The organism is Spongiibacter sp. (assembly GCF_984394615.1).
In genome coordinates, this window is sequence record NZ_CFHTQA010000011.1 from 1 (window position 1) to 81,481 (window position 81,481).

At 57.4% G+C, this 81,481-nt stretch carries 76 protein-coding genes; 15 read left to right on the top strand and 61 right to left on the bottom strand.

The annotated features are described in order from the left end of the window. Nucleotides 1–272: HAD family hydrolase (locus tag AC5DB9_RS06180; RefSeq protein ID WP_491732032.1), on the bottom strand; the 272-nt coding region annotated here is incomplete at its 3' end. A 93-nt stretch (nucleotides 273–365) separates the two neighbouring features. Between AC5DB9_RS06180 and rimO the strand changes: the two genes are divergently transcribed. Together rimO and AC5DB9_RS06190 are read left to right on the top strand one after the other, a co-directional pair. Then, nucleotides 366–1,721: a 30S ribosomal protein S12 methylthiotransferase RimO gene (gene rimO / locus AC5DB9_RS06185; RefSeq protein ID WP_272990567.1), complete on the top strand. Its 1,356-nt coding sequence runs from the start codon at nucleotides 366–368 to the stop codon at nucleotides 1,719–1,721. Between the two features lie 9 nt (nucleotides 1,722–1,730). After that, nucleotides 1,731–2,441, top strand: coding sequence for a 16S rRNA (uracil(1498)-N(3))-methyltransferase (locus AC5DB9_RS06190; protein ID WP_272990564.1), 711 nt, complete (start codon nucleotides 1,731–1,733; stop codon nucleotides 2,439–2,441). Between the two features lie 11 nt (nucleotides 2,442–2,452). Here the strand turns inward: AC5DB9_RS06190 and AC5DB9_RS06195 are convergent, their stop codons facing one another. The 4 genes from AC5DB9_RS06195 to AC5DB9_RS06210 all read right to left on the bottom strand — a co-directional run bounded on the left by AC5DB9_RS06195 (nucleotide 2,453) and on the right by AC5DB9_RS06210 (nucleotide 8,180). Beyond that, complete coding sequence (locus tag AC5DB9_RS06195; protein ID WP_272990562.1) at nucleotides 2,453–3,277, bottom strand: SDR family NAD(P)-dependent oxidoreductase; 825 nt, start codon at nucleotides 3,275–3,277, stop codon at nucleotides 2,453–2,455. Between the two features lie 195 nt (nucleotides 3,278–3,472). Further along, complete coding sequence (locus tag AC5DB9_RS06200; protein ID WP_272990559.1) at nucleotides 3,473–4,084, bottom strand: LysE family translocator; 612 nt, start codon at nucleotides 4,082–4,084, stop codon at nucleotides 3,473–3,475. A gap of 107 nt (nucleotides 4,085–4,191) precedes the next feature. After that, nucleotides 4,192–6,645, bottom strand: a complete 2,454-nt coding sequence (locus AC5DB9_RS06205) for a TonB-dependent receptor (protein ID WP_272990557.1) — start codon at nucleotides 6,643–6,645, stop codon at nucleotides 4,192–4,194. Nucleotides 6,646–7,271: 626 nt separating this feature from the next. Beyond that, entirely contained in the window at nucleotides 7,272–8,180 is a 909-nt protein-coding gene (locus AC5DB9_RS06210) for a sterol desaturase family protein (protein ID WP_272990551.1), read from the bottom strand. 125 nt (nucleotides 8,181–8,305) lie between these two features. Between AC5DB9_RS06210 and AC5DB9_RS06215 the strand changes: the two genes are divergently transcribed. Further along, entirely contained in the window at nucleotides 8,306–9,322 is a 1,017-nt protein-coding gene (locus AC5DB9_RS06215) for an AraC family transcriptional regulator (RefSeq protein WP_022957589.1), read from the top strand. Here AC5DB9_RS06215 and AC5DB9_RS06220 read toward each other — a convergent pair. Beyond that, nucleotides 9,317–9,943 carry a trimeric intracellular cation channel family protein gene (locus tag AC5DB9_RS06220; RefSeq protein WP_272990547.1) on the bottom strand — a complete coding sequence of 209 codons (627 nt, stop codon included), beginning with the start codon at nucleotides 9,941–9,943 and terminating at the stop codon, nucleotides 9,317–9,319. The genes AC5DB9_RS06215 and AC5DB9_RS06220 overlap by 6 nt on opposite strands. A gap of 191 nt (nucleotides 9,944–10,134) precedes the next feature. Here AC5DB9_RS06220 and acnA point away from each other — a divergent pair, with 191 nt between their 5' ends. The 4 genes from acnA (at nucleotide 10,135) to AC5DB9_RS06240 (ending at nucleotide 15,046) form a co-directional block, all read left to right on the top strand. Next, nucleotides 10,135–12,783, top strand: a complete 2,649-nt coding sequence (acnA, locus tag AC5DB9_RS06225) for an aconitate hydratase AcnA (protein WP_272990544.1) — start codon at nucleotides 10,135–10,137, stop codon at nucleotides 12,781–12,783. 94 nt (nucleotides 12,784–12,877) lie between these two features. Next, the gene (locus AC5DB9_RS06230; protein WP_272990539.1) at nucleotides 12,878–13,219 is read left to right on the top strand and encodes a hypothetical protein; all 342 of its coding nucleotides are present in this window, start codon (nucleotides 12,878–12,880) and stop codon (nucleotides 13,217–13,219) included. Between the two features lie 36 nt (nucleotides 13,220–13,255). Continuing rightward, nucleotides 13,256–14,845, top strand: a complete 1,590-nt coding sequence (locus tag AC5DB9_RS06235; RefSeq protein WP_272990537.1) for a carbon-nitrogen hydrolase family protein — start codon at nucleotides 13,256–13,258, stop codon at nucleotides 14,843–14,845. A 21-nt stretch (nucleotides 14,846–14,866) separates the two neighbouring features. Further along, on the top strand, nucleotides 14,867–15,046 hold the full coding sequence (locus AC5DB9_RS06240) for a hypothetical protein (protein WP_022957594.1): 180 nt from the start codon (nucleotides 14,867–14,869) through the stop codon (nucleotides 15,044–15,046). On the opposite strand, the gene AC5DB9_RS06245 is transcribed toward AC5DB9_RS06240, so the two are convergent. Further along, a complete protein-coding gene (locus tag AC5DB9_RS06245; RefSeq protein ID WP_028968073.1) occupies nucleotides 15,027–15,254 on the bottom strand; it encodes a DUF2061 domain-containing protein in 228 nt (75 codons plus the stop codon). The two genes, AC5DB9_RS06240 and AC5DB9_RS06245, sit on opposite strands and share 20 nt — an antisense overlap. A gap of 198 nt (nucleotides 15,255–15,452) precedes the next feature. On the opposite strand from AC5DB9_RS06245, the gene AC5DB9_RS06250 reads away from it, so the two are divergent. Both AC5DB9_RS06250 and AC5DB9_RS06255 read left to right on the top strand, forming a co-directional pair. After that, nucleotides 15,453–16,763: an ammonium transporter gene (locus AC5DB9_RS06250; RefSeq protein WP_272990531.1), complete on the top strand. Its 1,311-nt coding sequence runs from the start codon at nucleotides 15,453–15,455 to the stop codon at nucleotides 16,761–16,763. Then, the gene (locus AC5DB9_RS06255; protein WP_272990528.1) at nucleotides 16,760–17,380 is read left to right on the top strand and encodes a hypothetical protein; all 621 of its coding nucleotides are present in this window, start codon (nucleotides 16,760–16,762) and stop codon (nucleotides 17,378–17,380) included. The genes AC5DB9_RS06250 and AC5DB9_RS06255 overlap by 4 nt, the downstream gene beginning before the upstream one ends. A gap of 3 nt (nucleotides 17,381–17,383) precedes the next feature. On the opposite strand, the gene AC5DB9_RS06260 is transcribed toward AC5DB9_RS06255, so the two are convergent. After that, nucleotides 17,384–18,568 (bottom strand): enoyl-CoA hydratase/isomerase family protein, encoded by a 1,185-nt coding sequence (locus AC5DB9_RS06260; protein WP_272990525.1) that lies wholly within the window; start codon nucleotides 18,566–18,568, stop codon nucleotides 17,384–17,386. 187 nt (nucleotides 18,569–18,755) lie between these two features. On the opposite strand from AC5DB9_RS06260, the gene AC5DB9_RS06265 reads away from it, so the two are divergent. After that, nucleotides 18,756–20,561, top strand: coding sequence for an acyl-CoA dehydrogenase C-terminal domain-containing protein (locus tag AC5DB9_RS06265; protein WP_272990522.1), 1,806 nt, complete (start codon nucleotides 18,756–18,758; stop codon nucleotides 20,559–20,561). A 76-nt stretch (nucleotides 20,562–20,637) separates the two neighbouring features. Here the strand turns inward: AC5DB9_RS06265 and AC5DB9_RS06270 are convergent, their stop codons facing one another. The 5 genes from AC5DB9_RS06270 to AC5DB9_RS06290 form a co-directional block, all read right to left on the bottom strand. After that, complete coding sequence (locus tag AC5DB9_RS06270; protein WP_272990520.1) at nucleotides 20,638–20,931, bottom strand: hypothetical protein; 294 nt, start codon at nucleotides 20,929–20,931, stop codon at nucleotides 20,638–20,640. Between the two features lie 283 nt (nucleotides 20,932–21,214). Beyond that, the gene (locus AC5DB9_RS06275) at nucleotides 21,215–23,341 is read right to left on the bottom strand and encodes an acetyl-CoA hydrolase/transferase C-terminal domain-containing protein (RefSeq protein WP_272990517.1); all 2,127 of its coding nucleotides are present in this window, start codon (nucleotides 23,339–23,341) and stop codon (nucleotides 21,215–21,217) included. A 117-nt stretch (nucleotides 23,342–23,458) separates the two neighbouring features. After that, complete coding sequence (locus tag AC5DB9_RS06280) at nucleotides 23,459–24,739, bottom strand: NAD(P)/FAD-dependent oxidoreductase (protein ID WP_022957602.1); 1,281 nt, start codon at nucleotides 24,737–24,739, stop codon at nucleotides 23,459–23,461. 145 nt (nucleotides 24,740–24,884) lie between these two features. Further along, nucleotides 24,885–25,322, bottom strand: a complete 438-nt coding sequence (locus AC5DB9_RS06285; protein ID WP_272990514.1) for a DUF2721 domain-containing protein — start codon at nucleotides 25,320–25,322, stop codon at nucleotides 24,885–24,887. A 150-nt stretch (nucleotides 25,323–25,472) separates the two neighbouring features. Next, on the bottom strand, nucleotides 25,473–25,937 hold the full coding sequence (locus tag AC5DB9_RS06290) for an Lrp/AsnC family transcriptional regulator (protein WP_022957604.1): 465 nt from the start codon (nucleotides 25,935–25,937) through the stop codon (nucleotides 25,473–25,475). 311 nt (nucleotides 25,938–26,248) lie between these two features. On the opposite strand from AC5DB9_RS06290, the gene leuA reads away from it, so the two are divergent. After that, complete coding sequence (gene leuA, locus AC5DB9_RS06295) at nucleotides 26,249–27,925, top strand: 2-isopropylmalate synthase (RefSeq protein ID WP_022957605.1); 1,677 nt, start codon at nucleotides 26,249–26,251, stop codon at nucleotides 27,923–27,925. Between the two features lie 69 nt (nucleotides 27,926–27,994). On the opposite strand, the gene AC5DB9_RS06300 is transcribed toward leuA, so the two are convergent. From AC5DB9_RS06300 to AC5DB9_RS06310, 3 genes are all read right to left on the bottom strand, one after another. Then, the gene (locus AC5DB9_RS06300; RefSeq protein ID WP_272990511.1) at nucleotides 27,995–29,086 is read right to left on the bottom strand and encodes an ATP-binding protein; all 1,092 of its coding nucleotides are present in this window, start codon (nucleotides 29,084–29,086) and stop codon (nucleotides 27,995–27,997) included. 17 nt (nucleotides 29,087–29,103) lie between these two features. Then, nucleotides 29,104–31,362: an ATPase, T2SS/T4P/T4SS family gene (locus AC5DB9_RS06305; protein ID WP_272990508.1), complete on the bottom strand. Its 2,259-nt coding sequence runs from the start codon at nucleotides 31,360–31,362 to the stop codon at nucleotides 29,104–29,106. Nucleotides 31,363–31,446: 84 nt separating this feature from the next. Next, the gene (locus AC5DB9_RS06310; RefSeq protein ID WP_272990504.1) at nucleotides 31,447–32,064 is read right to left on the bottom strand and encodes a TetR family transcriptional regulator; all 618 of its coding nucleotides are present in this window, start codon (nucleotides 32,062–32,064) and stop codon (nucleotides 31,447–31,449) included. Between the two features lie 110 nt (nucleotides 32,065–32,174). Between AC5DB9_RS06310 and AC5DB9_RS06315 the strand changes: the two genes are divergently transcribed. Continuing rightward, on the top strand, nucleotides 32,175–33,695 hold the full coding sequence (locus tag AC5DB9_RS06315; RefSeq protein WP_272990502.1) for an FAD-dependent oxidoreductase: 1,521 nt from the start codon (nucleotides 32,175–32,177) through the stop codon (nucleotides 33,693–33,695). Here AC5DB9_RS06315 and AC5DB9_RS06320 read toward each other — a convergent pair. Beyond that, nucleotides 33,678–34,316, bottom strand: coding sequence for a TetR family transcriptional regulator (locus tag AC5DB9_RS06320; protein ID WP_272990499.1), 639 nt, complete (start codon nucleotides 34,314–34,316; stop codon nucleotides 33,678–33,680). The genes AC5DB9_RS06315 and AC5DB9_RS06320 overlap by 18 nt on opposite strands. Before the next feature lie 119 nt (nucleotides 34,317–34,435). Continuing rightward, nucleotides 34,436–35,806 (bottom strand): cytochrome P450, encoded by a 1,371-nt coding sequence (locus AC5DB9_RS06325; protein ID WP_272990497.1) that lies wholly within the window; start codon nucleotides 35,804–35,806, stop codon nucleotides 34,436–34,438. Between the two features lie 120 nt (nucleotides 35,807–35,926). Here AC5DB9_RS06325 and AC5DB9_RS06330 point away from each other — a divergent pair, with 120 nt between their 5' ends. Further along, the gene (locus AC5DB9_RS06330) at nucleotides 35,927–36,292 is read left to right on the top strand and encodes a nuclear transport factor 2 family protein (RefSeq protein ID WP_272990495.1); all 366 of its coding nucleotides are present in this window, start codon (nucleotides 35,927–35,929) and stop codon (nucleotides 36,290–36,292) included. Between the two features lie 20 nt (nucleotides 36,293–36,312). On the opposite strand, the gene AC5DB9_RS06335 is transcribed toward AC5DB9_RS06330, so the two are convergent. The 9 genes from AC5DB9_RS06335 to AC5DB9_RS06375 all read right to left on the bottom strand — a co-directional run bounded on the left by AC5DB9_RS06335 (nucleotide 36,313) and on the right by AC5DB9_RS06375 (nucleotide 46,019). After that, entirely contained in the window at nucleotides 36,313–37,173 is an 861-nt protein-coding gene (locus tag AC5DB9_RS06335) for an LLM class F420-dependent oxidoreductase (RefSeq protein WP_272990493.1), read from the bottom strand. A 95-nt stretch (nucleotides 37,174–37,268) separates the two neighbouring features. Then, the gene (locus tag AC5DB9_RS06340; RefSeq protein ID WP_022957614.1) at nucleotides 37,269–38,036 is read right to left on the bottom strand and encodes an enoyl-CoA hydratase-related protein; all 768 of its coding nucleotides are present in this window, start codon (nucleotides 38,034–38,036) and stop codon (nucleotides 37,269–37,271) included. A gap of 39 nt (nucleotides 38,037–38,075) precedes the next feature. Then, nucleotides 38,076–38,744 (bottom strand): nitroreductase, encoded by a 669-nt coding sequence (locus AC5DB9_RS06345; RefSeq protein WP_272990491.1) that lies wholly within the window; start codon nucleotides 38,742–38,744, stop codon nucleotides 38,076–38,078. Nucleotides 38,745–38,760: 16 nt separating this feature from the next. Beyond that, a complete protein-coding gene (locus AC5DB9_RS06350) occupies nucleotides 38,761–39,909 on the bottom strand; it encodes a CaiB/BaiF CoA transferase family protein (RefSeq protein ID WP_272990489.1) in 1,149 nt (382 codons plus the stop codon). A 75-nt stretch (nucleotides 39,910–39,984) separates the two neighbouring features. Next, entirely contained in the window at nucleotides 39,985–40,806 is an 822-nt protein-coding gene (locus tag AC5DB9_RS06355) for a crotonase/enoyl-CoA hydratase family protein (RefSeq protein ID WP_022957617.1), read from the bottom strand. A gap of 174 nt (nucleotides 40,807–40,980) precedes the next feature. Further along, a complete protein-coding gene (locus AC5DB9_RS06360; RefSeq protein WP_272990488.1) occupies nucleotides 40,981–42,612 on the bottom strand; it encodes an acyl-CoA synthetase in 1,632 nt (543 codons plus the stop codon). A gap of 206 nt (nucleotides 42,613–42,818) precedes the next feature. Further along, nucleotides 42,819–43,982, bottom strand: coding sequence for a thiolase family protein (locus AC5DB9_RS06365; protein ID WP_272990486.1), 1,164 nt, complete (start codon nucleotides 43,980–43,982; stop codon nucleotides 42,819–42,821). Continuing rightward, on the bottom strand, nucleotides 43,982–45,040 hold the full coding sequence (locus tag AC5DB9_RS06370) for a thiolase family protein (protein ID WP_273009978.1): 1,059 nt from the start codon (nucleotides 45,038–45,040) through the stop codon (nucleotides 43,982–43,984). Before AC5DB9_RS06370 ends, AC5DB9_RS06365 begins: the two co-directional genes overlap by 1 nt. Before the next feature lies 1 nt (nucleotide 45,041). Beyond that, nucleotides 45,042–46,019: a Zn-ribbon domain-containing OB-fold protein gene (locus AC5DB9_RS06375; protein ID WP_022957621.1), complete on the bottom strand. Its 978-nt coding sequence runs from the start codon at nucleotides 46,017–46,019 to the stop codon at nucleotides 45,042–45,044. A 199-nt stretch (nucleotides 46,020–46,218) separates the two neighbouring features. On the opposite strand from AC5DB9_RS06375, the gene AC5DB9_RS06380 reads away from it, so the two are divergent. Together AC5DB9_RS06380 and AC5DB9_RS06385 are read left to right on the top strand one after the other, a co-directional pair. Next, nucleotides 46,219–46,650, top strand: coding sequence for a YbaN family protein (locus tag AC5DB9_RS06380; RefSeq protein ID WP_022957622.1), 432 nt, complete (start codon nucleotides 46,219–46,221; stop codon nucleotides 46,648–46,650). Between the two features lie 12 nt (nucleotides 46,651–46,662). Beyond that, a complete protein-coding gene (locus AC5DB9_RS06385; protein ID WP_022957623.1) occupies nucleotides 46,663–47,379 on the top strand; it encodes a ZIP family metal transporter in 717 nt (238 codons plus the stop codon). 66 nt (nucleotides 47,380–47,445) lie between these two features. Here AC5DB9_RS06385 and AC5DB9_RS06390 read toward each other — a convergent pair whose 3' ends face one another. The 34 genes from AC5DB9_RS06390 to frr all read right to left on the bottom strand — a co-directional run bounded on the left by AC5DB9_RS06390 (nucleotide 47,446) and on the right by frr (nucleotide 81,432). After that, on the bottom strand, nucleotides 47,446–47,832 hold the full coding sequence (locus AC5DB9_RS06390) for a group III truncated hemoglobin (protein ID WP_272990481.1): 387 nt from the start codon (nucleotides 47,830–47,832) through the stop codon (nucleotides 47,446–47,448). Between the two features lie 26 nt (nucleotides 47,833–47,858). After that, complete coding sequence (gene der / locus AC5DB9_RS06395; RefSeq protein ID WP_272990479.1) at nucleotides 47,859–49,274, bottom strand: ribosome biogenesis GTPase Der; 1,416 nt, start codon at nucleotides 49,272–49,274, stop codon at nucleotides 47,859–47,861. Between the two features lie 37 nt (nucleotides 49,275–49,311). Continuing rightward, nucleotides 49,312–50,463, bottom strand: coding sequence for an outer membrane protein assembly factor BamB (gene bamB, locus AC5DB9_RS06400; protein WP_028968080.1), 1,152 nt, complete (start codon nucleotides 50,461–50,463; stop codon nucleotides 49,312–49,314). 9 nt (nucleotides 50,464–50,472) lie between these two features. Then, a complete protein-coding gene (locus AC5DB9_RS06405) occupies nucleotides 50,473–51,144 on the bottom strand; it encodes a YfgM family protein (protein WP_022957627.1) in 672 nt (223 codons plus the stop codon). Nucleotides 51,145–51,171: 27 nt separating this feature from the next. After that, nucleotides 51,172–52,446: a histidine--tRNA ligase gene (hisS, locus tag AC5DB9_RS06410; RefSeq protein WP_272990477.1), complete on the bottom strand. Its 1,275-nt coding sequence runs from the start codon at nucleotides 52,444–52,446 to the stop codon at nucleotides 51,172–51,174. A gap of 26 nt (nucleotides 52,447–52,472) precedes the next feature. Next, complete coding sequence (gene ispG, locus AC5DB9_RS06415; protein ID WP_272990476.1) at nucleotides 52,473–53,585, bottom strand: flavodoxin-dependent (E)-4-hydroxy-3-methylbut-2-enyl-diphosphate synthase; 1,113 nt, start codon at nucleotides 53,583–53,585, stop codon at nucleotides 52,473–52,475. Further along, nucleotides 53,582–54,361: a helix-turn-helix domain-containing protein gene (locus tag AC5DB9_RS06420; RefSeq protein WP_272990475.1), complete on the bottom strand. Its 780-nt coding sequence runs from the start codon at nucleotides 54,359–54,361 to the stop codon at nucleotides 53,582–53,584. The genes ispG and AC5DB9_RS06420 overlap by 4 nt, the downstream gene beginning before the upstream one ends. A gap of 2 nt (nucleotides 54,362–54,363) precedes the next feature. Continuing rightward, the gene (pilW, locus tag AC5DB9_RS06425; protein WP_272990474.1) at nucleotides 54,364–55,164 is read right to left on the bottom strand and encodes a type IV pilus biogenesis/stability protein PilW; all 801 of its coding nucleotides are present in this window, start codon (nucleotides 55,162–55,164) and stop codon (nucleotides 54,364–54,366) included. 16 nt (nucleotides 55,165–55,180) lie between these two features. Continuing rightward, on the bottom strand, nucleotides 55,181–56,329 hold the full coding sequence (gene rlmN / locus AC5DB9_RS06430) for a dual-specificity RNA methyltransferase RlmN (RefSeq protein ID WP_272990473.1): 1,149 nt from the start codon (nucleotides 56,327–56,329) through the stop codon (nucleotides 55,181–55,183). Between the two features lie 13 nt (nucleotides 56,330–56,342). Beyond that, nucleotides 56,343–56,771 (bottom strand): nucleoside-diphosphate kinase, encoded by a 429-nt coding sequence (gene ndk / locus AC5DB9_RS06435; protein ID WP_272990472.1) that lies wholly within the window; start codon nucleotides 56,769–56,771, stop codon nucleotides 56,343–56,345. Between the two features lie 109 nt (nucleotides 56,772–56,880). Beyond that, a complete protein-coding gene (gene iscX, locus AC5DB9_RS06440; RefSeq protein ID WP_022957634.1) occupies nucleotides 56,881–57,081 on the bottom strand; it encodes a Fe-S cluster assembly protein IscX in 201 nt (66 codons plus the stop codon). A 24-nt stretch (nucleotides 57,082–57,105) separates the two neighbouring features. After that, nucleotides 57,106–57,444: an ISC system 2Fe-2S type ferredoxin gene (fdx, locus tag AC5DB9_RS06445; protein ID WP_022957635.1), complete on the bottom strand. Its 339-nt coding sequence runs from the start codon at nucleotides 57,442–57,444 to the stop codon at nucleotides 57,106–57,108. 10 nt (nucleotides 57,445–57,454) lie between these two features. After that, nucleotides 57,455–59,308, bottom strand: a complete 1,854-nt coding sequence (hscA, locus tag AC5DB9_RS06450; RefSeq protein ID WP_272990471.1) for a Fe-S protein assembly chaperone HscA — start codon at nucleotides 59,306–59,308, stop codon at nucleotides 57,455–57,457. Between the two features lie 34 nt (nucleotides 59,309–59,342). Next, complete coding sequence (gene hscB, locus AC5DB9_RS06455; RefSeq protein ID WP_272990470.1) at nucleotides 59,343–59,873, bottom strand: Fe-S protein assembly co-chaperone HscB; 531 nt, start codon at nucleotides 59,871–59,873, stop codon at nucleotides 59,343–59,345. A gap of 118 nt (nucleotides 59,874–59,991) precedes the next feature. Continuing rightward, a complete protein-coding gene (gene iscA, locus AC5DB9_RS06460; RefSeq protein WP_022957638.1) occupies nucleotides 59,992–60,330 on the bottom strand; it encodes an iron-sulfur cluster assembly protein IscA in 339 nt (112 codons plus the stop codon). A 5-nt stretch (nucleotides 60,331–60,335) separates the two neighbouring features. Continuing rightward, nucleotides 60,336–60,716, bottom strand: coding sequence for a Fe-S cluster assembly scaffold IscU (iscU, locus tag AC5DB9_RS06465; protein ID WP_022957639.1), 381 nt, complete (start codon nucleotides 60,714–60,716; stop codon nucleotides 60,336–60,338). A 25-nt stretch (nucleotides 60,717–60,741) separates the two neighbouring features. Next, on the bottom strand, nucleotides 60,742–61,956 hold the full coding sequence (locus AC5DB9_RS06470) for an IscS subfamily cysteine desulfurase (protein WP_022957640.1): 1,215 nt from the start codon (nucleotides 61,954–61,956) through the stop codon (nucleotides 60,742–60,744). A gap of 79 nt (nucleotides 61,957–62,035) precedes the next feature. Further along, nucleotides 62,036–62,509, bottom strand: coding sequence for a Fe-S cluster assembly transcriptional regulator IscR (gene iscR, locus AC5DB9_RS06475; protein WP_022957641.1), 474 nt, complete (start codon nucleotides 62,507–62,509; stop codon nucleotides 62,036–62,038). A gap of 111 nt (nucleotides 62,510–62,620) precedes the next feature. After that, a complete protein-coding gene (gene trmJ, locus AC5DB9_RS06480; RefSeq protein ID WP_022957642.1) occupies nucleotides 62,621–63,424 on the bottom strand; it encodes a tRNA (cytosine(32)/uridine(32)-2'-O)-methyltransferase TrmJ in 804 nt (267 codons plus the stop codon). A gap of 52 nt (nucleotides 63,425–63,476) precedes the next feature. Next, entirely contained in the window at nucleotides 63,477–64,805 is a 1,329-nt protein-coding gene (gene tilS, locus AC5DB9_RS06485; RefSeq protein WP_272990466.1) for a tRNA lysidine(34) synthetase TilS, read from the bottom strand. Between the two features lie 18 nt (nucleotides 64,806–64,823). Further along, nucleotides 64,824–65,774, bottom strand: coding sequence for an acetyl-CoA carboxylase carboxyltransferase subunit alpha (locus AC5DB9_RS06490; RefSeq protein ID WP_022957644.1), 951 nt, complete (start codon nucleotides 65,772–65,774; stop codon nucleotides 64,824–64,826). Nucleotides 65,775–65,856: 82 nt separating this feature from the next. Then, a complete protein-coding gene (dnaE, locus tag AC5DB9_RS06495) occupies nucleotides 65,857–69,339 on the bottom strand; it encodes a DNA polymerase III subunit alpha (RefSeq protein ID WP_272990464.1) in 3,483 nt (1,160 codons plus the stop codon). Between the two features lie 45 nt (nucleotides 69,340–69,384). Next, nucleotides 69,385–70,014 carry a ribonuclease HII gene (rnhB, locus tag AC5DB9_RS06500; RefSeq protein ID WP_272990461.1) on the bottom strand — a complete coding sequence of 210 codons (630 nt, stop codon included), beginning with the start codon at nucleotides 70,012–70,014 and terminating at the stop codon, nucleotides 69,385–69,387. Further along, nucleotides 70,014–71,180 carry a lipid-A-disaccharide synthase gene (lpxB, locus tag AC5DB9_RS06505; RefSeq protein WP_022957647.1) on the bottom strand — a complete coding sequence of 389 codons (1,167 nt, stop codon included), beginning with the start codon at nucleotides 71,178–71,180 and terminating at the stop codon, nucleotides 70,014–70,016. Before lpxB ends, rnhB begins: the two co-directional genes overlap by 1 nt. Before the next feature lie 39 nt (nucleotides 71,181–71,219). Beyond that, nucleotides 71,220–72,017 (bottom strand): acyl-ACP--UDP-N-acetylglucosamine O-acyltransferase, encoded by a 798-nt coding sequence (lpxA, locus tag AC5DB9_RS06510; protein ID WP_022957648.1) that lies wholly within the window; start codon nucleotides 72,015–72,017, stop codon nucleotides 71,220–71,222. Then, on the bottom strand, nucleotides 72,017–72,457 hold the full coding sequence (gene fabZ / locus AC5DB9_RS06515) for a 3-hydroxyacyl-ACP dehydratase FabZ (protein ID WP_022957649.1): 441 nt from the start codon (nucleotides 72,455–72,457) through the stop codon (nucleotides 72,017–72,019). The genes lpxA and fabZ overlap by 1 nt, the downstream gene beginning before the upstream one ends. A gap of 3 nt (nucleotides 72,458–72,460) precedes the next feature. After that, nucleotides 72,461–73,522, bottom strand: a complete 1,062-nt coding sequence (gene lpxD, locus AC5DB9_RS06520; protein ID WP_022957650.1) for a UDP-3-O-(3-hydroxymyristoyl)glucosamine N-acyltransferase — start codon at nucleotides 73,520–73,522, stop codon at nucleotides 72,461–72,463. A 3-nt stretch (nucleotides 73,523–73,525) separates the two neighbouring features. After that, nucleotides 73,526–74,035: an OmpH/Skp family outer membrane protein gene (locus AC5DB9_RS06525; RefSeq protein WP_022957651.1), complete on the bottom strand. Its 510-nt coding sequence runs from the start codon at nucleotides 74,033–74,035 to the stop codon at nucleotides 73,526–73,528. A 30-nt stretch (nucleotides 74,036–74,065) separates the two neighbouring features. Continuing rightward, nucleotides 74,066–76,645, bottom strand: a complete 2,580-nt coding sequence (bamA, locus tag AC5DB9_RS06530) for an outer membrane protein assembly factor BamA (RefSeq protein WP_272990453.1) — start codon at nucleotides 76,643–76,645, stop codon at nucleotides 74,066–74,068. A gap of 83 nt (nucleotides 76,646–76,728) precedes the next feature. Next, nucleotides 76,729–78,087, bottom strand: coding sequence for a sigma E protease regulator RseP (rseP, locus tag AC5DB9_RS06535; RefSeq protein ID WP_272990452.1), 1,359 nt, complete (start codon nucleotides 78,085–78,087; stop codon nucleotides 76,729–76,731). Between the two features lie 11 nt (nucleotides 78,088–78,098). After that, nucleotides 78,099–79,277: a 1-deoxy-D-xylulose-5-phosphate reductoisomerase gene (gene ispC / locus AC5DB9_RS06540; RefSeq protein WP_272990449.1), complete on the bottom strand. Its 1,179-nt coding sequence runs from the start codon at nucleotides 79,275–79,277 to the stop codon at nucleotides 78,099–78,101. Further along, the gene (locus AC5DB9_RS06545) at nucleotides 79,277–80,113 is read right to left on the bottom strand and encodes a phosphatidate cytidylyltransferase (RefSeq protein ID WP_272990446.1); all 837 of its coding nucleotides are present in this window, start codon (nucleotides 80,111–80,113) and stop codon (nucleotides 79,277–79,279) included. The genes ispC and AC5DB9_RS06545 overlap by 1 nt, the downstream gene beginning before the upstream one ends. Before the next feature lie 15 nt (nucleotides 80,114–80,128). Further along, complete coding sequence (gene uppS / locus AC5DB9_RS06550) at nucleotides 80,129–80,887, bottom strand: polyprenyl diphosphate synthase (protein WP_022957656.1); 759 nt, start codon at nucleotides 80,885–80,887, stop codon at nucleotides 80,129–80,131. Nucleotides 80,888–80,910: 23 nt separating this feature from the next. Further along, nucleotides 80,911–81,432 carry a ribosome recycling factor gene (frr, locus tag AC5DB9_RS06555; RefSeq protein ID WP_374962710.1) on the bottom strand — a complete coding sequence of 174 codons (522 nt, stop codon included), beginning with the start codon at nucleotides 81,430–81,432 and terminating at the stop codon, nucleotides 80,911–80,913. Nucleotides 81,433–81,481 lie beyond the last annotated feature (49 nt).

Below are 81,481 nucleotides of genomic sequence, written 5' to 3' on the forward strand. Positions count from 1 at the left end.
CGCTCATAGGCGGTCATCAGCAGTTTTCGCCGCCCCGCCGTAAGCGCCTGCCCCATGCTTTCACAGCAGTAATCCAGTGCCTGCTCAGTGCAGCGGCTGAAATCCACGTAGTTCTGCATCAGCCCCCGACGAAAGCTGTACTCCAACTGTTTTTCCCGCCAGCGCGCCGCAAACAGCGGCGCCAAGTCGCCCATCAGCTCATACAGAGGCTGCGCAATCGCTCCGGTATCGATCAGCGTGCCGTAAACATCAAAGCCCAAGACCTTGTTCATCTGCCGCCTCCTGTGCCGCCACCTGTGCCGCCACCTAGCGAAGTCTGGCAGCAATTCGGGTAAAATGCGCGCCGTTAACGCATCGAGGTAATCATGACCACGTCAGACAAGGCCCCGCAAGCCCCTTCGCCCAAAGTTGGATTTGTCAGCCTGGGCTGCCCCAAAGCCCTGGTGGACTCCGAGCGCATCCTCACGCAACTGCGTATGGAGGGCTACGAGGTGGTGCCCAGCTACGACGACGCCGATGTGGTGGTGGTCAACACCTGCGGCTTTATCGACAGCGCCAAGCAGGAATCGCTGGACGCCATCGGCGAGGCGATCAGCGAAAACGGCAAGGTCATCGTGACCGGCTGCATGGGCAAGGGCAACGATGCCGAGGTGATCAGATCGGCTTTCCCCGAGGTATTGGGCGTCAGCGGACCAGCGGCCTATGACGAGGTAGTCAGCTCGGTCCACGAGTGGGCACCCCCGGTAGGCAAGCACGATCCCTTTGTAGACCTGGTGCCGCCGCAGGGCATCAAACTCACCCCGCGCCACTACGGTTACCTGAAAATTTCTGAAGGCTGCAACCACCGCTGCAGTTTCTGCATCATTCCCGCCATGCGTGGCGATCTGGTCAGCCGCCCGATCAGCGATGTGGTGGACGAAGCCAAGCGCATGGTGGCGGCCAGTACCCGCGAGCTGCTGATTATCTCGCAAGACACCAGCGCCTACGGGGTCGACACCAAATACAAGCTGGACTTTGTTGACGGTCGCGCACTGGAAACCCGCATGCAGGATCTGGCGGTCGCACTGGGCGAACTCGGCGTTTGGGTGCGCCTGCACTACGTGTATCCCTATCCCCATGTCGACAAGGTCATTCCGCTGATGGCCGAGGGCAAAATTCTGCCCTACCTCGACATTCCGTTTCAGCACGCCAGCCCGCGTATCCTCAAATTGATGAAGCGCCCCGGCAATCAGGAAAAAACCCTGGAGCGAATCAAGGCCTGGCGGGAAATCTGTCCCGATCTGGTTATTCGCTCCACCTTTATCGTCGGCTTCCCCGGTGAAACCGAGGAAGACTTTCAAATGCTGCTGGACTGGCTGGAAGAAGCCCAGCTCGACCGCGTCGGCTGCTTCCAGTATTCGCCGGTGGAAGGCGCTACCGCCAATGAGCTGCCCGATCCCGTGCCCGAGGACATCAAGCAGCAGCGCTGGGAACGCTTTATGGAAGTGCAGCAGCGCATCTCGGCGGAAAAACTCCAGCAACGCATTGGTCAGCAACTGGAAGTGTTGATCGACAGCGTCGACGAAGAAGGCGCCATTGGCCGTTGCTACGCCGACGCGCCGGAAATCGACGGCAAGGTGTATCTGGACGGCATTACCGACCTGCAACCCGGCGATGCGCTGGTTGCCACCATTGTTGATGCCGACGACTACGACCTCTGGGCCGTGCCCGTCGAGGAATAGACGCGCGCTGTGAATCTGATTCTGCTCCGCCCCGACGACTATCTCGACCCGCAGCGGGTACGCCTGAGCGATGCCCGCGCCGAGCAGATTCGTCAGGTGCATCGTGCCCAAGCCGGCGATTCGGTGCGCGTCGGCGACCTCGGCGGCCTGATGGGCAGCGCAATCATCGAACAGCTCGACGAGCATGCCGTTACCCTGCGTGTAGCGCTCGACCACCAGCCACCGGCCAAATTGCCCGTCACGCTGGTGCTCGCCCTGCCCCGCCCCAAAATGGCCCGGCGCATTTGCCGTACGATTGCCGAACTCGGCGTACGCGAACTGATTCTGATCAACAGCTACCGGGTGGAAAAAAGCTACTGGTCCAGCCCGTTGCTGAGCGAGGACCGCATTCAGGACTATTTCATCGAAGGCTTGCAGCAATCGATGGATACCGCATTGCCGACGTTGCGCATTGAAAAATACTTCAAACCCTTTGTGGAAGACCGCCTGCCGGCACTGGCCAGCAACAAGCGCGCACTGGTCGCCCACCCGCGCAGCGACGTGCCCTGCCCTCGCGATATCCGCGACGACAGCCTGCTCGCCATCGGTCCCGAAGGCGGCTTCATTCCCTACGAACTGGAAAAACTCGAAAAAGCTGGCTTACAAGCCGTCACCCTCGGCGAGCGGATTCTGAAAGTGGAAACCGCCGTGCCGGTGTTGTTGAGCCGATTGTTTTCCTGAGCCAAGCAGACTTAGTCCAATGCCTGCGGTGGGACACTGCCTTCCATAAAGTTATCGATCGCATGTTGTGCGATGGCAGCAACGGCGTGCTCTCTCGGCAATGCCTTCAACAACTCCTGGTTCTCACGATTGTGACTGCCAGTGCTGTAACTAGGCACTTTGCCCAGCATTTCCATCGCCTCAGCGACAACTTCATCTGGTGTCTGATAGACCGCATGCTGGCCCTCACCACGTTCCACAGCACCTGCCACTCCTGGGGACAGTGTCATCCCGGCAACACAGGTCAGCACATCAACATTGTAGGGCTTAAATTCCCACCACAGAGATTCACCCAGCACAATGTTGTAGGCCTTAGTTGCTGCATAGTGCGAATAATAGGGAGAGCCCTGTAGACCCGAGCCGGAGGACATCAGCACAATACCGCCATGTCCGCGTTGTAACATCGGTTTGGCGAAGTGGTAAAGCAGAGCCAATGGGGAGACGATGTTTACACGTATTTTGCCCAGTTCGTAATCCAGCCCCAGATCCACCTTGTAAAAAGGACCGACATCTGCCAGCGCGGCGTTGTACACCAGTATGCCGACTTCCCGCTGAGCCACGGCAGCAATCACCTCATCTAGCAACGAGTCAGATGCTAGGTCCGCCACAATAGGCAGGCACTCCACACCGTACTGCTCACTCAAGCGTTGGCAACAATCATTTAGCATTCTGGCATCGCGATCAATAATCATCAGCTTCACACCCTGACTCGCAATAAATTCCGCGTAGGCGGCACCGATGCCTACGGCACCTCCAGCAAGCAGAGCGTAGGGACCGTATTTTTCTTTGAATGTCATAAGCATCCCTCAGTCATTGTTATGCTTGTCTTCCCGAGATATGAGTGTTTCCGGGCAAGCGGTGTTAAAACAGCCATGATAGCCAGCAGGAAATGCAGATAGCCATGCCCCAAGCTCATCCAAACGCCTTAACTATGCGGCGGTATGGCATTCCATCCCAGTAGAAGAAAATCCCCCGCATCAACGCAGCCTGTTTCAGGTTTTCACCAGCAAGCCGCCGCCTGCCACCATCAGTCCCACCCCGACAACAGCTCGCCCAGTTGATGACAATGAAGGCGACAATCGCGAGTGCAAGCGTGGCGCCAGCGCCGCATAGGCCAGTTTGACGACGCCAACACTCAATACGGTAATCGACAGAACCAGCCCTATATCGGTAGCAACCAGCGTCTGCATGTCCATAAACAACGGCAGCAGGCTGGCGTAAAATACGATGGCCTTGATATCTGCCAGGGTTAACAGTAATCCTGCGAGGACACTGCCCGGCAGTGATGCCGAGCGGCCAACACGGCTGTTAATGGGACGATGGCGACCGCGCCAGAGCTGCCAACCCAAAAAAATCAGATACAGGGCTGCCGCCACTTTGATGACCGCAAAAACCGCCCCCAGCTGCTGAGCAAGGGCGGCCATGCCCAGCACCGCCATCAGCACAAACAGGCAGTCGGCCAGCACAATCCCTAACGCGGCTGCGGCACCCTGCCGAAAGCCGCCGCGCAAGCTGCACACCGTCACCAGCAGCACACTGCTGCTGGGCAGCGCCGCCAGCGCCAGCATGGCGAGGCTCAACGCCACAATACTGGCCAGACTCATGGCTAAACTCCTGTTAGCGCGAGGTGAATATCGGCAAGCTTACCTCAGATATTCACCTAATCCCCAGCACAGGGGAATAGCAACGCGATCCCACGGCCACGCCTTGATCAGGAATCCCAGCGATAAATCAGATCCGCACCGTAGCTGCGCGGCTCTCCAAACATGACTGAGCGCCCGGCCTGCGGCAGGTTGTGTACATTGCTGATGCTGTACTCCTCGTCCAGCAGGTTCTTACTCCATAACGCCAGATCAAGCACCCCGCCCATCAGGGGAATGTCGTACCAACCCAGTCGCGCATTCAACACTGCAAAGTCATCCATGCGGTCGGCGTCAAAGGTCGCAAATTCCCGCACACCGCCGCCATTGCGCTCGTCAGTGAAGGCGTAAGTGGCATTCGCGACCACCTCTCCCCATTGCAGACTACGCCACAGCGTCCACTCGGCCGCAGCGGTATAGGCGTGACGCGGTGCAGAATCAAACACAAAGCCGTCATCAAGCTCCCCCGACAAGGGGTTGCGGCTGGGCTCAATGCTGGCTGACAGGTAGGCGTAATTCAGGATCAGCAACAGTTGCTCAGACGCCAACCAGGTGGCATCCATCTCGAAGCCTTTCAGGGTCGATTCCCCGGCATTGGCCACAGTGGTGTCACTGGTGGTATTGGGCACGCTGAAGTTGAGTTGCTGGTCGACAAAGTCCTGCTGGAAGACGTCGGCATTGATTTGCAGGCGGTTGTCGAAGAAGCGCGACTTGATACCCAGCTCGTAGGCCGTCACTTTCTCTTCGTCAAAGCCATTGGCAAAGCGCTGCGCGCCCTCGGCAGTTACCTGTTCGCGGGTATTAAAGCCGCCGCTTTTGTACGCCTCACTGACCTTGAAATACAGATTAATGTCATCGGCGGCCCCGTACTCAGCGATAAAGCTGAAGGAGTCGTCCTTAAAGTCTTTGTCGCCGGAGACATCGTAGAAGTCATCGGACAGCTGTGTGCCAATATCGCCATCGTCGCGATCGGTATTATCCAGGTCGCCCGGCACAACAAGGAAGGTAATCTGCCTGCGCAGCGCATCAGCCTTGCGGTTGTCCTCCGAGTGTCGCGCCCCCAGAGTCAGGCTCAGCCGCTCGTCCAGAATCGGTGGGCGCCAGGTCAACTGTGCAAACACTGCCGCCGCCGTATTTTCAATATCGAAACGAGCCTGTGTCAGCACTTCGATGCGATTGCCGGTGGAGTTCTGCTCGGCCATGCTGCCCAGCGGTGCGGATAACAAATGGCCGATCTGACCGCGCCCCTGCTGCGCCCGCTCTTCAAAGTAGTACAGACCGGTAATGTAGCTCAGCTGGCCGCCAAACAGGTCGCCCGACAATTGCAGCTCATGGGAGAACTGCTCCTGATCCACCACCGGATGAACTTCACCGTATTGCACACTACGACCGATACAGGGACTGCAGACAGCCGAATCACCGGCGACTGCCGCCACAGGAAAACTGAATACTGGACTATTATCCAGCCGATAACCGTCAGTGCTTGCGCCGGTGGCAAGAATCGTCGGGGTTTTATCGTATAGCTCGCGCTCGGCATAGAGATATTTCAGGGTTGTCGTGTCATCAAGCTGCCAGGACAGGCTCAACTGGTGACCGGAGATACGGTTCTTCGCCTCTTCAAAGGGGGTCGCCGAAAAAATACGGTCGGGACGGTTGCCCGAGGTATTGAAATCGAAGAACTGCCTCGCCCCGGCATTGATAAGGTTGGTAAAGAGAATTCCCTGATCCAGCCCCGGATTCGGGATCGGATCCGACGGACGGGCGTGTGAATACACCAGATTCGTATTCGTCACCTCGGCCCGGTCATAGGCGTAGTCCAGGCGGACCGTATCCGAAATATCCCAACCGATATCCAGTCGATACCCTTCGGTATCGGTGTCGCCAAAATCACCACCCTGCCCGGTATTCTCGATATACCCATCGACGCGCTTATTGAGATACGCCAGCTTGGCAGCCAAGCCCTCGACCACGGGGACATTGATCATTGTCTTACTACTGAACAGATCGCGATCACCGACCGTAAAGGCCTGCTTCAACTGCACCCTATCAACATCCGGCTGCCGCGTAATGAGATTGACCGCCCCCGCCGTCGAGTTGCGTCCGTACAGGGTGCCCTGTGGCCCCCGCAAAACTTCAATACGCGTTAAATCCGCCAGCTCTGTCGTCAGCGCAGCAGAGCGCGCGATATAGGCGCCGTCGACATACACCCCCACCGGAGGGTCCTGCGTAATCTGCGCGTCAATCAGGCCAATGCCGCGAATATAAATACGCAGCGTCGTGGTATTAATGGGGAACGGCTGAATGGTCATCGCCGGCACATTGTTGGCGAGATCGCCCACGTTGCCGATGCCCTCGCGCTCCAATGCCTGTTCACCGAACGCATCCAGGGCGATCGGCGTATCCTGAAGGCTCTCCGTTTTCTTCTGCGCCGTTACCAGAACCTCCTCCAGTTGGCGAGGCTCCGCATGTGCAGCGTAGTTTGTGCCGGCGGCGCCCAGCCACAGCCCGATCAGTAGTCGTTTCATAATCTCCGTCCGCAGTTTTATTGTTATTCATGAACGCCGATTAAGGCACTCGTCTTAACGATAGACTAAAACTCGAAGCCGAAACACATCATTTCAGACCAGGCTAATAAACAAAATCGGCCACAAGTGAATTAACGGTGGGCACGTTAATATTGTGACGCCCCACTCAAAGGGCCAGCGCAGGTACCGGGCGACACCGAGTATTGCGCGGACCGAATTGCATGCCGCCCCCGTTCCTCACGCGGTTAACGCTTTGAGACCGGGGGAGCCATCGCCATGGACAAGCCGCTGAGATGATGCCTTTGCATATCGACAACAAAGCACAAAGTCACTTTTCGCGGCATTTTTGGGATACGGTTGATGGTGAAAAAAATGAATTCCGCGCTCTGTTAACCCGCCGCTTTCTCTATTTAGAGAAGCACCTTGAACAGCCCTATCCAATATCGCTGATGCGCGGTTTTTAAGCCTAAATAGCCAAGAAAACCGCGCTTCACGCTATTCGGCATACGCGGTATGAGGTTTTTTTCCTACGAAGAATAACGCGGAAGTTCGGCTTTAGATCTAGATAAATTAGGTGTGGATCTGAGGGTTATCAGACACCCCAGAAATCCACCAAATAGCGCCGCTCACTCCCCCCGCTGTTGCTCCCACTTAGGCGGTAACAACAACACTTTCAGCCCTTCCCAAGGATTTTTGGCCGCAAAGGCATCTCGCCACATGGCCAGAAACTCGTGAAAGTTCAAGGTAATGATATTGCGGGAGTGGATTTGATCGACAATGCCGTAATCCACCGGGTTGTCGTCCTGTTCTTCGGTGTAGGTGCCGAACAGGCGGTCGAAAATGATCAGCACGCCGCCGTAGTTGCGGTCGATGTATTCGGGGTTGCGACCGTGATGCACGCGGTGCGCACTGGGGGTGTTAAACCAGAATTCCACCCAGGGGTGCAGCTTGCCCACGGCTTCGGTGTGCACAAAATACTGGTAGCAGAGATTAAAGGCATAAAGACTGAACACTACCGCCGGGTGCACGCCCAGTAATACCATCGGCATAAAGAACAGCCACCAGCCGGTAAGCGAATACAGCAAGCTCTGCCGCATGGCGGTGGTCATATTCATGGTTTCGCTGGAGTGATGCACCACATGAGCACTCCAGAACCAGCGCATACGGTGGCTGGCGTGATGAAACCAGTAGTAACAGAACTCCATGGCGATGAATAAGGGCACGATCGTCCAGCCGTTGACCGGAATATCGAAGAAGCGGAACTGGTAAATCGCGGTAATGAGTGCGCCGGTCACCAGCAGGTGGATCAGGGTTTCCAGTATCTGGTAGCTGCCGCCCAAGCCGAGGTTGACCAGAATCTCCGGCCACTCAAACTGCTTCCACATACGGTGCGACGGTCCACGGCGCTTGCGCAGCCAAAGCTCGGCGGCGAAGGCCAGCAGAAACATTGGCGTGGCGGCAAACAGAATGACCTGCTTCCAGTCGATGTGCGGGCCGAGTATGCCCTGCAAGGTGTTGTTCAATTCACTGATCACGTTCACTCTCCCGCCGTCATCGTTATTGTTTTGCGCACCGCGTTCGACGCGACGCGGCTTTAAACAGCCAGGCAATTATGCTGTAGTAAGCGCCAACGCGATTTGACATTTTCGGACATCACGCCATGCCCTCCCCCCTGCGCGACGCCGTCGTTCCCAATACCTACGTGCACCTGCTCTACGAGCACTTGCAGGCGCAGGGGCGCGATGCTGAAGCCTTGCTGGGCGAGGCCCCGCCACCGTCGCAGGGCCGTTTCCCGGTATTGCGATGGCGGCAGCAGTTGCGCCGGGCGGCCAGCGCGTTGAATGATCCCCTCCTGGGCTTACACCTCGGTCAACGCATTACGCCAAGGCATTTTGGTGTATTGGGTCACGTGCTGCTGAGTTGCGGGAATCTGGCAGGCGCACTGGCGCGGTTAGAGCGCTACCAGCGCCTGATTTACGATGTGAATCCGATGCGGGTCGAGCTGCGCGACGCAAAAGTGATATTGAGCTGGGGCGCCGAGCGCGGTCGCCCCGGCTCGTTGGTTGATGAAACCGCCATCGCGGCGCTGATGCAGTTTTGCCGGGACATTACCGGCTTGCCCGACGCCTGCGCTGACAGCATTGCCTTTATCAATCCCGCGCCCGCCGCACTTGGGCCCTATGAGCAGTGGTTCGGCTGCCCGGTGCAGTTCCGGTGTGATCGCACTGAGGTCATTTTTCATCAGCAACTTTTGGAGGCGCCGCTTCGACAAGCTGACGCCGCGCTGTCCGCCGATCTCGACAAACAGGCAGCCTCTCTGCTCGGTCAATTGGAGCGGGGGGAAGAAGCACCGCTGTCCGCACATATTCGCCAGATGATTGCCGCCCGGCTGCGCTATCAAACCGCCTCTGCCGAACATTGCGCCACCGCACTGCATACCTCGCCGCGACATTTACACCGGCGACTGGCCATTGAGGGCAGTCGCTTTCGCGAGTTGTTGGCGCAGACCCGTCAGCAGTTGGCCGAACATTATCTGCACGACCCCCGCCTGCAACTGGAAGAAATTGCCGCCCTGCTAGGTTACGCCGAGCACAGCGCGTTCAGCCGGGCGTTCAAACACTGGACGGGAGAGTCTCCCCGCCAGTTCCGCGAACGTCTGGAGAACGCGCCGTCATGACTTCATCGGTCGGCCCAGCAGCCAACGGGGCAATGCCAGACCGAAGAAGATGCCCAACAGGCGCAGGCCGATAATGACCGCCATCCCGGCCAGCATGGATAGGGTTTCCGGCTGCCCCAAATGAAGCAGCAGTGTGAACAGCAGTCCCCCGCTGATCGCGGCGGTGGCGTAGATTTCCCGGTGGAATATCAGCGGAATATCGTTGCACAGCACATCGCGCATAATGCCGCCCGCGACGCCGGTCATCAGTCCCATCAACACCGCAATCTCCGGGTCCATCCCCAGCCCCAGTGCTTTCTGTACCCCTGCCAGTGTGAAGAATGCCAGCCCAATGCCATCGAACACATCGAGCAGCTTCAACGGCAGTCGCACAAAACGCTGAACGATAAACGTGCTTATCGCCGCCATCATCCCCAGCCACAGGTAGCGACTATCGGCAATCCAGATGGGATCGACACCCAGAATGACATCCCTCAGCGTACCGCCGCCCAGACAGGTGATCAGTGCAATCACCAGCACCCCGAAGATATCCAGTCGCTTCTGGCAGGCCGTCAGCGTGCCCGAGGCAGCAAAGACCGCTATACCGAAGAAGTCGAGAAAGGCCGACAGGGATGCAATCATGGCACCGCCTCCATCACGCGAAATGAGGGCCATCACGGCCCGGCTGTTGTAGGGCCGCTAGTGTACTGCGGCAGACGAAAGATAGCAGCGGCGCCGTTGCGTCCCGGCTTTTTTTAACGGCTTGCCCTGCCAATAAAACCCTGCTGTGCTAGGGTAATTCTATTGCTACGCAATATCGCTGAGGAGTCGTTATGAAGTCTACAGAATCGCTATTGTCTGAACTGCAGTGCGAAGGCAAACACTATCGCTATTACGACCTCACCAAGCTCAATGATCCGCGCGTGGATCAGCTGCCCAAGTCACTGAAGATTCTGCTTGAGAACCAGCTCCGCCACTTTGACGGCGAGAACGTGGGACAGGAAATTATCGATGCCCTGCTCAACTGGGTTGATACGGGCACAGGCGGTGACGACATCAATTTCTCCCCCGCGCGGGTGTTAATGCAGGACTTTACCGGCGTACCCGCCATTGTCGATCTGGCCGCCATGCGCGATGCCGTCGCCAAGCGCGGCGGTGATGTCTCGGTGATCAATCCGCAGATTCCCGTCGACCTGGTCATCGACCACTCGGTGACCGTTGACCAGTTCGGCTCTCCTCAGGCTTTTCAGGAAAACGTCGCCAAGGAAATGGAGCGCAATGTCGAGCGCTACCGCTTTCTCAAGTGGGGACAATCGGCCTTCGACAACTTCAATGTGGTGCCGCCGGGCACCGGCATCTGCCATCAGGTCAATCTGGAGTACCTGGCGCAGGTGGTCTTTCAAGGTGAAGACGCGCAAGGGCCGCTGGCCTACCCCGACACGGTACTGGGCACCGACAGCCATACGCCGATGGTGAATGGCCTCGGCGTGCTGGGCTGGGGCGTGGGCGGTATTGAGGCGGAGGCCGCACTGCTGGGCCAACCCTATTCCATGATGCTGCCCGACGTCGTCGGTTTTGAAATGCAGGGCGCCCTCAACGAGGGTGTGACCGCAACCGACTTGGTACTGACTGTGGTGGAAATCCTGCGACGCGAGGGAGTGGTCGGCAAGTTCGTCGAATTCTTCGGCGATGGCCTCGCCGAGCTGAGCGTGGCCGACCGCGCCACCATTGCCAATATGGCGCCGGAATACGGCGCCACCTGCGGTTATTTCCCCGTGGATGAAGCCACGCTTGCCTACCTGAAACTCAGTGGTCGCAGCACCGATACCGTGGCGCTCACCGAAGCCTACTGCAAGGCGCAGGGCCTGTGGCGGCATCCCGGCGACGCGCCGCGTTTCTCTCAGACCATTCAGCTCGACCTCGGCAGCGTGGAACCCAGCCTTGCCGGGCCCAGCCGCCCGCAGGACCGGGTAGTACTGGGCCAGCTCGGCAAAACGATGGCCGACTACCTTGCCGAGAAAGGCAAAGACCGCGAAGAATTTTCTGCCATTCCCGATATGGGGGAAAAGCTGCACCACGGCGACGTAGTGATCGCGGCAATTACCAGTTGTACCAACACCTCCAACCCCGACGTAATGATCGCCGCCGGGCTGGTGGCCCGCCGCGCCCGCGAACGTGGCCTGCGGGTCAAGCCCTGGGTGAAGACCTCGCTGGCACCAGGCTCAAAGGTCGTCAGCCAGTATCTGGCGGACAGCGGTCTGCAGGAGGACCTGGATTCGCTGGGCTTTGATATTGTCGGCTACGGCTGTACCACCTGCATCGGCAACTCCGGGCCGCTGCCGGAGCCCATTTCCAAGGCCATTGACGACAAGGACATGCTGGTATCAGCGCTGCTGTCGGGCAACCGCAACTTTGACGGCCGCATCCACCCCCAAGTCAAGGCCAGTTGGCTGGCATCTCCCCCGCTGGTCGTGGCCTTTGCATTGGCGGGCACGACGCTGATTGACCTGCAGAATGACCCTATCGGCAAAGACAAGCAGGGCAACAAGGTGTATCTGAAAGACCTGTGGCCCAGCAGCGACGACATTCAGGAAATTCGCAAAATCGTCAGTGGCAGCATGTACCGCGAGGCCTACAGCGATGTCTTCACCGGCACCGAGGAATGGCGTGAACTCGAAGTGGAGAAAAGCGACACCTACCAATGGCAGGACGACTCCACCTATATTCGCCTGCCGACCTTCTTTGAGAACCTAAAGGCGCCGGAAGACACGCTGAACAGCGTGCACAATGCCCGCGTGATCGGCCTGTTCGGTGACAGCATTACCACCGACCATATTTCTCCGGCGGGTAAAATTGCCGACGACAGTCCTGCCAGCCATTACCTGCAGAGTCTTGGTGTGGCGCCGACCGACTTCAATTCCTACGGTTCCCGTCGTGGTAACCATGAAGTGATGCTGCGTGGCACCTTCGCCAATGTGCGACTGAATAACCGCATGGTAGGAAAGGAAGGGGGCTACACCCTCGGCCCCAATGGCACCGATATTCTCAGCATTTACGACGCCGCGATGAAATACCAGCAGCAGAACACGCCACTGGTAGTACTTGCCGGCAAACAGTACGGCACCGGCTCCAGCCGTGACTGGGCAGCCAAGGGCACGCTATTACTCGGTATTCGCGCGGTAATCGCCGAAAGCTTTGAGCGCATTCACCGCTCTAACCTGATCGGCATGGGTGTGTTGCCCATCGAGTTGGACCCCGAAGTCCGTATGACAATGCTGGAGCTGGACGGCAGCGAGGAAGTCGATATTGTTCCCTGCGATGACATACTGACGCCGAAACAGACCTTGCGCATTATCTTGTCCCGCCACGATGGCAGCCGCCACGAGGTACTGGGACGAAGCCGTATCGATACCCGACAGGAAGCCGAGTACTACCGTCACGGAGGCATCCTGCAATATGTACTGGCTCAGCTGCAGAAATAGCCCGATTATAAAATAGCCCTAAAGCGCAGTCGGCGGATTGACCGCTGCGCCGCCGCTGGCATACTCAGGGGAACAGGAGAGGGAGCACCCCACGATGAAAGTCCATTTAGAACTGGAAATCGAACCGGAAGAACTGCGCCGTCTGGTTGGCTTACCCGACATGCAGCCGATCTGGGATTCGGTACAGAAACGCGTTGCCGAAGGCGACAGCGAGATGATTCAGCAGGTGGCCAAAACCGCGTTTACGGAGGGTATGAAAACCCTCGACATGACCACCCGCTTGCTGAAAACCCTCAGTGGTCTGGCGAGCCGCCGCGACAGCGAGGCCAAAACCAAGGCCAGCACAACAAGCGCGGCCAAAAGCAGTACGCGCAAAACAGCAACGAGTAAAAGCCGCGCCCGCAGCAGCAGTAACCGCAGCAAAAGCAGTGAGTAAGCGCCGGGCCAGAACGCAATCAGCGAGACCATTATTATGAGCAACAAAACGCAACGGGGCGGCGCCAAGCTGACCGCCTCGGGCAAGCGGCTGCGCGTGCGCACCGCGGAACGCAGCGATATTCCCGGTATTGTCGCGCTGTCAAAGCGTGTGTACCAGGGCACCGGCATCGATCCCTACTCCACGGCAGAACTGCGCGGTCAACTCAACCACTTTCCCGAAGGTAAATTTGTTGTCACGCTCGACGAAGACATCGTCGGCTACTGCGCCACCTTTCGGGTGAGCGGCGCCGTTTGCCTCAAGCCCCACACCTGGGAGTCGATCACCGCCAACGGCTATGGCACTCGCCACGACCCCAATGGCGACTGGCTCTATGGAATGGAAGTCTGCGTCGATAAAAGTGTTCGCGGCTACCGTATCGGTCAGCGCCTGTATAACGCACGTAAAAAGCTCTGCGAGTCTCTGCACCTGAAAGGCATTGTGTTCGTCGGTCGCATGCCCGGCCTCAGCAAGCGCCTGCGCCGTTTTGGCACAGCCGAACATTACCTCGAGGCGGTACTCAACAAGCAAGTGCGCGATCCGGTACTGTCCTTCCAGATTGGCAACGGCTTTGAGGCCATCGGGGTGGTTGAGCACTACCTCGATACCGACCGGGACTCACTGGGCTACGGTGCCCATATGGTGTGGCACAACCCCAAGATCGATCGCGATGCCAAACCCGGCCACGACAAGCACTATGGCGGTCGCCAGCCCGACACTATTCGCGTGGGCACGGTGCAATATATGCAGCGTCGCGTGCAGTCCTTCTCCGAATTCATGTCGCTGGTGGAATACTTTGTCGATGTGGTTGCCGACTACAAGGGCGACTTTGTGGTGTTTCCAGAGCTGATTACCCTGCAGCTGCTGTCGATTGAAGATCAGGAGCTGAACCCGCAGGAATCCATTGAAGCACTGACCAAGTACACACCCCGCTACCGCGAGGCCATGCAGGATCTGGCGGTGCGCTACAACATCAATATCATCGGCGGCTCGCACCCTACGCGGGTTGCCAATGGCCGGGTGGAAAACATCTCCTACGTGTTTCATCGCGATGGCCGTATTGATGAGCAGCCCAAAATTCACCCGACGCCCAACGAGGTGTACTGGTGGAATATTGAAGGCGGCAGCAGCCTGAATGCCATCGACACCGACTGCGGGCCGATTGGCGTGCTGGTTTGCTACGACGCCGAATTCCCGGAGCTGTCGCGGCATCTGGTGAATCAGGGCGCACAGATTCTGTTCGTACCGTTCTGTACCGACGAGCGTCAGGGCTATATGCGCGTGCGCTATTGCTGTCAGGCAAGAGCCGTAGAGAACCAGATCTACGTGGTCATGTCAGGCAACGTCGGCAACCTGCCCAATGTCGCCAACATGGACATTCAATATGCCCAAAGCTGTATTCTGACGCCCTGCGATTTCTCCTTTGCCCGTGACGGCATTGCAGCCGATACCACGCCCAATGTCGAAACGGTCGCGATTGCCGACCTGCGGCCGGAGAGCCTGCACATCGCCCGCAACAGCGGCACGGTACAAAACCTGCGGGACCGTCGCCACGACTTGTATCAAATGAAATGGCGGGGCCAATAGGCCCCGCGGGAAGAAGGTTTTATGTCTACGCTACTCAGCATTCTGGCGCTGCTGTTCCTGGCACTGTTTGTACTCATCCCGCTGATTGAGCGATTTGCGCCCCGTGCCAGCCCGGAACAGCAGCAGCGTATCAGTCGCTGGATTCTGCCGCTGGTCGCGATCGGACTGGTCGCCGCACTGATTAAGCACCTAATGTCGTGAAACGCATCTCGGCCGCATTATCCTGGACCTGAGCCTGTTTGGCCCGCGCACGCTCCCAGAAACGCTCGTGGAAGTAGAAGGCCACCGTGTTGACAGCAGGCTCCACCAGCGCCATCAAGCCGCCAATGACAAAACTGCCCGTCAACAGGTACGCCACCGTGAACGCAACGGAAAAGTGCATAATGGCAAAGCTGATGGTCTTCTTCATGGCCGGGGCCCTCAATCAATAATGATTCTCACTTGCAATCTATCTTAACAGCTCCCCCTCTCCCCGCAATAAGATTGTTTGTATGCTTTTAATTGGTTTCAGCGATCAATCAGGCCCTGTCTCGCTATTTTTTAGTGGCACAACAGTTGCTTCGCCCCAGACAGATACCGGACGCCCTCTGCGAATAAGGACTCTGTCATGCGTTTTCCTCTCCTCCCCCTGCTCGCCTTGCTGAGCCTGATAAGCCCCGCCGCCCTGGCCGATGACGCTCTGCCGCAGGACGCGGGCAATATGGTCTGGCTGGTGTGTGCCAGCGCGCTGGTGTTCTTGATGCAGGCGGGGTTTGCGCTGCTTGAATCGGGCATGTCTCGCAGCAAAAATGCCCTAAATGTGGTCATGAAAAACTACATGGATGTCTGTTTTGGTACGGTCGTGTTCTGGCTCATCGGCTACGGCCTGATGTTTGGCAGCAATCCCACCGGATGGCTGGGCACCGACCTGTTTGCCCCCTCGGAAATGGACCCCATGGGTTACGGGGTGCTGCTGTTCCAAACAATGTTTGCCGCCACCGCCGTCACGATCGCCAGCGGCGCCATGGCAGAGCGTACCTGCTTCGATGGCTATCTGCTGGGCGCGCTGGTGGTCACGGCATTGATCTACCCGATCTTTGGCAGTTGGGTCTGGAACAGCGGTGGCTGGCTGGCGGAACGCGGGTTTATCGATTTTGCGGGTTCAACAGTGGTGCACTCCGTCGGCGCCTGGGTGGCGTTGGCAGGGATCATCGTGATTGGCCCCCGGCTGGGCCGCTTCGGCCGCGATGGCCGCCCCCGCGAAATTCGCGGACACAACCTCACCCTGGTCGCACTGGGCGGCTTTATTCTCTGGTTCGGCTGGTTTGGCTTCAATGGTGGCTCAACACTGGAAGCCTCAACCGATATCGGCCTGATCAACCTGAATACCCAGCTGGCTGCAGCGGCTGGTGCCACGGGCAGTATGTTGCTGGCGAGTCTGCTGCGCCGCCCCATTCTGCTAACCGAGACCGTCAACGGCAGCCTTGCCGGGTTGGTCGCCATCACGGCGGGTTGCGCGTCGATGACACCCACATTTGCCCTGCTAACCGGCTTGATTGGCGGCATTATCTGCACACTGGGCGGCCAGCTGCTGCTGCGACTGCAGTTGGATGACGTTGTCGGCGCGGTCAGCGTTCACGGCTTTGCCGGTGCCTGGGGCACCCTCGCGGCAGGTCTGTTCCTGAAAGACAATATGTTCGACGGCCAACAGGTGATGACGCAACTTGTCGGCATTGGCGCCTGTTTTATCTGGAGCTTCGGCACGGCGCTGATGATGTATTTCGCCATCGACAAATTGCTGGGATTACGCGCTAACTCGCAGCATGAGCAACGCGGCCTGGATTTAAGCGAGCACGCAGAAATTGGCTACCCCGAATTCCCTTCGGGTCAACATGCCTACACCGCTGATCGCGCCGCTGACCTGGAGTGGAAACCATGAGTCAGGCGGCCATTCCCCTGCACCGACAGGCGATCGAAGACGGCCTGCGCGAGTTTCTCGACGACGCCTCGCTGCAGCAGGCCATGGACCACTGGCAACGTCAGTATGCAGACCAGCCGAGTACGGCTCTGCAGCGTTTCGTCAGCGACATTTACAGTGCATACGACATTTCCGCCAGCCGCGCGACGGTGCTGAGAAGCCTGCTGAAAGCCATCAATCTGAATGGAGATGCACTGCCCGGTGCCCCCAAATCGCGACGAACCGGCGCGCCCCTCAATCAGCGCTCAGAAGCGTTTTCACTGCTTATTGACGCGATCATGGTGCAACTGGAGGCCGAGGAACAGCGACGTCTGTTGCTGGAGTATTTCGCGGCACTGCGCAAAAAACACCTGCCGCCGGGCCTGCTGATTACGCTGCAAAGCTGGCTGGCCAAGCGCGATGCCAGCGCGGCACCCAATGCCGACAATGCGCAGCTGCGCTTTTTGCTGAATCAGTTATACATACTGCTCTGTGATCACCTGGGCCCGGTCAAAGCCGACCGATGTCTGGCTCGAGCCGTTAACAATGTGAATCAGCAGTATCCGTCGATGGAGGAGTTGGTCAGTCAGTTTCTATAGCGTTCAGCGGCCGAGGTCCGCCAATGGGTGGCGGTCCCAGGGCGGAACAAACAGCGCATTGGTCTCCTCGTCCGGCACCTCGTCGACACAGCGGTAGCACCAATTGGGGCATTCATCGCGGTCCTTGAAGCGCGCCCGCACGCCTTCAGCAAATTCCGGGTCGCGAAGACGATTTGCCGCCAGTACCATTTCCAAGCGGAAAACATCGGCGAGTCCAAGGCCACGACTGTCGGCAAACTGCCTGACAATCAACTTCAAGGCGCTGGCCGCGCCGCGATTAGCGCCATCCAACGCCAATGCCAGCCAGTCATTGCGACGGGCATCGCGTTCAAGCGCCGCCTGTAAGGCCCTCACACAACGACGCTCGCAGTGCTTATCTATCCATGGTCGATGCGCCTTCAACGGCGCGTCTTGCAAGCTGACCCCCTGCTCCACTTCCCAGTCAGTGAGGCAATCGGTGAGCAGTTCGCTGTTTGCTTCCGGATCCTCTTCCCAGGACAGCTCAAGCAGGCTGTTGAGCAAGCTCTCCTTGCTCTGGGAATCCCAGCAGTAATCCGCCAAGCCGGAATACAAGGCATCAGCCGGACCCAGTTCAACGCCTGTCAGAGCGGCAAACAGGCCGGTGTGCCCCGGCATCTGCCCGAGATACCAACTGGCGCCCGCGGTAGGGATGAGTCCAATACTGGCTTCGGAGACCGACAACTGACTGCGTTCAGTGACAATGCGGTGACTGGCACCGGCCATCAGCCCCAATCCGGCGCCGCGCACCCGACCGTCGGCCCAGCAGATCACCGGCTTGGGAAAGGTGTGGATGAGATAGGCTGCCATGTACTCGCAACGCAGCAGAGCCTCAGCCTCAATGGCCGCACCGCCGGGATTTGCCAGAGCCGATTCCAGCATCCGCAATACATCGGCGCCGCCGCAAAACCCGCGGTCACCGGCGCCGTCGATAAACACCGCCACCGCCTCAGCATCGTCGCGCAACACTATCAGTGTGTGCAGCAGACGCTCAGCCATTTCCGGGCCAATGGCATTCAGTTTCGCCGGGGCGTTGAGGGTCAGCCTGGCAAGATACCCGCCAGCAGGTAGCGCAAGGCGCTGCAAACAAAGGGAGTAATCAACCTGCATACGCTGGTCCACCACTGAAAACGATGCTGCCAGTATCGCCACTGCGACGGCCAGACTCAAGCAGTCACAGTCCGATCCCCGCTCACCGCGCCAATCGGCAGCTGCGGCAACTGCCGGCCCAGATTGACCCAACTGTCATTTTTTATTTCGTCGCACGGCCAATTTGTCACCGCAGTGCATTCGTTATGCTCCGCTTCCAATGTGGATATCCGCATCCCACTACTGACTTTCACTGCACGAGGCCGCCATGACGACTTACAAAGCCCCGGTACGCGATATCAATTTCGTTATCAATGAACTGCTGGACTACCAGAAGCACTACACTCAGGTTCCCGGCGGCGAAGAAGCCACACCGGATATGGTTGACGCCATCATCGGCGAAGCGGCCAAGTTTGCCGAGGAAGTCTTAGCCCCGCTGAACCAGCCCGGAGATGAGCATGGCTGCAAATGGGAAGACGGCAACGTCACCACCCCGCCCGGCTTTAAAGAAGCTTACGATTTGTGGGTTGAAGGCGGATGGCAGGGCCTGTCTCACCCTGCCGAGTACGGCGGCCAGGGTCTGCCAATGTCTATGGGCCTGATTAAATCGGAGCTGGTGGGCACGGCAAACTGGAGCTGGGGCATGTACCCCGGTCTCAGCCTCGGTGCGATGAACACACTGCTGGTACACGGTGATGAGCAGCAGAAAAATCTGTATCTGAGCAAACTCTGCGAGGCCACCTGGACCGGCACCATGTGTTTGACCGAGCCCCACTGCGGCTCTGACCTCGGGCAGATGAAATCGCGCGCCGAACCCCAGCAAGATGGCAGCTACAAACTGAACGGCACGAAAATTTTCATCTCTGCCGGCGAACACGATATGGCCGAAAACATCGTGCATATCGTCTTGGCTCGCACACCCGGCGCCCCCGAAGGCACCAAAGGTATTTCGCTGTTTATCGTGCCCAAGTTCCTCTCCGATAACGAGGGCAACGTGACTGAGCGCAACGGCGTCAACTGCGGCAACATCGAGAAAAAGATGGGCATTCACGGCAATGCCACCTGTGTGATCAACTTCGATGACGCCACCGGTTACATGCTCGGCAAGGAAAACGAAGGCCTGGCCGCCATGTTCACGTTTATGAATACCGCACGCATCGGTACGGCCATTCAGGGGCTGGCGGCGTCCGAGCTGGCTTACCAGAACGCCTGGCCCTACGCCATGGAGCGCTACTCCATGCGCGCGCTGTCTGGCTCGAAAAACCCCGACAAAGCCGGTGACGCGATCATTCACCACGGCGATGTTCGCCGTATGCTGCTGACCGCAAGGGCTTTCGCCGAAGGCGGCCGCGCAATGATTTACGATGCCGCGAAATATGCGGACCTGATGGTCAGCGCCCCAACCGAAGAAGAGCGCGATGCCTATGAGAACGAACTCGGCTTCCTCACGCCCATTCTGAAAGCCTTCCTGACAGAAACCGGCCTTGAATCAGCCAGCAACGCCATGCAGGTCTTCGGCGGCCACGGCTTCATCAAAGAGCACGGCATGGAGCAGATTTACCGCGACGCCAGGATTGCGACGATGTATGAAGGCACCACCGGCATCCAGGCCATGGACCTGATCGGTCGCAAGGTCGTGCTGGACGGTTTCAAACTCTATGCCGGCTTCAGTAAGAAACTCTACAAGTTTGGTTTCAGCTCACTGCTCAAAGGCAAGCGTCGCCGCTACAGCGCCAAGCTGATCGGCTATACGCTGAACCTGAACTGGAAGACCGTTAAGATGCTCGCCCGCGCCTCGCGCAATCGCGACGCGGTATCAGCGGCTTCTTACGACTTCCTGATGTACAGCGGCTACCTGTCGATGGCGTATTACTGGGCAATGATGGCCGAAGTCGCAGCAGAAAAGCTGGACAGCGCCGACAGTGGTGACCGTGAGTTCTACCAGGCCAAGCTGGAAACAGCGGAGTTTTACTTCAGCCGCCTGTTGCCTCGCGCCAAAGCTCACGCCGCTGCGATGGACAGCAGCACTGAAAGCGTAATGGGCATGGCACCGGAGCGCTTTACCCTGCGTTGATCTCTGACAGCCAGGCACAAAAAAAGGCGTCTGGAGTTTCTCCACGACGCCTTTTTTATTGCTCCGGCTGAGTGTCTTAATAACTCAGCTGCGACACTTCAACCTTCCACTTCCCTTCCTTGTCACAGGGGTTTGCCACTTCTTCGGTCTGCCCTGGCTCCACATCAAAGGCCTGCACGCTCAGCGGCCGTATCGCATCTTCCCGGGTATAACTGAAAACACCGCTGACCCTGGCTGCGCAGTGGTTGACCACCAGAAAGCGGGTCGAGACCTTATCGCGCATGTAGTAAGCACAGCTCGAACGATTGGATGCGGAATCCAGTGTTTCAACCTTCCAGTCCAGACAGTCTTCCGGCTGCGCTGCAAACACCGCAGTGCTCCCAAGCACGCCGAAAACAAGACCTGCAGCAATCACCATGGCCTTCATATATCACCCGTTCAGTGCGTCAACACTCATGCTATTTGCGAGTTTGCAATGCGGCTCTCAAACCCAACATACCGTGTTTGCACCTTAGCGGAAGCGATATCACCCGACAGCAGGTATTTTCCCCCATGCGTACTGCCTAAGGCCCGTACATGCTCAAAAAAATACAATTAAAACAGCTTGTTAGCGACGCGGGCAGTTAGGCAGTTTTGTGACGAAGTCATCAGACTCAAGACGGCAGGCCGCAAATCAGTCGACGCAGTATCTTCTCGTGCAGATTTTCAGGCGAGTCCAGCGCCAAGCGCTGCAGTATCTCCTGCTGCTGCCCCGACGCAGATGAACCACGCCACAGCAGCTGCACTTTTTCACGCCACGTCATGCGGGACAGCCTTATCAGCAACGCTCCCGCCTCCAACTCGAGATCGCTAAAGTCGCAACCTAATGGGAAACGGGGGCACAGTCCGGAGCGCTCCCCTTCAGCAATGCGATGCTGAATTCTTTCAGGGGTATTCTGTCGCCGGGCTTCGGGCAGACTGAAATCCGCAGGCAGCTTACCCCGCTGCTGGGCTTCCCGGATTAGCGCTGGCTGAAAGCGGCTGTCGGCGATGCCGATCAATGCCGCCGCCACCTCGGCATCGCGCTTTGAGCGCAAATCAGCGATGCCGTATTCCGTAATCACCATGTCCCGCAAATGCCGGGGAACCGTGCAACTGCCATACTGACTGAGAATATTGGAAACGGCTTCACCGCTCTGCTGCCGACTGGCGCGGATCATCAACATCGAGCGCCCGGTTTGCAACTGATGCGCCATCGCCACAAAGTTATATTGCCCACCCACACCTGAAATGACCTGCCCGCTTTCCAGCGTATCGGAGGCCACCGCGCCATTCAGGCTGACATTCAGGCCGGTATTGATGAAGCGGGCATCTCGGCGTTGCAGTCGATAGAGCCTGGGATTCAGGTCAAGTTGATTAATCTTGTTCACGCCGCACATGGCCAATTGCCGACGGCGCTCTTCCGGCATTTCCCGTAGACGCTGGTAGAAGTCATCGGAGCCGAGGAAGAAACCGCCGTGCAGCACTTTGCCGTGACGCAGAGCCTCACCCAGACAATGCGCCGCGAGAAACGCCTGACTATCCGGGTTAGCCAAGTTGGCGGGACAGCACTCGCCGCTCGCCGCCTGAATCTGTCCCTCGTGATAGTGACAGTCGTCCCGGAACAGGCCGTGGTATTGCAAGACAGCGAAGTCTTTGCCCCGCAGCTCGCGTACACCTTCATCAGCCAGCGCGGCAAACAGCCCGGCATCCAACTTGTCGGGATCGCAACGACCACTGTTTACCAACGCTTGCAGCGCCCAGAAATCGTATACACGACGGCGCAAAATACCCGCTTCGTAGAGGTGCAGAAAGCCTTCCACGAACATTTCAGTGGCACCATACAAGCCTTGCTCAAAGGGACTCAGGCCGCCGATCGACGCGGCCTCGGCTATGTCCAGCGGCCAGTTTGCGAGCATCTGGCGGTATTCACTGTTTCGCTGATCCCGCATCAGCAGCGACTGCACAATCGCGTCGCCCATGCTGCCAATGCCCAACTGCAGGGTGCCACCATCCTTCACCAGACTGCTGGCCAGCAGGCCAATGCTGTAATCGGCAGCCGGTATCGGCTGCAATCGCGGCATGGCAAACAGGCCGTGCTGGCGAGAGTCGGTGTCGAGCAGGTAATCCAGCTCGCCAATATCCAGCTCGGCATCATCAAACATGAAAGGAAGATCCGGGTGCACCACCCCGATCGTGATGAAGTCGCGCCCCTCATCGCGCAACCTTGCCAGCAGTTCGGCAGACATATCCGGGTTACAGCTTGCACTCAGGCGACCATCCGGGTGCCGAGCCAGTAACTGCATCACCACATTTGCGCCACGCGCCGCCACATCCCTTGCGGCGTGGGTGTAGTTGCTGCTGATGTAATCCTGCTGTGCTGCGGCATTGCCCGTGCGCGACCCCGCTTTGAAATAAAACTCGCTGACCGACACATTGTTCGGCAAGCGCTGCTGCCTGACTGCCGAGGCGTAAAGCGGCTCGCTGTAATGCGCAAATACACGGTCGAAAACCGGGCTCAGCAGACGCCCGCGAACCGGGTCAGATTCAACGGGCCGCTCAAGTGTCAGGGCGGTTAGTATCTGCAGTGTCAGCGTCGGATCATCGCAGGCCTCCCGGTAGAAGGCGTCAACGAGACCTACCGGCTTACCCAGCCCCAGTGGCAGCGCCAGGCGCAGATCATCGCCCAAGCGTTGACGCACCCGCGTCACACATTCTGCTTCGCTATCCAAGTGCTCGGCCACTTTCGCATTATTCCGCACAGCCAACTCCTGCAGGCAAAAGAAAGGGTAAGGAACGGTGACACCGACAGCGGTCCTGAGCAAGCCTGCCAGACCGCCCCCGCATCACAACAAATGGGCCGGTGATCCGGTCACCGCTCAGTGCAGCTTCAGGCGCGGCCGCCACAGACGATTAAAACGCCCGGCAAGCAACAACATGCCGGTACGCAGCCAGCCATACAGCGCGACCTGATGCATACGGTACAAACTGATATACATCATGCGTGCCAGCCAGCCCTCGACAAATACCGAGCCGCTGCGCAGATTCCCCATCAGACTCCCCACCGCCGTGTAGTTGGAAAGCGAAACCAGGGAGCCGTGATCGCGGTAACGGAAATCCAGCAAGGGCTTGCCATCGATCAGGCGGCACAGATTCTTGGCCGTATGCTTGGCCATCTGCTGCGCCGACTGCGCTCGCGGAGGAATAAATTTATTCTCGCCCATTTCGCAGGCGCAGCAGTCACCGATCACAAAGACCGAAGGGTCGTCACTGAGCAAGGTGGGCGCCACGTTAATCTGGTTGATGCGATTGTGACTGAGACCAAGGTCAGCCAGCATTTCCGGCGCTTTAATGCCGGCCGCCCATACCAGAATATCGGCGTCGATACGCTGTTCATCAGCGGTGACAAAGCCCTTGTCATCGGCACTTTTCACCCGGGTGTCCAGGTGCACCGTCACGCCCATTTTTTCCAGCTCTTTCTTCACCGTGGCGGCCAGCTCCGGTTTCAGGGCTGGCAGCAGGCTGGGGCCCGCCTCAATCACGTCGACTTTCAGCCGACTTCTGTCGAGCTGTTCGTGACCGTAGAGTTTCAACAGGGCAACGGCGTGGTGAATTTCCGCCGCCAACTCCACCCCCGTCGCACCGCCGCCGACGATGGCAATCGACATCTGCTCAGCCAGATGATTGGCCCGAAGGCACAGGGCAAGAAAACGCTCATGAAAGCGGTCAGCCTGCTGGCGGCTATCCAGGAACATACAGTGATCACGAACACCGGGAGTGTTGAAATCATTGCCGCGACTGCCGATGGCAATAACCACATAGTCATAGTCGAGCCGCCGCTCAGGCAGAACTTCCTCACCGTCGGCGTCTACGTGGGGAGCCAGAATGACCTGCTGCTTCTCGCGATCCAGGCCCTGCATTCGGCCCAGCTCAAAATGGTAGTGATTACGGCGCGCGTGGGCGCGGTAATCCACTGCGTCAAGATCAGCGTCGATGGCACCCGTTGCGACCTCGTGAAACCGCGGCTTCCAGATGTGGCTGGCACAGCTGTCCACCAGGGTAATTTCGGCCTTTTTGCGGCGACCCAGTCGCTTGCCCAGCGCACTGGCCAGTGGCAAACCACCGGCGCCCCCACCAACAATCACGATTCGTTGAGTCATGGTTTCGCTCCTATTTTTGAAAAAATTCGCGGACACCACACACTCGGAAGCGAGGAGAAAGAGACAAGTGGCGGTGGCTCCCCACACCTGAAGGGGAGCGATCTGGAACTATGATAGCAGGCGCCTGTGCCCCACTGGCGGCCCGTCAGGGGCCGTTGAGGATGACGCGGGTTCCCAGCTGAATCTCCCTCAGGAAACTACACAGGGAAATGATCAGGCAGAGCATCGCCATGATGAACAGACCAGCGACCAGATAAGCCCCTTTCCACTCTGCCAGTGCACTCATAAACAGCGTGGCAATCACGGTGCAGACCAACAGTGCGCTGATGGTGCTGAAACCGATCGCCCGGTTAACGATACGGGCGCGCTGGGAAAGCACGCCCAGCTCATCGTGTACTGTTGCAGAACGCTCTTCACCGAGCATCTCTAAACGCGCATGAAGATTGCGCGATCGATCAATGATCCGTGCAAGTCGATTGGTCAGTACGTTGAGCAAGGCACCAATGCCTGCAAGTAAAAATACCGGCGCAACGGCCTGTTGAATAGCGTGAGTAATGGTGACTACCGCGATGTCGGCTGCCATAGTTTCCGAATGCCCTTATTGTATCACTAACATGGTAAAGCAGCCGCTTTATTGCGCGACCTTTTATTGGCAGCACTGCGCAAGCACAGTGCTCAATGCCTTCCGCTGAAGCACGGCAAAATCCATCTGCGAAGCCCGATTCCAAAGTACCTATGCCAACGGGAGCGCTGTTTTGCGCACCGGCGACTTCATCACAAAACTGGAGTGCACGCCACTAACACCTTCGATGCGCGTAATCCTCTCCAGCAGCAAGGCCTGAAAACCATCCATATCTTCCACAATCACCTTCAGCAGGTAGTCGGCATCCTGCCCGGTAATGAGGTGGCACTCCAGCACCTCAGGACACTCCGCCACTTTTTTTTCGAAGTTTTCGAAACGCTCCGGAGTATGACGGTCCATGCTGATGTGAATAAAGGCCATCAGCTTCATATTCAGCTCGCGCGCATTCAGTAGCGCGCGATACCCCTCAATCAACCCACTTTCTTCCAGACGGCGCACCCGCCGAAGACAGGGCGACGGCGACAAACCGATGCGCTCCGCCAGATCCTGATTCGTCAGGCGCGCATCGTGCTGCAGGGCATCCAGTATTGCGCGATCATAGCGATCGAGTTCCATCATATAGCCACCAAAAATATTTAACAGAAATAATATTCTAATAAAAAAGATTTTTTAGCAATTTTTTAAAACTTCGCCCTGATTTTTACCCCAACTTCGCAAGCACCTGCCGACAACAATTCCTTAGACTATCTCCGTGCTTGAGAAACAGGGAGACACCCTTTCCAAGCCAGGCCGGAAGCGCAGGCACTACCCCGCCTCGACAACGCGCCCGGTTTCCTCACGAGGGAAGCCAAGAAGCCAGACTCGCTACCCAGAGCCTGAATCGATCACAACAGATGATGAGGCCAAGCCTCACGACAGGAAAAACAATGAGCTTCGACCATAGCAAGTACCGCGCCACACCTCGTATTGACCTCAGCGACCGCCAGTGGCCCAACCGCGCCATTGAGCAGGCACCGGACTGGTGTTCGGTGGACCTGCGCGATGGCAACCAGGCGCTAGTGGAACCAATGACGGTTCAGCAGAAGCTGCGGATGTGGGATTTGCTGGTCAAGCTCGGCTTTAAAGAAATTGAGGTCGGATTTCCCTCCGCCTCACAACCCGATTACGATTTTGTACGGGCACTGATTGACGGTAATCGCATCCCCGAAGATGTGACGGTCCAGGTGCTGGTTCAAGCGCGGGAAGAATTGATCGCACGCAGCTTTGAAGCACTCAAGGGGGCCAAGCAGGCCATCGTGCACGTCTACAACTCTACCAGCCCGGTACAGCGCGAGCGCGTATTTGGTCTGGACAAGGACGGCATCACCGCTATCGCAGTGCAGGGCGCCAAGTGGGTGCGTGACTACGCAGCTCAGAACCCGGACACTGCCTGGTCATTCCAGTACTCACCGGAAAGCTTCAGCAGCACCGAAGTGGACTACGCCGTTGAGGTCTGCGACGCCGTGATTGAGCAATGGCGCGACACCGGCAACCCGCTGATTATTAATCTGCCCGCGACGGTTGAGTGTGCCATGCCCAATGTCTTTGCGGATCAGGTTGAGTACTTCTGTCGGCACAGCCGCTACCGCGACGACTACCGGGTGTCGATTCACACCCATAACGACCGCGGCTGTGGCGTAGCGGCGGCCGAAATGGCCATGCTGGCTGGCGCGGACCGTATTGAAGGCACGCTGCTCGGCAATGGTGAGCGCACCGGCAACATGGACATCGTGACCATGGCGATGAACCTTTACAGCCAGGGTGTCGATCCGCAGCTCGATCTGTCGGAAATGGACGAAATCATTTCCGTGGTAGAGCACTGCACAACGATCCCGCTGCACCCGCGTCACCCCTACGCTGGCGAGCTGGTGTTTACCGCCTTCTCGGGCAGCCATCAGGACGCCATCAAGAAGTGCCTGAGCAAACAGCGTGACGATGAACACTGGCAGGTGGCGTATTTGCCCATCGACCCGGCGGACCTGGGCCGTAACTATGAGGCGGTGATCCGTATCAACAGCCAATCCGGCAAAGGCGGTGTCGCCTGGGTATTGGAGAACGACTACGGCCTGAACATGCCGCGCTGGCTGCAGATTGATGCCAGCCGCAAAGTCCAGGCTCGCGCTGAAGAAACCGCTGGCGAGCTGACGCCATCGCAAATCTGGTCGGTATTTGAAGACGCCTACCTGCGTGCAGGCGGCCCGGATATTCAGGACTTTTCTCTGAGCCAGAGCAATAGCGAGCACGATGGCCAGGATCAGCTCAGTCTGCATTTTGCGTTGCACGGTCAGGCCGTGGCATTGCATGGCAGTGGCGACGGCGCTATCAGCGCGCTGCTTAATGGCTGGCGCCAGCACTTTGGTGACAATGTGGAAGTACTGGACTACAGCGAGCACGCGCTGAACACCGGCACCGCCTCACAGGCCGTAGCCTATGTGCTGCTGAGCATCAACAACCAGCGCCATGTGGGCGTTGCGATGCACCGCGACGTTGTCAGCGCCTCACTGCAGGCCGTGATCAATGCGGCAGCACAATCCCAAGCAACGGCGCAGCGCAAAGCCAGCTGAGCACCACCCAGCCCTAAAAAAGGCGGCCCTCATTGAGAGCCGCCTTTTTTGTTTCTCTGGCTGAGCCGCTTAATCCTTCAACAGGTCTCGCTGAGCATAGAGTTGCTGCCAGTGATCGCCGTCTTTATTCACCACCTCGGTATCAAAGTAGTGCCGCACCCGCCGGCGGTCTCTCGGGTTATCTTTGAGCGCCGTGCCCAGCAGGAAGTGGATCAGGTCAGCGGGCAGCATTCGGCCTTCTCGGTAATAGAAGGCGTAGACCGCCATAGCATGCGCCACATTGACGGCTTCCGCCGTCGACATGACGGCCGCCGCAAGCCGGTCGGTACTGCGACCGCTCAGTGTCTGGCCATTGCGCAACTCGTGGAAGACGATGACCAGCATCTCGATAATCATCGGATCCAGTGCCACGTCTACCCCGGAGTGCGTCAGCAATTTTGACGCCTCGCGATTCACCACATCCATTTCATCACTGATGTTGTTAATCGGCTCAATGGTCTCAAAGTTCATCCGCCGCTTCAGCGCGGCACTCATATCAAACAGGCCACGATCCAAGGAGTTGGACGTCGCGATGATATTAAATCCCTCCCGCGCATAGAGCGTGGCATCATCGCCACTCAGCTCGGGAATCTGCAACTGCCGCTCCGACAGCACCGACAGAATTGCGTCCTGCACTGCCTGCGGACAGCGCGCCAGTTCTTCAAAGCGCACCAGCTGCCCCGCTGCCATCCCTCGAAAGATCGGGCCGGGAATCAGCGCGTCGCGCGTCGGCCCGTCGCGTTGCAGCAGCGCCTGATTCCAGTCGTACAGCAACTGCCGGTAATGGGAAATCGCGCCACCCTGAATGGTCAGCTTTGAGTGCCCGGATACCGCACAGGCCAACAACTCTGACAACCAGGACTTCGCGGTGCCCGGCTCACCGATCAACATGGCACCGCGGCCGGTGGCCAATGAAATGATCACCCGGCTGAGCAATTCCCGCGGCGCCACAAACTTACGGTCTATTCCCAGCTCGTCATTGCCCAGAATGAAATGTTCAACGGCAAAGGGTGATAGCTGCCAGCCCGGCGGCACCGGACCGGGGTCCCACTCGCGGAGCCTGTCCAGTTCTTCGCGAAACAATTCTTCGGCGGCGGGTCGTTGTACAGCCTTGTCAGCCATGATGTCTTATCTCCCTGTCAGGCCTGCCACTGCCCGCGTTTTTCCGGCGCCATGCGCTCTTCCGGCAAAATTCTTGGTAACTCGGTCAGCGGAATATTGCCCTGAATCACATGGTCGAGCGCGCTGTCGCGCATGGTCACCAAGCCGGAATCCAGCGCCTGAGCACGCAGCTCACCCATGGGAATACGGCGGGAAATACTGTCGCGCAGCTCACCGTTCAGTTGCAGGTATTCAATGACCGCCACCCGCCCTTTAGTGCCGGTACCGTGGCACTGGTCACAGCCCTTGCCATAGAAGGTCTGAAAATGTCGCGGGGCGTCTTTGGGAAACAGCTCGTGGAGAATCTCCGGATCCGGCTCTGCAGGGGTTTTGCAATGTGGGCAAATGCGCTTGGCCAGCCGCTGGGCAATCACGGCCAACAGCTCGCTGGAAAGTGAGTTGGGATGAACATTCAAATCGAAGAGGCGTTGCACTGCGTCAATCGCATCGTTGCAATGCAGGGTCGACAGGACGATATGCCCGGTCTGAGAGGCGCGAATCGCCTCCAGCGCCGTTTCGTGGTCACGAATCTCCCCCACCAGAATCACGTCCGGATCCTGCCGCACGAAGGATCGCATGGCATCGGCAAAACTGAAACCAATCTCCGGCCGCACGCGGGTTTGTTGAATATCGTCTATCGAGTATTCGATGGGGTCTTCAACGGTAATCACCTTGCGACTGGTGTCCTTCGCCAGCAATTGCAAACCGGCATTCAACGTGGTGCTTTTGCCCGACCCGGTTGGCCCGACGACCAGTACCAGCCCCGCCGGGTTATTCAACAGTCGACGGTAGTGGGCGGCGATACTCGGCGCCATACCCAAACCATCGATACTGATCAGCGGCGAGTTCTGCGGCAGCAGGCGAATCACCACATCCTCGCCATGCAACGATGGCTGCACCTGCACCCGCAGGTCAAAACGGTCGTTGCCTACCCGTACCTGTGAACGCCCGCCCTGCGGCAAACGCCGCTCGGCAATATTCATGTCGGCGCGCAGCTTTACCACATTCACCAGCCCGCGATACTCAGCCGCACTGATCTGGTAATGATGCAGGTCGCGGAGTTCACCATCCACCCGCAGGCGCACCCGCGCACGGTCGCGGTATTTTTCCAGATGAATATCGCTGGCCCGATCGGCTACCGCGTCCAACAGCAGCGCTTCATAAACAGCCACCATCCGCGCATCGGGTTCCTGAGTGTCGAGCAACAGGTCTTTGTCTTCATCCGGCGATTTCACGTCGGTTTTGTCGGGTCTCAGCGGCGTTGATTTACCGCCGCGATTCAGCGAGCTCCACAAGCGTCGAAAGTCCACCGGCGTCACCAGTACTTTCTCGATATTCAGCTCCGGGAATACCAGCTGAATTTCCTGCATGGAGGTACCCGGGCTGGTGCAGGCCACCAGCAGACGGCTGCCATCGACACAGATGGGGATCGCCTGCAAATGATCGAGAAACGCCTTGGAAAATCGGGAAAACACCTTGGTGTCGATACGCGCCAGCAGCTCGTCAATATCGCCCAACTCCAAACCGTATTGCTTGGCCAGCGAGCGGTACAGTTTCAGTTCGTCCATGTGCTGCAATTTGCTGATTTCATCGACGATCAGGCTGTGATTCGCCTTGGCATGTTTACGCGCCTGACTAAGCACCTCCGGTGTGACCAGGCCCAACTCTACAAAAATCTGGTCCTGGTCTTCAAAGAAGTCGATATAACCATGTTCGGTCCGGGCGATTTTATGGTTGCCGCGGTTCTGGTATTTCACCAACACTTGCCTGGATGCATCGCCCGCTTCCAGACACACAAATTGCCCGCCAACCGCCAACTGCTCCCAAAGGCTTTCCCGCTCGCCAATGCTCGGCGTCGAAACCAGTATGAGATCAAAGGGGCCGTCATCCGCCGCACCGGCGTCACCATCGCCAGTGCGCAATTCGACATTGTTAAGCCCCAGTCCCTCCAGCTTTTCCCTGGCAACATCCGCCAACAAAGGGTTCTTTTCAATGGCGATAACCTGCCCGGCGAGTTGCGCCAGCACTGCGGTGACATATCCTACGCCAGCGCCCAGGTGCAACACCTTTGCACCATCGGGAAAATCGCAGATACTGAGGATGCGCTCCAATACCGAGCTGGGTGGAATGCTTCGGCCAGCAACAAGATCCTGTTGCGGGTTGGCGATAAAATATTGACGATCAATCTCGCTGATCGCCGCTTCGTAATCATGACTTGCAGATGAAGGCGTCGACATATCCCGGTTTCTTTATTGGCGAAGCTTATAAATTCCACTAATAACAGAAACGCGCAGCCCCTGCCATTCAAACGCCGCCGATGTTTAGGGATACGCTGCAGTAAACCCCGCCGCAATAAAGCGGCGCAGCTCCGCAACCAGCGTCTCCAGTTCTTCGCCCGGCCCTGGGTCACTCAAATGGCTGGGGAAATTCACACACGCCAAGGTATTCACCATTGTCTCCAGCGCAAAGCCATAGCGCAGGCGCAGCACCGACGGTGGCAGTGCGGGCAGTACCTTGGCGAAGGCCGCCATCAATTCAGCCACCGGTTCGCGAAACTCCGCTATCAGCGCGTAGTCGGCCATGTCCCCCTGCTCAGCGTACAGGCGAGCCACCACCCGCACATAGTCCCGCCCGCCTTCCGGGTCTTCGAGCAATATTTCGCTTAGCGGCGCCGTCAAGACCCCGACCAAAGCAGGCACATCCGGCGCCGACGATGCCATTGCGGCGTTCAGACGCTGTTGCTGTGATTCGCGCGAGCGCAGACGGCTGCGCAACACTGCATCAAGCAGCGCATTTTTGTTTTTGAAATGGTAGTGCACCGCTGCGGCACTGAGCCCCGCCGCGTCATTGATTTCCCGCAGCGACACCGACAGCCCCCGTCGAGCGAACAACGCCGTAGCGACGGCAACAATATGCTCCCGCGAGGATTTCTTCGCCATGCTCCACTCCCAGAGGACAGGCAATCATTACCTGCCCATATCGACACTCATACTTATCAAGTGATAAGTTAAGAGCAATCCACCAACAATAGCAATAATGAGGACACCGCATGCAGCCCCCATCCAGCTTTACTGCCCCCATTCGCTCCGTTAACAGCGTAGAACACTTCACCGCCACCACCGATGTTCTGATTTGCGGCTACGGTGGCGCCGGAGCCGCCGCCGCCCTGGAGGCAGCCCGTGCCGGCGCCCGCGTGACCGTTCTGGAGAGAGCCAGCGCAGGTGGCGGTTCAACGGCCATGTCGAGCTGTGAAATGTACCTGGGCGGCAGCGGCGGCACCGCACTGCAGCGCGAACTCGGGCTGGAGGACAGCACCGAGAATATGCTCGCCTACTTACACGAAGCACTTGGCCCCTTCGGCGACGAGGAAAAAATCCGTTGCTACGCCGAGGGAGCCGCCGCCCACTTTGACTGGGTGGAGTCACTGGGCGTGAGCTACAAGCGCGCCGTCTTCACCGAACGCACGGTTGTCCCGCTGAGTGATGAGTCGCTGCTGTATACCGGCAATGAAAAATCTCACCCTTTCAACCGCGTAGCCCAGCCCGTTCCGCGGGGCCATGTACCCTCAAAAGAAGGTGACGAAGGCGGCAAGATTTTCATGGATGCCATTATGCAACGGGTTGCCGAAGCCGGGGTGACAGTGATGAACGACACCCGAGTAGTGGCCTTGCTGGCCGACGACCACGGCGCCATTTGCGGCGTGATCGCCAAGCAGAATAACCAGGAAATCGCGCTGCGCGCTGAACGCGGGGTTATTTTGACAACGGGTGGCTTTGTGATGAACGAGGCCATGACCCGACAATACCTGCCGGAGATACACCAATATGCGGTGCCTTACGGTAATACCTACGACATGGGCGACGGCATTGTGCTGGGGCTGGCCGCAGGCGGACAGGCCATTAACATGGATCAGGCTTTTATGTCGTTTCCACTGTACCCGCCCGCCAAAATGACCTTCGGTATTTTGCTGAATCAACAGGGTCAGCGCTATATCAACGAGGATGCTTACCTTGCGCGACTGGCGTATTACTCCTGCCAGCAACCAGATCAGAAATTTTATCTGCTGGTGCAGGATGAAGATTACGAGCCCTCACATTACCTCGAGCGCGCTCCGATCATCGCCAGTGGCGACAGCATTGCCGAGCTGGCCGCCGAGGCGCCTTTCCCAGCCGGGGTCCTTGAGCAGACAGTCAGCTATTTCAACGAGCACGCAGGCAATGGCCGAGATCCGCTGTTTCATAAAACGGCAGAGTGGCTGAAGCCGCTGAGTAAACCGCCGTTTGCCCTGCTTGAGTACTCCGCCGATGCGATGAAGGCGATTATCATGCCCGGCACTACCGGGCCGCTGATTTTTACGCTCGGCGGCCTTCACACCAATGTCGATGGTGAGGTACTCAACATGAATGGTCAGGCGATTCCCGGCCTCTTTGCCGCCGGGCGGGCGACGGCCGGCTTACCCCGCACTGCCAAAGGCTACGCCAGCGGAATGTCGGTGGGCGATGCGACCTTCTTTGGCCGTCGAGCCGGACGCCGCGCGGCGACTCAAGCCGGATTAATCGGCAGCAGGTAACTGCTGCCGAAATCCATCAATCAGGTAAGCCAAACTGATATCGATGGGCTCTTCACGCACCACCGCTTCCAGCACCGGTGCTACATACAGGCGCTGGCTGCTGGGGTCCTGAAGATAGGAATGGGTAACGGGCGACAGCGATTCCTCTGCGCTCTCGGCAGTCTCAACGTAGAGCGTCGCGCGCAGGCAGACCGCGCCCACCACCAGTTGAATCATCGCCATGTAGCAGCGCACGGCCTGATCGGCACTGAACCCGGCATCCTGCATTTTGCCAATCACCCGGTCCGTGACTTTCAGCGCATTGCTGCCCAGGGGCATGGTACCCAGCAGCGGTACCCACCGCATTTCGCCGCTCAGCGCGCGATACATATTGCGGGCTAATTGCTCCAGCCAGCCATCCCAGGCCAGCGACTCATCGGGCAGCACCTCCGCGCGCTCGATAAAGGTATCGAACGCCGCCGCCAACAGCGCGTCTTTGTTATTAAAATGCTTGTACATGGCCATGGCCGACACGCCCAACTGCGCAGCCACTTTGCGCATGGACAGCCGCTCCACCCCCACCTCGGCAATGACGCTCAGGGCAGCATCTACAAAGCGTTGCCGGTTAAGACTGACTGTCATTGCGTGATCCTGATTGGCGCAGGTACATCGGGGCAACTGCAGTAAAAAAATCGCCGTGCGGCGGGCATGTCTGTGCGGCTATTAAATCAGTCCGGACAGGTCTGCCGCAATGACGTCACTCATCGGGCCGCAAAGCGGATGGGCAAACATTGCAGCGTACGGGCAAACATCGAGGCCACAAACGGGGCTGGGCCATCCAACGACAGCTCTCGCGTTCGCAGCAGAAATTCACGCAGCACGATACGGATCTCCGTGCGCGCCAGCTCTCGGCCGATACAGGCGTGGATACCGTGCCCGAAGGTCAGGTGCTTTTTACCATTGTGGCGGTCAAGGCGAATCTCATCGGGCTGCTCGAACACGCGCTCATCGCGGTTGCCGGACGCCCACATCAGGAAGAGACGGCTGTCAGCGGGCAGCGTCTGTCCATGCAGGGTGACGGGCTCCTTCGTCCAGCGAAAGTGGCCCTGAAAAGCCGATTCAAGACGAAAGACTTCTTCGATAAACGCGGGCAATAAACCATCGATATCATCGCGAATTTGCGCTTGCAGGGCGGGATTTTCAATCAGCAGTTTGAGGGCATTGCCCATGCTGGTGGCGGAAGAATCGCTGCCCGCCAAGAGCAACTGCATAATCCCCGACACCGCGGTATTGGCATCCATGTGACCCTCATTCACGCCGCGCACAAATACGCCGCTCAAATCATCGCGGGGGGCACGTCTGGCACGTATAAACTGCTGCCAGCAGTAGCGATAGAAAACCAGCATTTCGGCGCGGCTGCGCGCCAGTTCGCGGCGACTGGCAATACCACTCTGGGTAGCGATGCCGTGAACGCACCAGGTTTTGATTTTCTCATAATCCGCTTCCGGGAAGCCGAGCATGCGAATAATCAGCCGCATCGGTAATGCCCAGGCAAATTCGCGCATGAACTCCACGCGGCCGCTGGGCAGAAAACGCGCCATCAGTTCGCGGCAAAGCTGCTCCACCTCCGACTCCATCGCCTTGACGATCCGCGAGTTAAGCCCCTTGTGCGCGACTTTGCGTTCAGCGGTATGCACCGGCGGATCAGACAGCGCCAGTACATCACCCGGCGCGATGCCCATGCGCTCCAGAGGAGCCAGTTTCTGCGCTTCACGAATCACACTGTGGCCGGGTTTCAGACCGGCAACAACGCCCTGGTGGGTCGATGAAAACCGTTCCGTATCGCGACTGACAGCGACAATATCCTCGTAGCGGGAAATGCAGTAAATCCCGTTTTTCAACAGGTATACCGGATAGTCATCCCGAAGCATCCGGTAGAAGGCATAGGGGTTCTGAAAACAGCGATTCTGCAACGGCGCAAAATCTTCTGGGTGCCGTGGCACACTCAGCATTGCAGCCACCTCAGTGTCCTCCCGAGGATCATCGGGCTCGCGGCGCGCTGACAATCGCAATAGCTGCTCAATACCGTGGGACATCGCCACACGACGGCTGTGGTAAACAAGATCTCGCATATCGGCCTCCCGACGTTTCGATGCTTGAGAACTTACGCCAACAGGTTTACATTGTAAACTCATTTGAATGACATTGTAATCTTCCAAGCTGCCAGCGGCCACCTGTACGGAGTTTCTTCGATGCCAGATAACGATCACCTAATCCGCCGCTTCATGCTGGCCTGGAGCTATCGAGACGTCGACCGCATCATGGCGTTCTTCAGCGACGACGCGGAGTACTGCAATATTCCCCTGGGGCCGGCGCACAGAGGAAAGGCCGACATCCGCGCGTTTATTGACGGGTTTATCGCTGCCGCGACGCATATCGACTTTCAAATAAAACAGCAGCTCAGTGACGGAGAGCTAGTAATGAACGAGCGCGTGGACGTGCTGCATATCAGCGGCAGTGAAGTGAACTTGCCGGTAATGGGCGTCTTCAGGCTTCGCGAGGGGAAAATCTGCGAGTGGCGGGACTACTTCGACATGGCCGCCTTTTCGGCGGCCTGAATGTCGGCGTTACGGCAGCGTCATTGAATAAAACGTGCCGCCACATCGTCCATATACGCTTTTTTCTGCGCCAGAGAAGCGTCTGGGCCGATGCCAAACAGAAAGGGATAGGAAACCGTGGCAGTCACCCCCAATGCCGACATTTCAGTGACGGCATCAGGCGTCAGCGGCTCAGTGAGCGGTGCAATCACCTCGTAGCCCTCGGTGGGCAAACCCGCCTCACGACGCGCTTGCAATAGCGCAGGAACCTGAGTCCGCAGCTCAGCCAAGGTATTCCCCGGTCCATACCAGCCGTCGCAGGAACGCACCGCGCGCCGCAGCGCCGCGCCCGAGTGCCCCCCGCCAATCAAGGGGACCGGCTTGCTCGGGTAGGGGCGAATATTCACGTCATCTAATTGAAAATGCTCACCGTGGAAAGAGACCTCCTCACCACGCCAAAGCGCTTGCATAATCGTCAACATTTCGTCCAGCCGACCACCACGGCGATGAAAGTCCACCCCAAACTGCTCGAACTCTTCCTGTAGCCAGCCCGCGCCAAAACCCAGCATAAATCGATTGTCACTGAGCACCGCCAGTGTCGCCATATTCTTGGCGGCCTCAATCGGGTGGCGCAGTGGCAGTACATAGATACCGGTGAGCATTTTCAGACGCTGAGTGACGGATGCCATCGCGGCAAAACTGATCAGTGGATCGGGAAACGGCATATCGGCATTTTGAATGGAGCGACCGTCTTCCGAGTAAAAATAATGGGAACGACTGTGCTTGGGATAATAGATATGCTCGGCGAGGATCACGCCCTCGAAGCCGAGCTGTTCAGCGTGGCGCGCTACCTCAACCAGATGTTCGGTTTCGCACCAGCTGATGACCTGCCAGAATTTCATGTGCTGCCCTCCCTGTCACAGAGCCATCATTGTCGATGGCCCCGGCAGCAGCCGCTATCGGCTGAACGGAGGTCGCCTGAACAGACGAGGCGGGATTATTTGCGGAACTGGGAAAAGTCCGGGGCACGTTTTTCGAGAATCGCCATCACCGCTTCAATGTTCTCTGGCTTACCCGCCAGTTTTTCCATCCCCGCCTGCTCGGCATCCATCGCGGCGTGAATTGCCTTGCGATGAACGTCGCGCATCAGGCGCTTGGTTTCCACCAGCGAGCTGACCGGCCACTGGGCAATTTCCCGCGCCTTTGCCATCGCCTTGTCCAGCAACTCCTCATCGCTGAATACGCCGGTGGCAATACCAACGCTGAGCGCTTTACCGGCATCTAACCACTCCGAGGTGTACATCAGCTCTGCGGCGCGACGCGCGCCAATAACGGCCTGCAGTTGGTAGCTGCTGCCCCACTCCGGCACCAGACCCAAGGAGGTGAAAGGGAAGCGCATGCGCAGGGATTCACCTACGTAAACCACATCGGTATGCAGTAGCAGCGTTGCACCGCCGCCGACAGCAACGCCTTTTGCTGCTGACACCACGGGCTTATCAAAATTCACCAACTTCCGCGCGCAGGCATTAAAGGGGTGCTCGCCCTCTGACTCGCCAAAATCAGCAAGGTCCACACCGCTGGAGAAATCCTTGCCTGCACCGGTCACCACCACACACGCCACAGCGGGATTCTCACCGGCAGCCTCGATGGCATCGCCAAAGGCCTGCCACTGTTCATTACTGAAAGCGTTTTTGCGCTGGGGGCGGTTCAGCGTCAGCAGCAGAACCCCGTGGTCATCCAGCTCCTGCAGTACAGTTTCGCTCATTATTTTTCTCGCTAAATAAATTGGCCGTAGGCTTGCGGATTAATCGTAAAAACGGATGCACTCGCCCAGCGGAGCGCGCTGGGTGCGACAACGATTGGCGGGATCTTCGGCATCTTCGTAACCGAAGGAAATACCAAACAGCAGTTTGTTCTCTGGCGGAATATCCAACACTTCACGCACCAGGTCGGCATTGAAGCTCAGCGCAGTCTGGGGACAACTTGCCAAGCCCTCGGCGGTGAGACTGAGCATCAGATTCTGGGCGAACATGCCGCAATCGGCAGCCTCTCGCAGCCCGAAGGGTTCCGGCAAAAAGATAAAGGCCACATGCGGCGCGCCGAAGAATTCAAAGTTACGCATGAACTGGGCATTGCGACCGACCTTGTCTTCCCGGGCAATACCCATTGCGGCGTAGAGGTCGGCGGCTGCCTGGTACTGCCGCTCCTTGTATACCCCGGCATACTTGCCGTCATAGGGAAAATCCATCGTCCACTGACCGGATGCGAAGGCGTCTGGGATACGCTGACGCAAGGTTTCCAGCTTATCACCGCTGACCACTGCACATTCCCAAGGCTGGGTATTACAGTTCGACGGCGCCGTTGAGGCGGTCTCAAAAACGCGATTGAGCAGGGTTTGCTCAACCGGCTTGGAGATAAAACCGCGAACAGATCGGCGCTGTCTGGCAATGTCGGCAAAAGCGGTAGAGGTCATGAAGTTCTCCTGAAGATCATTCTGATGCGGTGACGGCGCCGCTGCCCAGCAGCGATTCGCACTGCTGGGCACTGTAACCCAGCTCAGACAACAGGGCGAGGCTGTCTTTGCCCTCCACTACCGGCGGGTTCTGAATAGCCCCCGGGGTGCGCGAGAAGCGCGGCGCCACTGCGGCCTGCACACGCCCCTCTTCCGTCAGCAGATTGCGACGATGCTGATTGTGGGGATGGTTGGCGGCCTCGCGCATCGCTAGCACGGGAGCCGCGCAGGCATCACTGCCGTCGAAGATGCTCATCCACTCATCCAGTGTTTTCTCGCTCACCCGCTCGGCAATCCGCTCACGTTGCGCCGGCCACTCGGCCTTATTGAGCTGCACGCTGTAGTCCGTGCCGCCAAAGTCCAAGCCCAGCTTTTCGAGCAACTCCGCATAGAACTGCGGTTCAATTGCGCCGAAGGAAATATAGCGGCCATCTTTGCAAGCGTAGTTGCGGTAGAACGGCGCGCCGCCATCCAGAATATTCTGTTCGCGGGCATCGTCCCAAAAACCGACGTTCAACAAGCCGTGTACCGTGCTCAACAGCGACGCCGCACCGTCGCAAATCGCGGCGTCGATCACTTGCCCTTTGCCGGACTGGGTGCGCTCGTGCAGCGCCGCCAGAATGCCCATAATCAGAAACAGCGAGCCACCACCCAAATCGCCAATGACGTTCAGCGGTGTAGGTGGCGGCTGATCCGCCTCCCCCATCGCCCCGAGCATGCCGGTGATGGCAATATAGTTAATATCGTGACCGGCGGTTTTCGCCAGCGGACCGTCCTGCCCCCAACCGGTCATGCGACCGTAGATCAAGCCGGGGTTGCTCTCCAGGCAATGGTCCGGCCCCAGCCCCAGCTTCTCCATGACGCCGGGGCGGAAGCCCTCAACCAGAATATCAGCGCGATCGATCAGCTTCTTCGCCACCGCCAGACCGTCATCCGATTTCAGGTTGAGCACAATCGAGCGGCGACCACGCACCGTGGCATCACCAGCCTGGCCGCCCATACCGCTGACACCGCGTTCAATGCGAATCACTTCTGCACCGAGATCGGACAACAGCATGCAAGCATAGGGACCGGGGCCGATACCGGCCATCTCCACAACGCGCAAACCGCTTAGAGGACCAGACATAGCGTTTCTCCGTGGACGGGAACAGATTGCGCGGACACCGGAAGCCGGTGCCAGCGCCTGGGAAGGGGTCGGCGTTTATTCGCCGGTGAACTGTGCGGGGCGTTTTTCTTTGAAAGCACGCATGCCTTCTTTGGCATCCTTGGAGGCAAACACCGGACCGGCCAACTCGTCAGATTTGAGCATGGCTTCGTCTTCTGACAGGTGCTCGGTGTGTTCACGCAGAGAGCGGGTTACCGCCTTCACCGCCAAAGGGCCATTGGCACAGATTTTCTCGGCAATTTTCTTGGCTTCGTTCAGGGTTTCACCCTTGGGCACAATGCGGTTGATCAGACCGAAATCCAGTGCTTGCTGTGCCGTCACGTGCTCACCCAGCAGCAGAATTTCAGCGGCGATGCAGTAGGGAATCTGTTTACGCAGACGAATGGTAGAACCCGACATGGGATACAGGCCGCGAGCCACCTCGGTAACACCAAAGATGGCATCTTCAGCCGCGACACGGATGTCAGTGCCTTGCAGAATTTCTGTCCCACCGGCCAGCGCATAGCCCTCAACGGCCAGAATCAGCGGCTTGCAGGGGCGGTTGTCACGGAGCAGAGCCTGCCAGTGAATGTTTGGCACCTGACCCATCAGCTCCATGAATTCCTCGGTGCTGCGTTGCTCGCCATCGGCGCCTGCCTTCAGATCCATACCGGCGCAGAAGGTGTCACCATTTGCGGTGAGGATGGCACAGCGCAAATCATCGTCTTCGTCCAGCAAACGCCAGGCTTTATACAGACCCAGCAGCATTTCCGGGCTGAAGGCATTCTTTGCCTCGGGGCGGTTCAGGGTCACGATCAGCACGTGGCCGTCTTTTTCAACGATACAGTTCTTAGTGCTGATAGGCAGTTCAGTCGCCATGGGATGCTCCATTTCTTGCTAATGGCCGTTTAATGAAATAACCGCTTATGACATAGCGGTGTTGCGAATATCGGTGTTCTTAACTTGCCGTGTGTTGCTGGCAGACGGCTAGCAGCGCGACGCCGCTACTCCGCCATGACTATGAAAACGGGGCGGCATTGCCGCCCCGGAGGATCAGGAAACCTGTCCCTCACCACTCAGCGCAAAGGCTTTAGCCGTTTTGTAGTCAGGCTTGCCACTGGGCGCACGGGGAATTTCCGCAATCAGATGCACTTCACGAGGGACCTTGTAGCCCGCCACATGCTGACGGCAGTGCTCCTGAACATTCTTCAGGTCCAGCGCTACGCCATCACGCGCTTGGATAACCGCGCTCACACGGCTGCCCCAACGCTCGTCGGGCACACCGACGACGAGGGCATCAAAAATGCCGTCGTGAGCCTTCAGTGCATCTTCGACTTCTTCCGGGAAGATTTTCTCACCACCACTGTTGATACAGTTCGAGCCGCGACCGAACACCGTGATAGAGCCATCTTCTTCCAGTTTGGCCGCGTCACCGGTCAGCAACCAGGTTTTGCCATCCACTTCCACGAAGGTCTTGGCAGTTTTCTCAGGGTCGTTGTAATAGCCCATGGGAATGTAGCCAGCGCGAGCAAAAATACCGGTCTCACCCAGCTCTGCGTGACGACGCGGTTGGTCGTCTTCGTCAATGATCACGTCCATATAGTCTGTACGCGAAACATTGCCGAGGCCGGTCTGGTTCTTGCGGCTGCCGTTATCCATCCCCATCTGACCGCCCTCGGATGAACCGAAGGCATTGGTGACAAAACAATTGGGGAAGTGTTTCTTAAACGCGTCCTGTTTGGCGTCAGAGAAAATCGCGCCACCGGAGCCTACGTTGAAGACGGCTGACAGATCCCAGCGGTCGGGATTGGCGTCCAGAGCATCCAGCAGCGGAATCGCCATGGCATCACCGACAATCTGAATCGCGTTGACCTTCTCGTCAGCAACGATTTGCCATACCTGCTCACCGTCAAAGGAACGGTTGTGGTTCAGGACCAGCTTATTGCCCGCAAGCAATTGAATACAGGCGTACCACCATGATGCACCGTGCATCAGCGGCGCCAGCGCAATCCCGGTCAGCGGGTGCTCAGTGACGCGGCTGCTGATGTCTTCAGGCTTTTCACAGGGGCCGTCGGGAGAGAAGTGGCCGCCGCCACCCATCGCCGCAAAGAAAACATTTTTGTGCGGCCACATAACGCCCTTGGGCATACCCGTAGTGCCGCCGGTGTACAAGATGAAGTAATCGTCGTCTGCTCGCTCACCGAAATCGCGACTGTCATCCTGCGTTTGCTGAGCCGCTTTGTAATCTACCGAGCCAATTGCGCCGAGATCAGCACCACTGCCATCATCGACCGATACAAAGACTTTCAGCTTTTTCGCCGCTTCGCGCACTTCAGCAATATGGGGTGCGAATTCACGGTGGTGAATACAGGCCACCATGTCGGCGTTGTCGAAGATATAGAGCAGTTCGTCTTTAACGTAACGGTAGTTAACGTTGATGGGCACTGCGCGAACTTTGAAGCAGGCCAACATGGCCTCCAGATATTCGCTGCAGTTGTACATGTACAGGCCAACGTGATCACCCGCCTTGACGCCTTGACTGGCGAGGTAGTGGGCCATGCGATTTGCGCCTTTCTCCAGATCGGCATAAGTGGAGCGGCTATCGCCACAGATCAACGCTTCGCGGCTCGGTACTTTGTCAGCGACGGCTTCAAACAAATCCGCAAGATTAAAATGCATGCTCATAGTGGGTCCCTGTTAGATCGATACCGCCCTGTCGCGGCATCTAAAATTGAATTCTTATCACTTCTTGTATTGCGACATTTCTTGTCATTATTACTGCGCAAAGGGCTGTCCGCTGATCCAGCGAACAGCCCAGAACATTAACATGCGGCCGAAATGCGGCCATCCTCCCAAGGGACGAGAATGGGAGAATGGCGCATGACGATTTGTTAATGCTTCTCGCTGCTGACCACCCACATTGAGTAGAACTGGGCACCACCACCGTAGGCGTGACCCAGGGCGGTTTTGGCGCCGTCTACCTGATGGTCGCCAGCCGCGCCGCGTACCTGCTGCGCCGCCTCGGCAAAACGAATCATGCCGGAAGCCCCAATGGGGTTGGAGCACAGTACACCACCGGAACAGTTCCAGGGGATGTCACCGCCTTCTATCAGGGACGTAGCACCGCTCATGGTCAGCTCCCAGCCCTTGCCTTCTTCAGCAAAGCCGAGATTTTCCAGCCACATGGGCTCGTACCAGGAGAACGGCACATAGACTTCGGCACAGTCGAGGTCTTTGCGCGGATTGCTGATACCGGCCTGCTTGTACACATCTTTGGCACAGTCGCGGCCAGCTTGAGGGTTAACCTGCTCGCGACCCGCATACATGGTGGGCTCTGAGCGCATCGCTGCACCGCGAATCCACGCCGGTTTGCCGGGTGACTGAGCAGCCAACTCTTCGTTGGCAATGACCATGGCACAAGCACCATCGGACGATGGGCAAGCTTCCAGGAAGCGCAGCGGCTCCCACAACATGGGGCTGTCTTCAACTTCTTTCATGTTGATTTCGGGAAGCTGCAAATGCGCCAGCGGATTCTTCGCACCGTGCAGGCGGTCTTTCACTGCCACCTTGATCCCCGTGTCATAGGGCGCTTTGGAACGGCGCATATATTCGCGAATGATCGGCGCGAAGTAACCACCCGCACCGGCATTGAGATGTGGGGAAAATGGCTGAGGGTTAGACAGCGCCCACATGGCGTTGGATTCTGACTGCTTCTCGAAAGAGACGGTCAAAATGCGCTTGAACACACCACTCTGAACATAGGAGGCCGCCACGATCGCGGTTGAGCCACCCACCGAGCCGGCCGTGTGAACACGCAGCATGGGTTTGCCGTTGCAGCCCAGTGCATCGGTCAGATACAGCTCGGGCATGATTACGCCTTCAAACATATCGGGGGCTTTACCCAGGATGACCGCATCGATGTCATCCCAGCCCAAACCGGCATCATTCAGGGCATTTTGCGCAGCTTCGCGCACCAGGCCGGCGATAGATACGTCGGCACGCTTGGTTTTGTATTTGGTCTGACCGACGCCGACCACAGCAGCTAATTGAGCCATTATTGGGCCTCCAGTACAGTTACCAGGTTCTGTTGCAGACACGGACCAGAAGTCGCATGCGCCACACCGCGCTTGCCTTCGCCGTTGATCAAACGCATGGCGACTTCGCCGATGCGAGACAGACCAGAGGCCATCATCAGGTTTCCGGCCAACACACCACCAGACTGGTTGACTTTAGTGCTGTCGCCCAGGCCAAGTGCCCGGCGCAGAATAATTTCCTGATGGCTGAACGGCGCATAGATTTCAGCGATATCCACTTCACCATTGCCCAGGCCAGCGGCCTCAGCAGCTTGCTTGGTCGATACCGATTGAGTCAGGTCACGCGAACCAATGTGATGAGTCTCGATACGGTGGTCGATACCTTTGATTACCGCGTAGGGCTTGCCCCATTCTTTCGCCTTTTCGACCGTACAGATCACCATGGCGCAGGCACCGTCGGAAATCGGGCAGCAGTCGTGGCGACGCAGGGGCGCCTCGTAAACCGGCTCTTCCAGCAGTTGCTCGGCAGAGACATCGCCCTTCAACTGTGCGTGGGGATTGTTCATGGCGTTGCGACGGGAGTTGGCAACTACCTCGGCCATGTCTTTTTCAGTGATCAGCCCCTGATCCAGCATGGTCCGCGCTTGCATCGCTGCAAAAGCGATGGTGTCTACCCACAATGGCGCCAGGTAGTAGGGGTCCAGTTGCTGAGACAGAACGATGGGGAGTTCACCAGGAGACGATTTACCGAAACCGTAAATCAGTGCCGATTCGGCCTGTCCCATCTGGATTTTCAGCCAGGATTCGTACAGCGCCCAAGCAGCATCCATTTCAACGTGAGATTCTTTGATCGGCGGTACGGCACCCAGAGCATCGACACCCGCCACAAAGGCAAACGCGGCGCCCTGCTGGTAGTCGCAGCTACCCGAGCAAGTGAAATCTACATCCTGTGCACTCTGCAAACCGGCCTGTTTATAGACTTCGGTGAGCACGGGCATGATCAGCTCAACTTCGTTGCGCGCACCGGCGTCACGCATACAGTCGGACTGGGCAAAAGCTACAATCGCTACATCGCGCATCTTAACGGCCCTCTTTTTTCAGTTTGCCAATTTCTTCCACCGGAACATCGGGCTCGTCGATGGGCTTGAAGTACTGGATATTCTCCATGGCGTGCGTCCACTCCTCTTCGGGCTTCCACACTGCCTCAACGCGCATACCAATGCGTACGTCTTCGTTCTTACACTCGCTCAGCAGGTGCAGGAAGCTGATGTTGGCACCGTCGAGAACCAGGTTCGCAATCACGTATGGCGGCTTGATCGGGTTGTTCGGAATCGGAATGTAAACGATGGTGAACGACTCAACGGTCGCCTTGTTACCCAACTCAACTTCGTCAGTCGTTGCCACACCGCAGGCCGCACAGCTTCCGCGGGGCGGAATGTAAACGTTGGAGCAAGAAGGACAGCGCTGACCTACCAGCTTGCCTTGCTTCAGCTTCACCAGGTAGCGCGCTGTTGCCGCACCGGCGGTGAAGTTATAAGTGAGGTAGCTGGGAGCATCGATACCAGTAACCGGCTCGTCACTTTCATTGGGCTGATAGTCTTCCACCAAGGTGGTCGCTTCGGGAACGAAGCCGTTGATGTCGCTAATCTGGCCTTGCGTCTGCGCAGCCCAGCGAACTTTAACGCGCATACCCGTGCTCATGGCGTCGATGCTTTCTGCATCCACCCAGTGCAGCATCGGCGTATCGGCACCATCCAGTTGAATCAGTGCCCAGGCGAAAGGCCGGTCTGAGGGGTGTGCTTTGCGGGGTTCAGTAACCCAGGCCCAGGTTTTAACGACACCGGTATCCGCGACATCGACAAACTCGCTCAGCGCTTCCGCACTGACGGGGTCGAACTCAACGGGCGGCATCAGTACCTTGCCATCGCTGCCCTTGATGCCGACCATTTTGCGGTCGCGCAGGGCGGTGAAAAACTTCCCGACAACGGGACCTGTCGAACGGGTATAGGTATACCCTAAGGTAAAGGCCTGACTTAGAATTTCAGCCGATGAAGACATCTCGTCTCTCCTTGGTAATGTGCCCTGCCCCGAACCCCCCGGCCAACTCGGTGGTCACAGCAGCAGAAACAGGTGCAGATTTGGCTTGCCGGGCGAGTATCCCCGTGGGGCTAAAATCAGACAATGTCGCTGCTGATCAAGGCGCTGACAAAAACGATCAGCTTGCAAACTGCCGGAGAGAGGATATTCTCACTGCCCCATGAAACCGCCTTTTGAACACCGCAACCCAGTCATTCGCTACAGCCTGATTTTTATCGGTTGGCTGTCTTTCGTACTGGGCATGATCGGCTTGCTGCTGCCGGTGGTGCCCACTTCGCCCTTCCTGATACTCAGCGCGGCCTGCTTTTTGCGCAGCTCACCACGGTTTTACTATTGGCTGACAGAGCACCGCTGGTTCGGTCGATACATCCGCTACTACATTGAGGGCGAGGGAATTCCCCGGCGCATTAAATGGATCATTCTGCTGGTGCTTTGGACCACAATATTGACCAGCGCCCTGCTGATCGTGCGAATACAGTGGGTATCGATAGCCATGATCGGCATTGCAGTGGGCGTCTCCATCTACATCATTCGCCACCCCGAACCCCGGGAAACACCGCCGGAAGAGCCACCGGCCGACCCAACGGACTGAGAGCCCTAATCCATGGATGAGATTTACCAGATTATTCTTCTTGCCGGACTCTCTGGCGCGGCCATTCCGCTGGGCGGCCTGCTGGCCCAGATCAGCCGCCTGCGACCGCAGTGGCTGGAAAAGGAGTTTCGCCATTTCGTCATCGCGTTTGGCGGAGGCATTCTGCTGGGCGCGGTTGCGCTGGTACTGGTGCCGGAAGGGGTCGACGCCAGCCCCCACCCGGCCCTGTCCATTCTGCTGATCGTCGCAGGGGGTGTCTGTTTCTTTTTCCTTGAACGGGCGCTGGGACTGCGCCGTCATGAGTCACCACAGTTAATGGGCATGTTGTTGGACTATGTTCCCGAAGCGATTGCCCTGGGCGGCCTCATCGCCAGCGGCTCGAGTACCGCCGGGCTGATGGCGCTGCTGATTGGCCTTCAGAATCTACCGGAGGGATTCAACGCCTACCGTGAATTGATCCGCGTACAGCGAAGCTACGGACGCACCATGATACTCATGTTGGCGCTGGTGCCTATCGGCCCCATCGCAGGCCTGCTGGGCTACAGTTTATTGGGCGATTATCCCGCCGCACTCGCCGCAATTATGCTGTTTGCCTCCGGGGGCATCCTGTATCTGATCTTTCAGGATATCGCGCCCCAGTCGCGACTGGAACGCCACTGGGCACCGCCATTGGGCGCGGTGATGGGGTTCTGCCTGGCCTTGGCGGGCACCCTCGCTCATCAGGGCTGAGCGCTCTGGCTCGGCAACTGGAAGGCTCAACAAATGAAAGGGTTAGCAACTCAAGGGGGCGGCAACTCAGGAGTTCAGCGACTTTTCCATGTTTGCGGCAATGCGACTGGCAATCAATTTAGCGCGCTCCGTTTTCGGGCCCTGAAAGTAGCGATCTGCCGTGTCGTGGAAATACTGCAGCCAGCGCGTGAAATCCTCATGCGTGAGTTGCTGTTTGTCGTTCAGTACGCGGTGGATATTCATCGTATGCCGATGATAGTCATCCCTGCCCAACAGCAATTTCTCCCAGTACGCCTGTATACGGGGAAAGTGCTCACGGATATCGATGGCGGCCACATCGATAAAAATCGGGGCCAGCTGCTTATCGGCCAGCAACTGCTCGTAGAAGTGCTCAACGAACAGCCGGATCTGCTCCGGGCTGTCCATATCGGGCTTGGCAGGTGAATCCATCATAGTAAAACAAGGCTCGGGCGCCGCAATCAGCGCCCGCGCTTTTTCTTGTTCTCTTTCTTCTTCACAAAGCTGACCAGGCGACGCTTGCGGTCAATCTGACGCTTGCTGAGCTGATTCTTTCGCCCCTCATAGGGGTTATCAGAGGTTTTGTATTCTATGCGGATCGGCGTACCGACCATGTTCAGTTCACGACGGAAGACTTTTTCAAGATATCGCGTATAGCTCTGCGGAACCTTATCGGTCTGATTTCCGTGAATCACCACGATGGGCGGATTGTGTCCACCGGGGTGGGCGTAGCGCAGTTTGATTCGGCGACCGTTGATCATCGGTGGCGCATGGTCGTATACCGCGCCTTCAAGAATCATGGTCAGGCGGCGAGTCTGCAGGTCCTGGGTCGCCGATCGGTAGGCCTTTTCGATAGATTCGTAAAGATGCCCGACGCCCGTGCCATGCAAAGCAGAAATAAAATGTACTTCGGCAAAATCGATAAACTGCAGTCGGCGATCCAGCTCGGTCTTGATGCGATTCTTCTGGTCGGCAGTGAGGCCATCCCATTTATTGATAGCCACCACCACGGCCCGGCCGGCATCCACAACCTGACCCAGCAAATGCAGGTCCTGCTCAACGATATTCTCGCGGCCATCCATCACCAGAATCACAACGTTGGCATCGTCGATGGCTTTCAAGGTTTTAACAATAGAAAACTTTTCGACCGCCTCGTTGATATGGCGGCGCTTGCGTACCCCGGCAGTATCTATCAGCGTGTAGGCTTCGCCGTCGCGCTCGTAGTTGATATAAACGCTGTCGCGAGTGGTTCCCGGCTGGTCATACACCACCACGCGGTCTTCTCCCAGCATGCGGTTGACCAGCGTCGACTTGCCCACATTTGGACGCCCCACCACGGCAATCTTTTTACCCGTTGCTTTCTCCTGTTCCCCTGCCTCATCGGCTTCCGGGAAGAGTTCAAGCACATCTTCAACCAGCTTGCGCACGCCTTTGCCGTGGGTGGCTGTCAGCGGATAGATATCGGCAGCACCCGTCTGGTAAAACTCAGCCATGGCGACATTGGGGTCGGCGCCATCAATTTTATTGGCAACCATGAACACGGGCTTGGAACAGCCGCGCAAGTGCTCAATTAGACCGTGGTCCGCAGGCATAAGACCTGCGCGAGCATCCAGCATCAGCAACACGGCATCAGCTTCGTCAATGGCCTGCAGAGACTGCTGCGCCATCGCCTCATCAATACCCTCTTCATCGCCATTGATACCCCCTGTATCAATCACGATAAAGCGGCGATCCCCAAGCACCGCATCCCCATACTTGCGGTCACGCGTCAGGCCGGGAAAGTTGGCGACCAGCGCGTCACGGCTCTTGGTGAGGCGGTTGAACAGGGTCGATTTGCCCACGTTGGGGCGTCCAACCAGGGCGATTACGGGAACCATAGTGTGTTTACCTGAGTGCGCTGGCGCCGGGTGGCGCTCAGCGATCCTGAATCTTGTAAGCTACCAGTTTGCCACTGTTGCCATAGACATACAGCAGTCGGCCGTCGACCAGCATGGGTGAGCGCAGGCCATCACTGTCGACACGGCTGCGACCGACCAACTGACCATCCAGCTGTCCCAGCAGGTGGAGATAACCGTCAAAGTCGCCAACCGCAACGACACCGCTCAACACTGCGGGTTCGGTGAGACGACGGCGCGCCAGTACGGTCTGGGTCCAGGCAATACTTTGTCCGCCTTCCGCGATGGCACTGACACCGCCCTCGGCATCCACCACATACACATTGCCAAGCGCCTCAGCAGCACCGACATAGCTGGAGTTATCTTTGGCCCACAATGGACGGCCGCTATTGATATCAATAGCCATCACCTGCCCCTGGTAGCCGTTCACCACCACGATGCGCTCGTTCTCAATCAGTAGCAGGCGGCCATCAATATCGACCAGACGGTCAATTTCCGTGCTGCCTTGGGGAACCGAAATACGCTGATCCCAAAGGATGCTGCCGTTTTCAGCATTGAAGGCCATCAGCCGGCCACTGGCGAAACCGACCAGTGCAACGCCGCGGACAATCAACGGGCTGCTGGTGCCGCGCATGGTCAACCGTGGCACCTGTGAGGTGTAGGTCCACAGGCGCTTGCCATCCTCGGCATTAAAGCCGTGCACAAGACCGCTGTAAGTCTGAACAATCACCACCCGACCGTCGCCTGCCGGGGCGCCCAGCACTTCGCCATTGACTTCGGCACGCCAGAGAATGTCGCCATTCTCGCGATTCAAGGTCACGAGTTCGCCATCGGCGGTGCCGACGTAAAGTTGATCACCGGCCACGCCGATGCCACCGGAAATGTTCAGCTCATGGAACACCTTCCAGCGTTTCTTTCCCGTCTTTTTGTTCAGCGCCGCAACGCCACCGTCCATAGACAGGGTATAAATTTCATCGCCATCGATAGCCGGCGTAAAACGGTAGTAAGCCTCTTCCTGACCATCACCCAGTGAATACGACCAGACTTTTTTCAGGCGCTTGCTTTCCTGGAAATCCGTCAGCGGCGCCGGATCATTGCTCTTTGGTGTCGATGAACAGGCCACCAGAAACAGGCCGATCACCACCACCGCGAGGGTGCGAAACACAGACATGGGCATCCCCTATTCCTCAGCAGCGGCGTGGATCGCCGACAGACTGTTGATTTTCATTTCCAGCAACGGGCTGTTCAGCGGGCTTTGCTGCTGCGCATTCACGGCCTTGGCCTGTTGATATGCGGCCAGCGCCTCAGGGAAATCGCCCTGTTTCTGCAATACATCGCCACGCAGCTCCAGTGCCTGCACCGCAGCCGCACCATCGAGCAAAGGCTGTAAAGCGGTCAGCGCGGCATCGTAATTTTGCTGAGCATATTCCAGACGCGCCAGACGCAGTTGTGTCTGGGCTTTCACAGCGGGTTCCGGCTGCTGATCCAACACCCATTGCAGCTCGGTTTCTGCGGCCGCATAGTCACCGTCCTTGACCGCATACTTGGCCAGTATCAGCGCGGCATAGTGCGCGTAGCTGTGGGCACTGAAGCCATCTTTCAATGTTGTCGCCAGGTGCTCGGCCGTCGCCCGTTTCGTCGGATCACGTTCAATCAACTGATCAGTTTGCAGAAGATTGTCATAAATCAGCGAGGCATCGCCGGCACGCTCGACTTGATGAGCATTCCAGCCACGCCAGCCAAATACGGCGGCCAGCGCCAGCGCCACGCCGATGACGGTGAACTTGCCATTCTCCTGCCACCAGCGCTTGATGGCTTCGAGTTGTTCTTCTTCTGTACGGTAGGTATCCACAGCTATCCCCAAACGAGTCTGCACTGATCAGTGCAGCGCATTTTCAATGTAATTGGCCAATTCTTCCAGCGCGACGCTCTGTTGTTCGCCGTCACCGCGCAGCGGTTTTACTGCAACGCGCCCCTCTGCCAGCTCATCTTCGCCGAGCACTATAGCCAGTGCAGCACCGCTCTTGTCGGCCTTTTTAAACTGACTTTTAAAGCTGCCGCCACCGCAGTTAAGCAGCACTTTTATACCCGGTTGCGCATCGCGAAGCTGCTCGGCAATACTCAGCGCACGCACTTCACAATCCTCGCCAGTCGCCACGATGTAGACGTCCGCGAGCGGCGCAGGTTCCGGCAAGGCATCGAGGGTTTCCAACAGCAGACAAAGGCGCTCAAGCCCCATTGCGAAGCCCACCGCCGGGGTCGGCTTGCCGCCGAGCTGCTCGACCAGCCCATCGTAGCGACCGCCCGCACATACTGTGCCCTGGGCGCCCAGTGCTGTGGTGGTCCATTCAAACACCGTCAGGCCATAGTAATCCAGCCCCCTGACCAGTTTGGGGTTCAGCGTATAGGCAAGTCCGGCGGCATCGAGACGGGCACAAAGGCCATCGAAATGGGCTTTGGACTGTTCGTCCAGATAATCATTTAACACCGGCGCGTCAGCCAGCAGCGCCTGAGTTTCAGGCACTTTACTGTCGAGAATACGCAGCGGGTTGCTGTCCAGACGGCGCAGGCTGTCGGCGTCCAGTTGGTCCTTGAATTGACCAAGATAGTCCACCAGCGCCTGGCGATAGGTCGCGCGGGATTCACTGCTACCGATGCTGTTCAGCTCCAGGGTCAGCGCCTCGCTGATACCCAGCTCCTTCCATAGACGCGCGCTCAGCAGAATCAGCTCGGCATCGATATCCGGACCAGACATGCCAAAGGTTTCGACACCGATCTGGTGGAACTGACGCAGGCGACCCTTTTGCGGGCGCTCGTGGCGAAACATGGGGCCGGCATACCACAGGCGCTGCAGCTGATTGTGCAGCAGACCGTTTTGGTCACAGGCGCGCACACAGCTCGCCGTTCCCTCAGGGCGCAGTGTCAGGCTATCGCCATTGCGGTCCTCAAAGGTGTACATCTCTTTTTCGACAATATCGGTGACCTCACCGATAGAACGCTTAAACAACTCGGTCTGCTCGAGAATGGGAAAGCGAATTTCCCGGTAACCGTAGCGTCCCAGCAGGCGCGCCACAGTGGACTCCAGATACTGCCAAAGCGGTGAATCGTCGGGAAGAATATCATTCATCCCGCGGATGGATTGAATACGTGCCAATTGGATACCTTGCTAAATCCTTGCGCCTAACTGCGGGCGATCAGATCCTTGTCCTGTTGTTCTTTAAGGGCGACTTTTTCTCGAATCAGTTTTTCGAGATGATCGATCAGCTCGAGGTTCTGCACCTTGTGATCTTTCTGGCCATTCACATACACCAGGTTGTTCGGGGTGCCACCCGTCAGGCCGATATCGGCTTCTTTGGCTTCGCCCGGACCGTTAACGATGCAGCCGATAACTGCCACATCCAAGGGTGTCGTGACATCCTCAAGTCGAGACTCCAATTCGTTCATGGTGCCGATCACATCGAAGTTTTGTCGCGAGCAGCTCGGGCAGGCAATGAAATTAATCCCTTTGCTGCGCAGCTTGAGACTTTTCAGAATTTCGTAGCCAACCTTGATCTCTTCAACCGGATCGGCGGCCAGCGAAATCCGAATCGTGTCGCCGATGCCATCCATCAGCAGCATCCCCAGCCCCACCGCTGACTTGACGGTGCCGCCACGCAAACCACCTGCTTCGGTAATGCCCAGATGCAGCGGTTGTTCAATCTGGGAGGCCAGTTGCCGATAGGCCGCTACCGCCATGAAGACATCAGAGGCTTTCACACTGACCTTGAAGTCCTGAAAGTCCAGGCGATCGAGAATATCGATGTGCCGCATGGCCGATTCTACGAGTGCTTCTGGCGTCGGCTCACCGTATTTGCGTTGCAGCTCTTTTTCCAGCGACCCGGCATTCACACCGATACGGATAGGAATATTGCGTTCTTTCGCCGCATCAATCACCGCCTTCACCCGATCTTCCCGGCCAATATTGCCGGGATTGATGCGCAGGCAGTCCACGCCGTATTCCGCCACTTTAAGTGCAATCTTGTAATCAAAGTGAATATCCGCCACCAGTGGGACGGTCACTTGTTCGCGAATCTGCTTAAAGGCCTCGGCGGCCTCCATGCTGGGAACCGACACCCGCACGATGTCGGCGCAAGCGTCTTCCAGACGCCGAATCTGTGCGACCGTCGCCGCCACATCGCAGGTATTGGTATTGGTCATGCTCTGCACCGAAATCGGCGCATCGCCACCCACTGCCACATTGCCAATATGAATTTGGCGAGATTTGCGGCGTTTTATGGGTGATTCCATCTTCATAATTCACCTATCTGTACGCGTATCGCGTTACTTTCGGCAAGCCCGTCCAAGGCGACGTCTTGCTGGTTGTACTGAATACGAACGGCAGGCCAGTAAGCCAAGGCCAGCTGCACCGGGCCCTTCACGTCCAGGCTCTGCGACTGCCCCGCCTCCAACTGGCCACGAAACTGCACCGTGCCATCGGCATCGCGAAGCTCAAGCCACACGGTTTGCACAGCGTCCAGACGCACACTGGCCGGGTGCGAGAGCAGTTCCGGGGAGAGCTCAACTTCGCTGACCGTGCTGGGCACCTGCAACAGCGATTCGCCCAACAGGGAGCGACTGCGCAGTTCCTGCAGGGGAACGTAACGTTCTTCCATCAGGCTGACATCGAGTCTGGGCTTGGGCTCACCGCCGAACAGCAGGTAACTCACTCCCCAAATAATCAAGGCGACCAGCGCGGCCACCGAGAGACGTGCCTGTATAGGGGCCTGTGTACTGCCTTTGGGACGACGCTGCTGCGCCTGCTCTTCATCGCGGCGACATATCCGCTCGCTGTCTTTGAGCAGCGGTGTCTCATCCAGACCAAAATGGCGGGCATAGCTGCGGATGTAACCACGCGCAAACATCGGCGAGTTAAATCGTGAGTAATCATTACACTCAAGCGCTTCAACGTGGGTGGTGAGCAAATTCAATGCTTCCGCCACCTGCTCCACCGATTTTCCTGCGCTAAGCCGGGCGTCTCTCAGTACAGACCCCGGTGGCGCAATATAGTTATCGCTGTGCGCCTGATTCATGCTTACTCAACTCCGCTGTTGGTCAGAGAGGCCTTGTACAGCAGATATTCTTCCGATTTAGGAAAAAGATTCTTCAGCGCCAGTGCGTAACTGGCATAGGCATCTTCGTCATCAAACACGTCTGCCAGGCGAATACCCAGCCACAGCGAAGCCGCCGACTGGCGGGGATTCATTTCGCGGAATGCGTCGTAGTAACGCTGCGATTGGGGGTAATCCTTTTTGCGAAAACTCACTTCCGCCATCGACAACACAACGGTGGGATCATCGCGTTCCATCAGCAACGCGCGCTTGAATGCACCTTCGGCACGATCCAGTTCATTTAATTTCAAATAGCAGCGTCCGAGATTAACAAAGGCATCGACGCGACGCTCATACAGCAATTCGCCGACCACAACCTCAAGCTGCGCAGCCGCCTCTCGATACCGCTCCTGCTCGTAGAGATAGGCAGCGTAATTATTGCGGATACGCATGGCTTTCGGGTCTTGCTCGATAGCGCGGCGATAGTAGTTCTCCGCCATCTCCAGCTCCCCGGTATTCTGGTAGACCAGCGCAAGGGCTTCCAAGGTTTCGGGGTTGTGCTTGTCAACCGTTTCCACATACTTCAGATGGCGCTTGGCCTGCTGCCAATTGCCGTTGGAAATGTAGGTTTTGGCCAACTGCAGGGAGGTTTCGTAGGCTTTTTTCTCATCGGCCTTTTCGGCAAAGCCGCCGGTCTCGGTGGTGACGCAGGCGCCAAGCAGAAGCGCCAGCACACTCAGAAGCAAAACCCGGCCATGACGGCTTAATCGCGGTACTCTCGACATCACTGGCCTGTGCTCCTCACGTAATACGAATGGCTTGAAGTTCTTCCGATTTTCGGCGGTGACGCTCCGCGCGGCGCGTACGGTCCTGCACCTGCCCGGCAAGCTGACCGCAGGCGGCGTCAATGTCGTCGCCGCGAGTGGTGCGAACGGTTGTTACGTAACCGGCATCGGTCATCACTTGCCAGAATCTCGATACGGCATTTTTTGACGGACGACGATAGTCTGACAAGGAGAACGGATTAAAGGGAATCAGATTCACTTTGCACGGCAATTCGCGGAGAACGTCCGCCAGCTCTCTCGCCTGATCGACGCTGTCGTTGACGCCGGCAATCAGGGTGTACTCAACAGTAACCACACGGTGTTTATCGGGCTGTTTATCGAGATAACGACGACAGGCAGCAAGAAGTTCGGCAATGGGGTACCGGCGATTGATCGGTACCAGTTCGTTGCGCAGCGCATCGTTAGGCGCATGCAAGGAGACAGCCAGAGACACTTCTGACACATCGCCCAGCTTGTCCAGCATCGGCACAACACCGGAGGTACTGAGGGTAACCCGGCGCTTGGACAAGCCGTAACCGAAATCGTCCATCATCAGGCCGGTGGCATCTACCACATTGTCGAAATTGAGCAGCGGCTCACCCATGCCCATCATCACCACATTGGTGACTACCCGTGAGCTGCCTGCTTGAAAAGCGTCGAATGACTGAATCGCCAGCCAAACCTGACCGATAATTTCTGCGGCTGTCAGGTCGCGCTGGAAACCCTGTTTGCCGGTAGAGCAAAAACTGCAATCCAGACTGCACCCTACCTGCGACGAGACACAGAGAGTGCCCCGCTGCCCGTCGGGAATAAAGACGGTTTCAACCAGATTGTTGCCACCGACTTCGATGGCCCACTTGCGCGTGCCATCCTTGGAATCCAGTTGGCGCACCACTCGCGGAGGACGAATCTCGGCAATCTCGGCCAGCTTGGCACGCAAGCCTTTGCCGAGGTTACTCATCTGTTCGAAATCATCGATACCCGAGTGGTGAATCCATTTAAGAATCTGTTGGGCACGGAACGGCTTTTCACCAATAGAAACCAGCCAGGCCTCCATTTTCTGGCGTGTCATGCCAAGCAGGTTTACCCGCTCAGGCTGTTGAATCACCGCCTCTTGCACGTCCATGCCCGGTGCCTCCTCAGGCGCGCTCGCAGAGCTCGCTGGTAGCGAAGAAGAAGGCGATTTCGCGAGCAGCAGAGGCTTCGGAGTCAGAACCGTGAACGGCGTTGGCGTCGATAGACTCAGCAAAGTCCGCGCGAATAGTGCCCGCCTCAGCTTCTTTGGGGTTAGTGGCACCCATCAGTTCGCGGTTTTTCGCAATAGCGCCTTGGCCTTCCAACACCTGGACGGTAACCGGACCGGAGGTCATGAAATCAACCAGCGCGGGGAAGAACGGACGGCCTTTGTGCTCGGCGTAAAAACCTTCTGCCTGCTCGCGGCTCAGACGCAGCATTTTTGCTGCAATAATCTGCAGGCCAGCTTTCTCAAAACGGCTGTAGATTTCGCCTACAACGTTTTTGGCAACCGCATCGGGTTTAACAATGGAAAGGGTGCGTTCTACGCCCATGTAAGTATCTCCGGCTTAAAGTTCAAACGGTGGGGCGGTGCCCCGAAAAAATAGGAGGGAATTATACGCGCATTCGCGGCAAATAGGTACGCAACCGCCCCTGGCTGTGTCAGTCGCGCTCGTCGAGCCAGGCCGCTTGAATTGCCTCCAGAATTTTCTCGCCACTGCGCTTGGGATCGTCGTCAAAATCATCCAGCGATACGACCATTTTATGCAGGTCGACAAAATTGATATACGTCGGGTCAACATCCGGGTGCGACTCCGCCAGCTCAATGCCAATATCCAGCACATCAGTCCATTTCAGTCCCATGACAGTCTCCTCTCAAGGCAGCGATCAGTGGCGCTCAGACACCATATTGATGGTATAGCGGGGAATTTCCACAACCAGATCTTCATCCGCGACCACAGCCTGACAACTCAGACGCGACTCCGGCTCCAGCCCCCAGGCTTTGTCGAGCATATCCTCTTCCAGCTCGTCGGCCTCGTTCAGCGAATCAAAGCCTTCGCGCACCACAACGTGGCAAGTCGTGCAGGCACAGGATTTTTCACAGGCATGCTCGATGTCGATACCGTTGGCCAGCATGGCATCGCAGATGGTTTCACCACTGGCCACTTCCAATACTTCGCCCTCCGGGCAAAGCTCTTCATTTGGCAGTACAACTATGCGTGGCATCGGGAACTCCTCAAAGGTCGTCCACTCGCCGACCGGCGAGGGCTTTCTTGATACTGGCGTCCATACGACGCTCAGCAAAAGTTTCACTGGCGGCACCGACAATTTCAATCTGCCGGGCGATACTGGCCGCCGTGCCGCTATCTTTTTCGCGGTGCAGCGCTTCCATTTTGTCCAGCAGTTCGCGCTGTTCGGATTCGCTGAGCAGCGCCTCACCGTCAGCCAGCAGCGCCGCAGACAGCGACTGCAATAGCGCTTCGGCATCTACCTGCTGCTCGCGCAAGGCACGGGCTTCTTTATCTTGGCCCGCCGCCTCAAATGACGAGGTCAGCATATCGGCGATATCGTTGTCGCTGAGGCCGTAGGACGGCTTCACCTGTACCTGGCTCTCTGCGCCGGTGGTCTCCTCCCGGGCAGATACTTGCAACAGACCATCGGCATCGACCTGAAAGGTAACGAGAATGCGCGCCGCCCCCGCCACCATGGGTGGAATACCACGCAATTCAAAGCGCGCCAGTGAGCGACAATCGTCTACCAGCTCACGCTCGCCCTGCACCACGTGAATCGCCATGGCCGTCTGACCGTCTTTGAAGGTGGTAAATTCCTGCGCCATCGCGACCGGGATGGTGGTGTTGCGATGAATGACTTTTTCCGTCAGCCCCCCCATGGTCTCCACACCCAGCGACAGCGGAATGACATCCAGCAACAGCGTTTCCTCGCCACTGCGATTGCCGATCAACTGTTCGGCTTGCGACGCCGCGCCCAGCGCAACCACTTTATCCGGATCGATATCCACCAGGGGCTCGCGGCCGAACCACTCAGCCACCCGCTCCCGCACACGCGGCACACGGGTCGAACCGCCGACCATCACCACATTGAGAATCTCATCGCTGCGCAGACGGGCATCTCGCATCGCTCTTTTGCAGGCGCGGATCGCGCGATCAATCAAGGGATCCACCAGCGCATTGAACTCTTCTCGGCTCAACACCAATTGCTGCGAATCCAGACTGACGTCCACCTGCTCAGCGCCCGTCAGCGCTTCTTTCGCAGCGCGACTGGCATCCAGCAAACGACGGCGCTGCTTGCCGTCCAGTGAATCGAGGCCGGTTTTTTCGATGAACCAAGCCGCTATCGCCTGATCAAAGTCGTCGCCACCCAGCGCCGAATCACCGCCTGTCGACAGAACCTCAAATACGCCCTTACTCATCTGCAGTACCGAGATATCGAAGGTACCGCCACCGAGATCAAAAACGGCAATAGCCCCCTCTTCTTTCTCGTCCAGGCCGTAAGCCACGGCGGCTGCGGTCGGCTCGTTCAGCAGACGTAAGACATTGAGCCCTGCCAGTCGCGCCGCATCTTTGGTCGCCTGACGCTGACCGTCATCGAAATATGCGGGAACGGTAATCACAACGCCTTGCAGTTCATCACCCAGACTACGCTGCGCACGATCAGCCACGCTGCGCAAAATATCTGCAGAAACCTGCACCGGCGACAAGTCGCCCGCCTGGGTCCGCAGCTTCACCATATCGTCGCCGCAATCCACCAGCGTGTAGGTCGACAGCACTTCCGCGGCACTGGCATCGGCATAGCTGCGCCCCATCAGGCGCTTTATCGACGCCAGCGTGTTTTCGGGATCGTCAGCCGCCATGGCCTGAGCCGCAGCACCCACTGCATCGGCACCCTGCGCGCCGTAGTGCACAACCGATGGCAACAGGTGTCTTCCCTGCTCGTCCGGCAGCGTTTGCAGGTGGCCGTTGCGGAATGCCGCAACCAGCGAATTGGTGGTGCCGAGGTCTATCCCCGCCGCCAGCTTGCGCTGGTGGGGTTCGGGACTCTGCCCCGGCTCTGAAATTTGCATTAATGCCATAAGATAAATTCGGTCCGTTTACGGGCTCTGCCGTTCAGTAGTCCAGCAGTTGACTCTCTTTCTGCTCCGCTTCGCTACGCAGCTTTTCCAGAAACTGCAGCTTGGCGTAGGCCGCCTTCGCCTGTTCGATATCGGCATCCAGCCCTGTGACAAAGACGGCCTTTTGCTCAGCCATGGCGTTATCCACGTCGCGGTAGAAGGCATCGAGCGCCGCCTCGGGGTCCGTCGCATCATGCAGATCTGACAATTCTTCGCGAAGCTGCAACTGCTGCATCAGAAACTCTGGGTCGCTGAAAGTAGTATTACTGGTATCCACTGGATGACCAGCCAGCTTGAGCAGGTAGGCCGCGCGGCGCGTTACCGAGCGCAGTGTTTCGTAGGCTTCATTGATCTGCGAGGATTTTTGCACCGCCAGACGTCGCTCTCGGTCGCTGCCACCAGCGAAGCGATCAGGGTGCACACTGCGCTGCAGCTCTCGGTAGGCGCGGGTCAGTGACGCTTCGTCCACGTCAAACTGACGCGGCACACCCAGCATACTGAAATAGTCTGCTGCCTGTTCGCTCATAACACCCTTCTCCGCAACTGAGGGTTCACACCAGAGAGGCTGAAAATCACCTCCGCAAATATGCAAAAGGCGCGATCGGCCATCCACCGAAACGCGCCAGCACTCGCTCACACAGCCGTTAAACCGTGAAGCTCTCTCCGCAACCGCACTCCGCAGAGACATTGGGGTTGTTAAATTTCAGCCCTTCGTTCAAGCCCTCTTTGACAAAATCCAACTCCGTGCCATCGAGGTAAACCAAGCTTTTGGGATCGACATAAATCGACGCCCCAAAGGCTTGAAACACTTTATCTTCGGGCTGCGGCTCGTCGACAAACTCAAGGACGTACGCCATACCGGAACAGCCCGAGGTACGAACGCCCAGGCGAATACCCAGGCCACGCCCACGACCTTCCAACTGGCGTTTGATATGACCAGCCGCAGATTCCGTCAGGCTGACTTTCATATCCACTTCAGCCATCAGACTCAGGCGCCTTTCTTCTTGCGATAATCGGAAACAGCGGCCTTGATCGCATCTTCAGCCAACACAGAGCAGTGAATCTTCACCGGAGGCAGAGCCAGCTCCTGCGCAATTTCCGTATTTTTGATGTGCTCAGCTTCTTCCAGCGTTTTGCCTTTCACCCACTCCGTGAGCAGTGAGCTGGAAGCAATCGCACTGCCGCAGCCGTACGTTTTGAACTTGGCGTCTTCGATGACACCCTCGTCGTTCACTTTGATCTGCAGACGCATCACGTCACCGCAGGCCGGCGCGCCGACCATGCCAGTACCGATTTCATCACTGTCATCGAATTTACCGACATTACGGGGGTTCTCGTAATGGTCCAGTACTTTTTCACTATATGCCATGGTTAATCCCTCCTCTTGAGTCGGCTCAGTGAGCCGCCCATTCGATGCTGTCCAGGTCGATGCCGTCTTTGTACATATCCCACAGCGGCGACAATTCTCTCAGCTTGTCGACCGCCTTGCGAACCTGGGCAGCGGCGTAATCTACTTCCTCTTCAGTGGTAAAGCGACCGAAGGAAAAACGCAACGAGCTGTGGGCGAGTTCATCGTTCAAACCCAGCGCACGCAGCACGTAAGAGGGCTCGAGACTGGCCGACGTACAGGCCGAGCCGGATGATACCGCCAGATCTTTCAGCGACATGATCAGCGATTCGCCCTCAACAAACGCCAAGCTGATATTCAGGTTACCCGGCAAACGGTGCTCCAGCGAACCGTTCACGTGCACCTGTTCGATATCCTTCAGTGCTTCCCAGAAACGGTTGCGCAAGGCCAGCGAGTGCGCCGCGTCTTTTTCCATTTCCAGGCGCGCCAGCTCACAGGCTTCTCCCATGCCCACAATCTGGTGGGTGGCCAGCGTGCCGGAGCGCATACCGCGCTCATGACCGCCGCCATGCATCTGCGCCTCCAGCCGAACCCGCGGCTTACGGCGTACATACAGCACACCAATGCCCTTGGGTCCGTAGAGTTTGTGCGCCGAAATGGACAGCAGGTCCACTTTCATCGCTTCCATATCCACCGGAATCTTGCCGACACTCTGTGCAGCATCGACATGGAAAACGACTTTGCGTTCGCGGCACAACTCGCCAATGGCAGCGATATCACTGATCGTGCCGATCTCGTTGTTGGCGTGCATGATGCTGACCAACACCGTGTCATCGCGCATTGCCTGCTCGACGGCTTCAGGCGTGATAATACCGTCGGCATTGGGATCCAGGTAGGTCACGTCGAAACCTTCCCGCTCCAGCTGGCGGCAGGGGTCCAGCACAGCTTTGTGCTCAATTTTCGAGGTGATTATGTGTTTGCCCTTTTTGCTGTAGAAGTGGGCAGCACCTTTAATCGCCAGGTTATCGGACTCGGTCGCGCCCGAGGTCCAAACAATTTCGCGGGGGTCAGCATTAATCAGGTCAGCGACCTGGCGACGGGCATTTTCCACCGCTTCTTCCGCTTTCCAGCCAAACAGGTGAGAACGCGACGCAGGGTTACCGAAATTCCCCGCGGTCGTGAGGCAGGTCATCATTTTCTCGGCAACACGCGGGTCTACCGGCGTGGTTGCGGAGTAATCCAGATAAATCGGCAACTGCATAGCTCTCTCCTCATGTCGGCCGCACGGAACATCAGCGCGGCCTGGTCGCTCACAGTTCAACTGTGACGAACCGTTAAGCCTATTCGATGGTTGTCAGCGCGATGGTCTGACCAGGTTGGCTGCGTCGTTGACGTGCAGACACAGCCTGCACGTCGCGGCGCTGCACGAGACTTGCCAGACTGATATCACTGAGAAAATGGTGTATCTGATCACTCAGGTCAGACCAGAGGTGATGGGTCAGACATGTGTGCCCATCCTGACAATCGCTGTTCCCGGAACAGCCGGTTGCGTCTACGCGCTCGTCAACAGCATCGATGATTTCGGCAACAAATATTTCTTCGCCGGGACGATTAAGACGATAACCACCGCCCGGGCCACGGATGCTGCGCACCAGCTCCCGACGTCGCAGCTTGGCGAACAGCTGCTCCAAATATGACAGTGAAATATCCTGTCGACCGGAAATATCGGCAAGGCTGATCGGCCCCTGGTCGCCATAAAGCGCCAGATCCAGCATCGCCGTTACCGCATATCGTCCTTTGGTCGTCAGTCGCATAATCGTACCTACTCTCCATAGGACAAATTATGCAATAACCAAGTATTTCTATCAACTATTTACCTGATTAAAACACTCGGCTTTTGCCGATGGCAGCAAAAAACGGCGGCATTATAGCGATTCATCGCTTTCCGCTCCATCGCCCTTCTGCGGGAGAGCCTCGCCGCGGGCCTTGCGCACCCAATATTGGGTGGACGTGAGAATGCCGCGCAAAATATTGACTTCCATTTCGTCCAAGCGGGTACGCTGGTACAGGCGACGCAGGCGCAACATCAATTTCTTCGGCGCCTGTGGCCGCAGGAAATTAATGTCGTACAGCGTCTCCTCCAAGTGAACAAGATAGCGCTCCAGCGCCTCGGCGTTCGCTACCGGCTGATCCCACTCCGCCATCGCATTGGCATCCAGCTCACCAGATACCTGCAGCATCCGCAGCTCATAAGCCATCACCTGAACAGCCATGCCCAAATTCAGCGAACTGTATTCCGGGTTGGAGGGAATATGCACATGCAGATTGCAGCGCTGCAGTTCTTCGTTGGTCAATCCACGGTCTTCACGACCGAACATGAGGGCGATTTTGTGCCCACCCTGCGCTTCTCGGTAGGCCTCCTGCATGCAGTGACGCGGATCCAATAGCGGCCAGGGGACTGTGCGCTCACGAGCGCTGGTCCCCACCACCAACTGGCAGTCGGCGATCGCCTCGTCGAGCGTTTCGCAGACCACGGCATTCTCGAGGATATCCGTGGCGCTGGCAGCACGCCATGTGGCCTCATCGTGGGGAAACTTGCGCGGCGCCACCAGATACAGCTGCGACAGACACATATTTTTCATCGCACGCGCCACCGCGCCGATATTGCCCGGATGCGAGGTATTCACCAGCACGATGCGGATGTTGTCGAGTGAGTTTGTCTGAGTCATAAGCGCCGCCCTGTTTGCAAGCGGCGCATTCTATCAGAGGCCGGATGACGGGTCAGCGATCAGCGGCATCTTGCCAATGAAGCGCAACCCCCTGCTCACCGGGTTGCGCCAGATACCCCTCGCATATCGCAAGGTCAGCAATCGCAGCCAATTGGCCGTCACAATAGATCAACGGCAATCGCTCGCGACGGCGCGGGGCAAGCTGCCAAGCCTGAAGTAGCTTTTTCAGTGCCCGACTATGAGTTTCGCCCGCCAACTGGCAGCGCTCTCCGCCCTGCCGGAATGCGACCTCCACCCGGCCGCGAGGCACGAAGCTGCCGCCGGGGGCCGCACTTAGTCGCCCTTGAGGCAATTCCAAGGGCATATCGACTCCCCAAGCCTGAACAGCAGGCAGGCCCTGTTTCGCCAAGATTTCCGGCTCGGCGATCAACTGTCTGGCAAAGCGGTAGAACCTCCAACCGTCAACACAGACCTCTGGCACGGCATCCACATCCGCCGTCAAAAACTGTCCGGCAAAATCTTCAAGCTGAGGGCGACTCAACACGACTCCCCAGCAGCGCTCAAGATATCGCCGCAGCAAGGCGAGCTGACGATACTCAGCAAGGCCACCGAGCGGCCCCAGTGACAGCGCCTTGCCATTGAGCAAAGGCGCCAGGTCAGCATCCAGGTAGTCATTTAACAAGGCCTGACTGTCGCGCAGATTCTCCGCCGCCCGCGACAGCGCTTGCCGGTAGCTCGACCAGCGCTCTGCCATGGCCGGCATGACGCGATGGCGAAGATAATTGCGGTCATAGCGCGCATCTTGATTACTGGGGTCTTCCAGCCACTTTAAATTTCGCGACTGAGCGTAGACCTGAAGCTGTGAGCGCGGCGTCGTCAGCAGTGGCCGCAGCAGTCGCCCCTGACCCAAAGCGCGCCCATGAGGCATGGCCGCCAGTCCGGCCAGCCCCGCACCACGCAATAAGCGGAGCATCAGGGTTTCGCATTGATCATCGAGGTGATGGGCCTGCAACAGCAGTTCGCCGCGACCGAGCAGCGACTCAAACACCCGGTAGCGCGCCAACCGCGCTTCCGCTTCCAGCCCCTGCCCACCGGCTTGCGGACTCACCACGACCCGCTCAATCACACAGGGAAGACCAAGCGTTTCAGACACCGTCAGACAATGCTGAGCCCAGACTCCGGAGTCAGCCTGTAAGCCATGATCAACATGTATCAGAGAGAGCTGCGGGAAGTCGCTGCACTGTTCGCGCAGCTCCATCAGCAAAGACAGCAGTACCCGGGAATCCATGCCGCCGCTGTAGGCCAGCCACAACCGGGGAACAGGGAGAATATCGCGCAGCGACTGTTCGAGCTGCGCGATCAGTGTCGCGCCGTCAGCCATGGCTCACAGCGCAAATCATCAGACGGTGCCGTAGGACATCAATCGGTCGTAGCGGGTTTCCAGCAGTTCTTTCTCAGGAAGCGCCTGAAGCTTCTCCAGCTCCTTGAGAATATGCGCTTTAACCCGGCTGGCACTCTCGTCGATGTCGCGGTGTGCGCCGCCCTGAGGCTCCGGAATAGTCGCGTCGACAATGCCCAACTCTTCGAGCACCGTTGAGGTCAAACCCATTGCCTCAGCGGCATCAGGTGCGTATTCACTGCTCTTCCAGATGATATTCGCGCAGCCTTCTGGGGAGATAACGAAATAGGTCGAGTACTGAAGCATGGCGATATGATCGCCCACCCCGATCCCCAGGGCGCCACCGGAGCTGCCCTCACCGATAACAATGCAGATGATCGGCGTTTTGAGGCGGGACATCACTGCCAGGTTTTGCGCGATGGCCTCCGAAATGCCCCGCTCTTCGCTGTCGATCCCCGGATAGGCCCCCGGGGTGTCGATAAGGGTAACAATAGGTAAATTGAACCGCTCGGCCATTTCCATCAGACGCAGCGCTTTACGATACCCCTCAGGCTTGGGCATACCGAAATTGCGTTTCACTTTTTCGGTAACACCGCGGCCCTTTTCCTGGCCGATCACCATTACCGGCTTGTCACCAATACGGCCAATACCACCGACTATCGCCGAGTCATCACCGAAGTGGCGATCACCGTGCAGCTCGTCAAAATCCGTGACAATGCGGCGGATATAGTCCAGCGCATAGGGACGCATAGGATGACGGGCAATCTTCACCACATCCCAGGGACGCAGCGAGGAGAAAATTTTCTCGGTCAGCTTGCTGCTCTTGTCCTTGAGCTTGGCGATTTCCTCACTGATATTAATATCGTTGTCGTTGCCGACGAGTTGCAGCTCTTCAATCTTGGCTTCCAGCTCGGCGATTGGTTGTTCAAAGTCGAGGTAGTTCGGATTCATTGCTCTGTTTTATTCGCTCTGTTGACGTGTTGCCCACATAGTTTCAATGAGAAATGGGGACATTCATGCCGGTGATTATACGTTAATCGTATTTGATCACCACGTTATTTGCCCCACAGTCTTCGCGCAAGCGAATCAGCACATCTTCCTGTGGAAGTATGCGCCAGTCGCCACTCAATCTCAGCCGCGCCTCACCTTCTGGACGCCGGTAGCGGATCACCACGGGGCAGTTCCCCCCGCGCACACTGCCCAGCGCCGACTTGAGCCGCTGCAACTGTTCTGCACTGCTGTGCTCTGATTCGATCAACAGCTCAAGCTCCCGCGCGTGGTGCTCTCTGGCCTCGGCCAGACTGCGCAGGGATTTTACCCGCATTTTTTTGCCGCCACTGTACTCGTCAAAGCTGCATACACCTTCGACGACCAGCACCGCGTCTTTCACCAGTTTGTCGCGACACTCTTCATACACGTCACTGAACAGGGCCACTTCTATTCGGGCCGTGCGGTCATCCAGCAACAGGAAGGCCATGGTATCGCCGCGCTTGTTTTTCATGGTGCGCATATTCACCACGAGACCGGCAACGGTCTGCGCCTGCTTGTCGGGATTCAAGTCGACAATGCGGCGTGGCACAAACTGGCGCAGCTCCGCTTCGTAATCGTCGATGGGGTGGCCGGTCACGTACAGACCCAGCGTGTCCTTTTCCCCCTGCAGGCGCTCTTTGGTCGTCCAGCGCCGAGCATCGCGGTAAGGCTCATACACATCGCGATTATCCACCGCTAATGTGTCACCAAAGAGATCAACCATACCGATTTCGCTGTTCCGCGCGGCCTGCTCCGCCACTTGCACCGCTTCGGGCATGGCCGCCATCAATACCGCACGGTCTTCGCCGAGATCGTCAAAGGCGCCACTGCGAATCAGTGCTTCAATCGCTCGCTTATTGACCTTGCGCGGATCGGTGCGTTCGCAGAAATCGAACAGGTTCTTGAAGGGGCCACCGCTGCTTCTTGCAGCAATAATATTTTCTACCGGACCTTCACCCAGCCCCTTGATCGCCCCAAGACCATAGACAATCTGCCCCCGGTCATTCACGGTGAACATATACTCACCCTCGTTGACTGAGGGGAGTTTGTAATCCAGCTTCATCTCGCGGCATTCTTCGATGAACACCACGATTTTGTCGGTATTGTCGAGTTCGGAGCTCATTACCGCCGCCATAAACGGCGCCGGGTAATGGGTCTTCAGCCAGGCAGTCTGATAGGAGACTAAGGCGTAAGCAGCCGAGTGCGACTTGTTAAAACCGTAGCCCGCGAACTTCTCCATCAGGTCGAAGATGTTGGAGGCCAGCTCTTGATCAAAGCCCTTCTCTACCGCCCCGGCCAGGAACAAGCCCCGCTGCTTTTCCATCTCTTCGGGCTTTTTCTTACCCATCGCCCGACGCAGCAAGTCAGCGCCGCCCAGCGTATAGCCGCCCATTTCCTGCGCGATCTGCATAACCTGTTCCTGATACAGGATAATGCCGTAGGTCGGCTGCAGTATGGGTTGCAGGCATTCGTGTTGATACTGGGGGTGGGGAAAAGCCAGTTCGGCGCGGCCGTGCTTACGATTAATAAAGTCGTCTACCATGCCGGACTGCAGCGGCCCCGGACGGAACAGGGCCACCAGTGCGACGATATCTTCAAAACAGTCGGGCAGCAGCTTCTTGATCAGCTCCTTCATGCCGCGTGATTCCAGCTGGAATACCGCCGTGGTTTCCGCGGACTTGAGCAGATCGAACGTCTTCTTGTCTTCCAGCGGAATCGCCATGATATCCAGTGGATCTTCACTGACCTTGGCTCGCTGGGCATTAACGATTTTCAACGCCCAATCGATGATGGTCAGAGTCCGCAGACCGAGGAAGTCGAACTTGACCAGTCCGGCATCCTCAACGTCGTTCTTGTCGAATTGGGTCACCAGACCACTGCCGGTTTCGTCGCAGAACAGCGGCGCAAAATCCGTGAGCTTGCTGGGCGCAATCACCACGCCCCCGGCGTGTTTACCCACACCTCGCACAACCCCTTCGAGCTGCTCCGCCATATCCCAGATTTCCTGAGCCTGTTCATCGGCCTCCAGAAACTCCTTGAGAGCAGGCTCCTGCTCCAACGCCTTGCTCAACGTCATCCCCACTTCAAAGGGGATCAGTTTGGATAGCTTGTCGGCCAGACCGTAGGACTTGCCCTGCACCCGCGCCACGTCCCGCACAACAGCCTTGGCGGCCATTGTGCCGAAAGTGATGATCTGACTCACCGCGTCGCGGCCGTAGTTATCGGCCACGTAACTGATCACCTGATCGCGACCGTCCATACAGAAATCGACGTCGAAGTCAGGCATCGACACCCGCTCCGGATTGAGGAATCGCTCGAACAGCAGGTCGTACTCAATCGGGTCAAGGTCGGTGATTTTCAGTGCATAAGCGACCAGCGACCCCGCACCGGAACCCCGACCCGGTCCGACTGGAATATCGTGGTCCTTGGCCCACTGGATAAAGTCCATCACGATCAGGAAGTAGCCGGGGAACCCCATCTGCAGGATGATATCCAGCTCAAAATCCAGCCGCGCGCGGTATTCCTTTTCTGTATCGGCAAAGCTTGGTGCGGCGCGATCGAAGAGAAAATCGAGCCGCTCATCCAGGCCCTTGTGACACAACTCACGAAAGAACTGCTCCTGCGTCATGCCTTCAGGAATCGGGTATTCAGGCAGGTAATAGGTGCCCAGCTTGACGGTCAGGTTACAGCGCCGCGCGATCTCAACACTGTTTTCCAGCGCCTCGGGAATGTCGCTGAACAGCTCAAGCATTTCCTCGGTACTGCGCAGGTATTGCTGATCACTGTAATTGCGTGGCCGACGTGGGTCATCGAGCACCCGGCCATCGCGAATACATACTCGGGCTTCGTGGGCCTCAAACTCATCACTGTGGATAAAGCGCACATCATTGGTCGCCACCACCGGACACGATAGCTTAGCCGCCAGAGCGACAGCATCGTGAATGTAGTCCTCTTCGTAGGGCCGACCGGTACGCTGCAGCTCTAGGTAAAAGCGATCCCCAAACACCGACAGCCAGCGCGATAGCCGCGCCTCTGCCAGCTCACGCTTACCCGACACCAATAGCTGCCCGACATCGCCATCGCGCCCCGCCGACAGTGCGATCAAGCCCTCGCTCTGCTGCTCCACCCAGCTACGGTAGACATAGGCCTTGCCCTGCCACTGCCCCTCCAGGTAAGCGCGAGAAATCAGATCGGTAAGATTGTGATAGCCGGTCTCGTTCTGCACCAACAGGCATAAGGTGCTTATCTGTTCCGGGTCATCATCTTCGCGCAACAGCAGATCACTGCCGTAAATGGGCTTAATCCCCGCCCCTTGCGCGGCCTTTTGGAACTTGATCAATGCATAGAAATTACACAGGTCAGTCAGCGCCACAGCAGGCATTCCCAACGCAGCGGTGTGCTTGCACAGGTCTTTGACCCGCACCAGGCCATCGACCAGCGAGTACTCGGAGTGCACGCGAAGATGAACGAAACTTTCATTCAGCATGGTCATACCTATGTCGTGATACACCGCCTTGATAGCGGCCAGAAATTACGATCGGGCGATTTCCAGCAGAGCCCTGACCGGCGCGTAGCTGCGGCGGTGAATCGGCGTAACACCCAGTGTACGCAGCGCTTCCAGATGAGCCTTGGTCGGATAACCTTTGTGCCCCGCCAGACCATAGCCAGGGTAACGGGCGTCCAGCTCACACATTTCCCGGTCGCGCACCACCTTGGCAAGAATCGACGCAGCAGCAATGGCTGCCACCTTGCTGTCACCCTTCACAATGGCCTGAGCACGGTAGGACCAGCGCGGCAGTCGATTACCGTCAACCAGTACCAGCTCCGGCGTTATCGCCTGCCCCTGTCGCTGCAAGCCCTCAACCGCTCGGGTCATGGCCAGCATACTGGCATGCAGGATATTCAGCCTGTCGATTTCCTCGACGCTGGCTCGCGCCACACAAAACGCCAGCGCCTTGCCGCAAATTTCGTCAAACAGAGCCTCGCGACGCTTCTCCGTGAGCTTTTTGGAGTCGTTGAGGCCGGCGATAGGCTGCGCCGGATCAAGAATAACCGCAGCGGCAACTACATCACCACACAGCGGCCCTCGCCCGACCTCATCAACACCGGCGGTCAAGGCAGGAAAGTCGTCTAGTGCTGCAAACAGATCCGCCGTTTCCACTACTCAACCGCCTCATCGCGAGACGGCTTGCCAGCAACCTGCAAGACGACTTCAGCCGCCTGCTCGCTGGCGTTGCGCGCCAGATTCACATGAATACGCCGGAACTCGGCAATCAGCGCCGCACGCTCATTGCTGTTGCTCAACTGTTCCAGAATCAGCGGCCCGATGACCTCGGCAGCCACCTCTTCCTGCAATAGTTCAGGCACCAGTGAGCGCTTGGCCAACAAGTTGGGCAGTGAGAAGAACGGTGTTTTCACCAAGCGCGACAGCAAGGCGAACGACAGCTTGCCAAAACGATAGCAGACCACCATTGGCCGCTTGAGTAACAGCGCCTCGAGGCTAGTTGTGCCGGACGCCATCAGCACTGCATCGGATGCCGCCATCACCGTGCGGGACTGCCCAAGCACCACCCTCACCGGCAAGTCAGCCGTCTGATTCGCGATAGCATCGAGAATCTGGCGACGGCGATCTTCATTGGCGGCAGCGACCATGAACTCAATGTTCGGCAATGCCCGTCTCAGCCACTGCGCCGACTCCAAAAACGTCGCGATCAACTGCGACACTTCGCCGCCCCGGCTACCCGGCAGCAGCGCCACCATTGGCTGATCACCCTCGATGTCCAGTTCGGTTCTGGCCTGCTCTCGCTGGTCGTCCAGAGAAATCTGGTCGGCCAGGGGATGCCCGACACAACTGACCGGCACACCATGCTCCCGATAGAAATCTTCCTCAAAGGGAAACAGGGTCAGCATATGGTCCACAGACTTGGCGATGTTTTTGATGCGCCCGCGCCGCCACGCCCAGACCGAGGGGCTGACATAGTGCAGCGTAGGCACACCCTGGTTGCGCATAAAGCGCTCAACATTCAACGTAAAATCAGGAGAGTCGATACCGATCAGCACATCGGGCTGCCAGTTCAACAGGTGCTGTTTCAGATGGCGACGAATGCGCAGTAACTCCGGCAGACGCTTCAGCGGTTCTGAAAAGCCCATTACCGACAAGCGGTCCATATCGCAGATGCTGTGAAAGCCCTCCGCCAGCATCAGCGGCCCACCGATACCTTCGAATCGCGCGTGGGGGTAGCGCCGCTTGATCGCTTTCATCAGGTCGGCACCGAGGATATCTCCGGATGCCTCACCCGCAACAAGCGCAATTTTTAATGAAGCCATAGCACATCAGGCCGGCGGAGCCGGCTCCAGTATCAAGCGTTAGCGGACAATACCGCGTTGGGAGTTCTTCAGAGAGTCGGCCATCAGGCCCACGGTAGGCTGCTCATCAATCAGCGGCTGCAACGCGGCCAGCGCTTCTTCCACAGTCAGGCCATGCCGGTAGATAATTTTATAGGCACGGCGGATAGCCGCGATGGCCTCCGCGGAAAAGCCCCGGCGTTTCAAGCCTTCCACGTTGATGGTTTTCGCCTCGGCAGGGCTGCCGCTAACCGTCACGTAGGCGGGTACATCTTTACTGATGTGACAGCCAAAGCCGGAAAAACTGTGGGCACCAATATGGCAGAACTGGTGGACCAGCGAGTAGCCGCTCAGGATCGCCCAATCTCCCACTACAACGTGCCCGGCCAGCGATGCATTATTCACCAGAATGCAGTGATCGCCCACTACGGAATCATGCCCAATGTGGGCATAGGCCATAATCAGATTATCGCTGCCGATCACGGTCTTACCCTGATCCTGCACCGTGCCGCGGTGAATCGTGACGCCTTCGCGGATGATGTTGTTGTCGCCAACAATCAGTTCGGTGGGCTCACCTTTGTACTTGAGATCAGGGGTATCTTCACCCACCGTGGAGAACTGATAAATCGTATTGTTCTTGCCAATACGCGTAGGCCCGTTAAGCACAACATGAGAACGGATATCACAGCCTTCGCCCAACTCAACATGCGGACCAACAAGCGTCCATGGTCCGATCTTGACGTCGGCAGCAATGATCGCCGTGGGGTCAATAATCGCCCGAGGGTCTATTTGCGCACTGGGGTGAATATGTCCCGACATCACTTCTTCCGATCAATACACAAAATGGACGCGGAACAGGCGAGCTGGTCTTCTACATAGGCCTGACATTCAAATTTCCACAAGCCCCGGCGATCGGACACATACTGGGCTTTCAGGATCAACTGGTCTCCCGGCACCACCTGCCGCTTGAAGCGTGCGTTGTCGACACCAGCGAACATATAGATCGAACCGTCTGACGGCTTTTTCTCCAAGGTTTTAAACCCGAGGATACCCGCGGCCTGAGCCATCGCCTCGATAATCAGTACGCCCGGCATGATCGGCATGCCGGGAAAATGACCGTTAAAGTGGTTCTCGTTGCCGGTCACGTTTTTGACGGCCACGATAGACTCACCGGGAGTCAGTTCAATGACTTTATCGACGAGCAGAAACGGATAACGCTGAGGCAAATATTCCTGAACTTCATTAATGTCCATGAGCATGGCTTAACTCTTGTCCTCATGTAGCTTTTTTAATTGTTTTTCCAAGGCTTGAACCTGGCGATACAGCTCGTCAAGTTTGCCGAAACGGGCGGAGTTTTTACGCCACCTCGCTGTTTCCATCAAAGGGCTGCCACCACTGGAGTAGGTGCCCACCTGATCAATAGATTTGGTTACCAGACTGCGTGCCGTTAAATGCACGCCGTCGGCGATCTGAATATGACCGACCACACCGACATTCCCTGCCAAAGTACAGTGCTTGCCGATTTTTGCACTGCCCGCCACCTGGTTACAGGCAGCCATAGCCGTGCCCTCGCCCACTTCAACGTTGTGAGCGATCATCGTAAAGTCGTCCATGATAACGCCATCGCCAATTACCGTGTCATTCAGTGCGCCACGATCGATACAGGAGTTGGCACCGACTTCCACACGATTGCCGATTCGCACACCACCCAACTGGTGAATTTTCACCCAGCCATCTTTTGACGGTGCAAATCCGAAGCCATCGCCACCAATCACCACACCGGAGTGGATAATGCACTCATCGCCGATGCTGACGCCGTGGTACACCGTGACATTGGCATGCAGATAGCTGTACTTACCGATCTGGCTGCCGCGACCAATCACCGTTCCCGGCGCAATCACCGTGCCTTCGCCAATCTCGGCACCAGCCTCAATCACGCAGTTTGCGCCAATGCTGGCACTGGGGTGCACTTGGTCGGACTCGACAACGGCACTGGGGTGGACGCCAGCACGGGGTTTTTCCAGCGGCTCAAACAAGGCACTGGCTTTCGCATAGGCGAGATAAGGGTTGTCTGAGACCAATATCACCCGGTCATCACCGGCGGCCTGAGCCTCTGCCAACAAGTCAGGGTGAACAATCACCGCTCCCGCCTGGGTCTCAGCCAGCAAGCGGCGATATTTAGCGTTTGCCAGAAAACTGAGCTGGTCGGCTTGGGCGCTGTCTAGTGCGCCGATTCCCCTGACCTGCCGCTGGCCATCGCCATGCAGCGACAACCCCAAAAGCCCGGCCACTTCGGCCAGGCTCAGTACTTTCTGGTCGGGCATGGATTACTTCGCCTGATTCAGCTTATCAGCCACTTTGGCGGTGATATTGTAACCGGCATCTGCGTGCATAACGGCTTTGGCGGGCAGCAGCAGACCAATGTTTTCTTCCTTGATGATTTCCGGCAACAGTTTTTGCAGTTTGGGGCCGATTTCCGCCATGATGGTCTGCACTTCCTGCTGCTGAGCCGCTTCAATTTTACGTGCCAGGTGCTCACCGTCAGAACGCTTGGTGTCGATTTTGTTCTTGGCCAGCTGACGTTGCTCGGCGCTGAGAATTTCCAGATCTTTCTGGAACTGCTCTACCAGCTTTTCGTAGTCTTTGCGCACCTGCTCCAGCTCTGAAACATTGTTCTTGAACTCTTTCTGGTTACGCAACGCGTTCAGGCGCTGTTTGGCAACGTCGGTGTTCAGTACAGCCGCTTCCAGATCGAAGACAGCGATGCGGCCCTGTGCCAGCGCCACTGAACCCCAAAGCATGGCAAAAACCAGGACGGCAAATTTTATCGTTTTCATGACAGACTCCTGAAACAGTTTTCGGATAAATTAAAAAGTGCGACCGAGTGAGAACTGGAAAATCTCGGTCTCGTCGATTTTCTCATCGTTTAGAGCACGTCCCAGACTGAAGGTCAGCGGCCCGAAGCCGGTAATCCAAGTCACACCAAAACCGGCCGAATAGCGTAACTCACTGGCTTTTGGCGATGAACAGTTCAGCTGAGTAGCACCACAACTGGTGCTGAACACATTACCCGCATCGATAAACAGACCGCTGCGCACGGAACGCTGGTCTTTCACGAACGGGAGCGGGAACAGCAGCTCAATACTCCCCTCCACCAGCACGTTACCACCGAAGGGAACAGAGTCATCGTCAAACGACGAGGTATTGACCTCCAGTTTGCCGGTATCGGGATTCAGCACATACGCACCCTGCGCTGACAAGGCGGTCGCATTACCGCTCGCATCGATAGCTGTGGCGGCCTGACTGATACTGTAGATATCTGCCGGCGTGCTGCGCGGGCCCAAGGTATTGGCTCGATAGCCACGCACTGAGCTGAAACCACCCGCATAGAAGTGCTGGAAGAACGGCAGTTTATCGATATTCCCATAGCCGTCGCCATAGCCCAACTCGGTTCGGAAACGCAGGGTCAAGCTGTTGGTTACCGGCACATAGAGCTGGCCATTGTAAGTCAGTCGGAAATACTCCAGATCGGAGCCGGGAATAGCGGCCTCGAGTGACACCGACTGAGATGCACCACGGGTTGCCAGCAGACCGCGGTTCAGGGTTGACTGACGCCAGGAGATGCCTGCCGTGTAGTTATGGAATTCATCACCGTACTCATCGAGGAAACCCGGCTCCGTGCTGTCGACGAGCGCACTGTCAGGCAGGTTTTCAAGGTCTTCCAAAACTTCCGCAACTGTATACCGACCCGTACTACTGTCCATCTGGCTGACAAAGTAGTGATCAATCGCATCGAGAATACGCGGGCTGGTTTTAATTTCTTTTACTGCCGCCACACCCGCTTCGATCGTGGTGTAGGTATAGCCCAGCTCGAAGCCCAAGCGCTGTGTTTCTGAAATCGGATAGCCGAAATTCACACTGGTGCCGTAGGTATCAGTGGTGTAGCTGGCAACGTTGACTTCTTCATAGTCCGTCGCGCGGTAAAATACCGAGAAACCCCGGCTCACGCCGTCTTCTGTAAAGTAGGGGTCAACGTAGTTAAAGCTGGCACTTTGCAGGAAGTCACTGCGCGACACGCCGAAACCTACCTGCTTACCGGTGCCGAGGAAGTTGTTCTGCTGGATATTGGCACTCAGCAGCAGACCGCTGACCTGAGAGAAACCCACACTGGCCCCCAGGCTGCCCGAGCTTTGCTCCTCGACCGTATAGGTCAGGTCAATCTGGTCGTCAGTGCCCGGAACTTCGTTGGTCTCGACCTGCGCACCTTTGAAGTAACCCAGCCGTTCGAGTCGAATTCGCGATAGCTCAATTTTGTCTGCGGACGCGGGTGCCGCCTCCATCTGGCGCATTTCCCGACGCAACACCTCATCGGCGGTTCGCGCATTACCCTCAAAGCTGATGCGGCGAACATAGGTACGTTTACCCGGATCGACGAAGAACTTCAGGGCAACCGTGCCCGCCTCTTCATCTACTTCGGGAATGCCTCGGACCTTGGCAAAGTTATAGCCTTCGTTACCGAGGCGCTTCACCATGAATTCTTCGGTGCTGGTCACCAGTGCTTGCGAGAAAACCTGCCCTTCACGCACCAGAATAAAGCGCTTCAGATCGTCCTCGGGAAGCACCAGGTCCCCGGACAGCTCCGCGCCGCTCACGGTGTACTTATCACCTTCTGTGACATTGACGGTGATGTACACGGATTTGCGGTCGGGACTGATCGATACCTGGATGGAATCGGTATTAAATTGCAGATAGCCGCGATCGAGATAATAGGAGTTAAGCTTTTCCAGATCGCCTTTCAGCTTCTCCCTGGCGTACTTGTCACTGCTACTGAAAAAAGAAAAGAAGCCAGCAGGCTTCAATTCAAACTGTTCCAGGAGTGTTTCATCGTCAAAGACGGTATTGCCGACAATATTGATGTGCTTGATCGATGCCGTGCTGCCTTCATCGATATTGATGGAGATTGACACCCGGTTGCGAGGTTCAGCGACAACATCTGTTTCGATACCCGCATCGTATCTTCCCTGAGACACGTACTGACGGGTCAGCTCCATGCGCATATTTTCAAGGGTCGCGCGCTTGAAGACCTGTCCCTCTGCAAGACCGGCATTTTTCAGGCCATCCATCAGCGCATCGGTTGCCAGAGCCTTGTTGCCTTCAATGTTGATCTTGCTGATAGAAGGACGCTCTTGAACCTTGACGACCAGCACGTCCTGATCGATACCTATGCGAATATCGTCAAAGTTGCCTGTCGCGAACAACGCTCGCGTCGAGCGAGAGATCGCTTCTTGCGTAACAAGGTCACCCACGTTCAACGGCAGGGCAGAAAACACGGTTTCCGCGGCGATACGCTGCAGGCCCTCTACCCGAATATCGTTAAGACGGGTCTGAGCGAGGGCATAGGGGCTTGTCAGACAAAAAAGAACTGCGTACAGGAAAATACGTTTCATCAAAAACCAGCAACCAAGGCTAGGGGTTCACCCGCTCAGATCCGGGCGAGCCACTGATTAAAAAATATCGCTAAGCTCGAATATCAGAGGCGCAATACATCGTTATATAAAGCAAAAAACATGACACCGACAACCAACGCCAATCCGACCTGGTTTGCCAATGCCTGAACCTGTTCTGTTACCGGCTTGCCACGCAACCACTCCAGTGTCGCATAAACAATGTGTCCACCGTCCAATATGGGAATCGGCAACAAATTTAATACCGCCAAACTGATGCTCAGCAAGCCCAGAAAATTCAGCCAGGAGAAAAACCCGTACTGTGCGGAAGAGCCGGCCACTTTAGCAATCGTTATCGGGCCACTCAAGTTTTTCGGCGACAACAGGCCGGTCAACATCTTCTTCAGCGATTCCAGAGTGAAGACACTCATCTGCCAGGTTTTGTTCAGCGCCGCCGTCATAGCCGAAACCGGGCCGTAGTGCATCTCTCGACGCATCTGCTCAGGCCACTCTGGAATTTCTGCTGCGACCCCAACAAAACCCACAGCCACCCCATTATCTTCAAGCTTGCGCTCGGGCGTGAGGCTGATCGCCAGCGGCTGTCCGTCTCGCTCCACGGAGAGCGCCAACGTTATCGACGGACTCGCCCGAGCGATTTGCACCCAGCCCTGCCAATCTTCAATGCGTTTACCGTCAACACTGACAATACGATCACCGGGCTTCAAACCCGCTCGCGCCGCCGCACTGCCATCAACCACCTCACCAACAATTGGCAGAAACTCGGGCATATACAGCGTGACACCCAACTCCGACAGAGGGTTGGGCTCTTCCAGTCCCTGCATCCAGCGGTCAATCGCTACGGTATTCTGATAGGTGAGGTCACTATCGGGCCATTTTACCGACAGCGTCAGATTGCCGGTCTCACCAATCCGCTCCAGCAGCTGCATTTGCAGGCTTTCCCAGGTTGGCGTCTCTTCACCGTCTACGGCAACAATTTCCTGGCCGCTTTCCAGTCCTGCCCGCTCAGCCAGTGAGCCAGGCATGACGTCGCCGACAATGGGCGCAACACCGCCCACGCCATTCATGAAAATCGCCCAGTAGGCAACAATCGCCAACGCAAAATTAGCCAGCGGCCCAGCCGCCGCAATCGCGATACGGCGGGCGGGCGTTGCGCGGTTAAAGGCCATATGAGCCATATCTTCCGGCACGTCACCCTCGCGCTCGTCCAGCATTTTGACGTAGCCGCCCAGTGGTATCCCCGCTACCGCGTATTCAGTACCGGATTTATCGCGCCAGCTGAGCAGCGGCTTGCCAAACCCCACCGAAAATCGCAGCACTTTGACACCACAGCGGCGCGCCACCCAGAAGTGTCCGAACTCGTGGATAGAAACCAACACCCCAAGGGTGACAATGGTGATCAGTATGGTTTGAAGAATCTCTAGCACCGTCCTACCTCTCAGCCCCGTTTGTACCCAGGAATCAATGCTGCGGCTCGCTCTCTCGCCAGCCTATCCGCGGCTTTGACATCATCCAGCGATGTCGGTTCAACGTTCTCAAAGCACTCCATGACCGATTCCAGCACTCGCGGAATCGCTGTAAAAGGCAGAGATTCCGCGAGAAATGCCTCAACGGCGACTTCATTGGCCGCATTCAGCACGGCACTGGCCACCCCACCGGCTTCTGCGGCCTCTCGAGCCAGGCGCAAACAGGGGAAACGCTGCTCATCCGGCGCTTCAAAGTCCAGCCTTGCCTGCATAATCAGGTCGAGAGTGGCCACTCCGGACTCCATTCGCCCGGGCCAGGCAAGCGCGTGAGCAATGGGCGTTCGCATATCCGGCTGCCCCATTTGCGCCAACACCGACCCATCGACATATTCCACCATTGAATGAATAACGCTTTGAGGGTGAACGACCACCTCGATTTTCTGTGGGGGACAATGGAATAACCAACAGGCCTCAATCAGCTCCAAGCCCTTGTTCATCATGGTGGCAGAATCAACAGAAATCTTCCGCCCCATTGACCAGTTGGGATGAGCACAGGCCTCATCGGGCGTCACCGCAGCCAGCGAATCCAGCGGACGCTGGCGGAAAGGACCTCCGGAGCCCGTCAGCAGAATTCGCCGCACCCCCTGCGCACCCAGGCCGCGGCGATCGATACCCGGCATGCATTGAAAAATGGCGTTGTGCTCGCTGTCGATCGGTAGCAGCGTCGCACCGTGATCCTCGACAGCCTGCATAAACAGTCGACCCGCCATAACCAGCGACTCTTTGTTCGCCAGCAGGACTTTGCCACCGGACTTAACGGCTGCCAACGTAGGCATTAGCCCAGCCGCGCCTACAATTGCCGCCATGACCGTCTCGGCCTGACTGGCAACCTCACAGAGTCCCTGCTCGCCTTCCAACACCTCGGTGTCACTGCCCGCCTCTTTGAGACGCTGCCGGAGCTGGCTAGCAGAGGACTCATCCCGCAGCACCGCGTAGCGAGGCGCATGCGCCATGACCTGATCGAACAGCACATCAATACTGCGATTGGCGGTGAGCGCGAAAACTTCATACTGCGAGGGATGGCGCGCCAGTACGTCGAGCGTACTGACACCAATCGAGCCGGTAGACCCGAGAATGGCAACTTTCTCCATTACTGCCAGCCCACCGACATCAACCCAAGAGCGAAGACTGGCGATGCCGCCGTCAAGCTATCCACTCGGTCCATAATGCCGCCGTGCCCGGGCAAGATGTGACTGCTGTCTTTAATCCCGCGGTGGCGTTTGATCATACTTTCGAGCAGATCCCCCAGCACTGACGCCAGGACCGTTATCGCAGCAACCACAAGCATCGGCAACAGCCCTACCGGCATGCCGGCAGGCCAAACAAGCCAAAGCACGGCCATCAGCGAAAGGCTGCACAGCACCCCGCCCCAAAATCCGGCCCAGGATTTACCCGGACTCACGGCGGGAGCCAACTTGGCCTTGCCAAATGCCTTGCCGAAAAAATACGCACCAATATCCGCCGCAGCGACCAAGGCCACCAGCATCACAATCATCCAGGCGCCATTTTGCATGGCGCGCAGGTAGCTCAGCGCAACCCAGGTGGGCAACAATACCAACACCCCGATAAACAGGCGCATCAGGCGGGAGCCCCACAGGCCAGCGCTGGCCGGGTAGCTTTTCACCCATAGCAGCGCGATGGCCCACCACAAACAGCCCGCAACAAGCACATCGCGAACCGGAAGCGGGTTAAGGGAATCATAAAAACCAAGATGCATGGCCATAGCAGCGATCAAGCCGCCGATACCGGCAACGTATAACAGCCGTGCAGGCAGGCCCTGCAAGCCACTGAGATCTGACCACTCCCAGGCAGCCAGCAAAACAATCGCAGCAAACACCAGAGACAATTGCGAGGGAGACAGTCCAGCGATCGCCGCCAACAGCGCCACAACAATCAGAACGGCGGTGATAACCCGCTGTTTGAGCATATACAAATCTCCGGTTTACTTGCCGTCGTCGTTATCGTTATCACGGCCACCGAAACGGCGTTCGCGATGCGCAAAAGCATCCAGGGCCTTGGCCATTTCCGCCTCGTTAAAGTCGGGCCACAGGCAGTCACAGAAATAAAATTCGCTGTACGCCAGCTGCCACAGCATGAAATTACTGATTCGCTGCTCACCCGCCGTGCGTATACACAAATCAGGTTTCGGCAAGTCCGCCAGCGCCAACTGCTGGTCAAAGAGCGTAATATCAATATCTTCAGCACGCAATTGCCCTGCCTCGACCTGCCGGGCAAGGCGGCGCGCCGCGCTGACAATATCCCACTGACCACCGTAATCCACGGCAATCACCAGCGTTGTCTGGGTGTTATTTCGGGTGAGCTGCTCGCTGTGCTCCATCTGCTTGCGAAGTCCGGCAGAAAAGCGGTCGCGCTCACCAATGAAGCGCATGCGCACACCGTCTTCATGCAACTGCGCGGTCTCGCTCTCCAGATAATTGGAAAACAGACGCATCAGCGCCTGAACTTCGAGACTCGGACGCTGCCAGTTTTCGCTAGAGAAGGCAAAAAGTGTGACCACCTCCACCCCGCGCTCGCGACAGCTTCTGAGCAGGCCCCGAATAACTTCAACACCAGCTCGGTGGCCGCCTGCCGCCTTCAAACCCCGCTGCCGGGCCCAGCGATTGTTACCATCCATGATGATGGCGACGTGCTTCGGCGCGGCGGGGCCATCTGGGGCATTGCGCCCCTTACTTGCTACCATGTAAAACGCTGCTTCTCGGCCGATCAGATTTCCATCAGATCTTTTTCTTTCACCGCCAGAGCCTTGTCCACTTCAGCGATATACTTGTCAGTGATTTTTTGCACGTCATCCTGGGCACGACGCTCTTCGTCTTCACTGATGTCTTTTTCTTTCAACAGCTCTTTGATATCGGCCAGCACATCGCGACGCGTGTTTCGAATAGATACGCGTGCGCTTTCCGCTTCCTGTCGAGCCTGTTTGATATAGCCCTTACGCGTCTCTTCAGTCAGCGCCGGCATCGGAATGCGGATCACTGCCCCGGCCGTGCTCGGATTCAAGCCCAGATCCGATTTCATGATCGCCTTTTCGACGTCGGGCACAATATTCTTTTCCCACGGGGTCACAGTCAGTGTGCGCGCATCTTCAATACCGATGTTTGCCACCTGTGACAACGGGGTTTCTGAGCCGTAATACGACACGCGAATACCGTCCAGCAAACTTGGGTGAGCACGTCCAGTACGAATTTTATTGAAGTTTGAGCCCAGCGCCTCAATTGTCTTAGCCATGCGCTCTTGCGCATCCTGCTTCAGTTCATCAATCACTATTCTGTCTCCT

Bases quoted from the DNA above. Each gene is read 5' to 3' on its own strand.
- AC5DB9_RS06365 (WP_272990486.1), bottom strand. From the start codon at position 43,982: ATGGCTCAATTAGCTGCTGTGGTCGGCGTCGGTCAGACCAAATACAAA.
- AC5DB9_RS06205 (WP_272990557.1), bottom strand. From the start codon at position 6,645: ATGAAACGACTACTGATCGGGCTGTGGCTGGGCGCCGCCGGCACAAAC.
- AC5DB9_RS06245 (WP_028968073.1), bottom strand. From the start codon at position 15,254: ATGAAGAAGACCATCAGCTTTGCCATTATGCACTTTTCCGTTGCGTTC.
- AC5DB9_RS06195 (WP_272990562.1), bottom strand. From the start codon at position 3,277: ATGACATTCAAAGAAAAATACGGTCCCTACGCTCTGCTTGCTGGAGGT.
- acnA (WP_272990544.1), top strand. From the start codon at position 10,135: ATGAAGTCTACAGAATCGCTATTGTCTGAACTGCAGTGCGAAGGCAAA.
- AC5DB9_RS06345 (WP_272990491.1), bottom strand. From the start codon at position 38,744: ATGACCTCTACCGCTTTTGCCGACATTGCCAGACAGCGCCGATCTGTT.
- AC5DB9_RS06310 (WP_272990504.1), bottom strand. From the start codon at position 32,064: ATGGCGAAGAAATCCTCGCGGGAGCATATTGTTGCCGTCGCTACGGCG.
- AC5DB9_RS06300 (WP_272990511.1), bottom strand. From the start codon at position 29,086: ATGGCTGACAAGGCTGTACAACGACCCGCCGCCGAAGAATTGTTTCGC.
- AC5DB9_RS06355 (WP_022957617.1), bottom strand. From the start codon at position 40,806: ATGGCGACTGAACTGCCTATCAGCACTAAGAACTGTATCGTTGAAAAA.
- AC5DB9_RS06285 (WP_272990514.1), bottom strand. From the start codon at position 25,322: ATGGCAGCCGACATCGCGGTAGTCACCATTACTCACGCTATTCAACAG.
- uppS (WP_022957656.1), bottom strand. From the start codon at position 80,887: ATGGTAGCAAGTAAGGGGCGCAATGCCCCAGATGGCCCCGCCGCGCCG.
- AC5DB9_RS06370 (WP_273009978.1), bottom strand. From the start codon at position 45,040: ATGCGCGATGTAGCGATTGTAGCTTTTGCCCAGTCCGACTGTATGCGT.
- fabZ (WP_022957649.1), bottom strand. From the start codon at position 72,457: ATGCTCATGGACATTAATGAAGTTCAGGAATATTTGCCTCAGCGTTAT.
- AC5DB9_RS06240 (WP_022957594.1), top strand. From the start codon at position 14,867: ATGTCTACGCTACTCAGCATTCTGGCGCTGCTGTTCCTGGCACTGTTT.
- pilW (WP_272990474.1), bottom strand. From the start codon at position 55,164: ATGTCGAGAGTACCGCGATTAAGCCGTCATGGCCGGGTTTTGCTTCTG.
- ispG (WP_272990476.1), bottom strand. From the start codon at position 53,585: ATGAAGATGGAATCACCCATAAAACGCCGCAAATCTCGCCAAATTCAT.
- AC5DB9_RS06390 (WP_272990481.1), bottom strand. From the start codon at position 47,832: ATGATGGATTCACCTGCCAAGCCCGATATGGACAGCCCGGAGCAGATC.
- bamB (WP_028968080.1), bottom strand. From the start codon at position 50,463: ATGTCTGTGTTTCGCACCCTCGCGGTGGTGGTGATCGGCCTGTTTCTG.
- AC5DB9_RS06470 (WP_022957640.1), bottom strand. From the start codon at position 61,956: ATGCAGTTGCCGATTTATCTGGATTACTCCGCAACCACGCCGGTAGAC.
- lpxD (WP_022957650.1), bottom strand. From the start codon at position 73,522: ATGCCCGACCAGAAAGTACTGAGCCTGGCCGAAGTGGCCGGGCTTTTG.
- AC5DB9_RS06545 (WP_272990446.1), bottom strand. From the start codon at position 80,113: ATGCTCAAACAGCGGGTTATCACCGCCGTTCTGATTGTTGTGGCGCTG.
- AC5DB9_RS06335 (WP_272990493.1), bottom strand. From the start codon at position 37,173: ATGAAATTCTGGCAGGTCATCAGCTGGTGCGAAACCGAACATCTGGTT.
- rlmN (WP_272990473.1), bottom strand. From the start codon at position 56,329: ATGGACGTGCAAGAGGCGGTGATTCAACAGCCTGAGCGGGTAAACCTG.
- AC5DB9_RS06525 (WP_022957651.1), bottom strand. From the start codon at position 74,035: ATGAAAACGATAAAATTTGCCGTCCTGGTTTTTGCCATGCTTTGGGGT.
- AC5DB9_RS06420 (WP_272990475.1), bottom strand. From the start codon at position 54,361: ATGAATCAGGCGCACAGCGATAACTATATTGCGCCACCGGGGTCTGTA.
- hscA (WP_272990471.1), bottom strand. From the start codon at position 59,308: ATGGCATTAATGCAAATTTCAGAGCCGGGGCAGAGTCCCGAACCCCAC.
- AC5DB9_RS06385 (WP_022957623.1), top strand. From the start codon at position 46,663: ATGGATGAGATTTACCAGATTATTCTTCTTGCCGGACTCTCTGGCGCG.
- AC5DB9_RS06325 (WP_272990497.1), bottom strand. From the start codon at position 35,806: ATGCGAGATCTTGTTTACCACAGCCGTCGTGTGGCGATGTCCCACGGT.
- fdx (WP_022957635.1), bottom strand. From the start codon at position 57,444: ATGCCACGCATAGTTGTACTGCCAAATGAAGAGCTTTGCCCGGAGGGC.
- iscX (WP_022957634.1), bottom strand. From the start codon at position 57,081: ATGGGACTGAAATGGACTGATGTGCTGGATATTGGCATTGAGCTGGCG.
- AC5DB9_RS06375 (WP_022957621.1), bottom strand. From the start codon at position 46,019: ATGTCTTCATCGGCTGAAATTCTAAGTCAGGCCTTTACCTTAGGGTAT.
- dnaE (WP_272990464.1), bottom strand. From the start codon at position 69,339: ATGCTGAATGAAAGTTTCGTTCATCTTCGCGTGCACTCCGAGTACTCG.
- tilS (WP_272990466.1), bottom strand. From the start codon at position 64,805: ATGGCTGACGGCGCGACACTGATCGCGCAGCTCGAACAGTCGCTGCGC.
- ndk (WP_272990472.1), bottom strand. From the start codon at position 56,771: ATGGGCGTAGAACGCACCCTTTCCATTGTTAAACCCGATGCGGTTGCC.
- AC5DB9_RS06230 (WP_272990539.1), top strand. From the start codon at position 12,878: ATGAAAGTCCATTTAGAACTGGAAATCGAACCGGAAGAACTGCGCCGT.
- der (WP_272990479.1), bottom strand. From the start codon at position 49,274: ATGGTTCCCGTAATCGCCCTGGTTGGACGCCCCAACGTGGGCAAATCG.
- AC5DB9_RS06250 (WP_272990531.1), top strand. From the start codon at position 15,453: ATGCGTTTTCCTCTCCTCCCCCTGCTCGCCTTGCTGAGCCTGATAAGC.
- AC5DB9_RS06220 (WP_272990547.1), bottom strand. From the start codon at position 9,943: ATGATTGCATCCCTGTCGGCCTTTCTCGACTTCTTCGGTATAGCGGTC.
- AC5DB9_RS06280 (WP_022957602.1), bottom strand. From the start codon at position 24,739: ATGACTCAACGAATCGTGATTGTTGGTGGGGGCGCCGGTGGTTTGCCA.
- lpxA (WP_022957648.1), bottom strand. From the start codon at position 72,017: ATGTCGGGACATATTCACCCCAGTGCGCAAATAGACCCTCGGGCGATT.
- AC5DB9_RS06290 (WP_022957604.1), bottom strand. From the start codon at position 25,937: ATGGAACTCGATCGCTATGATCGCGCAATACTGGATGCCCTGCAGCAC.
- AC5DB9_RS06305 (WP_272990508.1), bottom strand. From the start codon at position 31,362: ATGTCGACGCCTTCATCTGCAAGTCATGATTACGAAGCGGCGATCAGC.
- AC5DB9_RS06360 (WP_272990488.1), bottom strand. From the start codon at position 42,612: ATGAGCATGCATTTTAATCTTGCGGATTTGTTTGAAGCCGTCGCTGAC.
- AC5DB9_RS06330 (WP_272990495.1), top strand. From the start codon at position 35,927: ATGCCAGATAACGATCACCTAATCCGCCGCTTCATGCTGGCCTGGAGC.
- AC5DB9_RS06315 (WP_272990502.1), top strand. From the start codon at position 32,175: ATGCAGCCCCCATCCAGCTTTACTGCCCCCATTCGCTCCGTTAACAGC.
- AC5DB9_RS06215 (WP_022957589.1), top strand. From the start codon at position 8,306: ATGCCCTCCCCCCTGCGCGACGCCGTCGTTCCCAATACCTACGTGCAC.
- AC5DB9_RS06255 (WP_272990528.1), top strand. From the start codon at position 16,760: ATGAGTCAGGCGGCCATTCCCCTGCACCGACAGGCGATCGAAGACGGC.
- lpxB (WP_022957647.1), bottom strand. From the start codon at position 71,180: ATGGCTTCATTAAAAATTGCGCTTGTTGCGGGTGAGGCATCCGGAGAT.
- ispC (WP_272990449.1), bottom strand. From the start codon at position 79,277: ATGGAGAAAGTTGCCATTCTCGGGTCTACCGGCTCGATTGGTGTCAGT.
- trmJ (WP_022957642.1), bottom strand. From the start codon at position 63,424: ATGACTCAGACAAACTCACTCGACAACATCCGCATCGTGCTGGTGAAT.
- iscU (WP_022957639.1), bottom strand. From the start codon at position 60,716: ATGGCATATAGTGAAAAAGTACTGGACCATTACGAGAACCCCCGTAAT.
- rimO (WP_272990567.1), top strand. From the start codon at position 366: ATGACCACGTCAGACAAGGCCCCGCAAGCCCCTTCGCCCAAAGTTGGA.
- bamA (WP_272990453.1), bottom strand. From the start codon at position 76,645: ATGAAACGTATTTTCCTGTACGCAGTTCTTTTTTGTCTGACAAGCCCC.
- AC5DB9_RS06380 (WP_022957622.1), top strand. From the start codon at position 46,219: ATGAAACCGCCTTTTGAACACCGCAACCCAGTCATTCGCTACAGCCTG.
- hscB (WP_272990470.1), bottom strand. From the start codon at position 59,873: ATGAGCGAACAGGCAGCAGACTATTTCAGTATGCTGGGTGTGCCGCGT.
- AC5DB9_RS06320 (WP_272990499.1), bottom strand. From the start codon at position 34,316: ATGACAGTCAGTCTTAACCGGCAACGCTTTGTAGATGCTGCCCTGAGC.
- AC5DB9_RS06235 (WP_272990537.1), top strand. From the start codon at position 13,256: ATGAGCAACAAAACGCAACGGGGCGGCGCCAAGCTGACCGCCTCGGGC.
- AC5DB9_RS06265 (WP_272990522.1), top strand. From the start codon at position 18,756: ATGACGACTTACAAAGCCCCGGTACGCGATATCAATTTCGTTATCAAT.
- AC5DB9_RS06350 (WP_272990489.1), bottom strand. From the start codon at position 39,909: ATGTCTGGTCCTCTAAGCGGTTTGCGCGTTGTGGAGATGGCCGGTATC.
- AC5DB9_RS06340 (WP_022957614.1), bottom strand. From the start codon at position 38,036: ATGAGCGAAACTGTACTGCAGGAGCTGGATGACCACGGGGTTCTGCTG.
- iscA (WP_022957638.1), bottom strand. From the start codon at position 60,330: ATGGCTGAAGTGGATATGAAAGTCAGCCTGACGGAATCTGCGGCTGGT.
- iscR (WP_022957641.1), bottom strand. From the start codon at position 62,509: ATGCGACTGACGACCAAAGGACGATATGCGGTAACGGCGATGCTGGAT.
- frr (WP_374962710.1), bottom strand. From the start codon at position 81,432: ATGGCTAAGACAATTGAGGCGCTGGGCTCAAACTTCAATAAAATTCGT.
- leuA (WP_022957605.1), top strand. From the start codon at position 26,249: ATGAGCTTCGACCATAGCAAGTACCGCGCCACACCTCGTATTGACCTC.
- AC5DB9_RS06490 (WP_022957644.1), bottom strand. From the start codon at position 65,774: ATGAATCCGAACTACCTCGACTTTGAACAACCAATCGCCGAGCTGGAA.
- AC5DB9_RS06200 (WP_272990559.1), bottom strand. From the start codon at position 4,084: ATGAGTCTGGCCAGTATTGTGGCGTTGAGCCTCGCCATGCTGGCGCTG.